The following is a 115343-nucleotide window of genomic DNA, read 5'->3' as shown; positions in this document are numbered from 1 at the left end:
CTGGACAACAACGTCGTCAACGTGGCGCTCCCGTCGATCCAGCGCGACCTGCACCTGAGCATCTCGGGGCTGGAGTGGATCGCGAGCGCGTACATCCTGGTCTTCGCCGGCCTGCTGCTGGTCGGCGGGCGCGTCGCCGACGTGTTCGGCATGCGCGGCATGTTCTTCATCGGCCTGGGCGTCTTCACGGCCGCCTCCGTCGCCGCGGGCCTGGCCGGCAGCCAGGAGGTCCTGATCGGGGCCCGGGCCCTGCAGGGCGTCGGCGCGGCCCTGCTGACCCCGACAGCCCTGGCCCTGCTCACCGAGCTGTTCCCGGACCCGAAGGAGCGTGGGGCGGCGGTCGGCATCTGGGGCGGCGTGGGCGCCCTGGCCCTCGCGATCGGGCCGATGACCGGCGGCTTCCTCAGCCAGCACGCCTCCTGGGGCTGGATCTTCCTCATCAACGCCCCGATCGGCGTGGCCACGGCCGTGCTCGGCGCGCTGACGCTGCCCGCGGGCCGGCGCAGCACCGACCGCAGCCTCGACCTGCCGGGCCTGGCCACGAGCGCCCTGGCGCTGTTCGCGCTGACCTACGCGCTCATCGAGGGCGAGTCGAAGGGCTGGGCCTCCGGCACCATCCTCGGCGCGTTCGCGCTGGCCGCGTTCGCCGCGATCGGGTTCGTCGTGATCGAGCTGCGCACCGAGCACCCGATGGTCGACCTCAAGTTCTTCCGGATGCGGGTCTTCAGCGGCGGCCTCGCCACCATGGGCCTCTGGGCGTTCGGCGTCTTCGGCATCTACTTCTTCACCGCGATCTTCCTGCAGAACGTGCTCGGGTTCTCCCCGACCGAGGCCGGCTCGGCGTTCGTCCCGATGGCGCTCGTCATGGCGGTCATGGCCACCGTCGCGCCCCGGCTCGAGGCGCGCTTCGGCGCCGGGCCCACGGTCGCGGCCGGCATGGCGCTGATGGCGGCCGGGGTCGGCGCGCTCGCGACCGTCGGCGAGGGCGCCGGGTACACCGACCTGCTCCCCTGGTTCCTGGTGTTCGGCCTCGGCGGCGGCCTGCTGGTCCCGCTCAACAACGTGATCCTGGGCGCGCTGCCCCAGGGCCGGGCCGGGATCGCCTCGGGCATGCTCAACGTGTCGCGCGAGGTCTTCGGCCTGCTCGGCATCACGATCCTCGGCGCGATCCTGTCCAACCGGCAGGGCGCGGCCAGCGGCGAGCCGCTGCACCGGTTCCTGGCCGGCTACCAGTTCTCGCTGGTCGTGGCCGCCGCGCTGGTCGCCGCCGGGGTGCCGATCGCGCTGGTGATGCTGCGGCGGATCACGACTCCGCGGACGCCGGCGGCCGTGGCCCCGGAGCCGGAGCTCCAGCCCGTCTGAGCGAGGCCGGAGGAGCATCCAGGGCGCAGTGCCGCCAGGGGTGCTCCTCCGGCGGCCGCGGCTCGGCCCGGGGGTTGCGGATGCTCACCGCGGCCAGGCCGCCGGCGAGCACGCACAGCGCCGCGCAGATCAGCACGGCCCGGTGGAAGCCCGCGGACAGCAGGTCGGGCGAGGCGTAGGCGGCCGCGGTGATGCCCGCGGCCGCCGGGAGCACCGCGACGGCGACGAGTCCGGCCGCCCGGGCGACGTCGTTGTTCACCGCCGAGGCCATCCCGGCGTGGGTGGCCGGCGCCGAGGACAGCGCCGTGGAGGTCAGCGGGGCGACGGTGATGGACAGACCCAGACCCAGCACCAGTACCGCCGGCAGCACCTCGGTCAGGTACGAGCCCCCGGCGTCGATGCGGGCGTACAGCGCCATCCCGGCCCCGGCGACGACCGGCCCGAGGCTCATCTGCAGCCGCGGCCCGATCCGCGCGGCGAGGGCGCCCGAGCGCGAGGACAGCAGCAGCATCACGACCGTCAGCGGCAGCAGGGAGACGCCGGCCTCCAGCGGGGAGTACCCGGCGACCTGCTGCAGCTGGATCGGCAGCAGGAACAGGGCGCCGCCGAGCGCGCCGTAGAGGATGAACGTGACCACGTTGGTCGCGGTGAACTGGGCGGAGCGGAACAGCCCGAGCGGCAGCATCGGGTGCTCGAGCCGGGCCTGGCGCCAGAGGAACCCGGCCACGAGCAGGGCCCCGGCGGCCAGGGCGGCGAGGACGGGCGCGCTGGTCCAGCCGAGGGCCTGGCCCTCGATGAGCCCGTAGGTGACGCCGATGAGCCCTGCGGTGATCAGCGCCCCGGAGACCAGGTCGACCCGGCCGCTCGCCTCCTCGTCGCGGGACTCGGGGACGTGGCGCCAGGTGAGGTACACCACCGCCGCCGCGATCGGCACGTTGATCGCGAAGATGAGCCGCCACGACGAGGAGCCGAGGCCGACGAGCCAGCCGCCGAGGAAGGGCCCGATCGCCGTGGCCACGCCGCCGAGCCCCGACCACGCGCCGATCGCCCGGCTGCGGTCCTCGGGCCGGAACGACGCCTGCAGGATCGCGAGGCTGCCCGGCGTGAGCAGGGCCGCGCCGACGCCCTGCAGCGCCCGGGCGGCGACGAGCGTCCACCCGTCCGGCGCGATCCCGCAGAGCACGGACGCGGCCGCGAACCACACCACGCCGAAGGTGAAGACCCGCCGCCGGCCGTACCGGTCGCCGAGCGCGCCCGCGAGCAGCAGCAGCCCGGCCAGGGTCAGCGTGTAGGCGGTGACGACCCACTGCAGCACCTGCAGGCCGGTGTCGAAGGAGCGTCCGATCGCGGGCAGGGCGATGCCGACGACGGTCGCGTCGATCGAGGCGATGCCGGAGCCGAGGATGGTGGCGGTGAGCACCCAGCGGCCGGTGGCACTGCCGAAGGAGAGGCGCTCGTCCGCGGTGGTGGTCATGCGCCCAACCTAGACCGTCCCGCCCGGTGCGGTCTTGCCACCGCGGAGGCCGGGATGTCTGGCGGGAGCAACGGTCCGCAGCTGACGCGGGCCCGAGCCATCTTCAATGCCTGAGGCCCTTGACCCTCACCTTGAACGACATGGCGGGGCCCGGCGTCGGGGCGGTCTTCGTCGCCAGGGTGTAGTCCGGCGACTCGAGCTCCAGGTCGAGGCGGTGGAACAGCCGGGCCATCGACAGGGCCATCTGGACGTCGGCGAAGCTCTTGCCGAGGCAGGTGTGGGGGCCGCGGCCGTACGGCGAGTACGCCCCCGGCCGCAGGTGCTCGGCCCGCGGCTTCTCGTAGCGGGTGATGTCGAACGTGTGCGGGTCCCGGAAGTACTCCTCCATGAAGTGCGGGACGGTGGTGCCGATGTACACCGTCTCGCCCTCCTTGACGGTGTGCCCGGCGAAGGAGAAGTCGCGGGTCGCGGTGCGGATCAGGGTGACCGCGACCGGATACATCCGCATGGTCTCCATCAGCGCGTACCGCGTCGCGGGCAGCCGCCGCACGTCCTCGTCGGCGATCGGGCCGCCGGCGAACAGGGCGTCGGCCTCGGCCTGGATGCACGCGAGGACGTCGGGGTGCTTGAGCACCGCGTAGACGAACGCCGCCGTCGTGTTGGCCACGGTGTCCAGGCCGGCCACGTAGGGCCCGGTGAGCGTGAGCACCAGGTCCTCGGCCGGCACCAGGTGGGGCCGGTTCAGGTGGGCGTCCATGAGGTCCTCGACGAGGTTGCGCTCGCCCTCGGGGGTCTGGCCGTGGCGCGCCTTGAGGTCGGCCGCCATCTGCTCGCCGAGCTCGAAGACCCGCGCCTTCGCCTTGCGGTACCTCGGGTTGCGCAGCAGGATGCGCGGGCGCTGGCGGGTGACGAGGACGTTGAGCACGTAGAGCGTCAGCAGCCGGATGTCGGGCACGTACTCGCGCGGCGCGGCCCCGGTGAGCAGCTCGCCGAGCTGCTCGGTGACGAGGTACTGCATGCCCTGCACGACGGGCACGGTCGTGCCCGGGCGCCAGTCGCGCTCGAGCACCCGGTCGGTGATGTCGAGCAGCTCGGGGCCGCGGCCCTTGATGGCGTCGCGGGAGTAGCCGCGGCGCATGAGCTCGCGCAGCTCCTTGTGGCTCTCCCCGTCCTCGCCGGTGATGGTCCGGGTGGCGCCGTACTCGTCGATCATCCCCTGCCAGAACTCCCGGGAGCGCAGGCACTCGCGGCCCTCGCGGGAGTTCATGAACTCGGCGGCCTCGGCGCCGGCGAGGACGGTGCAGGACTTGCCGAGCAGCTTCATCCGGAAGACCGGGCCGTGCTCGCGGTACGCCTTCACGAGGAAGGCCGCGGGGTCCTTGCCCATCTCGAGGGCGCTGCCGAGGATGGGCACGCCCTTCACCGTCGGCGTCGGCTTGACCGGCGCCTCCTCCGCGATCGTCATTTGATCGAGGGTATCGAATACGACTGCGTTTCGATGCCCTGGACGTTACTGATCCGTGACGAACGACTACCTGTTATGGTCGGCCTGCGGGCCGAGAGGCGCTGCGACGGGTGCCGTGCATCCGCCACGCTCGGACCGCCCCGCGGACACGAAGGGCGCCTCCGACGCGGAGGGCACATCCCCATGCGCGACCTCACCGAGTTCGTGGCCGGCCTGCCCAAGGTCGAGCTCCACGTGCACCACGTCGGCTCCGCCGCCCCGGCCACGGTGGCCCGCCTGGCCGAGCGCCACGCCGGCAGCACCCCCGTCCCCGCCGACGCGCAGCTGCTGGCCGAATACTTCACGTTCACCGACTTCGCCCACTTCATCGAGATCTACCTGTCGGTCGTCGATCTCATCCGCGACGCCGAGGACGTGGCGACGCTGACGTACGACATCGGCGTGAACCTGGCCGCGCAGAACGTCCGCTACGCCGAGCTGACCCTGACGCCGTACTCGTCGATCACCCGTGGCATCCCGGCCGAGGCGTTCTGCGAGGCGGTCGAGGACGCCCGCGCCCGCGTGGCCCGCGACCACGGCACGGAGCTGCGCTGGTGCTTCGACATCCCGGGCGAGGCCGGCATCCCCTCGGCCGACGTGACCCTGGAGACGGCGCTCAAGCACCGCCCGGACGGCCTGGTCAGCTTCGGCCTGGGCGGGCCCGAGCGCGGCGTGCCCCGCGAGTGGTTCGCGCCGCACTTCGCGCAGGCCCGCGCGGCCGGCCTGCGCAGCGTCCCGCACGCCGGCGAGTCGACGGGCCCCGAGACGATCTGGGACGCCCTGCGCCACCTCGACGCCGAGCGCATCGGCCACGGCATCGCCGCCGCGTCGGACCCCGCGCTCATGGCGCACCTGCGGGACAACGACATCCCGCTCGAGGTCTGCCCGACGTCGAACGCGTGCACCCGCTCGGTGCCGTCCCTCGCGGAGCACCCGCTGCCGGCCCTGGTGGCGGCGGGCGTGCCGGTGACCATCAACTCCGACGACCCGCCGATGTTCTCGACCACGCTCAACCAGGAGTACCTCGTCGCGGCGTCCCTGCTGGGGCTGGACGCCGGCGGTGTCGCGGACCTGGCGCGGCAGGGGGTTCGGTACTCGTTCCTCGACGACGCGCGCAAGGCCGCCCTGATCGCGGAGATCGACGCCTACACCGAGGCGTTCCAGGCGTAGGCGCGCACTCCCCCGGGCCGTCACCCGCGGCGGCGGCCCGGGCGGGTCAGTGCTTGCAGGCGGCGCAGGTGCCGAAGATCTCCAGCGTGTGGCTCACGTCGGTGAAGCCGTGCTCCTCGCCGACGCGGTCCGCCCAGCGCTCCACGGCCGGGCCCAGCACCTCCACCGTGCGGCCGCAGCCGCGGCAGACGAGGTGGTGGTGATGGCGATCACTGCAACGACGGTAACGCGTGTCACTGCCCGGGACCTGCATCACATCGATCTCGTTGGTCTCGGCGAGCAGCTGCAGGGTGCGGTAGACGGTCGTGAGGCCCACGTTCGCGCCGCGCTCGCGCAGCATCACGTGCAGCTCCTGGGCGCTGTAGAAGCCGTCGACGTCGCCGAGCAGCGTCATCACGGCGTCGCGCTGCTTCGTGTTGCGACGGACCGGGTGCGCGTCCAAGTCGTGGGCATGGTCGTTCACCCGTAGAGCTTAGCGTAGCCTTAGTGAGTTGAACCTCCCCCGGTTCGGGGGTCCGATCTGCGTTGCGCCAGCGGCGTAAGCAGGGGATCTCGATCGCGGCTCGCAACACGGGCCGCGTAGGCTGACGCCGAAACCAAACACTTGTACGTGTGATTCGCACACGGTGGGGGGAGCAAGGACGTGGCTCAACCGGAAGCAGCCGCAGCCTCGGGTGGAGGCGCGACGGCAGCGCCTGACAAACTCGACGCCGCCGTATTCAAGATCGCGGGCGTGGTCGTGCTCGGCGCGATCATGTCGATCCTCGACGTAACGGTCGTCAGCGTGGCGATCCCGACGTTCATGGACAAGTTCGACGCCACCTACGCGCGCGTCGCCTGGACGATGACCGGCTACACGCTGGCCCTCGCCACCGTGATCCCGCTGTCCGGCTGGGCCGCGGACCGGTTCGGCACCAAACGGCTCTACATGCTGGCGCTGTTCCTGTTCACGGTCGGCTCCGGGCTGTGCGCCACGGCCGGCTCGATCGACCAGCTGATCGGCTACCGCGTGGTGCAGGGCCTCGGCGGCGGCATGCTGATGCCGATCGGCATGACGATCATGACGCGGGCGGCCGGCCCGCAGCGCATCGGCCGGCTCATGGCCGTGCTCGGCATCCCGATGCTGCTCGGCCCGATCGGCGGCCCGATCCTCGGCGGCTGGCTCATCGACGTGGCGAGCTGGCACTGGATCTTCCTGATCAACCTGCCGATCGGTGTCATCGCGCTCATCTACGCGCAGTTCGCGCTGCCGAAGGACCACACCGAGCCGTCGGAGTCCTTCGACTTCCTCGGCATGCTGATGCTCTCCCCCGGCCTGGCGCTGTTCCTGTTCGGCGTGTCGTCGCTGCCCGAGACCGGGACGATGAGCGCGACCAAGGTCTGGCTGCCGATGCTCATCGGCGGCCTGCTGGTGATCGGGTTCGTCTTCTACTCGTTCAAGCCCAAGCACCCGCTGCTGGACCTGCGGCTCTTCCGCAACCGCAACCTGGCGTTCGCGTCGCTCTCGCTGTTCGTCTTCATCATCGCGTTCATGGGCGCCGGCCTGCTCTTCCCGAGCTACTGGCTGCAGGTGCGCGGCGAGTCGACGCTGGACGCGGGCCTGCTCATGGCCCCGCAGGGCATCGGCGCGATGCTGACCATGCCGATCGCCGGCATGCTCGCCGACCGGATTCCGGTCGGGCGGACGGTGCCGTTCGCGATGGCCCTCATCGCCATCGGGTTCTTCTCGTTCACGCAGGTCGGGCCGGACACGTCGTTCCTGCTGCTGGAGGGCTCGCTGTTCGTGATGGGCCTGGGCATGGGCGGCACGATGATGCCGATCATGACCTCCGCGCTCAAGACGCTGACCGGCCATGAGGTCGCCCGCGGCTCGACGCTGGTGAACATCCTGCAGCAGATCGGCGGCTCGGTCGGCGGCGCGATCATGTCGGTGATCCTGACCAGCAAGACCGGCGACGCCCCGGCGGTCCCCGGCGCGACCAACCCGCAGACCGGCGGGCCGCTGAAGATCACCGACCTGGCGGTCGCCTCGCACCACGACCCGACGCTCGCGGAGAAGCTCGGCCCGGGCGGCCCGGGCCTGATCGACCAGGGCCTGCACTACCTCGCGGACTCGTTCGCCTCGACGTACTGGGTGGGCTTCATCCTGGTGCTGTGCACGTTCATCCCGATCGCCTTCCTGCCGCGCAAGAAGGAGGTCTCGCACCTGCTGGACGACCAGCCCGCGGGTGCGCCGGCGGTGATGATCCACTAGGCGGCGACGCCACCGAAAGAGCTGTGAGGCCCGCGGGCCTCACAGCTCTTGTGTGTAGTACACCCGGTGAAAGCCGGCCTCGGTCGCGCGGCGGGTCTCGCGATAGCCGCGGCGGGGGTAGTAGGCGAGGTTCTCGTGCATCGCCGCGTTGGTGTAGAGCCGGACCTCGGGGAGGCCGAGCGCGCGGGCGCGCTCCTCGGCGAAGCGCAGCAGGGCGGCGCCGACCCCGCGGCCCCGCGCCGCCGGGTGCACGGCGACCGTGTCGAGCAGCAGGTGATCGGGCATCGGCACGAGCACCAGGACCCCGACGGGGTCCGGGGCGCCCCCGAGCCAGACGTGGCCGGCCGCGATCAGCGCCGGGTAGTCGGCCGTCATCGGCGCCGGCGGGCGGCCGATCCGCGGGACGTAGCCGGCGAACGCGGCCGCCACGACGGCCTCGGCGATCGCCGCGTCGGCCGCCGTGGCGCGGACGACCGCCGTCACGCCGCCGGGACCTCCGCGAGGGAGGCGAACACGGCCTTGCCCTCGGCCCGGGCCTGCGCGACCATCTCGTCCGCGCCCGCCGAGGGGCCGCCGATGCGCAGCACCGCGTCGCAGCGCGCCAGCAGCCGCGCCGAGATCGGGTGGAAGATCTCGTCGAACACCGCGTCGCCCACGGCCGCCGACCCGGCCCGCTCGATGAGCGGCAGCGCGAGGGCCTCGCCGGTGACCGGCAGGTGCCCGGCCCGGAAGAGCGTGACGGCGGCGTCGTGCATCGTGTCGACGTTGGCGCGCAGCTTGGCCGGGTCGTCGCCGGTGCCGGAGCGGTAGGGGCCGGCCACGAGAATCATCATGCGGGAACTCCTTCGATGAGCACGCCGGCGTCGCGCACGGCGGCGAGGGTTTCGTCGGACGGGTCGGCGTCGGTCACGAGCACGTCCGCCGCGTCGAGGGGGCCGACGCGCGCGAAGGCCTGGACGCCGAGCTTGGTCGCGTCGGCCACGACGATCGTGCGGCCCGCCCGGCGCAGGGCGGCCCGCTTCACCGCGGCGTCGTCGAGGTCGAACTCGGACCAGCCCAGGTCGCGGTGCACGGCCCCGATGGACATGACGAACGTGTCGAAGCGCAGCTGCTCCAGGGCGGCGAGCGCCAGCGGCCCGACGAGGCTGCGCTCCCCCGCCCGGGACTCGCCACCGATGACGAGCAGCCGGATCCCCGGCTGATCCGCCAGCCGTACCGCCGCCTGCAGGCTCAGCACCGCCACCGTCAGCGGCGCCCGGGCGGGCAGGTGCGCGGCCAGCTCGGCGGTGGTCGTGCCGGCGTCGAGCAGCACGGTGCCGCCCGGCTCGATCAGCGCGGCCGCGGCCCGCCCGAGCCGCGACTTGGCCGCGGCCGACCAGCGCTCGCGGACCTCGAACCCGGCCGACTCGGCCGGCACGTCGAGCGCGACGGCGCCGCCGCGGACCCGGCGGACGAGGCCCTGCTCCTGCAGCTGGTCGAGGTCGCGGCGCACGGTCATCTCGGAGACGCCCAGGCGCTCGGCCAGCTCGCCGAGGGTCAGGCGGCCGCTGCCGCGCACCAGGCGCAGGGTCAGGTCAAGGCGATCCGGCACAGGCACGCGCCGAATCTAACAGCGATCTCTCAAATCTCACAAGCGAGTGTCGGATGAACTCACAAAGCTAACGGCGGCTGGCGAGCGCGGGCGGCTGGACCGGCGGCGCGTCCGGGATCTTCGGCCCCCGGCGCAGGGTGGCGTACGCGAGCAGGCCGAGCGGGATGATGATCCAGCAGGAGAGCAGGCGGTACACGAGCATCGCGGCCGCCGCGGGCCCGTGCCCGGCGCCGGCGGAGACGAGCCCGGCCAGCAGCGCGACCTCGACCACGCCGATGCCGCCCGGGCTCAGCGGCACCTGGCGGACGAGCTGCACCGTGAGGTACACCGTCGCCAGCCGCACCAGGCTCACGTCGATGTCGAACGCGGCGGCGGTCGCGGCCAGGCAGGCGAAGTCGAGACCCCAGTTGACGGTCGCGTGGACCAGGGACAGCACCCAGGAGCGGCGCGGCAACCGGCGCAGGTCGTCCCAGGTGCGCCGCACCGAGGCCTTCGAGCGGGCCACCCAGCCGCCGGCGCGGGCGGGCTCCTCGTCGTCGGCGAGCACCGGCGGCGGCACCGGGCGGCGCGGCGAGATCAGGAAGTCGAGCCCGAACACCATGCCGGCGATGACCAGCATCGCGATGACCAGCACGAGCGTGTCGGTGTTGCCGGTGGCGCCGCCGCGCGGGATGAGCACGACCGCGCCGTACATGAGGATGAGCGCCACCCCGGACAGCACGCCGGAGAGCACCGCGACCGCGCCGGCCGTGCGCCGGGTGGCGCCCGCCGTGCGGAACTGACGGAACGCGAAGCCGGCCGACACCGCCGAGCCGGCGGGCAGGCTGAACGAGATCGCCGAGCGCGTGAAGGTGACGGCGATGGCCCGAGGTACCGACATCCGCACCCCGAACCCGGCGAGCAGCCGCCGCTGCTGCAGCGCGAAGTGCCGCAGCGAGGTCATCTCCGCGGCGGCGGCGAGCACCAGCCACCACGGGCCGGCGGAGCGCAGCACGTCGAGGGTCTGGCCGAAATCGGGCAGGTTCTTGCGCAGCGTGAACACCGCCACCGCGAGCACCAGCAGCAGGCCGGTGACACGCAGCGCGGTCCTGCGTCGCTTGCCCACGAGATCACGATCCCACCGGGAGGTAGCAAAACGGCGAAGATCCTCAGTTCCGTCACAGTTGCGCGCGTCACCTTCCGGGGCGTGGCCGCCGGCCATGCGACGGTGGTAGACGGCCGTGCCGATCGTGCCGAGGACGGCGAAGCCGAGGGCGCCGCCGAGTTCACTGCCGGTTTCCTCACACCGGATCGTCCGGCCCGCATCGGCCGGACCGGCGGGCTCTCACCGCCGCACCCTGGAATCGCACCAGGCCCGCACGGCAACACCGGCCGGCACCCGCGATCAAGGTGCGCGTGAACAGCCCGCCGGCCCGGCGCGGGGCCGGGCCGGCGGTGGGGTGGGTCAGGAGTCGTACGCCCGGAACTCCCACAGCGAGAAGCCGTACTGCGTGCCACGCTGCGTGCCGTGCATCCGGATGTAGCGGCCGGTGCCGGAGACGTTGAGCGTCTCCGTGCCGCCCTGTCCGACCGTCGTCGAGGAGATCGTCGTCCAGTGCTCGCCGTCCGGAGACATCTGGATCTCGTAGCCCTCGCCGTAGGCCGTCTCCCACTGCAGGACGATCCGCTTCACGGTCTTCGTTTCGCCCAGGTCGACCTGCAGCCACTCCTGGTCGGTGTACTGGCTCGACCAGCGGGTGGTGCTGTCGCCGTCGACCGCGTAGCGCGGCTCGAAGCCGCTGACCTCGACCGACGAGCTGGTGGCCGGGCGCCCCTGGGCCAGGGAGCCGACGCGGTGCAGGACCGTGTCGACCGCCTGCAACTCGGCGACGATCGCCTCCACCTCCGGCGAGCCCTCGACGTAGCGGCCCTCGGCCAGCTCCTTGGAGTGCCGGTCGTACTGCGCCTGCAGCAGGTCGGCCCGAGGCTTGAGGTAGCCGGCCACGCAGTTGGCGACGTGCTCGCCGACCTGGTCGGCCACCGGGCAGTCGACGTCGAACGGCGCGGACTGCCCGGCCTTGACGTTGGGCACGAAGCCCTCCGCGCACGGCCGCCCCGCCGAGGCGGGACTGCAGTTGCTGTAGGCGGACCCGGCGACGAGCAGCGCGTCCGTCAGCCCCGCGCGGCCCGGCATGTCGCCCAGGGTCACCTGGTCGCCGATCAGGCGCTGGTCGCCGTACAGCAGGCCGTTGAGGATCGCGTTGCCCTCCAGAGCCTTGGGGAAGGCCACCTCCGTGTACGCCTGGATGAGCGCGAGGGTCGTGGTGAGGTTCCGGTTCGCCGTGCCCAGCGCCGTCTCCTTCTGGATCTCGTCGAGCACGATCTGGTAGTACAACAGCTGCTTGCCGTACAGCGCGGACTGCGTGCGCCGGGTCGTGTCCTGCAGGACCGGCTGGTCGACGGCGACCGATCCGGACTGCTCGATCAGCGGCTTCCAGGTGCCGGCCCAGTTGTTCGCCACCTCGTCGCGGGCGGCCGTGCACTTCTGGGTCTCGGTCTTGCGGTTGAACGTGCAGATCTGGCCGACGTACTTCTTGACCGTCACCCGCCGGATGTCCTGGGCCGGCTGGTCCGGCCAGTTCATGCGGGTGACGAACGTGACCTGCGCGCTGCCCGACAGGTCCTCGAGCGGGTCGCCTTCGGTGTCGACCCACTCGGCGGTCCAGCACGTGGAGAACGCCGGCTTGACGTCGCCCGGCATGGCCAGCGCCGCGTTGTGGTAGACGTTGGGCAGCGACGCGCTGTTGGCGTTCGCGGGCGCGCTCAGCCTCGCCCCGGTGCCGCTGCAGACCGGCACCGGCGACGTCTCGGCGATCCGGATGCCCGGCGTCTGGTCCGCCGCGCCGAAGGGGCTGTAGCGCCCCTTGCCCTCGGCGGCCCGGTCACGGATGGCCAGCAGCGCCGCCGACACGTCGCCGGTGTAGCGCTTGTAGTCCGCGACCAGGGTGTTGAACACCGGGTTGGTGGCGCCGCCGGCGGCCGGGGCGCTGAGCCCCCGGGTGGCCGTCAGGTAGTCGTTCCCGGCATCGCGGATGGCTTTGGAGCGGCTGACGTCGTACTGCCGCGCGTACGCCTGGTTCTGCAGTTGCAGGGCCATGTACGCGCGGGCGCCGAGCTGGTACACGCCCGCACTCGGCGGCGCCTGGCCCAGTTGTGGCGTGCCGGCGTGGTACACGTCCCTGGCCCGCCAGTTCAGGTACCCCACCGACCCTTCCGGCCCGTAGGTCGTCAGGACGAACTTGATGTCGGCCTTCTCGCTGAAGTGGTCGGTCCATGCCGCGAACGTCGACGACCGGGCCTTCTGGGTCGCCAGCAGGTGGAAGCGGTCCTGGACGGTCTTGTAGACCTCGTACTCCGGGAACGGCGCGTGGGCAATCTGCTCGTAGTTGACGTACGTGTTGATGTTGTTGCGTTCGAGGTCCAACTGGCCGTCCTGCAGCGCGTGCGCGGTGAACAGGGCGAGCGTGTCGACCTTCGACTCGAGCCGCAGCAAGATCTGCTGGACGTCGCCGAGCTGGCCGCGGATCACGTCGATGTCGCCCTTCAGGCGATCCAACTGGGCGACGAGGTTCGTGTACACGACCGAGAGCGCCTCCTCGATCGCCTTGAAGCGCTGGTTCATCTCGTTGTGGAGGCTGGCGATGTCCGCCCGGATCACCTGCAGCTGGTCGAGGATGAGCTGGTTCGGGTTGGGGCCGGAGGCGAACAGCGGCAGCACGCTCATCACCGCGCCGATGATGTTGCCGGTGAGGGCCATCGTGGAAAGCGACGTCAGCGCCTCCCCCAAGCCCAGGCCGGCGATCGTCGGCAGGTAGTTGTTGATCGCCGTCGCGATCGCCAGCCCCGACTTGCCCAGGGTCGCGACCTGCGTGCCGAGGTTGCTGTCGGCGAAGCCGGCCAGGGTGGACAGCACCAGCACCCCGGAGCCCAGCCCGTCCAGCGTCCCCTGCCGCTGGTCGGCCGCGGCGCGCGCCCGGGTGTAGTCCTCGGACTTCGGCTGGTTGCCCGGGCCGACCGGATGCTGCGCCGACGCCTCCTTCATCTGGGCGACGACGGCGTCGTTCTTCTCGCTCAGCTTCTCCATGGCCACCTGGACCTGGCGGCGGACCTCCGCCAGGTAGGCGTCCCGGTTCTGCTGGCGCGTCCGCAGCGCGTTGACGTCGACGGCCGTGGCCAGCAGCGGGTCGGCGAGCAGCTGCTCCTGGCTCGCGTCGAGCCCCACGCCGGCCCGGCCGCCCATCATGGCGTTCCAGGCCGCGGTGAACGCCGCGTCCTGCTGGCCGAGGCGGGTCACCCGGCCCCAGGCGGCGCCCTGCACCCCGTACCACTGGGACAGGTACATGTTCGTCTGGTAGGTGCCGGTCACCTGGTTCATGGACTGCCCGATCTGCGCGAGGCTCTCGCCGACCGTGCTCTCGAGCAGCATCCTGAGCCCGGGGGTGACGATGTCGACCCCCGGGAGTGTGACCGCGGCGGCGACGAGCTTGCTCAGCGACTCGTACGTCCCGCCGCCGTAGGGGTCGGTGATCTGCTGCGCGTCGAGGGCGTCCTTGACGCGGGTCATGTGCCGGCTGATGTCCGCGGTGGTGGCGTTCGGGTTCGCCGCGCGCCAGTCCGCCGCCGCGACCGAGATCACCAGGTCCTTGAGGCCCTGCAGGCCGGTGTCATGGGTGCGCATGTGGGCGGCGAACAGCTCGTCGCGCAGCTGCTGCTCACTCCAGTTGACGGCGGCGCCGGCCCGGGCGGCCGGCGCCAGCGTGATACAGAGGGCGACCGCCAGCAGACCGGCGAACCGGTGCAGCCGCCGGAGGGTGATTCTCACGAGACCTCCTTCGCCGTCCGCGGGGGTGCGGAACGGGCCGGGACAGTCTGGGAACCGCCACTGCGAGATGACTGGAGGTGCCGGTCAGGCCATGGTCTGGTACGGCCGCAGGAGCGCGGTGACGTCCGAGCGGCCCATCAGCCGGCCCCGTCGCGCGGCGGCGTCGAGGCGCCCGGGCGCAAGTGCCGCCTCGACCGCGGCCCGGACCGCCGGGGCGTGCAGCGGGTCGGTCTGCTCGGCGGCGAAGCCGACCTCCGCGGACATGGCGTCGACCGCCGCGAGCAGCTCCGCGGCGTCCACGGCGGGCTCGCGGCCGGGCGGGGCGGCGTCCGGGGCGAGGCCGACCAGCGCGCCCGCGGTGGTGTGCGCGATCATCAGCCAGGACGTCCGGTCGCTGGAGTCCTCCAGGTGGGCCAGCACCGCCGCGCCGAGACCGGCCGCGACCCGGGGGCGTCCCCGCTGCTGCTCGATGCGGATCAGCGTCCACGCGGCGGACCAGGCGACCCACTCGTGACCGCAGCGCATTGCGGTGCGCCAGGCGGTGTCGAGGTGCGCGACCGCCGTGTCCGCCCCCGTCACCAGGCTGCGCACCACGCCGAGCGACGACGACGCCTCCGCCCGCACCCAGTCCAGGCCGGTCGTCTCGGCCAGCCGTGCGCCCCGCTCGGCATCGGCCAGGCCCTGGCGTGGGTCGGCGCCCGACAGCACTCCGAAGTGTGCCGCGTAGCCGAGGCAGCGGGCCTCGATGACCGGGTCGCCGGCGCGCGCCGCCGTGTCGCGGGCGGCGGCCGTCAGCGCGTGGGCCTGGTGGAGGTCACCGCCCAGATAACACAGGGCGCCGAGGGCGAAGCGGGCGTGGGCGACGACCGCGGGCGGGGCGCCGTCGCGGTCGGCGGCCGCCAGGAACTCCCGCAGCACCGCGGTGCCCTCGCCGATCGCTCCCCACCGGTACCAGAACCACATCAGCGCCGCCGCCAGGCGCAGCCCGGACTCGCCGTCGCCCGCGGCCCGCGCCGAGGCGACGGCGGCGCGGAGGTTGTCGCGCTCCTGCTCCAGCCGGGCACCCCAGTAGCCGGCGCCGCCCGCGACCATCGCGCGGTCGGCCTCCTGCGCCAGCCCCACCATCCACCCCAGGTGCGCCCGCCCGGCCGCGTCCCGCTCCGCGGGGCCCTGCTGCTCGCGGGCGAACTGCCGGACCGTCTCCAGCAGCCGGTACCGCTCGCCCGGTCCGCGCACCACGAACGAGCGCTCCACCAGGTCGGCGATCCGCTCGGCCGGGCCGCTCTCGCCGGCCGGGTCGAGCCGGGCGATCAGCTCGTCCGCCGCGTCCAGGGTGAACCCGCCGGCGAACACGCTGATCGCCCGCAGCAGCCGCTGCTCCGCCGGTTCCAGCAGCGAGTACCCCCACTGCAGGGCGGCCGAGAGCGAACGGTGCCGCGCCGGGCCGCCCCGCCGGCCGTCGGCCAGCAGGCTCAGCCAGCCGGCCGCTCCCCCGCCCGGCGGGGCGGTCAGGGCGTCGGCCAGGCGGTCCAGGGGCAACACGCGCGAGCGCGCCGCGGCGATCTCCACGGCCAGCGGAAGCCCGTCCACGGCCGCGCAGATCCGCCGGATCGCCCGCTCGTCGGCGGGGCCGGCCGACCAGCCGGGCCGGGCCGATCGCGCGCGCCGGACGAACAGCTCGGCGGCGTCGCCGGCGGGTAGCGGGGCGAGCTCCACGAGCGTCTCGCCGGGCGCCCGCAGCGGCTGGCGGGCCGTGGCGAGCACCCGCACGCCCGGGCAGAACTGCAGCAGGGTCGTCACCACCTCGGCGGCCTCGTCCGCCAGATGCTCGCAGTTGTCCACCACGAGCAGCGTCTCCCAGGCCCGCAGCACGTTCGTCAGCTGCCCGGCGTCCTCGACGCCGACGAGGCCGAGCGCCCGCGCGACCGTCGCGGCCACCAGGCTCGCGTCGCGCACGGGAGCGAGCTCGACCAGCCAGGCCCCGGCCGGCGGCCGGGGCGCCGAGCGGGCCACCTCCAGCGCCAGGCGGGTCTTGCCCACACCGCCCGGGCCGACCAGGGTGACCAGCCGGTGCCCGGCGAGCAGCGCTGCGACGGCGGCGACCTCCCGCCGCCGGCCGACCAGCCCGTCCAGCGCCGCCGGGAGCCGCCCGGGCGGCGACACCGCCGGCGGCTCGGCCGCGGCCGGCCCGGCGGCCTGCGGACCGCTCAGCGCCGGCGCCTGGACCAGGATCCGGGCCTCCAACCGGCGCAACCGGTCGCCGGGATCGACGCCGAGCTCCTCGGCGAGCCGACGGCGCGCCGCCCGGAGGGTGCCCAGCGCGTCACCCTGCCGCCCGGCCCGGTACTGGGCGAGCGCCAGCAGCTCCCACAGCCGCTCGTCCAGGGGCGACTCCTCGATGAGGGCCGCGAGCGGCGCGATCGCCCCGGCGTGCTCGCCCAGGCCGATCGCGGCGGCCTGCCGGTCCACGTTCATGGTGGCGCGGGTCCGCTCCAGCCGGGCGGCGTGCGTGACGAGGAGCGGGGCCTCGGGCACGTCCTCGTACGGCCGGCCGCGCCACAGCGGCAGCGCCGCGTCCAGCAGGGCCGCCGCCGCGGCCGGCCGGTGCGCCACCAGGGCCGAGTGGGCGGCGGAAGCCGCCCGTTCGAACCGGTCCGCGTCCACGCTCGCGTAGGGCAGCCGCAGCGCGTAGCCAGACCCGTCGAGCACCACGCGCCGGGCCGTCGCCCGGGCCGCCCGCCCGGGCTCGAGCATCCGTCGCAGCCCGGCGATGTAGCCCTGCAGGGTGTTGCCGGCGCGGCCCGGCGGCCCGTCCGGCCAGACCTGATCGATCAGCGTGTCGACCGGGACGGCCCGGCCACCGGCGCAGAGCAGCAGCGCCAGCACCGTGCGCGGCCGCGGCCCGCCCACCCGGACCTCACGGCCACCTATCCGCACCCGCACCGGCCCCAGCACCGAGACCGCCACCTCGTCGAATGCGTGCGTCACAACGACCTTCCGCTCTCAGGATCGCGCGTCGACCCGGCACTGTAGGCCCGGCGGCCCATGTCGTCGTCATCCTCGCGGCGGACCAGTGCTCAGCATCGATGGGGACACACGGACCGGGTGGTGCGGCTTGGCGTGCCCGAGGCTTGCGAATGTGACAGGCTCTGATCATGACCAGGCTTTCCAAGGTCGATCTGTCGGCCGATTTCCCGCGCAACGAGGCGGAGGATCGGCTCGTCGCGGCTCAGCAGCGCCTGCTGCGGCTGCGCCTGCTGCTCGGCGGCCAGCTCGGCGAGCACAAGATCGGGCCGCCGCTGTGCATCGTCTTCGAGGGCTGGGACGCCTCCGGCAAGGGCGGGACCATCAAACGGCTCGTCGCGCCGCTCGATCCCCGCCACGTGCGCGTCGCGCAGTTCGCCGCGCCGACCTACGACGAGAAGCGGCACCACTTCCTGCAGCGGTTCTGGGCCGTCCTGCCCGGCTGGGGCGGCATGGCCGTGCTCGACCGCTCCTGGTACGGCCGGGTCCTCGTCGAGCGCGTCGAGGGCTTCGCCACCCCGAAGCAGTGGAAGCGCGCCTACGACGAGATCGTCGAGTTCGAGCGCACGCTCACCGCCGAGGGCATGATCCTCATGAAGTTCTGGATGCACGTCTCGCCCGAGGAGCAGCTGCGGCGCTTCGAGGACCGCGCGAACGACCCGCTGCGGTCGTGGAAGCTCACCGACGAGGACTGGCGCAACCGCGAGCGCCGCGCGGACTACGAGGCCGCGGTGGAGGACATGCTCGACCGGACCGACCGGCCGCGCGCCCGCTGGACCGTCGTGCCCGGCGACAGCAAGCGGTACGCGCGCGTCGCCGTGCTCGAGGCGGTCTGTCACACGATCGAGACGAAGCTGGCCAAGCGCGGCTACGACCTGGACGCCGCCGGCTGAAGGCGGTTTGAAAACCCCCGGGCCAGGTGATGAAGTCGGGATGGACGACATCACCGCGCTCATCCTGGACGACCACGCCGCCTTCCGCCGCGCATTCGCGCGCCTCGACGACGCCGAGGGCGAGGAGCAGCTGGCCGCGGTCTGGGACGCGCTCGCGCTGCACCTGGAGATCCACGCCGAGGCCGAGGAGCGGATCCTCTACCCGCACCTGCTGCGCCAGCACACCGACGAGGCCGAGGAGGAGACCGACGACGCGATCCGCGACCACAACAAGATCCGCGACGCGATCGACGCGGCCAAGGAGCACAAGGTCGGCTCCGACGCCTGGTGGAAGGCGGTCTGGGACGCGCGCAAGGAGAACAGCGAGCACCTCACCGAGGAGGAGGACGAGGTGCTGCCCGACTTCCGCAAGCACGCGGGGATGCGGCTGCGCGTCGAGCTGGGTGAGCAGTGGCTGACCTTCTACGGCGAGCACCCGAGCGGCAAGGGTCTCACGTTCACCGACAAGGACCCGAAGCGGTACATCCAGGAACACAGTTGAGGCAACGGGGCATGATGACCCGGTGAAGCGAGAGCGTATTCCGGACTGGTTCGCGGCCGGCCTCATGGTCGTGGCGGTTCTGTGCATCGCCGCCGCGGTCAGTGTGGCGCTCGGCGCCCGGGTGCATCCGGTGCGCGCCAGCATCGACGCGCTGCTGCTGCCCGCCCCGGCCAACGTCGGCTACGCGGCATTCCTGATGACCCTCGCCGCGGGCGTGCACAACCGCAAGCGGATCGCGTTCTGGCTGCTCGTGATCATCCTGTCGGTGCAGGGGTTGTACGACCTGTTCGTGCTCTCCGACCTGGGCGAGCGCGGCGCCGAGGCCCGCGAGCTGCGGCTGCCGTTCCACGGGACGACGGCCGCGGCCGTGAACCTCGGGGTGACCGTTGTCCTGCTGGGGCTGCTGTGGCTCGGCCGGCCCCAGTTCGACGCCAAGGTCCAGCCGGCCAGCCTGCCCAAGGCCCTCGCCACGCTCGGCGTCCTGCTCGTCGCGTTCACCGCGGTCGGCTGGGGGCTGGTCGAGCTGTTCCCGGGCTCGCTCGGGCACGGGGTCCAGCGGCTGGAGTACAGCGGCCGCATCGTCCTCGGCGGCGCGTTCGGCTTCGATGTCGGGCGCCACGGCCGGGCCCCGGGCTGGGTCAACCTGGTGCTGGGCGCCTTCGGCGCGATCGCCATCTTCGCGGCCCTCTTCGCCCTGCTGCGCTCCCAGCGCATGATCGCCTCGCTGGACCCGGACGAGGAGCGCGCGGTCCGCCGGCTGCTGGCCGAGCACGGCGAGCGCGACTCGCTGGGATACTTCGCCACCCGCCGCGACAAGGAGGTCATCCTCTCGCCGTCGGGCCGCTCGGCGATCACCTACCGCGTGGTCTTCGGCGTGTCGCTGGCCAGCGGCGACCCGCTCGGCGACCCCGACTCCTGGGGGCCGGCGATCGAGGCGTGGCTGCAGGAGGCGCGCGAGTACGCCTGGACGCCCGCCGTGATGGGCGCGAGCGAGGAGGGCGCGACCGCCTACGCGCGGGGCGGCCTGCGCGTGATCGAGCTCGGCGACGAGGCCATCCTGCACGTGCGCGACTTCGACCTCGACTCCCCGCGGCTGCGCCAGGTGCGCCAGGCCGTGCACCGGGTCGAGCGGGCCGGCTACACGGTGCGCATCCGCCGGCACGCCGAGATCCCCGCCGACGAGATGGGGCGGATCATCGAGCTCGCCGCCCGCTGGCGCGACACCGAGACCGAGCGCGGCTTCTCGATGGCGCTGGGCCGCCTCGGCGACCCGAACGACGGGCGCTGCGTGCTCGTCGAGGCCCACGACGCGAGCGGGCGCGAGGTGGCGCTGCTGTCGTTCACCCCGTGGGGCGCCGGCGGGCTGTCGCTGGACCTCATGCGCCGCGACCGGCAGTCCGACAACGGGCTCATCGAGACCATGGTCGCCACGCTCATGCGGGAGGCGCCGCGCATCGGGGTGCACCGGGTGTCGCTGAACTTCGCGGTGTTCCGGGCGGTGTTCGAGGAGGGCGCCCGCATCGGGGCCGGGCCGGTGCTGCGGCTGTGGCGGGCGATGCTGCTCGTGGCGTCGCGCTGGTTCCAGCTCGAGTCGCTGTACCGCTCGAACGTGAAGTACAACCCGCAGTGGCTGCCCCGGTTCCTGTGCTTCGAGGACGTGCGCGACCTGCCGAAGGTCGGGCTCGCCTCCGGCGTCGCCGAGGGCTTCGTGGTCGTACCGTCGCTGCCGACCCTGCTGCGCCGGGGCAAGTCGTCGCCGTTCGCCGCCGACCGGCGCGATCTCGTCATCACCGACGAGGAGCTGGCCGCCGCGGCCGCCGCCGCCTCGGCCGAGCCGGACGTGCGCAAGCGGCCCGAGCAGGTGCGCATCCGCATCGCCAAGCTCGACACGCTGCGTGCGTCGGGGATCGAGCCGTACCCGCCCGGCTTCGCCCGCACCCACAGCGCGGTGCAGATCCGGGCCGCGCACCCGGACCTGGCCGCGGACACGCGCACCGGCGATCGGGTCGCGCTCGCGGGCCGGGTGATCCGCCTGCGCGACCACGGCGGGCTGTGCTTCGCGACCCTGCGGGACTGGACCGGCGACCTGCAGGTGGTGCTCACCGGCCGGCCCGAGTTCGCCGCGACCGTCGACCTCGGCGACCACGTGGGGGTCGCGGGCGAGGTCGGCACCACCAGGCGCGGCGAGCTGTCGGTCTTCGCCGACGCGTGGGAGCTGACCGCCAAGTGCCTGCAGCCGCTGCCGGACAAGCACAAGGGCATGGCCGACCCCGAGGCGATGGTCCGCCGCCGCCACGTCGACCTCATCGTGAACCCGCCCGCCCGCGACATGGTCCGCACCCGCTCCGCCGTCACGTTCGCGCTGCGCCGGGCGCTGCACGGGCACGCGTACGTCGAGGTCGAGACCCCGGTGCTGCAGCCGATCCACGGCGGGGCCAACGCCCGGCCCTTCGTCACCCACAGCAACGCCTACGACATGCGGCTCTACCTGCGCATCGCGCCGGAGCTGTACCTCAAGCGCCTCGCCGTCGGCGGCGTCGAGCGGGTCTTCGAGATCGGGCGCAACTTCCGCAACGAGGGTGTCGACGCGACCCACAACCCCGAGTTCACGATGCTGGAGGCCTACGAGGCGTACGGCGACTACACCACCATGCGCGGGCTGGTCCGCGAGCTGATCCTGGCCGCCGCGGGCGACGAGCCGGTGCTGCGGCGCGAGTTCGCGGGGCAGGAGCGGGTGGTCGACCTGCGCGACGAGTGGCCGGTGGTGCCCGTCTACACCGCGGTGTCGGAGGCGGCCGGGGCCGCGGTGACCCCGGACTCGACCGTGGCCGAGCTGCGGGAGCTGGCCGACAAGCTCTCGATCGCCTGGCTCGACGGGTGGACCCACGGGCAGCTGGTGCTGGAGCTGTACGAGCACCTGGTCGAGGGCGCGACGGTACGGCCGACGTTCTACACCGACTTCCCCGTCGACGTCTCCCCGCTGACCCGCCAGCACCGCGACGACCCGCGGCTGGCCGAGCGCTGGGACCTCGTGGCCTTCGGGATGGAGCTCGGCACGGCGTACACGGAGCTCGTCGACCCGGTCGAGCTGCGGGCCCGGCTGACCGCGCAGTCGCTGCGGGCGGCGGCCGGCGACCCGGAGGCGATGGAGCTCGACGAGGACTTCCTGGACGCGTTCGAGTTCGCGATGCCGCCCAGCGGCGGGCTGGGGCTGGGCGTGGACCGGCTCGTCATGTTGCTGACGGGGCGGACGATTCGCGAGACACTGCCGTTCCCTCTGGTAAAGCCGGGGCGCTAGAGTGGAATGAGTCCAAAGTCCTTGTTCGCGCCGGCGATGGGAACACACGCCGAATGGCCGATGAGAGCCCGACCCTGGATCTCCTCGAACGGCTGGCGGCGGCGTCCGATCGGATGACGATCGACGCCCTGTCCCGCCAGATCGGACTGCCCGAGCCGATCCTGCGCGGGCGCCTGGCGCTGCTCGTCGCGCGCGGCTGGGTCGAGGCCGACCCCGACGGCTCCTCCTACGCGATCGGCGTCGGGGCGCTGCGGCCGCTGGGGGCCTACCTCTCCGCCGACCGCACCGCCCGGCTGGCCGGGCCGATCCTGGGCCGGCTGCGCGACCAGCTCGGCGAGTCGATCCGGCTCGTGCGCCTCGACGGCGCCGCGATCGTGTGCCTGGCCGTGCGCGAGTCCGCCCACGACCTCGGCGGGCCGGTCGTCGGCCGGCGCTTCCCCGCCATCTCCGCGGCCAGCGGGCGGGCGATCCTGGCCCGGCGCGACGCCGTCGAGCTCGACGCGATCCTGGCCGCGGGCGTGCGGGCGCACACGGCGGACTCCGTGGTCGAGCGGGCCGAGCTCGACGCCGCGCTCGCCGAGTGCCGGGCGCGCGGGGTGGCGTACGAGCGCGGCGAGGTGCTCCCCGGCGTCGGGTGCATCGCCGCCGCGGTGCGCGTGGACGGGCTGCCGGTCACCGACGCGATCAGCTGCGGGGCGCCGCTGTCCCGGCTCACCCACGACCACGCCGAGGACATCGCCGCCGGGGTCCGGCGCGCGGCCGACGAGCTGGCGGCCGCCATTCTCGGGTAAAACCGGCATTTGCGGACCTTCTTCGCTTTTAGCATGGGTCCATGGACGTCGAGCGCATCGACCTGCCCGGGATCGGCACCAGCCACGTGGTCACCACGGCCCGCGGCCGGCGGATCGGCATCGTGTCGCACCGCAGCGGCCGGCGGGACCTCGTCGTCTACGACAAGGAGGACCCGGACACGAGCGTCGTCTCGGTGGCCCTGAACGCCGACGAGGCGAACGCCGTCGCGGAGTACCTCGGCACCGCCCGCATCGTCGAGCAGCTCGCCGAGATGCAGCGCCAGGTCGCGGGGCTGGTCACCGAGCAGCTCGTGATCGCGCCGGGCTCGCCCTACGCCGGGCGGACGCTGGGCGACACCAGGGCCCGCACGCGCACCGGCGCGTCGATCGTGGCGGTGGTGCGCGGCAACGACGTGGTCGCGAGCCCGCGGCCGGACTTCGGGCTGCGGGCTCGCGACCTGATCGTCGCGGTCGGCACCGCGGCCGGGGTCGAGGGCGTCGCGGCGCTGCTCAGCGACGGGTAGGGCCGCGTGCACCACGACACCATCCTGGTCGAGCTCGGCGCCGTGATCCTCGCCCTCGGGCTGCTCGGCGCCGTGTCGCTGCGGTTCTCGATCTCGCCGATCCCGCTGTACCTCGTCGCCGGCCTCGCCTTCGGGGCCGGCGGGGTGCTGCCGCTGAACACGAGCACGGAGTTCATCTCGGCGGGCGCGAAGATCGGCGTGATCCTGCTGCTGTTCACGCTCGGGCTGGAGTACACCGCGCCGGAGCTCGTCGGCACGCTGCGCACCTGCGCCCCGGCGGGCCTGGTGGACCTCGTGCTCAACGCCGCCCCGGGGGTGGCGGCCGCGCTGATCCTGGGCTGGGGCCCGGTCGCCGCCGTGGCCCTCGGCGGGGTCACGTACGTGACGTCGTCCGGGATCACCGCGAAGGTGCTCGGCGACCTCGGCTGGCTCGGCAACCGCGAGACGCCGGTGGTGCTGTCGCTACTGGTCTTCGAGGACCTCATGATGGCGCTGTACCTGCCGATCCTGACCGCGCTGCTGGCCGGCGTGGGTGTGCTCGGCGGCACCGCGACCCTGGCCCTGGCCGCCGCGACGATCAGTTTCGTGCTGCTGGTGGCGCTGCGCTTCGGCACCGTCGTGGAGCGCTTCGTGGCCAGCGAGAGCGAGGAGGTGCTGCTGCTCAAGGTGCTCGGGCTGACCGTGCTCGTGGCCGGGGCGGCCGAGCTGCTGCAGGTCTCGGCCGCGGTCGGGGCGTTCCTCGTCGGCATCGCGCTGTCCGGGCCGCTCGCGCACACCGCCCGGCAGCTGCTGACCCCGCTGCGGGACCTGTTCGCGGCGGTGTTCTTCGTCTTCTTCGGCCTGCAGACCGACCCGCGCGCGCTGCCGCCGGTGCTCGGCGTGGCCGCGCTGCTCGCGCTGTGCGGGATCGCCTCGAAGCTCGCCACCGGCTGGATCGCGGCCCGGCGGGCCGGGGTCGCGCTGACCGGGCGGGTGCGCGCCGGCGCCGCGCTGCTGCCCCGCGGCGAGTTCAACATCGTCATCGCCGGGCTCGCGGTCGCGGCCGGGAGCCATCCGAGGCTCGGCCCGCTCGCCGCCGCCTACGTGCTGATCCTCGCCGTCCTCGGCCCGATCGCGGCCCGCGCGGCCGAGCCCGTGGCCCGGCTCTTCGCCCGGCGAACCGCGCGCCGACGAACGGCCGCATAACTCTGCCCGAAATGCGGAATTTCCCTGATCCGACCGGCTTTGCCCGGATAAGCGTGTTTGGCTCACGTCGGAGGTGCCACGGCAGCGCAGCCGTGGCGGACGACGGGGGAACACCATGCTCAAGCACAGCCGGTTCAAGCACAACCGGATGCTGCCCGCCATCGGCGCGGCGACGCTCCTGACGACGCTCATCGGCGCGCCCGCCCACGCGGCCGGCACGGGGCACGGCCCGGGTGGCGGCGGCGCCACGTTCGGCCAGCCCAAGCACGCGCACACCAAGGCCGCCCCGATGGCGTGCCGGGAGATGACCGTGGACGGCGGCTTCGAGTCGCCGAAGCTCGGCGGCCGGGACTGGATGCAGTTCGACGAGGACGACGTGCCGGGCTGGCGCACCGACGACCCGGACGGCAAGATCGAGATCTGGGGCGGCAACATGGGCGTCGCGCCGCGCTTCGGCAAGCAGTTCGCCGAGCTCAACGCGACCGGCTCGGGCAACTCGATCTACCAGGACATCAAGACCAAGCCGAACACGAAGATCTACTGGTCGTTCTGGATCCGGGCGCGGGACACCTCCGGCGGCAAGGACGTGGACGCGACCTCGATCCACTTCGGCCGCACGCCGAAGAACGACACGAGCGTCATGGGCGTCGGCTCGGCCTTCGCCTACGCCAACTCCGCGGACGACGTGCGCTGGAAGCGGCTCTACGGCTGGTACAAGACCGGCCCGGGCCAGACCTCGACCCGGGTCACGCTGACCGCGGACTCGAGCGCGTCGACGGACGACGGCTTCGGCAACCTGGTCGACGGCCTCACCATCACCGAGAGCCCCGACTGTATGTAACCGATACACGACACGACGCCGGTCGACGCGCGCCCAGCGCATCGACCGGCGTCGTTCGCTGTCAAGAGCGGGTGAACTTGGCGACACTGCATAAGCAACTTCTATAAGTACGTGATACGAATTGAGGTATGCCCGCAGCTCGTACCGCCTTGGATCCCGCGCGCCTGACGGTCGCCGTCGAGCGCGTGTTCAGCCTCCTGCGGCAGGGCAACCCACCGAACGACATCAGTCTCACGGCCGCCTCGACGCTGCGGCGCCTGGAGCGCGAAGGACCGCGGCGGCTCACCGAGCTCGCCACCGCGGAGGGCGTCACCCAGCCCGCCATGACCCAGCTCGTCCAGCGCATGGAGCGGGAGGGGCTGGCCGAGCGGGCCGCCGACCCCGCCGACGGCCGGGTCGTGCTGGTCAGGATCACCCGGGCCGGGTCCGAGCTGCTCGAGCGCCGCCGTTCGGTGCGCGCCGCACATCTCGCCGCCCTGCTGGTCGACGTGTCCGACGACGATGAGGCGCTGATCGCGGCTGCGCTGCCGGCGCTGGAGAGGCTCGCCAAGTGACCGACACCCTTGAGGCGCACGGGGGCAGCAAGTCCGGCTTCCGGGGAGCGTTGTCGGGTGGCAAGGACCACCCGCACTACAAGTGGGTGGCGTTGTCCAACACCACCCTCGGCATGCTGATCGCGACGATCAACTCCTCGATCGTCCTGATCTCGCTGCCGGCCATCTTCAACGGCATCCACCTCAACCCGCTCGCCCCCGGCAACGTGTCCTATCTGCTGTGGATGCTGATGGGGTACATGCTCGTCAGCGCCGTGCTCGTGGTGACCCTGGGCCGGCTCGGCGACATGTACGGCCGGGTGCGCATCTACAACCTCGGCTTCGCGCTGTTCACGATCACCTCGATCGCCCTGTCGCTGGACCCGTTCGACGGGGGCGGCGGCGCGCTGTGGCTCATCGGCTGGCGCGTGCTGCAGGCCGTCGGCGGGGCGATGCTCATGGCCAACTCGGCCGCCATCCTCACCGACGCCTTCCCGGCCGCCCAGCGCGGCATGGCCCTCGGCGTGAACATCGTCGCCGGCATCGCGGGCTCGTTCATCGGCCTGGTGCTCGGCGGGCTGCTGGCCGAGTGGAACTGGCGGGCGATCTTCTGGGTCAACGTGCCCATCGGCGTCATCGGCACCATCTGGGCGTACCGCAGCCTGCACGACACCGGCCTGCGCCGGCCCGGGCGGATCGACTGGTGGGGCAACCTCACGTTCGCCGTCGGGCTGACCGCGGTCCTGGCGGGGATCACCTACGGCATCCAGCCGTACGGCGGCCACAGCCAGGGCTGGACGAACCCGTGGGTGCTGACCGGCCTGATCGGCGGCGCGGCGGTCCTGGGCCTCTTCGCCTGGATCGAGCGCCACGTGACCGAGCCGATGTTCCCGCTCGGCCTGTTCAAGATCCGCGCGTTCGCCTACGGCAACATCGCCGGCCTGCTCGCCGCGATCGCCCGCGGTGGCCTGCAGTTCATGCTCATCATCTGGCTGCAGGGCATCTGGCTGCCGCTGCACGGCTACACCTACGAGTCCACGCCGCTGTGGGCGGGCATCTACCTGCTGCCGCTCACCGTCGGCTTCCTCGCGGCCGGGCCGGTCGCGGGGCACCTGTCGGACAAGTACGGCCCCCGGCTCTTCGCCGCGGTCGGCCTGATCATCATGGCCCTGTCGTTCGGCGGCCTGCTCATCCTGCCGACGGACTTCAGCTACTGGGCGTTCGCGCTGCTGGTCTTCTGCAACGGTCTCGGCGGCGGCCTCTTCGCGGCCCCGAACACGTCGCTGATCATGAACAGCGTCCCGGCCCACCTGCGCGGCGCCGCGTCGGGCATGCGGGCCACGTTCCAGAACGCGGGCATGGTGCTGTCGATCGGCGTGTTCTTCTCGCTCATGATCGCGGGGCTGTCGACGTCGCTGCCGGACTCGCTCAGCACCGGCCTGACCGCCCAGGGCGTCCCGGCCCCGGCCGCGGAGCAGATCGCCGGCCTGCCGCCGGTGGGCACGCTGTTCGCGGCGTTCCTCGGCTTCAACCCGATCCAGTCGCTGCTCGGCCCGCAGCTGCTGGGCACTTTGCCGCCGGCGAACGCGGCGACCCTCACCGGCCGGGAGTTCTTCCCGCACCTGGTGTCCGGCCCCTTCCACGACGGGCTGGTCATCGTGTTCTGGCTGGCGATCGGCATGGCGCTGATCGGTGCCGTGGCCTCCCTCGTGAAGCCGGCCAAGCACCAGATCGAGCCGGTGTCGCAGTAACTCCCTCCTGTGGGATGGCGTCGTCCGGTTCTTGCCACGGGCCGGCGTGACGCCGCGGACGGGCCGATCACCCCGGGGTGTGGGGTGCTCGGCCCGTTCGTTGTCTGCGCTGCGACAGGAAGGCCCGCTCGACGGCGTTGCCGCAGTGCTCGAGGGCCTCGGTGTAGGCCGCGCGGGCGCCGTCGAGGTCGCCGGTGCGGACGAGCAGCTCGGCGCGGGCGGCCGGCAGGTAGTGGTAGCCCGCCAGGCGGGGGTCGGCCGCGAGCTCGTCCAGCAGGCGCAGGGCCGCGGCCGGGCCGTGCACCATGGCGACGACCACGGCGCGGTTGAGCGCCACGACCGGGGTCGGCCAGGCGGCCAGCAGCAGGTCGTAGACGGCCAGCAGCTGGCGCCAGTCGGTCTCGGCGTACGTCGGGGCCTCGGTGTAGAGGGCGGCGATCGTCGCCTGCAGCGCGAAGCGGCCCGGGCGGCCGCCGCGCAGCGCCGCGCGGACCAGGGCCAGGCCCTCCTCGATGCCGGCGCGGTCCCACGCGCCGCGGTCCTGCTCCTCGAGCGGCAGCAGGCGGCCGTCGGGGGCGGTGCGGGTCGCGCGGCGGGCGTCGTGCAGCAGCATCAGGGCGAGCATTGCCCTCGCCTCGCGCTCGTCGGGCATCAGGGCGCACAGGGTGCGGGCCAGGTCCAGGGCACGCTCGACCAGGTCGGGGCGCAGCAGGGTGTCGCCGGCCGGGGCCGTGTGGCCGGTGGTGAAGACCAGGTGGACGACCGTCAGCACGGCGTCGAGGCGCTCGGGCAGCTCGCCGGGCGACGGGACGCGGTACGGGATGCGGGCCGCGGCGATCTTCTTCTTGGCCCTCGTCACGCGGGCGGCCATCGTGGACTCGCTGACCAGGAAGGCGCGGGCGATCTCGGCGGTGGTCAGGCCGCACACCAGCCGGAGGGTGAGCGCGAGCTGGGCCTCCCGCGCGAGCGCGGGGTGGCAGCACGTGAAGACGAGCCGCAGGCGATCATCGGGAAAGTGCGAGACATCCGGGACATCCGTCGGCACCACGAGCAACGGCAACTTCGAGCGGAGCGTTGCCGCCCGGCGGTGGGCGTTCAGCGCCCGGCGCTGTGCGGCCGTGGTCAGCCAGGCGCCCGGGTTGGCCGGCACCCCCTGGCGTAGCCAGGCGTCCAGCGCCGAGACGTACGCGTCCTGGACGCACTCCTCGGCGAGGTCCAGGTCGCGGGCGACGCGCACCGTCGCGGCGAGCACGCGGGCCCACTCGCGGCGGTGCGCGTCGGCGATCGCCGACCGGACGTGCGACGGCTCCGGCAAGACTTACCCGAAGACCTGCACCGGGCGGACCTCGACGCCGCCGAAGCGGGCCGGGCACAGCTTGGCGATCTCCAGGGCGTGGTCGAGGTCCTTGGCGTCGATCAGGTAGTACCCGCCGAGCACCTCCTTGGTCTCCACGAACGGGCCGTCGGTGACGACGTCGCCGCGCACGGAGGTGGCCGTGTTCGTGGCCTGCAGCGCGTTGCCGCCGACCAGGGAGCCGCCGAGCTCGCCGACCTGCTCGGCGAAGCGGTTGTGGGCGTCCATGACCTCCTGGAACAGCCGCTGGTCGCCGGTGGCGTAGCCGGCCTCGTCCTCGTAGATCAGGATCAGGTACTGGCTCATCGAGGTCTCCTCGAGTGCGAAGGTGTGTGCTGACACTCCTACGTCAATCGGGCCGGCACCGAATCGACAACGCGGCCGCGCTTTCGTGTATACGCCAGCGCGCCCGCGGCGATGACGAGCACACCGGCGACGTACCAGCCGGTGACGAGCATCAGGCCGACGGACGAGACGAGCGCGATGACCGGCAGCGTCTTGTTCGGCAGCAGCTTGACGGCGGCGGCGGAGCCCACGAGGTACACCAGGACGAAACAGCCGCTCGTGAGCAGCACGAGCGCGCGGGTCCCGGTGCCGGTCGCGGCGGTCACCACGAGCGACACGGCGCCGAGGAGCGCGACGAACAGCAGGCTGCGGCGGGGCACCGCGCCCGGGGCGGCCCCGCGGGCGAACCAGGCGGGCAGCGCGCCGTCGCGGCCGAGCGCGGCGCCGAGCTTGGCCGCCCCGGCGTAGTAGGCGTTCATGGTGCCGAGCGTGAGCAGGACGGCCGCGCCGGCGGCGATCGTGCGCACCTGGCCGCCGACGCCGATGGCGAGCAGCTCGGCGAGGGGCGCGCCGCCGCTGCGGCCGTCCGCGGCGAGCCCGGGGCCGAGGACCAGGGTGCTGGCGGCGGCGATCCCGAGGTACAGCACCGCCACCACGACCAGCGCGATCCCGGTGGCGCGGGGCAGGTCGCGGCCCGGCCGGGCGAAGTCGGCGGCGAGCGACGTGACCGCCTCCCAGCCGGCGAAGCCCCAGACCAGCACGGCGGCGGCGGGCCCGATCGCCCACCAGCCGTGCGGCGCGAACGGGTGCAGGTTCGCCGCCCGGGCGTGCGGCAGGGCGGTGAGCGTGGCCGTGAGCAGCAGCGCGATGAGCAGGGCGGCGAGGCCGAGCTGGAGGCGGCCGGAGACGCGCACGCCGCCGAGGTTGCCGGCCGTCACCACGGCCATGAGGGCGGCGGCGGTCGCGAGGGTCGTGGTCGTACCGCCGCCGAGGGCCGCCGCGACGTACGCGCCGCCGAAGAGCGCCGCCGCGGGCGCGCCGAGCGGGATCGCGAAGTAGAACGACCAGCCGACGACGGCCGCGGCCCGGTGCCCGAAGGCGCGCCGCGCATACGTGGCGACCCCGCCGGCGTCGGGGTGGCGGGCCCCGAGCGCGGCGAAGGTGGCGGCCAGCGGCACGGAGAGCACCACCAGGGCCGCCCACGCGATGAGGGAGGCGGGTCCGGCGGTCTGCGCGGCGAGCGCGGGCAGCGCGATGACACCGGTGCCGAGCACGGCTCCGATGGACAGCGCGGCCCCTTGGGGGACGGTCATCACGAGAAGATCTTTTCCGCGGTACCGCCAATGCCTCCAGTGGCAGGAATGCCGTTCTGCGCTAGATTTCTGCCATGAGCCGACACGTCGTAGGGGTGGCCGTCACCGCCGACATGCCGGTGTTCGAGCTGGCCGTGCCGTGCGAGGTGTTCGGGATCGACCGCGCCGACCTCGCCGACCCGTGGTACGAGCTGCGCTTCGCCGCCTCGGCCCCCGGCCGCCACGCCGCGCGCTCGGGCCTGAGCGTCGAGGCGCCGTATCCCCTGTCGTCCCTGCCCGACGCCGACACCGTGATCCTCCCGGCGTTCTCGCGGGCGCGGCAGGTCGAGCCGCCGGACGACCTCGTCGCCGCGGTGCGCGCGGCCCACGAGCGCGGGAAGCGGATCGTGGCGATCTGCACCGGGGCGTACGTGCTGGCCGCGGCCGGGCTGCTCGACGGGCGCCGCGCGACCACGCACTGGATGAACGCGTTCGACTTCGCCCAGCGGTACCCGCGCGTCACCTTCGACCCCGACGTGCTCTACACCGAGGAGGACAACGTCTTCACCTCGGCCGGCACCGGGGCCGCGATCGACCTGTGCCTGCACCTGGTGCGGCTCGACCACGGCTCGGCCGTCGCCAACGAGGTGGCCCGGCGCATGGTCGTGCCCCCGCACCGCGACGGCGGGCAGTCCCAGTTCGCCACGCCGCCGCCGCGCCCCCGCGCCCACGACGGGCTCGGCTGCGCGCTGGACTGGGCCCGGCAGCGGCTCGACCAGCCGCTGACCGTCGCCGACCTGGCCCGGGAGGCGCGGCTGAGCCCGCGCACCTTCGCCCGCCGGTTCCGCGAGAGCGTGGGGACGAGCCCGCTGCGGTGGCTGGTGGGGCAGCGGGTGCGGCTGGCGCAGGAGCTGCTGGAGACCACCGACGACTCCATCGAGCGGATCGCGCACCGCACCGGCTTCGGCACCCCGGCGAACCTGCGCGTGCACTTCGCGCGGCAGACGAGCGTGACGCCGACGACCTACCGGCAGGTCTTCCACCGCTGAGCAGCCCTTTGGGCCGGTCAGCTCAGCAGGGGATCAGCTCCGTGCGGCGCACGCGGACGCGGGTGCCGTCGGTCAGGGTCACCTCCACCCGGCCCACCATGTCGGTGTCGCCGAAGGAGTAGATCTCCTTGCCGTCGTGCTCGGCGAGCTCCGCGTGGCTCGGCCGTAACACCCACTTCAACTCACGCGATTTGCCCGATTTGCCCATAAAGTACACAGTAAAGCAGGAGCCCGCCCGGCGCGCCGAAGCGCGCGGGGCGGGCACCCGTGGGAGTGGTCGGATCAGTCCTCGCGCGTGAGCTGGTCGCGCAGCGAGCGCAGCGCACCGGCGAGCAGGCGCGAGACGTGCATCTGGGAGATGCCCAGCTCGGCCGCGATCTGCGACTGGGTCAGGTTGCCGTGGAAGCGCATCGCGATGATCTTCTGCTCCCGCTCCGGCAGCTTGGCCAGCAGCGGCCGCAGCGCCTCGCGGTTCTCGACGTTGCGCATGTCGGGGTCGTCGCCGCCGAGCAGGTCACCGAGGCCGTTCGCGCCACCGTCGCCGCTGTCGCCGACGGGCGCGTCGAGGGAGAGCGCACGGTACGCCTGCCCGCAGTCGAGACCCTCGATGACCTCCTCCTCGCTGACCCCGAGGCGTCCGGCGAGGTCGGCGACGGTCGGCGAGCGGCCGAGGTCCTGAGCGAGGTCGCCGGAGACCTTGCTGATCTCCAGGCGCAGCTCCTGCAGCCGGCGCGGGACGCGCACGTCCCAGCCCTTGTCGCGGAAGTGCCGCTTGAGCTCGCCGACGATCATCGGGATCGCGTAGCTGGTGAACGCCGCCCCGCGGGTGGGGTCGAAACCGTCGACGGACTTGATCAGACCGAGGTTCGCGACCTGCACGAGGTCCTCGAGCTGCTCGCCGCGGTTGCGGAAGCGGCGCGCGAGGTACTCGGCGAGCGGGATGTAGAGCTCGATGAGCCGGGCCCGGACGCGCTCGCGGTCGGTGCCGGCGGGCAGGTCGCCCAGCAGCGACAGCAGCGCCTTGGCCTGGGCGTCGGTCTCCCGGTTGGCCCGGGTGCCGTGCGTCTGGGCAGGCGCCTGGGTCCGGGTCTGGACGGACTCGTGCTGTTCCACGGTGATGCTCATGGCTGGCGTGGCCTTTCATTCGGGTACCGCAACGACCGGCGCCACAACGCATGCGCGTTTCGGTGGCGTGCAGGCGGGAAACCCTGCTGCGAGGGCAGGGTGCAACGCCTGGGAGAAAACCCGGTCGCATTACGCATGCGGCGCCCATGTTTTGAGCGCCGGCGCAGACCTCCGGCGTCGCCACGCTCCGGGGAACCGCCCTTGTCTGGACGGGCCCGGCCGCACGGGGATACGTCACCCGGCGGGGTGGGACGCCTCCCACCTTACAAGAACTTGCCGCAGGACAAAAGACGAGTGACGCGTTCGCACCCCGGGTGGCCCTATTGTGGCGCCCATGACGATCGATGCCACGGTCCCGAACGTCGCCCGGATGTACGACTACTACCTCGGCGGATTCCACAACTTCGCCGCCGACCGGGAGGCCGCGGAGAAGATCCTGGCGATCTTCCCCGACACGCCGGCGGCCGCGCACGGCAACCGGCGGTTCATGCAGCGCGCGGTGCGGTACCTGTCCCGCGAGGCCGGCGTGCGGCAGTTCCTCGACATCGGCGCGGGGCTGCCGACCCAGGGCAACGTGCACGAGCACACGGACGGGCGGGTGGTGTACGTCGACAACGACCCCGTAGCCGTCGCGCAGGCCCGATCGCTGGTCGAGGGCGAGGAGCGGGTGTCGGTGGCCCTGGCCGACCTGCGCGACCCGGAGGCCCTGCTGGCCGACCCGCACGTCTGCGGCCACCTCGACCTCGGCGAGCCGGTAGCGCTCATGCTCGTGTCGATCCTGCACTTCATCCCCGACGAGGCCGACCCGTGGTCGATCATCGCCCGGCTGCGCGACGCGCTGGCGCCGGGCAGCCACCTGGTCGTGTCACATCTGACCCTGGACGGCGTCGACGCCTCCCCGGCCCGCCAAGGCACGCAGGTGTACCGCCGATCGAACGCCCCCATCATCCCGCGCACGCACGCGGCGATCGAGCGCTTCTTCGACGGCTTCGAGCTGGTCGACCCGGGGCTGGTGTGGATCGGGCAGTGGCGTCCGGCGGAGGGCGAGGATTCGACGTCGCACGGGTACGGGGGCGTCGGCCTCAAGCGTTCGTAGCCACGGCCGGGTTTTCCTGCGCTGTCGGCGTTACTGTGCTGCGGTCGTTCTGTGCTGCCGGGCGTTTGGTCGTTTGGTGCTGCCCGGCGTTCGGTCGTTCGTCAGCACGGACGGTAACCGCCGCGAGGCGGGGCAGGCGCGGGCCGGGGCCGGGCGGTATTCTGGGGCTGGGCAGTGCGCCTGCCCGAGCCTTCCCCGGCCGCCCACGCCGACCGGGACCGAGGCCAAGAGGCTCCGACTCAGCGCACCGGCCCGGGCAGCATCAAACCCTGCCCGGCGGGAGGCAGCAGCCGTCCGATCGGTGCGAGCGTGGGTCGACGCCGGAGGACTCGAGATGGCCGACCAGCCGCAGGACCAGACCCCACCACCCCCACCACCGCACTCGGACGTCCCCCCTCCATCGCCGGACGCCGCTCCAGACTCGGCATCCTCGCAGCCCTCCCCGGTCCCTGCGGACTCCCCTGCGACACCGCCCCCATCGACGGCCGAGCCCGGCACCGCCCCTTCCCCTTCGGCCGCCGAACCGGGCACCGCCCCGGCCGCTCCGGTCTCCACTCCCCCGGCGGCATCACGCACCCGCCCGAGGTCCCGCTCCGGCCGCGACCGGGCCCGCCGCCGAGCCGTCCGCGCCCACGCCGCCCAGACCGGCGTCGCCTACTCGATCGCCGCCCGCCAGCTCGCCGCCGCGGCCCTGGCCCCCGGCGAGAGCCTGGCCAACACCGGCCGCACCGTCTATCCGGCGGCCCTGTCCCGAGACCGCTGGACCATCCTCGCCCGCGAGGCCCGCTCACCCGGCGACAAGCTGGCCACCACGAGGATCGCCGCCCGCATCCCGACCGGCCGCGCCCGGCACCTGACCGACCGCTTCCCGCCCGGCGAGACGGCGGGCCTGCACTTCTACGCCGGCGACCTACGCCCGGAACTGCTCGCCATGGTGTATCTGGCGATCGCCCACGAATCCCCCGGCCTGATCCCGTCCCCGCTGGACCTGGCGTGGACCGCCGAGCTCGGCGAGGAGACGGCCGTAGACACCACCTGCGCCGACCTGGACCGCGCCGCCCGCGCGCTGCTGTCCGACCGCCCCGCCGCCCGCTGGCACCGCATCGACGCGGCCCTGTCCGCGGCCCAGCACCACGCCGAACCGTCCACCCGCTACGCCGCCGACCTGCTGACCCTCGCCCACCGCCGCCTGTGCACCCCGACGGAGAACCCCGCCGGCGACCCCCAGGTGCCCCCGGCCCCCTGGCAGGGCGCACGCCAGACCCTCGACGCCCTGCTCATCGTCACCGAGGACGGCCACGCACCGGGCACCCGAGTCCGCAGACCCGGCACAACCCCCCACTGCGAGGGCACCGTCCTCGGCGCCCACTGGTCGGCGACCGGCCCCCCGATCGCCTACGACATCACCTTCGACGACGACCCCGCGACGCGAACACTCCCGCCGGCCGACATCGTCGTACTCCCCAGCCAAGAGTCCGACGCCCCCGCCCTCACCCGCTGACCGCCCGCCCTCACCCACTGATCGACCACGCCGACACGCGGACCGACCCGCTCGACGTCCCGGAGCCCGGCCCGGCAGGCCGCCGAACGCCTCGACCAGGTGCATGATCTCGACCCGATCGACGCAAGCGAGGCTGATCGACGGCCCGGCGCAAGAACCACCACGGCCCGGCCGGCACCGCACCACGGCCGAACCGCCGTCACCGCGACCGACCGGCGGGTCGGCCTGGGTCGGCGGGTCGGCTCACCGGTGGTCGTGCCACATTCGGCCAATCGGCAGGCGGGCCGCCGGTGGCTGGCTGGTCGGCGCCCAGCTTCGGCGGCGGCGGCAACGAGTTCGTCCACGCTCGCGCTCTCCAGCAGACGCGGCACAAGCCGATCCAGCCGAACCCGGCATCGCCCGGTGCCGCGCCGGCGGGAGGTGGACCCACCGGCCCCTGGTCTTCGGCGACCGGCGCCCAGCCTCCGTGGCCACAGCAGCACGAACTCTTCGACACTCCCGCTCTCCGGCAGACGCGGCACAAGCCGATCCAGCCGATCCAGCCGATCCCGGCGTCGCCCGGTGCCGCGCCGACCGGCGGTAGACCCACCGGCCCCTGGTCTTCGGCGACCGGCGCCCAGCCTCCGTGGCCACAGCAGCACGAACTCTTCGACACTCCTGCTCTCCGGCAGACGCGGCACAAGCCGATCCAGCCGATCCAGCCGATCCCGGCGTCGCCCGGTGCCGCGCCGACCGGCGGTAGACCCACCGGCCCCTGGTCTTCGGCGACCGGCGCCCAGCCTCCGTGGCCACAGCAGCACGAACTCTTCGACACTCCCGCTCTCCGGCAGACGCGGCACAAGCCGATCCAGCCGATCCAGCCGATCCCGGCGTCGCCCGGTGCCGCGCCGACCGGCGGTAGACCCACCGGCCCCTGGTCTTCGGCGACCGGCGCCCAGCCTCGGTGGCCACAGCAGCACGAACTCTTCGACGCTCGCGCCCTCCGGCCGGCCGCTGGTCTTCGGCGGCCGGCCGGAGCCTCGGTGTCCTCGGCTCCGCGCGTCGGGCGAGGCGGGTCGAGCGAGGCGGATCGGGCTCGTATCCCGCGGTCGTCAGACCGGGAGGCGGGCGTCGGCGTCGGATGGGAGCGGGGGTGCGGGTGGGGGTGACGGTGAAGGTCAGGCCGGTCGCGTCCGCGGCGGTCGTGATGGTTTCGCCTGGGTTCAGGGTGCCCTGCAGGAGGCGGGTGGACAGTTCGTTCTCCAGTTCGCGGCGGATGGTTCGGCGCAAGGGGCGGGCGCCCAGGGCTGGGTCCGTGCCTGCCGTCGCCAGGTGGTGGCGGGCGTCGTCCGTCACCACCAGGGTGATGCCGCGGGAGTCGAGTTCGAGGAAGACGCGGGTCAGGTGCTGGTCGACGATCGTCAAGAGGTCGTCCGGCGTCAGGGGGTGGAAGACCAGGATGTCGTCGATGCGGTTCAGGAACTCCGGGCGGAAGTGGCGGCGCAAGTCGCGGATGAATGCCGATTGGGACGAGGACAGGTCGGTGGTGAACCGCGCGGGTGGGGCGGTCGGTGGCCGGGACGTGGTGGGCTGCTGAAGCGGTGCGACGGCGGGCGCTGCGGGCGGAGGCGACGGGGCGTCGTGGGAAGGAGCAACTGGGGCGGCCGGAGCAGGAGCCGATGGCGCGGAGGCAGGAGCGATGTGCGACGGAGGAACTGGAGCGTCCGAGGCAGGAGACGGTGGCGCGGAGGGAGGGGCGACGTGCGAGGGAGGAGCTGGAACGCCCGGGGCGGGAGACGGTGGCGCGAACACCGGGGCGAAGCCGGCCGGGGTTGTTGCCGTGCCCAGGTTGGTGGTCAGGATCAGGATCGTGTGGCGGAAGTCGGCGCGGCGGCCCTGGGCGTCGGTCAAGTGGCCGTCCTCCAGGATCTGCAGCAGGGCGTTGAACACGTCCGGGTGGGCCTTCTCGATCTCGTCGAAGAGGATGACCGAGAAGGGGCGGCGGCGGACTCGCTCCGTCAGCTGGCCGCCCTCGTCGTGGCCGATGTAGCCGGGTGGGGCGCCGACCAGGCGGGCGACCGTGTGGTGGTCGTGATACTCCGACATGTCCAGCTGGATCAGGGCGTCCTCGGTGCCGAAGAGGTGCTCGGCCAGGGCCTTCGCCAGCGAGGATTTTCCTACGCCGGACGGGCCCGCGAAGATGAAGGACGCCGTCGGGCGCTTCGGGTCGCTCAGGCCGGTGCGGGAGCCGCGCACGGCGTCGGCCACGGCTCGCACGGCGTGGGTCTGGCCCACGACCCGCGAGTGCAGAGACCGCTCCAGGCCCAGCAGGCGGGTCGCCTCGTCGGCGGACAGGGCGCCCACCGGGATGCCGGTCCAGGTGGACAGGACCTCCGCGATCCGGTCGCGGTCCACCACAATCGGGGAGCTGGAGCCCGAGCCGGGGGCGGAGCCGAGGCCGGAGCCGGGGGCGGGGGCGAAGCCGGAAGCGGCTGCGGCAGTGGAGGCGGAAGTGGGTGAGGCCAGAGCCGCCCGCGCGCCGGACTCGTCCAGCAGGTCGATGGCCTTGTCCGGCAGGCGGCGCTGCGGGACGTAGCGGTCGGAGAGCGTCACGGCCGCGCGCACGGCGTCGTCGGTGTAGGTCACGCCGTGGTGGGACTCGTAGCCCGCGCGCAGGCCCTGCAGGATCGCGATCGACTCGGGGACCGTCGGGGGTTCGATCGTCACCGGCTGGAAGCGGCGGTCGAGGGCGCCGTCCTTGGCGATGTACCGCCGGTATTCCTCCGTCGTCGTCGCCCCGATCGTCTGCAGCTCCCCGCGGGCCAGCAGCGGCTTGAGCAGCGACGCGGCGTCGATGGCGCCCTCGGCGGCACCGGCGCCGACCAGGGTGTGGATCTCGTCGATGAAGACGATGACGTCGCCTCGGGTGCGGATCTCCTTGATGACCTTGCGCAGGCGCTCCTCGAAGTCGCCGCGGTAGCGCGAGCCCGCCACCAGGCCGCCGAGGTCCAGCGAGTAGACGCTGCGGCCGGTCAGCGCGGGCGGCACCGAGCCGGCCACGATGCGCTGGGCCAGGCCCTCGACGACGGCGGTCTTGCCGACGCCGGGCTCGCCGGTGAGGATCGGGTTGTTCTTGCGCCGGCAGGTGAGGATCTGCACGACCCGCTCGATCTCGGCGTCGCGGCCGATCACCGGGTCGAGGGAGCCGTTGCGCGCGTCGGCGGTCAGGTCGTGGCCGAACTGGTCCAGCGTCGGGCTCGCCGGGCGCTGCGACGAGGCGGGGCCGGCCGGGCCCAGGGCCGACGGGTGGCCGGTCAGGCCGTCCATGATCTGGGCCCGCAGCGCGTTGGGCGCGGCGCCGAGGCGGATCAGGACCTGGGTGGCGGTGCCCTCGCCCTCCCGGATCAGGCCGAGCAGGACGTGCTCGGTGCAGACGCGGTCGTGGCCGAGCCGCAGGGACTCACGCAGGGCCAGCTCGAGGATCTTCCTGGCGCGGGGCGTGAACGGGATGTTGGCGACCGGGGCCTGCGCGCCGATGCCGACGAGCTCCTCGACCTCGTGACGGGCCTGCTCCAGGCTGACGCCGACGGCGCGCAGGGCCGCGCCGCCGATGCCGTCGTGCTCCATCAGCAGGCCCAGGAGCAGGTGCTCGGAGCCGAGGTAGTTGTGGTTGAGGGTGCGGGCCGACTCCTGGGCCAGCACGACGACGCGGCGGGCCGGATCGGTGAAACGCTCGAACATGGGGCATCGACGCCTTCCGGCGGGCAGCACCCGCCCTCGACACGAAGGTGGATGCGCTGAGTCGAAGCCTCTTGGCCGTCACGCGGGACAGCGCGGGTAGGCGCCCTACCCGAAGAACCTTGGGACCACGATAACGCCACAGGACGGCAAACCCGTTCCGCTGAGAGCGAAGCGAGGTGATACAAGGATTCGGTGACGGCAACGACGCTGTTCCAACGCACCGCGGGCCCGCTCGGCGCGCCCTTCCTGCTGCTCGGCGGGTCGCTGGGCAGCAACCTCGACATGTGGCGGCCGCAGCTGCCGCGCTTCGGCGACCGGCTGCGGGTGGTGCGCTTCGACCATCGCGGGCACGGCGGCTCGCCGGTCCCGCCGGGCCCGTACCGCATCGAGGACCTCGGCCGCGACGTCCTCGCCCTGCTCGACCGTCTCGGGATCGAGCGGGCGAGCTACTGCGGCCTGTCCCTGGGCGGCATGGTGGGCATGTGGCTGGCCGCCCACGCACCCGAGCGCATCGAGCGCCTGGTGCTCATCTGCACCTCGGCCCACCTGCCGCCCGCCGACAGCTGGCTGGACCGGGCCCGGCAGGTGCGGGCCGTCGGGATGCAGCCGGTCGCGGACGCGGTCCTCGGCCGGTGGTTCACGCCCCGCTACCGCGCCGCGCTGCCGGCCCGGGTCGCGCCCTACCGGGCGATGATCGCCGCCTGCCCGGCGGAGGGCTACGCGGGCGGCTGCGAGGCGATCGCCGCCATGGACCTGCGCGCCGACCTGGACCGCATCGCCGCCCCGACACTGGTGATCGCCGGGGCGGACGATCCGGCCACGCCGCCGGAGCACGGTGAGCTGATCGAGCGCCGGGTCCGCACCAGCCGTCTCGTGGTCGTACCGAACGCCGCCCATCTGGCGAACGTGGAGCAGCCGGAGGCGATCAGCCAGCTCATCGCCGATCACGTGATGGACTGATACACCGCCAGGGTCCGGTCGGCGATCGCCGCCCAGGAGAAGTGGTCCACGGCCCGCTGCCGACCGGCCCGGCCGAACGCGGCCGCCCGCGCCGGGTCCTCCAGCAGCGACGTCATCGCGTCGGCGAGCCCGGCCACGAACCGGTCGGGGTCCAGCGGCGTGCCGGAGCCGTCCGCGACCTGCTCGATCGGCACCAGCAGCCCGGTCTCGCGGTCGGCGACGACCTCGGGGATGCCGCCGGTCGCGGTCGCCACGACCGCCGTCTGGCAGGCCATCGCCTCGAGGTTCACGATGCCCATCGGCTCGTAGATCGACGGGCAGACGAACAGGGTGGCGTGCGTGAGGACCTGGATGACCTCGCGCTTGGGCAGCATCTCCTGCACCCAAACGACCCCGGAGCGGGTCGCCTTGAGCTCGTCGGCCAGGGCGGTGACCTCGGCCGCGATCTCCGGCGTGTCGGGCGCGCCGGCCAGCAGGACGATCTGCGTGTCCGGCGGCAGCGACCGGGCGGCCCGCAGCAGGTACGGCAACCCCTTCTGCCGCGTGATCCGCCCGACGTAGACGACGCTGGGCCGCGCCGGGTCGATCCCGAGGCGCTCCAGCACGTCGGTCGCCGGATCGGGCGCGTACTGCTCCGTGTCGATGCCGTTGTAGACGACGTGCACCTTGTCCGGGTCGACGCCGGGGTAGGCGCGCAGCACGTCGGCCTTCATCCCGGCCGACACGGCGATGACGGCGTCGGCGGCCTCGATCGCGGTCCGCTCGCACCACGACGACAGCGCATACCCGCCGCCGAGCTGCTCGGCCTTCCACGGGCGCAGCGGCTCGAGGCTGTGCGTGGTCACCACGTGCGGCACCCCGTGCAGCAGCTTGGCCACGTGCCCGGCCAGGTTCGCGTACCAGGTGTGGCTGTGCACGACGTCGGTGCCGGCGCACCCGGCGGCCATCTCCAGGTCGACGCCCATGGTGCGCAGGGCGGCGTTGGCCCCGGCCAGCCCCGCGGGGTCGGCGTACCCGGTCACCCCGGCCTCGGCGCGCGGCGCCCCGAAGCAGTGCACGCGCACGTCCAGCGGGGCCGAGCGCAGGTTGCGAAGCTCGCGGGCCAGATACTCCAGATGCACGCCCGCGCCGCCGTAGACGTCGGGCGGGTATTCTCGGGTGAGCAGGTCTACTCGCACGCACCAAACACTAATTGCTGTTCGTCTGGCGCAACACGCCGGACACGTTTAGCGTCTGGCCCATGGCTGCCAAGAACGTCCTCGCGATCGTCCTCGCCGGAGGCGAGGGCAAGCGGCTCATGCCCTTGACCACTGACCGGGCCAAGCCCGCGGTGCCGTTCGGCGGCATCTACCGCCTGATCGACTTCGTGCTGTCCAACCTGGCCAACGGCGGCTATCTCAAGATGGTCGTGCTGACCCAGTACAAGTCGCACTCGCTGGACCGGCACGTCACGAAGACCTGGCGGATGTCGACGCTGCTGGGCAACTACGTGACGCCGGTGCCCGCGCAGCAGCGCCTGGGCCCGCGCTGGTTCGCCGGCTCCGCCGACGCCATCTACCAGAGCCTGAACCTCATCAACGACGAGCGGCCCGACTACGTCATCGTCTTCGGCGCGGACCACATCTACCGGATGGACCCCGAGCAGATGGTGCGCCAGCACATCGAATCCGGGGCGGCCGCCACGGTGGCCGGCATCCGCCAGCCGCTGTCGACCGCCGACCAGTTCGGGGTCATCGAGGTCGGCGAGAGCGGGCGGCAGATCAGCGCCTTCCGGGAGAAGCCCAAGGACGCCCGGGGCCTGCCGGACAGCCCCGGCGAGATCTTCGCGTCGATGGGCAACTACGTGTTCACCACCGACGCGCTCATCGACGCGGTGACCCGGGACGCGCAGGACGCGTCCAGCAAGCACGACATGGGCGGCAACATCATTCCGTACTTCGTGGAGAAGAACGACGCCGCCGTCTACGACTTCAGCACGAACGTGGTCCCGGGCAGCTCCGAGCGCGACCGCGGCTACTGGCGCGACGTCGGGACGCTGGACTCGTACTACGAGGCCAACATGGACCTCATCTCGGTGCAGCCGGTCTTCAACCTGTACAACTTCGACTGGCCGATCTTCACCGGGAACAGCCCGTGGCCGCCGGCCAAGTTCGTGCACGGCTGGGGCGAGCGCGTCGGCCGCGCGATCGGCTCGATGATCTCCCCCGGCGCGGTCATCTCCGGCTCGCTGGTGGAGAACTCGGTGGTCTCTCCCAACGTGAAGGTGCACTCCTGGGCCCACGTCGAGGGCTCGGTGCTCATGGAGGGCGTCGACATCGGGCGGCACGCCGTGGTGCGCAACGCCATCCTGGACAAGAACGTCGTCGTGCCCGAGGGCGCCGAGATCGGCGTCGACCTCGAGCGTGACCGGGAGCGGTTCACCGTTTCCGAGGGCGGCATCGTCGTGGTGGGCAAAGGTCAGCGCGTCGAGCCGTAGCTTCCCCTGCAGGCACCGCGACAATTCGATACGGTGAGGATCATGGGCAATTCCCCTGAGGCGCTCAAGACGGAGATCGCGACCACAAAAGCGACCGAAACGGAGATCGCGCTGTCCGAGGAACCGGTCGAGCCCCAGGAGACAGCCGAGTCGCCGGCGGCGTCCTTCCACGCCCCGGCGGTCGGGGCCGGCCAGCGGTTCCCCATCGAACAGGTCACCCCGCAGATCGAGGGCGGTCGCTTCGCGGCCAAGGCCGTCGTCGGCGAGGCGGTGCCGGTCTCCGCGGTGTCGTACCGCGAGGGCCACGCCATGATGGGGTGCAACGTCGTGCTCATCGCGCCCGACGGCACGGAGCGGCCGTTCAACCGGCTGCGCCCCGGCCCGGCCGGCACCGACTCCTGGCTCGGCGAGATCCGGCCCGACGCGGTCGGCGCATGGCGCTTCGCCGTCGAGGCGTTCAGCGACCCGTACCTCACCTGGCACAGCGCCGTGTCCAAGAAGATCGCCGCCGGCCAGGGCCTCGAGGACCTCGCCAACGACCTGGCCGAGGGCGCGACCCTGCTGCGCGAGGCGGCCGGCGACATGCCGGGCGAGGAACGCGGGCGGGTCCTCGGCGCGGCCGGCGCCCTCGACGACACCGGCATCCCGCTGTTCGCGCGGGTGTCGCCGGCGCTGGGCCTCACCGACGTGCTGTGGCGGCACCCGCTGCGCCAGCAGGTGACCCGCGGCGACGCGCTGCCGCTGTGGTGCGACCGGGAGCGGGCGCTGTTCTCGGCCTGGTACGAGTTCTTCCCGCGCTCCGAGGGCGCCGTCGTGGACGAGCGCGGCAAGCCGGTCAGGCACGGCACGTTCGCATCCGCCACGCCGCGCCTGGCGCAGGTGGCGGACATGGGGTTCGACGTCGTGTACCTCCCCCCGATCCACCCGATCGGCCGCATCAACCGCAAGGGCCCGAACAACACCCTGGTCGCCGGGCCCGAGGACGTCGGCTCCCCGTGGGCCATCGGCGCGGCCGAGGGCGGGCACGACGCCCTCCACCCGGACCTCGGCACGCTGGCCGACTTCAAGGCGTTCATCGGCGCGGCGCACGGGGCCGGCGTGGAGATCGCCATGGACCTGGCGCTGCAGTGCGCGCCGGACCATCCGTGGGTCACCGAGCACCCGGAGTGGTTCACCACCCGCGCCGACGGCTCGATCGCCTACGCCGAGAACCCGCCGAAGAAGTACCAGGACATCTACCCGCTCAACTTCGACAACGACCCCGAGGGCATCCGCGCCGAGATCCTGCGCGTGGTCCTGCACTGGGTCGAGCAGGGCGTGAAGATCTTCCGGGTCGACAACCCGCACACGAAGCCGGTGGGCTTCTGGCACTGGATCATCGGCGAGGTCAAGGCGGTCGACCCGGACGTGCTGTTCCTCGCGGAGGCGTTCACCCGCCCGGCGATGATGCACGGGCTGGGCAAGATCGGCTTCACGCAGTCGTACACGTACTTCACCTGGCGCGTCGAGGGCTGGGAGATCCGCGAGTACGTCAACGAGCTCATCGCGGCCGCGGACTACATGCGCCCGAACTTCTGGCCGAACACCCCTGACATCCTGCCCATGCACCTGCAGCGGGGCGGGCCGCCGATGTTCAAGATCCGGGCCGTGCTCGCCGCGCTGCTGAGCCCGTCGTGGGGCATGTACGCGGGCTTCGAGCTCTTCGAGCACCTGCCGCGCCCAGGCGCCGAGGAGTACCTGGACAACGAGAAGTTCCAGCTGCGCCCGCGCGACTGGGAGGCCGCCGAACGCAACGGCGAGTCCCTCGCGCCGTACCTGCGCCGGCTCAACACCGTGCGCCGCGAGCACAAGGCGCTGCAGCGGCTGCGCAACACGGTGTTCCACGGCATCGACAACGAGCAGGTGCTGTGCTGGTCCAAGCGCGACCCCGAGACCGACGACACCGTCCTCGTCGTCGTGTCGCTGGATTCACACAACGTGCAGTGGGGTAACACGACACTGGACATGCCCGCGCTCGGTTTCGACTGGCACGAGCGGTTCACGGTCCGCGACGAGATCACCGGCGCGACCTTCGACTGGGGACAGCACAACGCCGTCCGGCTCGATCCCTACTACGAGCCGGCACACGTGTTCACGGTGCACCGGCACCGGTGAACGACCGGTGAGCGGGGCAGGCTAGACGGCTAGGCAAGGTGGGTACAGCATGAGCGACGCAGTCGAGCACCCGTCCTCCAGCGACTTCAGCCAGGCGCGGGTGCTGCCCGCCGAGGAGGGCTGGTTCCAGCGGGCGGTCTTCTACGAGGTGCTGGTGCGGGCGTTCGCGGACTCCAACGCGGACGGTGCCGGTGACCTCAAGGGACTCATCGGCCAGCTCGACTATCTGCAGTGGCTCGGCGTCGACTGCCTGTGGCTGCCACCGTTCTACGACTCGCCGCTGCGCGACGGCGGGTACGACATCCGGGACTTCTACAAGGTCCTGCCCGAGTTCGGCACCGTCGAGGACTTCGTCGCCCTGCTCGACGCGGCCCACAAGCGCGGCATCCGGGTCATCACCGACCTGGTCATGAACCACACCTCGGACTCCCACCAGTGGTTCCAGGAGTCCCGGCGCGACCCCGACGGCCCGTACGGCGACTACTACGTGTGGTCCGACACCGACAAGGCCTACTCCGACGCCCGGATCATCTTCGTCGACACCGAGGAGTCCAACTGGACCTTCGACCCGGTGCGGCGGCAGTTCTTCTGGCACCGGTTCTTCTCCCACCAGCCGGACCTCAACTACGCCAACCCCGAGGTCCAGCGCGAGATGATCGACGTGCTGCGGTTCTGGCTGGACCTGGGCATCGACGGCTTCCGGCTCGACGCGGTGCCGTACCTCTTCGAGTCCGAGGGCACCAACTGCGAGAACCTGCCCGAGACCCACGAGTTCCTGCGCCGCTGCCGCAAGGTCATCGACGACGAGTTCCCCGGCCGGGTCCTGCTCGCCGAGGCCAACCAGTGGCCGGCCGACGTCGTGGAGTACTTCGGCGACGGCGACGAGTGCCACATGGCGTTCCACTTCCCGCTCATGCCGCGCATCTTCATGGCCGTGCGCCGCGAGTCGCGCTTCCCGATCTCGGAGATCCTGGCCCACACCCCGCAGATCCCCGGCAACTGCCAGTGGGGCATCTTCCTGCGCAACCACGACGAGCTGACCCTCGAGATGGTCACCGACGAGGAGCGCGACTACATGTACGCGGAGTACGCCAAGGACCCGCGGATGCGCGCCAACGTGGGCATCCGGCGCCGGCTCGCCCCGCTGCTGGAGAACGACCGCAACCAGATCGAGCTGTTCACCGCCCTGCTGCTCTCCCTGCCCGGCTCCCCGGTGCTGTACTACGGCGACGAGATCGGCATGGGCGACAACATCTGGCTCGGCGACCGCGACGGCGTGCGCACCCCGATGCAGTGGACCCCGGACCGCAACGCCGGCTTCTCGCAGGCCAACCCGGGCCGGCTCTACCTGCCGGCGATCCAGGACCACGTGTACGGCTACCAGTCGGTCAACGTCGAGGCCCAGCGGGAGAGCTCTACCTCGGTGCTCAACTGGACCCGCACGATGCTGCAGGTCCGCCGCCGCCACGAGGCCTTCGCCGCCGGTGAGTTCCGCGAGCTGGGCGGCTCCAACCCCTCGATCCTCGCGTTCGTGCGGGTCCACGGCGACGACGTCGTGCTGTGCGTGAACAACCTGTCGCGTTTCCCGCAGCCGATCGAGCTGAACCTGCAGAATTGGGCCGGATACACGCCCATCGAGCTCACGGGGCACGTCCAGTTCCCGGCGATCGGCCAGCTGCCGTATCTGCTGACCCTGCCGGGACACGGTTTCTACTGGTTCCAGCTGACCGCGCCGGTAGAGCAGAGCTGACTGAGAAGGCGATGAGGATGGCCATGACGACTCTGCCGTACACCGACTGGCTGCCGCATCAGCGGTGGTACGCGGGCCGCGCCCGCACCCTCACGAAGGCCGAGCCCGCCGTCGTCACGCACCTGCCGGACGGGCTCGACCACGTGTTACTCGACGCGCACTACGAGGACGGCGGGTCGGAGCGGTACCAGATCTTCGTCGGCTGGAACCTCGACGTGGCCGCGGAGCTGTCGGCGGCGGCCCTCATCGGCGCCGACGGCGACCGCACCGCCTCCGACGCCCTCTACGACGAGCACTCGGCCCAGCGCATCCTCGCGCTCATCGACACCGGCGCGGTCGTCGACGGGGTGCGGTTCGTGCCCGAGCCCGGGGTCGCGCTGCCGGTCGACGCGCCCGCGCGGATCTCCGGCGCCGAGCAGAGCAACACGTCGGTGGTCTTCGACAGCGCCGCGATTCTCAAGGCGTTCCGGCGCGTGACCGCCGGCATCAACCCGGACCTCGAGCTCAACCGGGTGCTCGCGCGGGCCGGCTGCCCGAACGTGGCCCGGCTGCTGGGCGCCATCGAGAGCGACACCCCCGACGGCGAGCACCTGGCGCTGGCGATGGTGACGGAGTACGCCCAGAACTCGGCCGAGGGCTGGGCGATGGCGACCACGAGCGCCCGCGACCTCTACGCCGAGCACGACCTGAACCCCGAGGAAGTGGGCGGCGACTTCGCCGGCGAGTCCACCCGGCTGGGCGAGGCCGTCGCGCACGTGCACAGCACCCTCGCCGCCGAGCTGGGCACGCAGGCCGCTCCCCCGCCGGTCGAGGCGATGCTGGCCCGGCTCGACAACGCCGTGCGGGTCGTGCCCGACCTCGAGGCGCTGGCCGGTGACATCGCCGCCCTGTTCCGCTCGATCGGCGACGAGCCCGTGCGCACCCAGCGCATCCACGGCGACCTGCACCTCGGCCAGGTCCTGCGCACGCCCGAGTCCTGGCTGCTCATCGACTTCGAGGGCGAGCCCGGCGTGCCGGTGCGGGAGCGCCGCAGGCCCGACTCGGCGCTGCGGGACGTCGCCGGCATGCTGCGCTCCTACGAGTACGCCGCCTACCAGCTGCTGCTCGGCCAGGAGGACGACGAGGATCTGGTCCGCCGGGCCCGCCAGTGGGTCGACCGTAACCGTGACGCATTCTGCGACGGTTATGCTGCCGCGGCGGGGTACGACCCGCGGGAGGACCGGGCCCTGCTGCGCGCCTACGAGCTGGACAAAGCGGTTTACGAGAGCGCGTACGAGGCACGGTACCGGCCGGGCTGGCTGCGGATTCCCCTGCAGTCGATCGAGCGCATGGTGAACGGTTCCGACCTGACGACAAGGTGAGCACCCCTATGAATCTCGACGACCTCATCGCCGGCCGGTCCCACGACCCGCACGGCCTCCTCGGCGCGCACCCCGGCACCGACACGACGGTGATCCGGGCGCTGCGGCGGGGAGCCGCGGACGTGGCCGTGGTCGCCGGCGGCGAGCGATACCCGATGACGCAGGTGCACGGCGACGGCGTGTTCGAGGTCGAGATCCCCGGCGTCGTCGACGACTACCGCATCGACGCCGACGGCACGCTCGGCGACGACCCGTACCGCCACCTGCCGACCCTCGGCGAGCTCGACCTGCACCTCATCCAGGAGGGGCGGCACGAGCGGCTGTGGACCGTCCTCGGCGCGCAGGTGCGCCCCGATGGCGTCGCCTTCTCGGTGTGGGCCCCGAACGCGCGCGGCGTGCGCGTGGTCGGCGACTTCACCGGCTGGGGCGCGCACGACGGGCTGCCGATGCGCTCGCTCGGCGGCAGCGGCGTGTGGGAGCTCTTCGTCCCGGACGCGCGCGCCGGGCAGAAGTACAAGTTCCGGCTCCTGACCCCGGACAACGACTGGGTGGAGAAGGCCGACCCGCTCGCCCAGCACACCGAGGAGCCGCCGGCCACCGCGAGCGTCGTCTACAGCTCGCAGTACGACTGGAAGGACGCGGACTGGGTCGCCTCCCGCGCCGAGCGGCGCACCCATGAGGAGCCGGTGAGCATCTACGAGGTGCACCTGGGCTCGTGGCGGCCGGGCCTGTCGTACCTGGAGCTGGCCGACCAGCTCACCGAGTACGTCAAGGAGATGGGCTTCACGCACGTGGAGTTCCTGCCCGTGATGGAGCACCCGTTCGGCGGCTCGTGGGGCTACCAGGTCACCGGCTACTACGCCCCGACCGCGCGCTTCGGCTCGCCGGACGAGTTCCGCCACCTCGTCGACCGGCTCCACCAGGCCGACATCGGCGTGATCCTGGACTGGGTGCCGGCGCACTTCCCCAAGGACTCGTGGGCGCTCGCCCGGTTCGACGGGACGCCGCTGTACGAGCACGGCGACTGGCGCCGCGGCGAGCACCCGGACTGGGGCACCCTCATCTTCGACTTCGGCCGCAAGGAGGTGCGCAACTTCCTCGTCGCGAACGCCTTGTACTGGTGCGAGGAGTTCCACGCCGACGCGCTGCGGGTCGACGCGGTCGCCTCGATGCTCTACCTCGACTACTCCCGCGAGCACGGGCAGTGGGCGCCGAACCAGTACGGCGGCCGCGAGAATCTCGACGCGATCTCCTTCCTGCAGGAGGCCAACGCGACCGTCTACAAGCACCACCCCGGCATCATGATGATCGCCGAGGAGTCGACGGCCTGGCTCGGCGTCACGCGCCCCACCGACTCCGGCGGGCTCGGCTTCGGCTTCAAGTGGAACATGGGCTGGATGCACGACACGCTCACGTACGTCGGCAAGGACCCGATCTACCGGCAGTACCACCACAACCAGATGACGTTCGCGACCGTCTACGCCTGGAGCGAGAACTACGTCCTGCCGATCAGTCACGACGAGGTCGTGCACGGCAAGGGATCGCTCGTCGGCAAGATGCCGGGCGACCTGTGGAAGAAGGTCGCCAACGCGCGGGCGCTGCTGGCCTACATGTGGTCCTTCCCCGGCAAGCAGCTGCTGTTCATGGGCTGCGAGCTCGGCGACGAGCAGGAGTGGTCCGAGGAGCGCGGCCTGAACTGGGGCCTGGTCCAGGACCCGATGCGCGGCGGCCTGCAGAAGCTCGTGCGCGACCTGAACGACGTCTACAAGCGCACGCCGGCGCTGTGGACCCAGGACACCACGCCCGACGGCTTCCGCTGGATCAACAACGAGGACTCCGGCGGCAACGTCTTCTCCTACCTGCGCTGGGGCGGCGACGGCTCGGTCGTCGCGGTCGTCGTGAACTTCGCGGCGCACCCGCACGAGGGGTACCGCATCGGCCTGCCCTTCACCGGCCGCTGGCAGGAGATCCTCAACACCGACGCCGACGTGTACGGCGGATCGGGCGTCGGCAACATGGGCTCGGTCGAGGCCACGGGCCAGCCCGCGAACGGGTTGCCCGCCTCGGCCGAGATTCGCGTCCCACCGCTGGGTGCCCTCTGGCTGAAGCTGGGGTAGTAGCGTCTCTGGCATGAGCGTGGACTTCCGCGACACCATCACCATCGCGGCCCCGGCCACGGTGGCCGGCGACATCATGAAGGCGGTTCAGGAGTGGCCCTCCTGGACCGCCTCCGTGTCTCATGTGGACCGTGCCGCCACCGGGGACCTGACGGCCGGCGAGACCGTGGTCGTGACCCAGCCGAAGCTCCGCCCGTCGACGTGGACCGTCACGAAGGTCGACGCCCACGGCTTCGAGTGGTCCTCGGACTCGGCTCCGGGCGTGCGCAACGTCGGCGGGCACTGGGCCATCGACAACGGCGACGGGACGTGCACGGCCGAGCTGACCCTGTCCTTCGCCGGCCCCCTGGCCAGGATCGTGACCCTGTTCTACGGCGGCCTGATCCGCCGCTACATCCGCATGGAGGCGGAGGGCCTGCGCAAGGCCGCGGAGGCGGCCGCACACGGATCGTGACCGGATCTCCTTCTCCGTAACCGGAGCAAGATCCAATTTTTTCGGCCCGGGTAGGCTTGGATCATAGGAACGGCAGGCGAGCCCCAGTCACCGCTGTGCCCCCAGGTTTCGAGTTGCTCAGGGACGGAGGAACGGCAGGACGTTGTGGTCGTAGACGAGCACCGTCCACCGCGTGAACTCGACCACCCGCACCGGCGCCCCGAGCTGGAGCACGACCCCGCTGAGCGTCCCGTAGCGCTCGAGCTCCCGGTCCACGATGACGAACCGGGCGTCGTGGCGGCGCGGGTCGAACGCCTCGGCCTGGGACTCCCAGTGGAACGCGCGCGGCACCTCGTCGACGACGGGCGCGACGCGCACCCGGCCGTCGGTCGCCACGGTGACCGTGTGGGAGGCCCAGTAGGCGCCCAGGCCGTAGCGGAGGCCGTGGGCGTCGAGCCAGGCGGCCACCTCGGCCGCCTCGGGCGGGCGCGGCTTCGCCACGGCGGCCTGGGCCGCGAAGGCGGCGACGAGGACGGCGGCGAGGACCGCGGCGCCGCCCCGGACCGCCCTCGCCGGAAACGCCTTCGCCGGGACCGTCCGGACCCACGCCGGGACGACTCGGGCCAGGAGGACCGCGCCGAAGGGCAGGACCACGACCACCTGGCGGGCGCTGGCCATGTCGGCCGCCTGCGTCGAGGCCACGAACGCGGCCAGGTTGACGATGATCGCGGCGGCCAGCCACTGTGCGACGCGATCGTCCCGGTCCCGGCCGAGGCCCAGGAGACGCCCGGTCGTCACCACGGTCGCCGCCAGGGCCGCGAGCATCAGCAGGAGCTTGATCGCGCCCGCGGCGCCGTAGAGGGCGGTGAGCGCGGGGCCGGCGTCGTCGAGGTACGGGAAGTAGGCGCCGTAGTCGAGGGCCGTGGTGCGCGCCAGCATCGCGAGGTGTGACGGGACCGCGTCCCAGGTGGTGAACTCGGCGATCGGCTCGTGGACCTGGTAGCCGCCGGAGCGGCCGATCAGCTCGACCGCCGCGTGGGCGATGGCGGCCGAGGCCACCGCGGCGACCAGCAGATTCGCGTCCGGCGTCCGGTCGGCGCGGGAGCGTCGGGCGAAATATCCGAAAATAAGGCGATATGCGCTCACCGCGGCCAGGGGTAGCGCGCCGATGTACAAGGCCAGCGGGTCGGCCATCTGGGCCAGGGTCAGGACCAGCGTCACGGCCACGGGCCACCAGCGGCGCAGCCCGGCCCGACGGTCGATCAGCAGGGCCGCGACCAGCAGGGGCACGCCCGTGCCGGTGTGGTTCGGGTTGAACAGCACGATCGCCCAGCCCGCGCCCGGCTCCGGGACCAGCATCACCGCGACCACCAGGGCCACCCGCAGCCAGGCCGCCCGGCCCGTCGCCGAGCCGCGCGCGACCAGCGACGCGAAGACGATCAGCAGCACGTACGTCGACGCGGCCGCCACGTGCACCACGTCCGGGTTCAGGCCGTAGCAGAGCTCGATCAGCGCGTACTGCACCAGCTCCGTCGGGTAGAACGACACGTCGCTCAGCGTCCAGCCCGACAGGGCCACGTTGCCGTGCAGCAGGTCCCAGGCCTGCAGGGCGTTCGCGGCGCCGTCCGCGGTCACGCCGTTCGCCCGCGCCATCCGCAGGTAGCCCAGCAGCATCGCGGCGACCCCGGCCACCAGGAGGCCCGGCGTGACGAACCGGCCGCGGGGGCGCGGGGCGGCGACCGGCGCAAGGGTGCGCCGCCGGGGAATGGTCGCGGTGGGCGTCAGGCTCACCCGGGCCATTCTGGGGGATGCGTACTGTCATCCATCGGCCAGGTCCGATCACCGACAGTACGCGCCGGGGCGCAACCTTTCGGCGACGGCGACCGTCTTACCCGAAATGCGACTACAGTGCGTAGTGTTATGCGCACACGAACAGTAATCGCCGTGGTCGTGGGGGCGGCGCTCCTCGTCGGGCTCGCCGCGATGCGGTCCGCGGTCGGGCTGCCACCGCCGATCAACCCCTCGGCGTCGCCGTCGATGGCCCCGCCGTCGGCGTATCCGTCGCCGGTCGTCTCCGGGCCGGGGGCTCAGGCGGTCGACTGCTCGACGATTCCGCGGTACGGCACCGGCGTGCTCCCCGCCGACGCGGGCGGCGAGTTCATCCCGTACGGCGCGAACACCATCACGCGGTGCGACACCCCGATGACGACCCCCGCCCCGACCGTCGCCCCGACCGAGGTGCTCACCCAGGACGTCGAGAGCTTCGTGCGGCTGCTCAACAGCCTGCCCGCGCCGCAGCCGGACCAGGCGTGCCTGCGCGTCGCGTTCCCCACCCAGCTCAGCTTCGTCATCACCTTCGAGCCGGCCACGCGGAAGCGGCCGCTGGTGATGGTGGTGGACCGCAACTGCGCGGCCCTGGTGATCACGGACAACCTGTCGAGCCGGGTGCGGTCCTACGCGCAGCTGGACCCGATGCCGATCTTCGAGCAGCTGTTCGCGGCTCAGCGCTCGGGGTCCAGGGCCACGACGCGGTAGGAGCCCTCGGGGGCCGAGTGCTCGGGCGCGGGGCGGCTCGGCGTGTGCGAGTGCACCCGGCCGCCCGCCGGGCCCCGGCGCGAGATCACCGGGAACGCCACGAACCGGATCGGGTCCGGGGGCGGCGCGAGACGGCCCGAGCCCCAGCGCACCCACAGCGCCTCCCGCCCCGCGGCGGCCTCGGCGGCGAGCTTGTCCAGCGTGCGCCGGCGGTCGGCGTGGTCCACCTCGACCACCAGCGGCGGGCCGCCCGGGCGCGCGACGCCGACGTCGACGACCGAGAACTGCTGCTCGTAGGGCGGGGGCAGCGGCACGACGCTCGTCGCCCGCCGGTAGGCGCGCCAGCCCCGCCCCACGGCCCACGCGACGGTCGCGGCGATGAGCAGCTCGGTGACCTCGTCGGTGCCGCGGTCGGCGAACGTGAGCCCGTCCAGGTGCTCCTGCAACTCGGCGGCGGCGTCCATGGCAGGAACCCTAGACTGCGCGTGGTGGCACCCGAAAACATCCGCCGGGCCTACACGCGGCACAAGCACCGCGCGGGCGGGGCATGGCACGCCCGGGTCAGCGTCGGCGGGAGCGTCGTGGTCGAGGACGACGACGAGCGGCTGATCCGGGGGTACAGCGTGCAGAAGCTGGCCCTGGCGAGCGCCCTGCTGGCCAAGACCGACCGCGGCGAGCTGGACCTGGGCCGGCGCATCCGCCTCGGGCGCTCCGACGTCCTCGGCGGTTCCGGGGTGTACCACCTGCAGCCCGTCCACGGCGACGAGCTCACGGTCGCGGGCGTGCTCACCGCGCTGCTGCTCGTCTCCGACAACACCGCGGTGCGGCTGTGCGGGCGGCTCGTCCCCGGCCCCGAGGTCAACGAGATCCTGGCCTCGCTCGGCCTGGCCCGCACCCGCGTGGAGCCCACCGCCGCCGACCCGGCCCGCTTCCTCCTCGGCGCCACGACCGCCCGCGAGACCCACGACCTGCTCGCGCGCCTGGCCGCCGGGGCGCTCCTGAGCGCGGCGAGCACCGCGTTCATGCTCGGCGTCCTGCGCGCCCCGGCCGGCTACCACGACGGCGTACGGCGGGATCTGCGCGGCCCCGACCGCGCCCGCGTGGCCACGAAACACGGCGCCGACCGCGACGCGACGGGCGCCGCGCGGCACGAGGCGGGGATCGTCTTCACCCCGGCCGGCGCACCGGCGGCCGTCTACGCCCTGTTCGCGGACGCCCTGGGGGACGCCGCGGACTACGGCCCGACGCATCCGGCCGTCCGGGCCCACGCCGCGCTGGGGCGGATCCTGCTCGAAAGTTGCTAGGTTCGGTCTATGTTGCAGCGGTACCGCGAGCAGTCTCGCTTCAGCGACCCCGGCCGGTTCGGCGAGCTCCTCGACGAGCTGCCCGATGACGTGGCGGGGCTGATGGCGGTGGTGCGCAACGTGGTCGTGCACTACCGGGCGGCCGGGATCGCGTTCGACGGGGCCCGGCTCGCCGAGATCGACTCGCGCTGGGCCTCGCGGATGCTCGCGCTCGACCAGCAGCGCTTCCCCGGGCCGCTGGCCGAGCCGCGGCCGCAGGCGCAGCGGGTCGTCGGCTGCTGCCGCGACTTCACGCTGCTCACCATCGCGGCGCTGCGCCGGCGCGGGGTGCCCGCGCGCAGCCGGGTCGGGTTCTCGCCGTACTTCGCCGACGACTGGAACTACGACCACGTCGTCGCCGAGTTCTGGAACGGCACCCGGTGGGTGCTCGCCGACGCGCAGCTCGACCCGGCCGACCACCCGTTCAACACCGCCGATCTGCCGCAGTTCATCACCGCGGCGCAGGCGTGGACGGCGCACCGGCGGGGGCTGATCGACGCCGACCGGTACGGGGTGGATCCGGCGCTGCCGTTCCACGGCCACCAGTTCCTGCTCGACTCGGTGCTGCTCGAGGTCGCGCACCGCCACGGCGACGAGGCGCTGCTGTGGGACCAGTGGGGGGCGATCACCGACCGGACCGCGGACGAGCTGGCCGAGCTGCTGCTGGCCGCCGACCGCGGGGACGCGGACTCGGCGCGGACGCTGGCGAAGCGGTACGAGACCGACCCCTCGCTGCACCTGACCAACCGGGTGCACTGCATGAGCCCCAGCGGCTTCGACGGCTGGGTCTCGATCTAGGCCCTGCCCCGCCGGTCAGAGGGAGCGCACGACCCGGCCCTTGCCGCCCGTCTTCGCGGCGTACATCGCCTGGTCGGCGTCGTGCATGAGCGCGTCGATGGGGACCTCGCCGTCCCACAGGCTCACCCCGATGCTCGCGCGCGGGGTGATGACGCAGCCGGGGCGGTACGTCGCCGGCTCCTGCAGGTCGGTGCAGAGCCGGTCGGCGACGAGGTACACGTCCTCGGCCGACTCGACGCCGTCGAGCAGCACCGCGAACTCGTCGCCGCCGAGGCGGGCCACGGTGTCCTCGGCGCGCACGCCCGCGACCAGGCGCTCGGCGACGACGGTGAGCAGGAAGTCCCCGGCGTTGTGCCCGTAGGCGTCGTTGACCTGCTTGAAGCCGTCGAGGTCGATGAGCAGCATGGCGACCGGCAGGCCCCCGGTCGCGTTGGGGCGGGCGGCGGCGATGCGCTCGCGCAGCAGGGCGCGGTTGGCCAGGCCGGTGAGGCCGTCGTGGGAGGCGCGGTGGTGGACCTCCTCGAAGGCGGCCCGCAGCACGCCCAGCGTCTCGTTGAGGGAGCGGCCCATCTGCCCGACCTCGTCGCCCCGGTCGAGCTCGACACGGCGGCTCAGGTCGCCGCGGGCGACGCGGGCGAGGACGTCGACGACCTCGCGCAGCGGCCGGGAGATGGCGCGGGCGGTGAGCACGGCCAGCAGGATGGCGGTGAGCGCCCCGGCGGCGAGCAGGGCGGCGGTGAGCTGGGTGTTGCGGATGCCGTTGGCCTTGGCCCGGCGGGCGCCGTCGGCGACGGCCTCGACGAGCTGGTCGAGGAACGAGTTGGCGCGGTCCTTCACGGCGCGGGCGATGGCCTCGGAGCGCACGAGCACGACGGAGGCGGCCTTGCGCTGGTCGCCGGCGTCGGCGGCGTCGAGGGCGGCCTGGCGCGCGGTCCGCCACATGGTGACGGTGGCGGTGAACGCCTTGAGGCCCGACAGCTCGTTGCGCGGCAGGTCGAGGGCGCGCAGCTCGGCGATGCGGGCGTCGATCTCGCGGTCGGAGTCGACGATGACCTCGGCGTAGGTGTCGCGGTAGAAGCCGGGGTCGGACAGGATGTAGGCGAGGACGGCCTCGAGCTCGGCGCCGACGGCGGAGCGCACGTCGGTCATCTTGTCGACGGCGACGATGTTGACGCGGTAGTCGCGGTCCTGCTCGGCGACGAGCCGCTGGAGGTTGACCAGGCCGACGACGCCGGAGGCGGTGAAGATCGCCGTCACGACCAGGGACACGCTGACGATCTTGGTGGCGATCCGCAGATCCGCCAGCCGTCGCCGCACGCGTCCGAACACGGTCACCACATCGGCATCCGGGGCCACGGATCAAGCCGGCCAGCTGGTCTCGATGCGGTGCAGGACGGTAGCGGTGTCGGCGCCCTTGATCCAGTCGGTCATGCCGGCCCAGAAGGTGCCGGCGCCGACGGCGGCGGGCATCTGGTCGGAGCCGTCGAAGCGGAAGGTGACCCCGGGGTCGGTGAGCAGGCCGGCGGAAAGCTTCTCGATCGGGTTGGTGAGCACGTCCTTGTCCAGGCCGGTGTTGGGGCTCACGACGCCGCCGGTCCGGGCGCGGCTGTCGGCGAAGGCGGGGGTGGCGAGGTACGCGGCGACCGCCTGGACCTCGGCGCGGTCGGCGAACGCGGCGGTGAAGACGCCGGCGCCGAGCACGGGCCGGCCGGCGGCGGGGTCGACCGGCGGCAGGTAGAAGGCGTAGAGGTCGCCGTCCTCGGCGATGGTGGCGTTCGCCGGCCACCAGTTCATATAGAACGACGCCTGGCGGTGCAGGGCGCACTGGTGCTGCAGGATCGGCAGGCCGCCCTCCTGGAAGGCGGTGCCGGCGATGGACTCGACGCCGCCGTAGCCGCCGTTGACGTAGCGGGGGTTGCGCAGGATCGTCCCGACGCGCTCGAGCGCCTCGACGACCCGCGGGTCGTCGAACGGGATGCGGTGCTCGACCCACTGGTCGTAGACGGCGGGGCCGGCGGTGCGCAGGAGGGTGTCCTCGAGCCAGTCGGTGATGGGCCAGCCGGTCGCGCCGCCGGACTCGATACCCGCGCACCAGGGCTTGATGCCGGTTGCGGCGATGCGGTCGCTGAGGGCGATCAGGTCGGCCCAGGTTTGCGGGACGGTGTAGCCGTGCTCGGCGAAGTACTTCGGGGAGTACCACACGAACGACTTCACGTTGCCGTCGAGCGGGGCGCCGTAGAGGACCCCGTCGACGACGCCGTAGCGCTTCCAGTCGGCGGAGTAGTAGCGATCGACGTCGGCGGCGACGGCCTTGCCGGCGGGCTTGAGCCGGCCGGTGTGCGCCATGGCGGCCAGCAGGCCCGGCTGCGGGAAGAGGGCGAGGTCCGGGACGCGCCCGGCGGCGACCTCGACCGGCAGGGTGGCCTCGAAGTCGGCGCGGCCGGTGTAGTCGATGGTGATGCCGGTGCAGGACTGGAAGGTCTCCCAGGCGCGCACGAGCTTGTCGGCCTCGACGTCGCGGATCGAGGAGCTGATGGTGACGGTGGTGCCCTGGTGGCCCCGGTAGTCGGCGTAGGGCGCGCAGGCGGCTTCGGCGGACGGACTCCCGGCGTCGGTGCCGGCGCACGCGGCGAGCAGCGCGACGGTCGCGGTGATCGCGGTGGCGCGCAGTACCACGGCAGAACCCATGAATGCAGCATAAGCCTCGAAACGGTGCTAAACGGGCGGCCGGAGAAGGTGCAACCGAGACGCCCGAACAGCCGAAAAAGGTTGTCCGGTCGGTACGGACATATCGGCCGATACCCGCCCAACAGTGGGTGAGATAGGTGGTGAGGAATGTCACGAGCTGTCCACACCGTGTGGCATCCGGCCTAGCGTCGCCAACGGCCCCGCATGGGGCGGCATAACGAAATTGTCCGCTTTGCCCGGTACTTCGGGTCAGCGCCGCCCCCACGGGGCGCTCCCACCCGAGACACGCGAGAGTGCACCGGGCCGTTCCTGGAGCCGACCTGAACGCACATCAGCCGCTGCACCGCATCGCAGCGGGCACCGCAGCCCTTGCCCTTTCCGCCGTCTGGCTCGGCCCCTCCGCCCTGCCAATTCCTGCGGCGCTAGCCCAACCACCGAATCCGGCATCGACGCAGACGAAGGCGGCCGAGACGGTCCTGACCGGCTCCCCCGCCCCGACGCTCGCCGAGCAGGAGGCCCTGCTCGCCGCCTACGAGCGCGTCGACCGTGCCCACCGCGACCACTTCGTCACGCTCGCCGCCTCGGCGCGCGACGCGGCGGTCGCCCCGGCCCCGCCGCCCGCCCCGGCGCCGGCCAAGACGAAGACGGCGCAGAAGCAGCCGTCGAAGACGACCAAGTCCACGTCGAAGTCCACGGCGAAGTCCACGTCCAAGTCCACCTCGAAGTCGAACCAGACCACGACGTCGGTGGCGCCCCCATCGGGGGCCGCGGGCACCGTGGTGAACTTCGCGCTCGCCCAGGTGGGCAAGCCCTACGTGTACGCCAAGGCGGGCCCGGACGCCTACGACTGCAGCGGTCTCGTGATGGCCGCCTACGCCCGGGTCGGCATCAAGCTGCCGCACCAGAGCGAGCAGATCGCGGCCCGTGGCCGTCAGGTGCCGTCCGGCCAGTGGATGCCGGGCGACGTCATCCACACGTCCGGGCACGTCGCCATCTACATCGGCAACGGCAAGATGGTCGAGGCGGCCAACCCGTCGGCGGGCATCCGGGTCGCCCCGGTGCGCGGCGGCACGGCGTACCGCTTCCTGTAGAGCGTCGGCCCCGGTGGGCGTTTCCCCTCAGGAGGGCGCCCACCCGGGCCGATCGGCCGGTCGTGAGCTGAACCGCTTCCGCCGACCGGGGGTAGAACCAGACATGACCGTACATCGACGCGTGACAGTTGTGCTGACCCTGGCCGCCGCGATCACGGCCACACTGCTGGCCGGGCCGGCCGCGGCGAACCCGGCGGGCGCGGACCGCCCGCTGCCGACCACGATCGACCTGCCCGACGGTTTCCAGCCCGAGGGCATCGCGATCGGCCCGGGAGCCTTCGCCTACTTCGGCTCCCGCGCCGACGGGCGCATCTACCGCGTGAACCTCGTCAGCGGGGCCGGCACCCAGCTCAGCCCGGCGGTCGGCACCGCCTCGCTGGGGATGAAGACCGACAACCGGGGGCGGCTGTTCGTCGCCGGCGGGGGCGGCGGCAACGCCCGCGTCGTGGACACCCGCACCGGGGCGGTGCTCGCCTCCTACGCGTTCACGAGCGGCACCACGTTCGTCAACGACGTGATCCTGCTCGACGGCTCCGCGTACTTCACCGACTCGCGGCAGGCCGTGCTCTACAAGGTGACGACCGGCCGCCGCGGCGAGCTGCCGGCGTCGTTCACGACGCTCGCCCTGACCGGCGACTTCGTGCTCACGCCGGGCGTCAACAACCTCAACGGCATCGCCGCGACGCCCGACGGCCGGGCGCTGATCGCCGTGCAGTCCAACACCGGCTTGCTGTTCCGCATCGACCCGCGCACCGGCGCCACGAAGCGGATCGACACCGGCGAGCGCACCTTCGTCAACGGCGACGGGCTGTGGCTGGCCGGGCGCACGCTCTACGTGGTGCAGAACCGCGACAACAAGGTCGTCGCCGTCGACCTCGACCGCGCCGGGCGGACGGGCCGCGTCCGCGCCGAGCGGACCGACCCGCGCTTCGACGTGCCGACGACGATCGCGCAGTTCGGGCGCCGCCTGTACCTGCCCAACGCCCGCTTCACCACGACCCCGGCCCCGGACACGGCCTACACCGCCGTGTCCGTCGCCGCCTTCTGACCGACCGCCGTCTCGTCGCCGTCCGCGGGCCCGCTTTCGCCCGCGGACGGCGCGTGCGGAGCGGCCCGGTTCAGGCGCGGGGCAGCTGGGACAGGATCGACGGGTCGGTGATGTGCTCGTCCTCGGCCAGCAGCAGGACCTTGCTCAGGATGACGCTCGCCATCGGGTCGTCCTCGGCCGCGAAGGGGCGACGTCCGCAAGGGCGACCCGGGCGTAGAGGTGGTGCGGGTGGACCGCGGCCAGCGGGCCGTCCACATCGGACAGCACACGTTGCGCAGCAGCCCCGCCGCGTCCCGCCGGTCCCGCACGGGAAAGGCCGTCGTCGCCTCGACCGTCGCGACGGGCATCTCGTCCCGGTCCCGCCCCGGCACCCGGCTGCGCACCTCGACCAGCATCGGGCCATGATCTCACCGCGGTTGCGGGGCAGGTTCGCTACCGCAGCTGGGGGTACACCTGCCGCACGTCCGCGGCCAGGGCCGCCTTCGCCTGCACGGCCGCCTCGTCGACGAGGATCTCCAGGTCGCCGCGCTCGATGCCGTCGGCGACCGCGGCCGCGACGAACTCGGGCGCCAGCTTGGGCACGTCCCACTGGCGCATCATGTCCGTGTCGGCGGCGCCCAGGTGCACCCCGCTGACGACCGTCCCCTGCGCGGCGAGCTCGAGGCGGATGCCGTTGGTGAGGCTCCATTCGGCGGCCTTCGCGGCGCTGTACGAGGTCGCGTGCAGGTAGGTCACCCACGACAGGGCCGAGAGCACGTTGACCACGGCCCCGCCGCCGTTGGCCGCGAGCACCGGGGCGAACGCGCGCACCATGCGCAGCGTGCCGAAGTAGTGGGTCTCCATCTCCAGCCGCGCGTCGTCGAGCGAGCCGTCGACGAGACTCGTGAAGGTGGCCAGGCCGGCGTTGTTCACCAGCAGCGTCACGTCGGACGCGGCGGCGGCCACGGCGTCGACGGCCGCCTGGTCGGTCACGTCCAGCGGGAGCACGGTCGCCCCCGGGACGTCGACGGCGGCGGGGTTGCGGGCGGTGGCGTACACCTTGGCGCCCCGCGCGGCGAGCTCGCGCGCGATGTGCAGGCCGAGCCCGCGCCCGGCGCCGGTGACGAGGGCTACGGCGGCGTCCAGCTCCATGCGATTACCTCCCGAGACGATGCCGTGACGCTAAGACACCGCCGTCCGGACCGGCTCGCCCGTCCGGCCGGGAACCGCGCACCGTTCGGACCCGATCGGGGGTGATCGAACCCTGGCTCAGACCAAGCCGCAGGAGTTCGGGTCGGTCGCCGGGGTGGCCTCGATGTCGTAGTGGCCGGGCGTGAATTGGGCCGACATCGTGACGGACCCGCAGGTGAAGCGGGAGTCGGTCCTCGTCGTCAGCGCGCGGCTGATCCACGACAGGACGGGCTGGGTGTAGGAGGCGTCCGCCGGGATGGCCGATCCGGCGCAGTCGCGCAGCCGCTGCAGGGCGTCGCTGCCGACCTCGGCGCCCGGGTCCGCCGAGAGGTCGCAGCCGACCTCGTAGAGCGCGTTGCCATCGTGCGAGACGCGGGCGAGGAGCTTGCCGCCGGGGACCCCGACCGGCATGAACTCGGTCGCCGTGCGCTCGACCGCACCGTCGTCGAGCAGGCGGATGCCGCTGGCCTCGTGCCAGCGCTCCAGCGTGACCGGCAGCGTCCGGCCCGGCACGCAGGTGAACTTGACGCCGTTGGGGCACTCGGCGGCCGGGCTGGGGCGCGCCGGTGCGGCCTCGGCGGACTCGCGGGCCGGGCGCAGGTCCAGTCCGATGTAGACGGCGGCGCCGATGAGGATCAGCAGGCCGAAGGCGACGCAGACGATGAGGATCGTGCGGGACTGCTCCGGCGGGGCGGGCGGCTGCTCATCGGCGGTCACGCGGGTCTTGATACCACGCCGTGTGCGATCGTGGGGGGCATGCGGGACGGCACGCGGTTCGGTGAGGTGGCCGACGTCTACGACGATGCGCGGCCGGCGTACGCGCCCGGGCTGGCCGAGGCCGTCGCCGCCTACCACGGATCGACGCCGGGCGACGTGCTGGAGATCGGGGCCGGGACCGGCAAGGGCACCGCGGTGCTGCACGCGCTCGGCGGCCGGCTCACCTGCGTCGAGCCCGACCCGCGGATGGCCGCGCTGCTCGCGGCCCGCTTCCCCGCCGCCGCGGTGGTCGTCGCGCCGTTCGAGGAGGCCGGCGCCGGGCCCGCGGACGTCGTCGGGTGCGCGCTGGCCTGGCACTGGCTCGACCCGGAGCGCCGCAACCGGCTGGCGTTCGACGCGCTGCGCCCCGGCGGAACGCTCGCCGTGTTCGGGCACCGCTACGACTACGCCGACCCCGCCCACCGGCGCGCGTTCGACGAGGCCTTCGCGTCGGTGGATCAGACCCCGGCCGTCGTACGCGACGATGCCTGGGTCCACCGCGACGTCCTCGGGTCCGGGCTGTGGGCGGACGTGCGCGCGGACGCGACGAGCCGGACACTGCCGCTGGACGCCGCGGCGTACCTGCGGCTCGTGCGCACCTTCGGACCGTTCCGCACCAAGACCCCGCAGGCGCAGGAGCGCACCCTGGACGTGCTCGCCCGGACGCTGGACGCACTCGGCGGCGGCACGGTCCTCGACCTGCGCGGCTTCCTCGTGCTGGCGCGCAAGCCGGCGAACCGGGCGGGAGTGGCGCCGCGGGCCGACAATTGACGGCATGTATGTCATCAAGGAGCGCTTCTTCGACATCGGCGACGACTTCGACGTCACCGACGACCACGGGCGCAAGGTCCTGCACGTCGACGGCAAGGTGCTGAGCCTGCGCGACCGGCTCGTCGTCGAGGACCCCGCCGGCAACGAGGTCGCCTCCGTGCATCGCAAGCTCATCGCGCTGCGCCCGACGTACCAGATCGAGATCGGCGGCGAGGAGGCCGCCGAGGTGCGCAAGAAGCTCTTCACGCCGTTCCGCGAGAAGTTCACCATCGACGTGCCCGGGCCGGACGACCTGACCATGGCCGGGAACCTCTTCGACCACGAGTTCACGGTGGAGCGCGGCGGCCGCGAGGTGGCCCAGGTCTCCAAGCGCTGGCTGACGATCCGCGACAGCTACGCGGTGAACATCGCCGACGGCGAGAACCACCTGCTCATCCTGTGCGCCGTGCTCGCCCTGGAGCTGGCGATCCAGCGCGAGAAGGACGAGAACGGCTGATCGAGGCGCAGGGCACGCGGCCTATCCGGTGAACCGGAGGCCGTCCATCAGCAGGTCCAGGACCCGGCCGCCCTGGGCCCGGCGGTCCGGCTCCGACACCCACAGGGAAACGGAGCTGAGCGCCACCAGCACGTCGTAAGGGTCGACGTCCTGCCGCAGGCCCGAGCCGGCGCCTGCGGCCAGGAGTTCCGCCAGAGCCGCCTCCATGCGCGCCCGGCTCTGCGCGAAGGGCTGCCCGCCCGCGGCGATGACCGTCCGCAGGGCCTCCGCCAGGCCGCGCTTGGCCGCCGAGTAGTCGATGAAGGCGTCCATCCAGGCGCGCAGGGCGGCGTCGGGGGCCAGCTGCGCCAGCAGGCGCGGGGCGGACTCGCAGAGACGGGTGAGCTCCGCGCGGTACACCTCCTCGATCAGCGCCTCCCGGGTCGGGAAATGGCGGTAGAGGGTGCCGATGCCGACGCCGGCGTCGCGGGCCACGCGCTCCAGGGTCACCTCGTCGCTCGGCTCGTTCGCGAAGGCCCGCAGGGCGGCCTCGAGCAGGCGGTCGCGGTTGCGCTGGGCGTCGGCCCGCAGGGGACGGGCGGGGTGGGTCACGTCACACTCCAAGGGCGAGTCAAACGGAGGCTCCTCCGGTTACGGTTAGGACATCTGGAGGCTCCTCCGTTTGAGATGGTACCGACAGGAGAGGATCATGACCATCAGCACACCGTTCGCCTGGGACTCGACCGCGTCCCAGGTGCTCGCCGGGGTCGACCTGACCGGGCGCCGCGCGATCGTCACCGGCGGCGCGTCCGGGATCGGCGTCGAGACCGCCCGCGCCCTGGCCGCCGCCGGCGCCGAGGTCACCCTCGCGGTGCGCGACAGCGCCGCGGGCGAGCGCACCGCGGCCGACCTCATCGCGTCGACCGGCAACAAGGCGCTGCACGTGGCGCCGCTCGACCTGGCCGACCAGGCGTCGGTGCGGGCGTTCGCCGAGGCCTGGGACGGCCCCCTGCACATCCTCGTCAACAACGCGGGCGTCATGGCCCGGCCGCTGGGCCGCACCCCCGAGGGCTGGGAGCTGCAGTTCGCCACCAACCACCTCGGGCACTTCGCGCTCGCCACCGGGCTGCTGCCGGCGCTGCGGGCCGCGGGCGGGGCGCGGGTCGTGTCGGTCTCCTCCAGCGCGCACCTCTTCTCGGCGGTGGTGTTCGACGACATCCACTTCGAGCGCCGCGCGTACGAGCCGTGGCTCGCCTACGGGCAGTCGAAGACCGCGAACGTCCTCTTCGCCGTCGAGGCGACCCGGCGCTGGTCCGGCGACGGGATCCTCGTCAACGCGCTGCACCCCGGTTCCATCCGGACGAACCTGCAGCGGTACGTCGACCCGGCCGAGCTCCAGCGCATGCGCGAGCAGACCGGCGACGCCGCGCCGCGATTCAAGTCCGTGGAGCAGGGTGCCGCGACCTCGGTCCTGCTCGCCGCCTCGCCGCTGCTGGACGGAGCCGGCGGGAAATCTGGAGCCGGCGGGAAGTACTTCGAGGACTGCGCCGAGGCCGGTCCCCATCAGCCGGGCACGCGCACGGGTGTCGCGGCGCACGCGCTCGACCCGGAGGCCGCCGAGCGCCTCTGGGACATCAGCGTCAAGGAGGTCCAGCGATGAGCGGTCCGGAGCGGAGCGGAGGGGCCGCTCATCATGGAGACAGTTTCCTCATGTCGGCGCCGGAGCTTGCGGAGGTGTCGGCATGAGCGGCTTCGGATTCGAGTCCACGGCGGCCGAGGTCCTCGCGGGCGTCGACCTGGCCGGCCGGCGCGCGATCGTCACCGGCGGCGCGTCCGGGATCGGCGTCGAGACCGCCCGCGCCCTGGCCGCCGCCGGCGCCGAGGTCACCCTCGCGGTGCGCGACAGCGCCGCGGGCGAGCGCACCGCCGCCGACCTCATCGCGTCGACCGGCAACAAGGCGCTGCACGTGGCGCCGCTCGACCTGGCCGACCAGGCGTCGGTGCGGGCGTTCGCCGCGGCCTGGGACGGCCCCCTGCACATCCTCGTCAACAACGCGGGCGTGATGGCCTCGCCGCTGGGCCGCACCGCGGAGGGCTGGGAGCTGCAGTTCGCGACCAACCACCTCGGGCACTTCGCGCTCGCCGCCCGGCTGCTGCCGGCGCTGCGGGCCGCGGGCGGGGCGCGCGTGGTCGCGGTCAGCTCGGCCGCGCACCTGCGCTCCCCCGTGGTGTTCGACGACATCCACTTCGAGCGCCGCGAGTACGAGCCGTGGCTCGCCTACGGGCAGTCGAAGACGGCGAACGTGCTCTTCGCCGTCGAGGCCGACCGGCGCTGGGCCGGCGACGGGATCCGGGTCAACGCCCTGAGCCCCGGCGGCATCCGCACCAACCTCCAGCGCCACGTCGACGTGGACGAGCTAGTGCGGACCGCGACGGCGGCCAACGGCGGGGTACCGATCCGCTGGAAGACCCCGGAGCAGGGCGCGGCGACCTCGGCGCTGCTGGCGGCGTCCCCGGCCGCGGACGGCGTCGGCGGCCGGTACTACGAGGACTGCCGCGAGGCCGAGCCCAACCGGCCGGGCACGCGCACCGGGGTCGCCGCCTACGCGCTGGACCCCGAGGCCGCCGCCCGGCTCTGGGACACCTCGGCGGCCGCGACTCACATCACCTGGTAGCGGCTCAGGGGCTCGACCAGAGAGCGCTCCTCGTACGACAGGTGCGACAGGAGCGTGTCGGTGAGCAGGTCGACCGCGGCGCGGACCTCGGCGATGCCCTCCGGCCGCGCGACCATCGCCACCAGTGCCGCGTCGACCCGCTCGAGGACCTCGGCGATCACGTGGTGCTCCGCCTCGAGGCGGTCGACGACCGGCACGAGCCGGGGGTCGGCCGCCCGCAGGCGCGGGAACAGGCTCATGTCCTCGATCGTGTGGTGGGTGGTGACCACGCGGCAGTAGCTCTCGCAGTAGGTGCCGAGGGTCCAGTTGTTCTGCCGCATGGCCATCGTGTTGATCATCGAGCGGGCCCGGCCGAGGTCGAGGGCGCCCGCCGCGACCTGCTCCACGAGGTCGCGCACCTGGGCCAGCTCCTGCCGCAGGTGGTCGTGCACGTCGACGAGGTGCTGGCCCGACGCGCGCTGGCGCGCGCTGTAGCGGACGGTGAGGTCGCTCTCGGGGCCCTCCGGGCGCTCGGACTCGTCCCACAGCCGCTCGCTCGACAGCCGGGTGCCGTCGTCCGCCGTGGGGGTCGCAAGGGTCTCGTTGTGCGCGCGCACCGCCACGGCCCCGGGCCGCGCGACCTCGATGACCTCACCGGCCCCGGCCACTGCGGCACCCTCGGCCGCCTCGAAGCTCTCGGCCTTTTCCGGCGCGCGAGCCGCGCCCGGGCGGGTGCGCTCGGCGGTGACCAGCTCGCGGACCGCCGGCGCCACCTCCATGGCGAAGCGCTCCAGGTCCTCGTCGCCGCCGGCCTGCACCATGAGGATGAACGCGCTCATGCCCTCGGTGACCGCGAGCTCGGCGAGCTGCTCGACCCAGACCTTCGGCGGGCCCTGCAGGAACTCGCGGCCGTCGCCGCGGAAGGTGCCGGCGATGTTGTAGAGGCGGCGCACGTCCTGCGGCCGCCGGCCCGCGGCCTGCGCGGCCTCGTCGATGCGCCGGTTGGACTCGGCGAGCTGCTCCGGCGGCACGTACGGCGAGCTGGGCAGCCACCCGTCGGCGAGCCGGCCGGTGAGGGCGAGCGCGCGCGGCTTGATCGCGCCGACCCAGATGCCGATGTCGTGCGCCGCGCCGGGGCCGGGGTGCGCCCCTCGCAGCCGGTAGTACTCCCCGTCGACCCGGGCCGAGCGCTCCTCGCTCCACAGCGCCCGGATGACCGCGATGCCCTCCTCGAGCGCCTGCAGCGCCTGGCCGGGGGTGCGCCGCGCGACGCCCATCCCCTCGATCGCATCCCAGAACCCGCCCGCGCCGAGGCCGAGCTCGACCCGGCCGCCGGTGAGCAGGTCCAGGCTGGCCGCGGCCCGGGCGAGCACCGCGGGCGGGCGCAGCGGCAGGTTGGCGACGTTCGGGAACACCGTGATCCGCTCGGTGTGCGCGGCGATCACCGACAGCTGCGTCCAGGAGTCCAGGAAGCGGCCCTGGTACGGGTGGTCCTGCAGGCTCGTCAGGTCCAGCCCGAGCTCCTCGGTGCGCACCGCGAGCCGCAGCGCCTCGGCGGCGTTGGCGGCCTCGGCGGGCAGGAACGTCCCGAAGCGCAGATCGTGGCCATAGTCGGTCATGCAGATAATATGTCACACAGAAGGTTCACGGTCCAAGCGGTGTGGTGCAGAACTCCTCGATCGCGTCGAGGTGCGCCGGCTGCAGCCCGCGCCGCGGGTCCGGCCGGATGAGCAGGGCCCGGCCGTCGCGGACCAGCTCGTCGTGCAGCGGGCCGGGCTCGGGCACCTCGACGTCGTCGGTCCACACCAGCCGGCGCCCCTCGCGCAGCACCGTGCGGGCCGCGGCGAGCTTGGCCACCGAGAAGTCGGGCACCTCCCCGAACGCGCGGTCCAGGCCCGGCAGCTTGAAGAGGCGCTCGACCTCGCCCGGCCACGCGCACCACGTCGAGCACCAGCGCACCTCGGCCACCCCGTCGCGGTGCAGCCGGCGGATGCGCTGCACGAGCGCGGGCGCCCAGCGCAGCCGCCACTCGGCGCCGAGCGCGTGCGCGCGGCCCTGGAACGGCGCCGCGCCCCAGCCCGGGCGCTTCGCGTTGATGACGCCGTCGACGTCGAGCAGCCACACCGGCGGCGGCTCGCTCCACCGCTCGTCGCTCAGGTACGGCATGGGGGGAAGGTACCTCCTCCGCGCCCCGGCACCAATGGGCCGATGCGAACAACGGCGCGGTAAATGCATTGTGCGGGCGGCACGGAATGCGTACTGTATTCATCAGCACCGAGAAGACACGAACCGGGAAGAAGGAGGAAGCCATGCAGCGGCGCCGCGAGCTCGAAGCCAAGCGCGCCATGGGCGGCCTTGCCCTTCCGGTCGCCGGTTATGCCTGTCTGAACTGCGATAACGCCTCGGGCCGGTGGAGCGGCTAGCAGCCCGCTAGCGACGCCTCCGCCGCCCTCCCCACCGGGGACCGGGCGGCTTTTTCGTACCTCCGCTCCACCATTCACGACGATTCGTGAATGGGCGATCGAACGCGCCCCGGTGCATTCGTGCAATTGATAAGTACACAGTGGATGGCACACGCATGGTGGTTCTTTGTGTGCCGCACGGCGGGCTGTCCCGCCGGCGGCGCCATGGGCTTGTGGCGCAGCGGTAGCGCATCGGTCCGGCAGACCGAGGGTCAGCGGTTCGCGAATCCGCTCAGGTCCACTCACGCCGTCGTAGCTCAGTGGAAGAGCAAGGTCCTGTCGAGGCCGAGGTCGCCGGTTCGAACCCGGTCGACGGTGCGTGGTGCAGTTGCCCTCGTAGCCCAACGGCAGAGGCACGACGTTGAGGACGTCGACGGTGCGCGTTCGAATCGCGCCGGGGGCACTTCGTGTGTGACGTGCGTGTCTGACGTGCGTGTCCGACAAGGCGCGGTGGACGAATGGGGAGAGTCACCGGGTTTTCACCCCGGAACGTTGCGGGTTCGAGTCCCGTCCGCGCTTCGACGTGCCGCTGGCTCAACGGGTAGAGCAGCCGACTCTTCATCGGCGTGTTCGGGGTTCGAGTCCCCGGCGGCGCACTGGCAGGGTAGAGGAGCTCGGTCGTCCTCGCCGGTCTCATAAGCCGGAAATCGCGTGGTTCGAATCCCGCCCCTGCATCCACGTTCCGATGTCGCCCAACGGCAGGGCAGACGGCTGTTAACCGTCCAGGTCCCGGTTCGAATCCGGGCATCGGAGCCCGCACCACCGTTTCCGACGGGACCGGCCGCGTCAACGGGGGCCGGCCGGTCCCGTCCCTCGAGCGGGCGCGCCGACGCTGGAGAGTCGGGGCTGGCTGTAAACCAGCTGCTGTTGCTGAGGGGGTTCGAATCCCTTCGCCCGCACACATGCCTTCGTAGCTCAGCGGAGAGAGCATCAGGTTCCGAACCTGAGGGCCGCTGGTTCGAGTCCAGCCGGAGGCACGCACGGCCATATGCCCGAGTTGGTCCAAGGGGCTCGACTGCAAATCGAGACATGCCGGTTCGAATCCGGCTGTGGCCTCGTCACCACCCCGCGTGTCGCCATCCACTGTGGACTGCCCACCGCAGGCGGAGCGTCGGCTGCTCGGCCGCCCCTCATAAGGGCGGAGTGCCCGGATCGACACCGGGGCCTGCGACTCGTTCCGGGGAGCGGATATGTCCGATCGCTCCGCGTCCGGACATATCCGATTTATACCCCGACAGGCGACAAGTGGCTCGCAATCGCCCGGCGGCGGGGTCAGGCCGGCGGGGCGTTCCACAGGCGCAGGGACGGGGCGCCGTGCTCGTGGCCGAGCACCGAGACCGTCGCGGTGCCGAGGGTCAGGTGGGCGCCGAACGCCAGGGGCTGCTCCAGCCACCGCGCCGCCAGCGAGCGCGACGCGTGGCCGTGGCTCACCACCGCCACGTCGCCCAGGACCAGCATCGGGCGGAGCTTGCCGATGAAGCGGTCCATCCGGATCGTCACCTGCTCCGGGGACTCGCCGTCCGGGCAGCCGTCGCGCCACAGGTCCCAGTCCGGGGCCTCGGCGCGGATCTCGGCCGTCGTGCGCCCCTCGTAGGTGCCGTAGTCCCACTCCGCGATGTCGTTGTCGATCTCGGTGACGATCAGGCCGGCCAGCTCCGCGGTGCGGCGGGCCCGGTGGCGGGGGCTGCTGACGACGGCCACGAAGGCGCGGTTGGCCAGCGCTCGGGCCAAGGACCGGGCGCCGTCCTCGCCCACGGCCGTGAGGTCCAGGTCCGTCGTCGAGGTGTGCTTGCCGGCGGCGCTCCACTCGGTCTGCCCGTGCCGTACGACCACGATCTCACCCATCCGCACATTGTGCCGGTTGCGGCCGCGCCGTGCCCGCAAACGTGCACGACCGCGGCCCGCCTGGGCGATCGGCGGGCGGCGCACTACGCTGCACCGCGTGGACGGGGTTCTGGTGCTCTGGGATGTGGACCACACGCTGGTCAACGTGGACGGGCTGGGGCGGGAGGCCTACAACCTGGCCTTCAAGCGGCGCTTCGGGGTCGCGCCCGCGCATCAGCCGCCGATGGCCGGGCGGACCGACCTGGCGATCGCGAAGGACATGCTGCGCCTCAACGCGGTGCCGGTGACCGTGGGGAACCTCGAGGACCTGCGCGCGGGGGCCGAGACGGCGATGGACGAGCTCGCGCACCTGCTGCCGGAGCGGGCGCGGGCGCTGCCGGGGGCGGCCGAGGCCGTGGCCGAGGTCCGCACGCGCACGGTGCAGTCGCTGCTGACCGGCAACGTGCGGCACATCGCCGAGGTGAAGCTGACGCCGTTCGGGCTGGCCGAGCACCTGGACCTCGAGGCGGGGGCGTACGGGTGGAGCCACGAGGTGCGCGCGGAGCTGGTGGGGATCGCCCGGCACAACGCGCACAGCCGGCACGGGCGGCGCTTCGACCGGGTGGTGCTCGTCGGGGACACGCCCGAGGACGTGGTCGCCGCGCTGACCAGTGGCGTCGGGGTGGTGGCGGTGGCGACGGGGCGGTACACCCGCAGCGAGCTGGAGACCGCGGGAGCCCACGAGGCCCTGGACGACCTGGCCGACCTGGACCGGGTCCTCGACGCGATCAGACGGGCCGCGCGCTAGGGCGGTGCTCGTAGGGCGTCGACAGCACGACGGTCGTGCGGGTCGTGACGTTGGCCGCGGAGCGGATCTCCTGCAGCAGCCGCTCCAGGGCGAGCGGGTTCTCCACGCGCACGAGCAGCATGTAGAAGTCCTCGCCGGCCACGGAGTAGCAGCTCTCGATCTGCGGCAGCTTGGCCAGCCGGTCGGGGGCGTCGTCGGGCTGGGACGGGTCGAGCGGCCGGATCGCGACGAAGGCGGTCAGCGAGAGGCCGAGCGCGTCGTGGTCGACCTTCGCGGTGTACCCCTTGATGACGCCGCGCTGCTCCAGCCGCCGCACCCGCTGGTGCACGGCCGACACCGACAGCCCGACCCGCTCGGCCAGGTCGGTGTAGGACAGGCGGCCGTCGACGGCGAGGGCCGCGACGATCGCGCGATCGGTCTCTTCCACGAGCGAACCCTAACCTGCCGGGCAAGCGGTTACAGCGATCGGGAGATCACCACGCGCTGGATCTGGTTGGTGCCCTCGAAGATCTGCAGGACCTTGGCCTCGCGCATGTACCGCTCGACGGGGTGGTCCGACACGTATCCGGCGCCGCCGAGCACCTGGACCGCGTCGGTGGTGACCCGCATCGCGGTGTCGGTGCAGAACAGCTTGGCCTTGGCCGCCTCGGCGGTGTGCGGGAGCCCGGCGTCGCGCAGGCGGGCGGCGGCGAGGTACAGCGCCCGGGCGGCGGCGATCTGCGTCGCCATGTCGGCGAGCATGAACCCGACGCCCTGGAACTCGGCGACCGGCCGGCCGAACTGCTCGCGCTCGCGGGCGTAGGCGGCGGCGTAGTCCAGCGCCGCCTGGGCGAGCCCGACGGCGCAGGCGGCGATGCCGAGCCGGCCGCCGTCCAGCGCGCTTAGCGCGATCCGGAAGCCGCCGCCCTCCTCGCCGATGAGCCGGTCGGCGGGCACGACCGCGCCGTCGAAGACGAGCTGGGCGACGGTCGAGGAGCGCAGGCCCATGGTCTTCTCGGGCGCCTGGGCCTCGACGCCGGGGGGTGGCGCCGTCGACGAGCAGGCAGGAGATGCCGGCCGAGCGCCCCTCGGTCTCCGGGCCGCCGGTGCGCGCGAAGACGTTGTAGAAGTCGGCCTGGCCGGCGTGGGTGATCCAGGCCTTGGTGCCGCGCACGGTCCAGCCGTCCGGCCCGGCCGCGGCCCGGGTCTTGAGGGCGGCGGCGTCGGAGCCGCTGTGCGGCTCGGAGAGGCAGTAGGCGCCGAGCCGCTCGCCGCCGAGCATCTCGGGCAGCAGCTGCTTGCGCTGCTCGGCGGAGCCGAAGGCGGCGAGGGGGTAGCAGGCGAGGGTGTGCACGGAGACGCCCTCGGCCACGGCCAGCCAGCGGGCCGCGAGCTCCTCGAGGACCTGCAGGTAGAGCTCGTAGGGCACCCCGGCCCCGCCGACCTCCTCGGGGTAGGGCAGGCCGAGCAGCCCGGCCCGGCCGAGGACCTTGAACAGCTCGCGGGGGAAGCGGCGCTCCGCCTCGAACTCGTCGACGCGCGGCGCCAGCTCGCCGTCGGCGATCTCCCGGACGAGCCCGATGAGCGCCGCGCCCTCGTCCGTCAGGAACGGCCGGTCCACGGTCATGCCGGCACCTCCGCATCGCTGCGGCGCCGGCATGACGAAGCCCTGCGCCTCTGGTGAGCGGCCACTCCGCTTCGCTCCGTACCGCTCACAGGATCACCAGCTCCGTGCCGATGGTGTTGAGCCGCTCGACGCCGTCCTCGGTGCACACGACGATGTCCTCGATCCGCGCGCCGTGGCGGCCGGCGAGGTAGATGCCGGGCTCGATCGAGAACGCCATGCCGGGCTCGAGCGGGGTCTCGTTGCCGGCCACGATGTAGGGGTCCTCGTGCCCGTCGAGGCCGATGCCGTGGCCGGTGCGGTGCAGGAACGCGTCGCCGAAGCCGGCCGCGGCGATGTGCCGGCGGGCGGCGGCGTCCACGGACTCGGCGGTGACGCCGGGGCGCACGGCCGCGACCGCGGCGCGCTGGGCCTCGTGCAGCACGGCGTAGTAGGCGGCGAAGTCCGCGGGCGGCTCGCCGACGCAGTAGACACGGGTGGAGTCGGAGCAGTATCCGTCCGGCATCGCCCCGCCGATGTCCACGACGACCGGCTCGCCCGCGCGGATCACCCGGTCGGAGACGCCGTGGTGCGGGCTGGCCCCGTTGGGCCCGGCGGCGACGATGGTGAACTCGACCGTGGCGTGCCCGGCCTCGCGGATGCCGGCCGCGATGTCCGCGGCGACCTCGGCCTCGGTGCGCCCGGGCCGCAGCCACTCCCCCATCCGCCCGTGCACCGCGTCGATGGCCCGCCCGGCCCGGCGCAGCGCCTCGACCTCGGCCGGGGTCTTGCGCAGGCGCAGGCCGCGCAGGACGGCGCCGGCGAGGGCCTGGGTCGCGTCGGGCAGCGCGTCGCGCAGGGCGAGGACCTGCTCGGTCCACATGCGGTTGCCGAGCCCGACGGTCTTGGCGCGGTCACCGAGGAGATCGCGCACGATGTGGTACGGGTCGCTGCCGTCCTCGTGATCCACGAGCCGCACGCCGACGGACTCGGCCGGGGACGCCTCGGCCGCCGGGCGCTCGAGGCGCGGGACGATGAGCACCGCGTCGCCGTCGGCGGGCAGGACGAGGAGCGTGAGGCGCTCCAGGGCGTGCGCGTCGTAGCCGGTCAAATAGCGAAGGTCCGCGCTCGGGCCGATGAGCAGGGCGTCGAGCCCGGCCTCGGCCGTGGCGCGCTGGGCGGCGGCCAGCCGGTCGGGGGAATACAGCTCCACACGCACAGCTTAACGTTCGTTTGGTTTCTGTGTGACCCATGGGGCTCCGGGCCGCGGGGCGATCCAACGGATAGGGTGATTGATCTCGGAACGTGGCGTAGTCTGGGCGCGAAGTTTGAGTAAGGGCCCGACCTCCAGAGACGAGCCACCCATCTCCATGAGCCGCCCAAGCGCGCCGACGCCCACCGAACGGGTCGCCGACCCGTTCGTCCACGAGGCGTTGCTGTACGAGGGCGTCATGGGCTTCCTCGACGGCACCATGAAGGTCATCTACGAGGGGTTCTCCCTCGACGAGCCGACCATCGTCGCCGCCACACCCACCAACGTCAAGCTGCTGCGCGAGCGGCTGGGCGCATTCGCCGAGGGCGTCGAGTTCCTCGACATGACCGAGGCCGGGCGCAACCCGGGCCGGATCATCCCCTGGGTGCTGTGCCGGTTCATGGACCAGCACCCGGGCCGCCGGGTGCGCATCGTCGCGCAGACGGTGTGGCCCGAGCGCACCGCCGAGGAGTATCCCGGCTGCCTGCAGCACGAGGCGATGGTCAACGTGGCCCTGTCCGGCCGCGACGTGACGCTGCTGTGCCCGTACGATCTCGCCCGCCTCGACCAGAAGCGCATCGACGACGCCCAGCGCACGCACCCGGTCATGGTCGACGACAACGGCCGCTACCCGTCGGGCACCTACGACCCCTTCGGCGCCGCCGACGCCGGCAACGTGCCGCTCTCCGAGCCCCCGGCCGGCGCGACCACGCTGCGCTTCGAGCTCGAGAGCCTGGTCGAGGTGCGCCGCCAGGTGGCCGAGGTGGGGCTGGACGCCGAGCTGGTGCCGGATCGGATCGTGGACCTGCAGAGCGCCGTCAACGAGCTCGCCACCAACAGCATCCAGCACGGCGGCGGCTCCGGCACGCTGCGCACCTGGTACGACGACCGCCGCGTGGTCTGCGAGGTGCGCGACTTCGGCCACCTCACCAACCCGATGATCGGCCGCCTGCGCCCGCCGCACGGCCGCGGCCGCGGGCTGGTGATGGTGCACTACCTGGCCGATCTCGTGCAGCGACACACCAGCACGACCGGGACCACCACCCGCGTCCACGTTCTGCGCTAGCCTCCCCAGGGTGGACCGCCCTCTGCTGCTGATCGACTCGGCCAGTCTCTACTTCCGCGCGTTCTTCGGCGTGCCCGAGGCCGCCGCGAAGGCGCCGGACGGCACCCCGGTCAACGCCGTGCGCGGATTCCTCGACATGCTCTCCACGCTCATCAAGGGCCGCCGGCCCGACCGGATGGTGTGCTGCCTCGACGAGAGCTGGCGCCCGGCCTGGCGGGTCGCGCTGCTGCCCTCGTACAAGGCGCACCGGCTCACCCCGGCCGGCGGCGAGGAGGTGCCGGACGCGCTGTCGGCCCAGGTGCCGATCATCCTCGAGTTCCTGACCGCGCTCGGCATCACCGCCGTGGGCGCGCCGGACTTCGAGGCCGACGACGTCATCGGCACGCTCGCCTACCGCGAGCCCGGCCCGGTCGAGGTGGCCACCGGCGACCGGGACCTGTTCCAGATCATCGACGACGACAAGCCGGTGCGGGTGCTGTACTGCGGGCGCGGCGTCGCCAAGCTCGAGGTGCTCGACGACGCCGGGGTGCACGGCAAGTACGGGGTGCCGGCGGCCGGCTACGCGGACCTCGCGGCCCTGCGCGGCGATCCGAGCGACGGGCTGCCCGGGGTCACCGGCGTCGGCGAGAAGACCGCGGCCCGGCTCATCGACCGCTACGGCAGCCTCGACGGCATCCTCGCGGCGCTGGACGACCCGGGCTCGGGCTTCGCGCCGGGGCTGCGGGCGAAGATCGAGGCCGGGCGGGAGTACCTGGCGAGCGCGAAGGACGTCGTGGCGGTCTCGCGCGCGGTGCCGCTGCCCCCGCTGGAGACCAAGCTGCCCTCGGCGCCGGCCGACCCCGACGGGCTCATCGCCCTGGCCGAGCGGTGGGGCCTGGCCGGTGCCACCAAGCGGATCGTCGACGCCCTATCAGCCTGACCCGTCAGCCTGAGACGCGCACCGGCTCGACGCGCCAGATCCGGTCGCAGTAGTCGCGCACGGTCCGGTCGGAGGAGAAGAAGCCGCACCGGGCCGCGTTGAGCACCGACATGCGGGCCCAGCCGTCCTGGTCCCGCCACGCCCGCTCGACCTGCTCCTGGCAGTCGAGGTAGCCGCGGTAGTCGGCCAGGGCCAGGTACTCGTCGCGGCCGAGCATCGCGTCGACGACCGGCGCGAAGAGGGACCGGTCGCCCTTGGCGAAGGTGCCGCTCGCGATCAGGTCGATGGCCGCGCGCAGGTCCGGGTCGGTCTCGTAGTACGCCCGCGGGTTGTAGTCCCGGCGCAGCTCGGCCGCGTGGGCGGCGTCGAGGCCGAAGAGGAAGAAGTTCTCGGCCCCGACCCGGTCCCGGATCTCGATGTTCGCGCCGTCGAGGGTGCCGATGGTGACGGCACCGTTGAGCGCGAGCTTCATGTTGCCCGTGCCCGACGCCTCCTTGCCGGCCAGCGAGATCTGCTCGGACAGGTCGGCGGCCGGGATGATGACCTGCGCCTTGGTCACGTTGTAGTCCGGCTGGAGCACGACCTTGAGGTGGCGCGACACCACCGGGTCGGTGTTGACCGCCTCCGCGACCGCGTTGACGAGCCTGATCAGCAGCTTCATGGAGTGGTACCCCGGGGCGGCCTTCCCGCCGAAGAGCACGGTGCGCGGCACGACGTCCAGGCCCGGGTCGTCCCGCAGCCGGTTGAACAGCGTGATGACGTGCAGCAGCTTCAGATGCTGGCGTTTGTACTCGTGGAAGCGCTTGATCATCACATCGCACAGCGCGTCCGGGTCGAGGACCACCCCGGTCGACTTCTCCACCAGCGCCGCGAGGCCGGCCTTGTTCGCGCGCTTCACGGCCCGCCAGCGCTCGAGGAACGCCGGGTCGTCCGCGGCCGGCACCAGGCCCTCGAGCCGGTCGAGATCGGTGATCCAGCGATCGTCGCCGAGCCGCTCGGTCACCAGCTCCGACAGCCGCGGGTTGGCCAGGCGCACGAACCGGCGCGGGGTGACACCGTTGGTGACGTTGTGGAACTTCTGCGGCCACAGCTCGGCGAAGTCGCGCAGCGTCGTCTCGGCGAGCAGCTTCGTGTGCAGCTCGGCGACGCCGTTGACCGCGGTGGAGGCGACGACCGCCAGGTGCGCCATCCGCACCCGCTTCTCCGGCTCCTCCTGGATGATCGAGAGCCGGCGCATGCGGTCGCGGTCGCCCGGGTACGTCGCCTCGACCTCCTGCAGGAAGAAGTAGTTGATCGCGTAGATGATCTCCATGTGCCGGGGCAGCAGCCGCTCCAGCACGGCCACCGGCCAGGTCTCCAGGGCCTCGGGCAGCAGCGTGTGGCAGGTGTAGTTGAAGGTGCGCCGGGTGATGGACCACGCCAGGTCCCAGTCCAGCTTCTGCTCGTCGACGAGCAGGCGCATGAGCTCGGTGACGGCCATGACCGGGTGGGTGTCGTTGAGCTGGATGACGACCTTGGCCGGGAACGCGTCCCAGCCGGAGTTGCGCAGGCGGTACCGGCGGATGATGTCGCGCAGGGAGCACGCGACGAGGAAGTACTGCTGCTTCAGGCGCAGCTCGCGGCCCTGCTCCGTGCTGTCGTCGGGGTAGAGCACCTTGGAGATGTTCTCGGCGCGCGTGATGTCCTCGACGGCCTCCTTGTACTGCCCGGCGCCGAACCGCGACAGGTCGAAGGACTCGCGGCTGGCCCGCGCCTGCCACAGCCGCACGATGTTGACGGTCTGCGTGCCGAAGCCGGGCACCAGCATGTGGCTGGGCTCGCCGCGCACGGTCTCGCCGGGCGTCCACTGCCGGCGCAGCCCGCTCGGGTCGTCCAGCGCGGGCGCGGTGCTGCCGTAGAACCCGACCCGCTGCCGGTCGTCGGGCGCGGAGAACTCCCACGGGTTGCCGTAGAACGTCCAGTCGTCGGGCCGCTCGACCTGGGCACCGTCGCGGAAGGCCTGCTTGAAGATGCCGAACTCGTACCGGATGCCGTAGCCGACCGCCGGGATGTCCAGGGTCGCCATCGAGTCGAGCAGGCACGCGGCGAGCCGTCCCAGCCCGCCGTTGCCCAGCCCCGGCTCCACGTCGAAGCCCTCGAGATCCTCGAGGCTCGTGCCGAGCCTGCCCGCGATCTCGCGCGCGTACCGCTCGGTGTCGGTGTAGAGCAGGTTCTGCCGCAGCTGCCGGCCGAGCAGGTACTCGGCGGAGAGGTAGTACACGAACCGCGGGTTGGCCTCGTAGTGCGCGGCGGCGGTCTTCGCGTACCGCTCGATCAGCCGGTCCCGCACCGTGAGCGCGAGCGTGTGATACCCGTCGGAGCCACTGGCCGACTCGAGGGTGGTGCCGCGCCGGTAGTACAGGTTGCTGATGAGATCCCGCTCGAACTCATCGAGCGTGCTGCCGACGGAGCGCATTCTGGGGCGGGGCCGGGCATCGGTCACTGCCCTATTATCCGCTTTCGGCCGCGCGGCTCGCGGGAGTTCACGGTCCCGCCGACGAGCCGCCCCCGCACGTTCGCCATCGCGGGCCGATATGTCGGACGCTCCGCGATCCGACATATCGGACTTTTCGCCTGTCGGGCGACATGTCAGCATCCAACGCCCGGAGGTGGCCGTCGGCCTTCGACCACCCCGACGCGGCCCAGCCACCGGCGCGGTCGCACAACGCCGGGGCGAGAGCAGCCAGAACGGCACCGAGCCATCGCGCGGCGCAAGCCATCGCGCGGCGCAAGCCATCGCGCGGCGCAAGCCATCGCGCGGCGCAAGCCATCGCGCGGCGCAAGCCATCGCGCGGCGCAAGCCATCGCGCGGCGCAAGCCATCGCGCGGCGCAAGCCATCGCGCGGCGCAAGCCATCGCGCGGCGCAAGCCATCGCGCGGCGCAAGCCATCGCGCGGCGCAAGCCATCGCGCGGCGCAAGCCATCGCGCGGCGCAAGCCATCGCGCGGCGCAAGCCATCGCGCGGCGCAAGCCATCGCGCGGCGCAAGCCATCGCGCGGCGCAAGCCATCGCGCGGCGCAAGCCATCGCGCGGCGCAAGCCATCGCGCGGCGCAAGCCATCGCGCGTCCGGCGAACGGCCGTCGGCCACATCGCCGCCAACCACCCCGACGCGGCCCAGCCGCCGGCGCGGTCGCACAACGTCGGGGCGAGGGCAGCCGGAACGGCACCGGGCGCACGGGCGGCGCGGGCCGGTGCCGACGGTGCCGGCGTGGCTGACGCGAGCCGGCGCGTGTCGGGCGAGATGTCGGACACTCCGCGATCCGACATCTCGGACTTTTCGCCTGGCAGGCGATATGTCGTTATTCAGCGCCAGGAGGCGACCGTCGGCCGACGCGGGCCGAGCCGACGCCGCCACGAGGGCCGGGCTGGGCCGGTGCCGCCGACGCGTGACGGCCGGCCGGACCGGTGCCGCCGACGCGGGCGGGCGCCGCCGGTGCCAGTGCGGCCGGCGCGGGCCGGCGCCAGTGCGGCCGACACGGGCCGGCGCCGCCGGTGCCAGTGCGGCCGACGCGGGCCGGCGCCAATGCGGCCGACGCGGGCACGCGCTGGAATACAAGCCGGACGTCTGCTGACAGCCGTCGGCACGCCGCAACCAGGACTGGCGCAAGCGCCCCGGACGACACCAAGGTGCTCACCAGCGCCGCCGACACAGAGCCAGTACGCGGCGGGCCGATATCGCCCGGCCCCCGGCGACCAGGCCGCGGTGCGCGGGCAATAGAGCACACCGTCGGCCAACCGTCGCGCTGCGCACAAGTACGGCCGGGCCTCCGCGGAAATGGCACGAAGAACCGCGCCGCATCCATACCGCCGTGTCCGATAAATCGGACAGCCCCGGTTTATCCAGCGACGACGAGCGATGCGAAATGGACCATTCGGAAATGCGACGCTCAGCGGCCGCGCTGGCGACGGGCGTCCGCGATGCCATTGGCCGCCCGGGCCGCGAAGCCCTGCCCCGGAGCCTGGCCGTTCGCCGGGGCCGCGCTCGCGCCGCCGCCGATGGCGCCGCCGCCGATGGGGCCGCCGCCGAAGATCGGGCCGGCGTCCTCGCGCATCGCGCGGCCGGCGGCGATCTTGTCGCGCACCGCGGCCGCCTCGGCCTGCTCGCGCTCCGAGGGTACGGCCATCACGGCGCTGGCCAGCGCGATGACCACGACCAGGACGAAGAGGACGATCGGGGCCAGGAACCAGTTGACGTCCACGCCCGGCACGGTGTCGGTGGTGTGCGTGAGGTGGACCTGCATGGCGTACATGCCGGTGTAGTGCATGCTGCAGACCGCCACGCCCATCACGGCCGCCGCGGCGACGGTCGCGATCATGCCGCGCACGACGATCGTGAACCACAGGGCCACGGTCGCGGCGACGATCGCGATCGCGTAGGAGGCGACGAACAGGCTGGTCCTGTACTCGAAGCTGCCGTTGATGTTCATCGCCTTCATGCCCGTGTAGTGCATGAACGCGACCGAGACGCCGGTGATCGGGCCGCCGACGAGGACCTTCCACAGCTTCGGCTTGCCCAGCCCGACAATGAACAGGCCGACGCCGACGGTGATGACCGCGATGAAGAAGCTCGCGACCGTGATCGGCACGTCGAAGCGCAGCGGGCTGTCCTGCACGCTGAAGCCGACCATCGCCATGAAGTGCATGACCCAGATGCCGGTGCCGCCGATCGACCACGCGGCGAGCACCAGCAGCCACGCGCGGCGGCGGGTGTCGGTGGCGACGCGGGCCCGTGCGGTGCTCACCAGGCCCAGCAGGGAGCCCAGGAATGACATGGCGAAGGCGAAGATCGGCGTGATGGCGCCGTACGTGAAATGGTGCAATTGACCCACGATGTCCTCCGTCAAAGCACGCGCGCAGATATGCACCGCGAACCGGCGAGAGCATCATTGCGGATCCGAGCGATTTTTGCGAATCCACCTCACGTGCGAAAACGCAAAAACTATCCCATTACGCTATACGCGAGTACGCCACGAGTAACGGCCGTCATCGCCTGCCGGGCCGTACGCCGGACCGTCTCGGGCGCCCCGGAGGCGTCGGTGAGCTGCCCGAGCAGGTCCAGCACCTGCCGCGACCAGCGCACGAAGTCGCCAGCTGGCATATCGCCCTCCAGCCCGTGCACGCTGCCGAGCACCTTGGTGAGCGATTCGCCACGGGCCCAGCGGTACATCGGCCACGCGAACCCGAGATCCAGCTCACGGGTCAGCTGCAGGCCCCGCGAGTCCTCGTCGTCGCGCAGGTCGGCCCAGAGCTTCAGGGTCGCGTCGATGGCGTCGGTGACCTCGCCCCGCGGTACCGATGCCCGGTCTTCCGCTTCCCGGCGGGCCTCGTAGACGAGCACGCTGACCGCGGCGGCCAGCTCGGCCGGGCCGAGCTTGTCCCACACCCCGCGGCGCAGGCACTCGGCGACGAGCAGGTCGGTCTCCGACCAGATGCGGGCCAGCATGCGCCCGGCGTCGGTGACCACGCCGGCCTCGGAGAGGTAGCCGCGGTCGGTGAGCAGCCCGCAGACCCGGTCGAAGGTGCGCGCCAGCGAGCCGGTGCGGCTGGCGACCTTGCCGCGCAGGCCCTCGGTGTCGCGCTCGAGGCGGTGGCGGCGCTCGGCCCAGCGCGCGTGCTCCTCGCGGTCGGGGCAGCGGTGGCAGGGGTGGCGGCGCAGCGACGCGCGCAGCGACTCCAGCTCGTGGTCGTCGGCCGCGGCGGCGTTGCGGGACCGGGTCGGCCGGCCGCGCTCCGGCGGGGCGAACTCGACCCGGCGCAGCTGGGAGGCGAGGTCGCGGCGGTCCTGGGCGGAGCGGTAGTTGAACTGCCGCGGCACCCGCACCCGGCCGAGCGGCTCGACGGGCTGGGTGAAGTCGGCGCCGGAGATGCGCCCGGCCCAGCGGTCCTCGGTGAGCACGAGCGGGCGCGGCTCGCCGAAGCCGCCGGTGCCCGGGTCGATGACGATCGCCAGGCCCGAGCGGCGCCCGGCGGGCACCCGGATCACGTCGCCGGAGCGCAGCCGCTCCAGCGACTCCAGCGCGGCCGCCCGGCGCTGCTGCACGCCCTGGCGCGCGATCGTCTTCTCCCGGTCGGCGATGGCCACGCGGATCGAGAAGTACTGCTCGAAGTCCCCGAGGTGGCAGGCCATCTCCCCGGCGTAGGTCGCCATGGTCTCGGCGTTGCGCTGCACCTGGCGGGCCAGGCCGACGACCGAGCGGTCGGCCTGGAACTGCGCGAAGGAGCTCTCCAGCAGCTCGCGCGCCTCCGCGAAACCGACGCTGCCGACGAGGTTGACGGCCATGTTGTACGACGGGCGGAAGCTCGACTTCAGCGGGTACGTGCGCGTGGAGGCGAGCCCGGCCACGTGGCGGGGATCGATCTCCGGCGCCCACACCACGACGGCGTGGCCCTCCACGTCGATGCCCCGGCGCCCGGCCCGGCCGGTGAGCTGCGTGTACTCCCCCGGGGTCAGGTCGACGTGGGCCTCGCCGTTGAACTTGACCAGCCGCTCGAGCACCACGCACCGGGCCGGCATGTTGATGCCCAGCGCCAGGGTCTCGGTGGCGAAGACGGCCTTGACCAGCCCGCGGACGAACAGCTCCTCGACGACCTCCTTGAACGCCGGCAGCATCCCGGCGTGGTGGGCGGCGAGCCCGCGCTCGAGGCCGTCGAGCCAGTCCCAGTACCCCAGGACCTGCAGATCCTCGCTCGGGATGTGCTTGGTGCGCTCCTCGACGATGGTGCGGATCTCGACGCGCTCGTCCGGCCCGGTCAGGCGCAGCCCGGCGCCGAGGCACTGCTGCACGGCGGCGTCGCAGCCGGCCCGGCTGAAGATGAACAGGATCGCGGGCAGCAGACCCTCGCGGTCGAGCCGCTCGACGATCTCCTGGCGATAGGGGCCGGTCCAGCGGCCGCGCTTGCCGCGGCGCAGGTCGCCGCCGGCCAGTTCGACGCGGCGGAGCATTTCGCGGTGGTACCGCAGCAGCTCCGGATGCACGTCGTGCTTCTGCGCCGCCTCGGCGTCGTGGAACAGGTCGAACATCCGCTTGCCCACGAGCATGTGCTGCCAGAGCGGCACCGGCCGGTGCTCGCTGACGACCACGGTCGTCTCGCCGCGGACGGTCACGAGCCAGTCGGCGAACTCCTCGGCGTTGGAGACGGTCGCGGACAGCGAGACGAGCGTGACGGACTCGGGCAGGTGGATGATCACCTCCTCCCACACCGCGCCGCGGAACCGGTCGGCGAGGTAGTGCACCTCGTCCATGACCACGAAGGAGAGGCCCTGCAGGGTCGCGGAGCCGGCGTAGAGCATGTTGCGCAGCACCTCGGTGGTCATGACCACCACGGGCGCGTCGCCGTTGATCGCGTTGTCGCCGGTGAGCAGGCCCACCCGCTCGGCGCCGTAGCGCTCGACGAGGTCGTTGTACTTCTGGTTGGACAGCGCCTTGATGGGCGTCGTATAGAAGCACTTGCGCCCCTGCCGCAGGGCCAGGTGCACGGCGAACTCGCCGACGACCGTCTTGCCGGCGCCGGTGGGGGCGCACACCAGCACGCCCGTGCCGCGCTCCAGCGCCGCGCACGCCTCGGCCTGGAAGTGGTCGAGGGCGAACGCCAGCTCCTCGGCGAACTCGGTGAGCGCCGGCTGCCGCGAGGCGCTCGCGGCCCGCTGCCGCGCGGCCTCATAGCGGTCTGCGGGGCTCGTCCCAATGTCCTCAGTACCGCTCACGCTCCCAAGGCTAGGCGAAGCAAGCCCGGATCCGCTCCTAGGTATCGTGCTGGCGTGCCGGAAAGCGACGAGTCACTCCCTTCCCGACGGCCGATCGAGGCGGTGCTGCTGGACTTCCACGGGACACTTGCGCAGGTCGAGGACCCGGTGCGGTGGGTGACCCGGGCCGCCGAGAGCCTCGGCAACACCCTCGACCGCGGCAAGGCGACTGTTCTCGCCGACCGGCTCACCACCGCCGGGCGGGCCGGCGGCCCCAAGCCCCAGCGGGTGCCCGCGCACCTCGCCGAGGTGTGGGCGGATCGCGACCTCTCCACGCACGCGCACAGGGCCTGCTTCACGGGCCTGGCCGCGACCGTCGACGAGGAGCTGGCGACACCGTTGTACGACCGGCTGCTGCTCGCCGACGGCTGGGAGCTCTACGCCGACACCGTGCCGACGCTGCGGGCCCTGCGCGCGGCCGGGGTGCCCGTCGCGGTGGTCAGCAACATCGGCTTCGACCTGCGCGCGCTCGCCGCCGAGCTGGGCTTCGCCGACCTCGTGGACGCGTTCGTCCTCTCCTACGAGGTCGGGCGGGTCAAGCCGGACCCGGCCATCTTCTGGAACGCGTGCGCCACCCTGCGCGTCGACCCCGAGCGGGCGCTCATGGTCGGCGACACCCCGGCGGACGCGGGCGCCGCGGCGGCCGGCTGCTCCGTGCTCGTCCTCCCGGAGAGTGAACCGGGCAAGGTACACGGACTGGGAGGAATCCTGCGGCTGCTGTAGGGGCCGGTCCGGGGACGGGATTGAATTCCGGCCGCGCCGGGAAACAGTGTCGCAACACCGCCTCTGTGCTTGTCGCGATGGTGTTCGGCGACGACAGTGCAGACAACGACACGAATTTTTTCTGCGGAGGTACGTCATGCCGTTGAACCGCTGGGACCCCACGAGCGCCCTCGCCCGCCTCGAGCAGGACATGGGCAACGCCGCGCATCACGCCCACGCCGCGTCGGTGCGCACCGCGACCGACGGCGACGATCTCGTCATCACCGTCGAGGGCATCGACCCGTCCAACGTCGACGTCCAGGTCTCCGGCGGGCGCCTGACGATCAAGGGCGCGGGCGGCAGCAGTACCTCGGAGAGCCACGACGCCGGCGGCGCGCACTTCTCGTCGTCCTCGTCCAGCTCGTCCTCGTTCTCCCGGAGCTTCTCGGTGCCGGACGACGTCGAGCAGTCGGACGTGTCCACCGAGCCCTCGGGCAACGGCGTCAAGGTGCGCATCCGCAACGCCGCCTGAGCCCTCAGGCCAGGAGGGTGAGCGCTCCTGGTACACACGACATGGTCACGGGGAGTGGGCAGATCCGCTCCCCGTCGGCGTATGCGGTGATCCCCGCCCCGTCGATCCTGATCTCCTTGGCCCGGTGCGTGCTGACCCGGCGGTCGCGCACGTGCGTGCCCTTGAGCACCTTCGGCCGCAGCCGCATGAGCGTGAGCCGCCCGAGCGGCTCGGCGACGACGACGTCGAGCAGCCCGTCGGTGGGGTCGGCCCCGGGCGCGATGCGGAAGCCGCCGCCGTAACTCTCGGTGTTGCCGACCGCGACCAGCACGGAGTCGAAGACGGTTTCCGTGCCGTCGAGGCTCATCGTGTACCGCCTGGGCCGCAGCGCCAGCAGCTCCTCGACGATCGCCCGGTTGTACCGCTGCGGCCCCTTCGGCCACCGCATGCGATTGGCGCGCTCGTTGACGAACGCGTCGAACCCGGCCGCGAGCACCGCCCCGAACCAGGCCCGGGTCCCGTCGTCCCCCTCCAGCCGCACCAGGTCGATCGCGCGCGTCCGGCCGCTGCGCAGCGCGTCGGCGACGGTCGCGGCGGCCTCGAGGGGGTCGCCCGCCAGCCCCAGCCGCACCGCGAAGTCGTTGCCGGTGCCCGCCGGGACGATCCCGAACGGCGTACCGGTCCCGGCCACGGCCTGCAGCCCGAGGTGGACGGTCCCGTCACCACCCATGGCGACGAGCGCGTCACACCGCCCCTCGGCAACGGCCCGGCGAGCCCGCTCCTTCGCGTCGGCGGCCGAGCTCGCGCCGAAGACCTCGACACTCGCCCCGTACGCGCCCAGCCTCTCCCGCACCGCAGGCAGCAACGCGGCCCGGCGACCCTTGCCGGCGGTGGGGTTGGCGAGCAGCGCGATGTTCACGGGCGAGACTGTAAACGTTCAACGACTCGGCCGCGACCAACCGCCGCGCCGCTTCTTGCCGCTTCCGCCGCCTCGACCTCGCCGCGCCACCCGCGCTACCGTTCTGCCCGCCGCGTGCTGAGGGCCTCCGCACCGCTTCTCGATGCCCCTCGCACCGTATCGCCGCGCATTCGCCCGCTCGGCTGCACCGCGCCGCTTCCTGACCCGCGAGGTCACGCCCTGCCCCGCGCCCGGGCGCGCCGCCGGATTCGGATTTATCGCCCGTCGGGGGATAAACCTAAAAAGTCGCGGAGTGCCAGCGCTTGACTTTCGCGCAAAACGGCGCCCCGGTCTCGGAAGACCGGGGCGCCTTGAGCTGAGCTGGACGAGCGCTGTTTACGTGAAGTCGTCGTAGCGGCTGTCCAGCGGCTTGGGCTTGTCGACCGCCGTCGGGGCCGCGACCGGGGTCGGGGCGTCGATCTTGTCGTAGCCGTCGATCGGGCTGGCCGCCTCGACCGGTTCGACCTCGTAGTCATCCAGCGAGGAGACCTCGTCGTCGCCGATGCCCGCGTAGACCGGGCGGTTGCGGCCCCGGCGACGATCGTTGAGGATCGCGAAGCCCACGGACGCGAAGTACAGCGCCGACAGCGCCAGCGCGAGAGCCGACATGCCGAATGGGTCGGCGGTTGGCGTTGCGATCGCGGCGAAGATGAAGGTGATCATCACTGCGAAACGCCACCAGCCCAGCAGCCGACGGCCGGTGATGATGCCCGCGATGTTGGCCAGCATGACGCCGAGCGGGAACTCGAACGCCAGGCCGAACACCAGCATCATGCCGGTCACGAAGTCGACGTATCTCGTGATCTCCAGCGTGGTGGTGATGCTGTCGTCGGTGATGCTGAGCAGGAAGATCAGGCCCTCCGACACGACCAGGAACGACAGGTACGCGCCGGCCGCGAACAGCGGTCCCGCGAGCCCGCCGAACAGGTACGCCCACCGACGCTCGTTGCGGTGCAGACCCGGAGCGATGAACGCCCAGAGCTGGTAGAGCCAGACGGGCCCCGACAGAATCAGCCCGACCCAGAGCGAGATCTTGAGCTTGAGTACCAGAACGTCGGTGACGCCGAGCTGAACGAATGGGCACTTCCAACCGGCCGGAAGCGCCTTGTTCGCCGCCGCTTCGATCGCCTTGTGCTCCATCAGCTGGCAGTACGGATTCTGGATGAAGTGCAGCACCGGCTCCGCGAGCCACCAGGCGGCGATCGTGCCGATGAGGATCGCCAGGCAGGCACGGAAGAGCCGGGTCCGGAGCTCCCGCAGATGCTCCAACAAGGTCATGGAGCCATCTGCGGCGCGCTCGAAGTTCGACGGCGGCTTGCTACGCCGCCGGGCGAGGATGCTCACGACCGGAGCGCGCCTCAGCGCTCGCGAGCGTGGTCAACCGGGTCGACGCGCGGGCTCGGGGAGGCCTGGTTGTCGGCGATCTCACCCCGCAGCGGCTCACGACCCGACTGCGCCTCGGCCTTGGCGTCGACGTCGTCGTCCGCGAGGCCCTTGGTCTCCGCCTTGATGATCCGCATCGAGCGGCCGAGCGAACGCGCCGCGTCGGGCAGGCGCTTCGCGCCGAACAGCAGGATCAGCACCACCACCAGGACGATGATGTGCCACGGCCTAACTGCACCCATGTGAAGCCACCTCACTATGTTTGAGCTGCCGCACCCATCGTACTGACCACCGGAGGGTGAGGGCAGAGGCCGGGGTTTGCGGGATGGAGTCCGGCCGCTGAAGTCCTGACGAGTGTTGACGCCGGGCGGCCCGATCGTCAACCATCCGACCGGACAAAGGTGCGGTTTGCCCGGGTTTTACTGCCAGGATTGTTAACTGTTCTCAACCGCCCGCTGCTTGGCGGCCTGCTGAGCAGCCATCGCCTCCAGCTGCGGCAGCATCTGCTCGACGGTCTGCTGGAGCGTCGCGAGGCGCGGCTCGACCCGGCGCTGGCCGTCCTCCAGGCGCGCCTGCATCGCCCGGGCCGCGTTGTCGAACGCACGCAGCCGGCTCATGACGCTGAGCGCGACGACGATCAGGACGATCAGCGCGAGCAGGACGATGCCGCCCGAGATCCACCACAGCACGTGATCGACCTTAGTGCACGTAGGCCGCCAGCGCCGCGTTCGCCTCGGCGACGACCGCCTCGGCGAGCACGGCGGGGGCCACGACGGTCACCTCGGCGCCGAGGCGCAGCACGAGCCGCCGGGCCCAGTCGAGGTCGGAGGCGCGCAGCGAGACCGTCCAGTGCTCGCCGGGGCCGCGCTCGACCGTCTCGCACGGGTACTGCTCGGTGATCCACCGCGCCCCCCGCCCAACGCGCAGGGTCACCAGCGGCAGGTCCGGCGTCGGGGTGAACAGCGTGCCCGTGCGGGTGTCGGTCGGCCGGGCCCGCGGCGGCACCTGCGCGGCCTCGTCGAGCTCGGTGGAGGCGTCGATGCGGTCGACCCGGAAGAGCCGGACGGCCTCGGCCCGGCGGCACCACGCCTCCAGGTAGGCCCACCGCCCGACGACGAGCACGCGCATCGGGTCCACGACGCGCTCGGTGGTCGCGTCGCGGGTGGCCGTGTAGTACGTGATCCGCAGCGCGCGCCGCCGGTCGACGGCCCCGCGCAGCTCCTCGAGGCGGTCGGAGGCGCCGGGGAGCCGCACCGCGACGGGCGCGTCGGCGAGATCCCCGGCCGCGTGCTCGATCTTCGCGAGGGCCCGGTGCACGCCGTCCCCGGCGGTGACGCCCGGCGTCTCGGCGAGCATGCGCAGGGCCACGATGAGCGCGAGCGCCTCGTCGGGCGTGAGGCGCAGCGGGCGGCCGATGCCGGCGTCGTAGGTCAGGGTCACGCTGTCGCCGACGAACGCCATGTCGATGAGGTCGCCGGGGCCGTAGCCGGGCAGCCCGCACATCCACAGCAGCTCGAGGTCCTCGCGCAGCTGACGGTCGGTGATGCCCTGGTCGGCGGCGGCCTCGGCGATCGTGATGCCGGGGCGGGCCTGCAGGTAGGGCACCAGGTTGAGCATGCGTGCGAGGCGGTCCGCGGAGTTCGTCATGCCGGCACCCCGACCTGCGAGCCGGCGGGATCGTAGGCGGCGGCGATGGCCCGCAGCCGGCGCACGACACCGTCACGCAGCTCGGGCGGGTCGAGGACGACCAGATCCGCGCCGTACCCCACCAGCCAGTCGGCGAACAGATCGGCGTCGGAGTAGCTCAGGGTGAGCCGGTCGCCGTCGGGCCCCGGCACGCACTCCTCGGCCCAGCGCCTGACCCCCGCGGCCTTCTCCGGCCGCACGAGCACCGTGGCGCGGCCGACCCGCTCGACGGGCCCCGAGAAGCCCGCGACCTTGGCGATGAGGTCGGTCTTGGGCGGCTCGTAGGCGCCGCGCCGGCCGATCCGCCGCACCCCGCTGACGATCCGGGACAGGCGGAAGCAGCGCTCGGCGCCGCGGTCGAGGTCGTGGCCGACGACGTACCACCGGCCGCGCCAGCACACCACGCCCCACGGCTGCAGGCGGCGCACGCCGGCGGCGTCACGCTCGGGGACCTCGTAGGAGAAGGTGACCGCCTGCCGGTCACGTACCGCCGCCGTCAACGGCTCGAAGGCCGGATCGACGGTGACGACGGCCTCGACGCCGAGGGTGGCGTGCGGGTCCACGTCGATGCCGCCGGCCCGCAGCTTGGCCAGGCCCGAGGACGCCGCCGCGGCCAGGCCGGTCTGCTGCCACAGCCGCACCGCGATGCCGACCGCGGCCGCCTCGTCCGGGGCCAGCGGGATGTCGGGCAGCGCATACTCCCGCCGGGCGATGCGGTAGCCCTGCTCGTTGTCGAAGATGCTCGCCGTGCCCATCTCCAGCGGCACGCCCAGCTCGCGCAGCTCCGACTTGTCCCGCTCGAACTTGCGCTGGAACGCCTCGTGGTCGCGCTCGTCGTTGGGATCGTGCTCGTAGCCCGGCACGATCGCCGCGATCTGCTCGGCGGTCAGGAAACGGCGCGTAGCGAGCAGGCAGATCACCAAATTCACCAGGCGCTCGGTTCGAGTCCGCGACACGCAAGCGAACCTACCAGGCCGAACGCCTGTTCTGCGCCACCCACGCGGTGAGCGTTCACACCGTCACCACGGCAGCGCGCTGTGTCGCTGCGTTACTGTGTGCGCCGTGATTCGCTGGCGCTGGGGAACCGTTGTCGACACCCGCCGGGAGTGGCACGGGAGCCTCGAGCTCGACGTCACCGTGGAGGCTCGACGCCCCGAAGATCCGGCTTCGGTACGGGCTCTGGCCTACCCCGCCCTCGTCGGCGTCCCCCGCGCGGGTGACCGGGTGCTGCTCAACCTCAACGCGCTCGCCCTCGGCCTCGGCACCGGCGGCTACGCGCTCGTCGTGGCCGTGCCGGACCGGCTGCCCGACGACGTGGACGTTCCCGGGCACGTGGTCAAGGCGCGGTACACCCCGCTGCAGGCGATCGTCCTCGCGGCCGACGAGGAGGCCTCGCCCCTGCGCGGGGAGCTGGCCGGCGCCGTGGACCTCGGCGGCATGCCCGTGGTCGTGGCGGACCTGCACTCGGCCCTGCCCGCGGTGCTCGCCGGCGCGCTGGCCGAGCGGCCCGGGCTGCGCGTCGCGTACGTGATGACCGACGGCGGCGCCCTGCCCGCCTGGTTCTCGCGCACCCTCGACGGCCTGCGCCCCCTGCTCGCCGGCACGGTGACCACGGGCCAGTCCTTCGGCGGCGACCTCGAGTCGACGAACGTGCACAGCGGCCTGCTCGCCGCCCGGCACGGCCTGCACGCGGACCTCGCGATCGTCACCCAGGGCCCCGGCAACCTCGGTACCGGCACGAGCTGGGGCTTCTCGGGCGTCGCGGCCGGCGAGGCGGTCAACGCGGTGCACGCGCTCGGGGGGCGCCCGGTCGCGGCCCCGCGCATCTCGGACGCCGACCCGCGCCCGCGCCACAACGGCGTGTCCCACCACAGCCTGACCGCCTTCGGCCGCGTGGCCCTGGCCCCGGCCGATCTCGTGATGCCCTCGGACCTCTCCCCCGCGCTGGCCGGGCCGGTCCGCGCGGCGCTGTCCGCCCTGTGCCCGCCGCACGCGTTGGTGGAGGTCCCGTCGGCGGATCTGGCGGGGCCGCTGGGCGAGCTGCCGGTGAAGCTGTCGACGATGGGCCGCGACCTGACGCAGGACACGGCGTACTTCCTGTCAGCGGCGGCCGCGGGCCGTCATGCCGCGACACTCGCCGCTTGACGTGACCGGCCCCGACGACGGGCCGCGACCTGACCGAGGACACGCGCCCTCGCCGGCCGCTATGCGGCGACACTCGCCGCTTGACGCGACCGGCCCCGACGACGGGCCGCGACCTGACCGAGGACGCGACGCTTTTCGCCGGCCGCTATGCGGCGACTCTCGTTGTTTGACGCGATTCGTCCGCGCGTTGCCGCGAAATGTCGGGCGCTCCGCTAACCCGACATTTCGGATTTATCGTCCGGCGAGGTATAAGTCCGATATGTCGTGGCGCGGAGCGCCCGACATATCGGAGATCGCCAGCGAGTTTCGCGCGGACATGGGGCCGGTGGATCACATCGGCGTGACCCGCCGCGGGCCTGGCAGCGTCGGCGCGCCAGCGCCGAGCGGTGTCTGGCGGGAGCGACGGTTCGCACCCCCGCGGACCCGAGTCAGGCTTTGGCGAGCGCCGCGTTCGCGACCGACCGCAACTGCGGCAGGTGATCCGCCTCCGGGGCGGCCGCCACGACCATGTAGACCGCCACGATCGCCTTGCCCCGGCGGGCCAGCAGCGTCTTGGACTTGTCGCTCAGCGCCGCCTCCCCCACGCCGCCGACGGCCTCGAGGGACACGATCGTGGTCCAGAGCTTCTGGGCCTGGGCCGCGTCCGTGAACGTCAGGGCGACCACGGTCACCTGGTCGCCGGCCGGGTTGCCGAAGGGGCACATCCGGGCGCGGGCGTTGAGGCCGAGGGTCTGCACCGCCTGGCCGTACTGCGCCACGGCCGCGGCCCCGTCGCCCTGGCTCGGCTGGACCGGCAGGCCCGTGGACTGCTTCACCTGCTCGGCGCCGATGAGGCCCTGGCAGCCGTCGGAGTTGACGACGGGGGGCAGGGTCGGGGACGGCAAGGGCTGGTGGGACACGTCCGGGCCGGCGGTGGGGCCGGCCGGCAGCGGGGTGCGCTTGAGGCCGTCGTCGGTGCAGGCGGACAGCAGCGCCGCCAGCAGGGCCAGCGGGACCAGGCGACGGATCATGCGTAGATCACGATCAGGGTGAAGCCCACGATGATCACGATCAGGATGGTGGCGAGCAGCCAGGTCGGGTACTTCGGGCCGACCGTGCGGTTGCGCTCGACCTCCTCGCGGATGCGCTGAAGCCGCCGGCCGAACCGGTTGGTGGCCGGTCGGTCGGGGTTGAAGTCGGCCCCGAGCTTCTTGGGCCTCGGGGGCTGGTGGTCCGGCAACTCATCCATAGCGCGGGCCAGCCTAATCCCCCGAGGGCCGCAACGTCACATGCTCGCGATCAGCCGGTCCACGCGCTCGTCGTAGGCGCGGAACGGGTCCTTGCACAGCACGGTGCGCTGTGCCTGGTCGTTGAGCTTCAGATGCACCCAGTCGACGGTGAAGTCGCGGCGGCGCTCCTGGGCGTGGCGGATGAACTCGCCGCGCAGTCGGGCCCGGGTGGTCTGCGGCGGGGTCTCCTTGGCCTCGAAGATCTCGAGGTCGGTGGCGACCCGGTCGACCGATCCGCGCTTCTCCAGCAGCCCGTAGAGGCCGCGGCCGCGGCGCAGGTCGTGGTAGGCGAGGTCCATCTGCGCCACCCGCGGGTGGGACAGCGGCAGGTCGTGCTTGGCCTGGTACCGCTCGATGAGCCCGAGCTTGGTCACCCAGTCGACCTCGCGCTCGACCTCCTTGTGGTTGCCGGTCTCCACGGCGTTGAGCACGCGGCCCCACAGGTCCATGACCCGCTTGGTGGCCGCGTCGGCGCCGCGGCGGTCCAGGAACTCGGTCGCCTTGTCGAAGTACTCCTGCTGGATCTCCAGCGCCGAGATCTCCTTGCCGCTGGCCAGGCGCACCCGGCGGCGGCCGGTGATGTCGTGCGACACCTCGCGGATGGCCCGGATGGGGTTCTCCAGCGACAGGTCCCGCATCGCCACGCCGGCCTCGATCATCCGCAGCACGATGTCCGCGGTGCCGACCTTCAGCAGCGTGGTGACCTCGTTCATGTTCGAGTCGCCGACGATGACGTGCAGGCGGCGGTACCGCTCCGCGTCCGCGTGCGGCTCGTCGCGCGTGTTGATGATGGGGCGGGACCGGGTGGTCGCCGACGAGACGCCCTCCCAGATGTGCTCGGCGCGCTGGGACAGGCAGTACACGGCGCCGCGCGGGGTCTGCAGCACCTTGCCGGCGCCGCAGATGAGCTGGCGGGTGACCAGGAACGGGATCAGGATGTCGGCGAGGCGGCCGAACTCGCCGTGCCGGCTGACCAGGTAGTTCTCGTGGCAGCCGTACGAGTTGCCGGCGGAGTCCGTGTTGTTCTTGAACAGGTAGATCTCGCCGGCGATGCCCTCGTCGTGCAGCCGGCGCTCGGCGTCGACCAGCAGGCCCTCGAGAATGCGCTCACCGGCCCGGTCGTGGACCACCAGGTCGGGCACGGAGTCGCACTCGGGCGTGGCGTATTCCGGGTGCGAGCCCACATCGAGATAAAGGCGCGCGCCGTTGCGCAGGAAGACGTTGCTGGAACGGCCCCACGAAACGACGCGCCGGAACAGATAGCGGGCGACCTCGTCCGGCGACAGGCGGCGCTGTCCCCGGTAGGTGCACGTGACCCCGTATTCGGTCTCAAGGCCGAAAATTCGCCGGTCCATGTACAGACATTAGCCGCCTGAACGCCGATTCGAACCTATTGGGAGCGGAGACTTTCCGTATACCTCTGGCAGGTGGCGTAGTCGGGCAGTGAGCCCTCCTCGATCCGCTGCTTGAGCGTCGGCGCCTTGGCGTCCTTGGCCGACAGCTGCGGCTCCTCGACGGGCCACGCGATGGCCAGGTCGGGGTCGAGCGGGTGCAGGTCGTGCTCGCCCGTCGGGTTGTACGTCTCCGACACCAGGTAGGTGAGCGTGGCGTCGTCGGTCAGCGCGCAGAACGCGTGGCCGAGGCCCTCGGAGAGGTACACGGCCCGGCGGTCCACGTCGTCGAGCTGCACGCCCTCCCAGCGGCCGAATGTCGCAGATCCGACCCGGATGTCCACGACCACGTCGAGCACGGCGCCGCGGATGCAGGTGACGTACTTGGCCTGGCCCGGCGGCACGTCGGCGTAGTGCACGCCGCGCACCACGCCGCGGGCCGAGACCGAGAGGTTGCCCTGGGCCAGGCGCAGCGGGTGGCCGATCTCGGCGGCCAGGTGGTCGAAGCGGTAGAACTCGGTGAACAGGCCCCGAGGGTCCCCGTGCAGAACAGGGGTGATCTCCCAGGCGCCGCCGATCGAGAGCTGTCGGATCTTCACGTGCTCACTCCAGCGTGTCGGTCGTCGTGGCGGTGCGGTTCGTACGGTGTGTCAATGCTGCCAATCGAGCAGGTTGAGCAGATACTCGCCGTACCCGCTCTTGCGCAGCGGCTCGGCGAGCTCGCGCAGGCGGTCGTCGTCGATCAGCCCCGCGCGCCAGCAGACCTCCTCGACGCAGCCGACCTTGAAGCCCTGCCGTTCCTCGATCACGCGCACGAACTCGGCCGCCTGGACCATGGTGTTGAAGGTGCCCGTGTCCAGCCAGGCCGTACCCCGGTCGAGCACGCCGACGTGCAGTTCACCCCGCTCGAGGTAGGCCGCGTTCACGGCGGTGATCTCGAGCTCGCCGCGGTCGCTGGGCTTGAGGTCGCGCGCGATCTGCACGACGCGGTTGTCGTAGAAGTACAGGCCGGGCACCGCGTAGCGGGACTTGGGCCGGATCGGCTTCTCCTCGATCGAGAGCACCCGCCCGTCGGCGGCGAACTCGACCACGCCGTAGTCCTCCGGGTTGGACACCGGGTAGGCGAAGACCCGCCCGCCGGTGATCTCGGCGTTGTCGGCGAGCCGCTGGCCGAGCGCGCCGCCGTGGAAGATGTTGTCGCCCAGCACCAGCGCCACGCTGTCGTCGCCGATGAAGTCCGCGCCGATGATGAACGCCTGGGCGAGGCCCTCGGGCCGGGGCTGGGCCGCGTACTGCAGGCTGAGCCCCCACTGCGACCCGTCGCCGAGCAGCCGGACGAACTGGTCCTGGTCCTCGGGCGTGGTGATGACGAGGATCTCCCGGATGCCCGCCATCACCAGCGTGGTGAGCGGGTAGTAGATCATCGGCTTGTCGAAGACGGGCATCAGCTGCTTCGACACGGCCTTGGTCAAGGGCCACAGACGTGAGCCGGTCCCACCGGCGAGGATGATGCCGCGCACTCGGCCACCGTACGGGAAGCATCCGGCCGGGGTCGACCCGGACGCGCCCAGGGTCGACCGGCGCACCAGCGGCGTTCCACTAGACTCTCGAACCCGTGAGAATCCTCGTCACCGGCGGTGCCGGTTTCATCGGCTCGCATTACGTGCGCACGCTGCTCAGCGGCGGGTACCCCGCGTACGCGGGCGCGGCCGTGACCGTCCTCGACAAGCTCACCTATTCGGGTAACCGGGCGAACCTCGCCCCGGTCGAAGGCGACGCCGCGCTCACGTTCGTGGAGGGCGACATCTGCGACTCGGCGCTCGTCGGCGAGCTCATGCCCGGCCACGACGCGGTCGTGCACTTCGCGGCGGAGTCGCACGTCGACCGCTCCATCCTCGGCGCCGGCCCGTTCGTGACCACGAACGTGCTGGGCACCCAGGTGCTGCTCGACGCGGCCCGCGCGGCCGGGGTCGGGCGGTTCCTGCACGTGTCGACCGACGAGGTGTACGGCTCCATCCAGGAGGGCTCCTGGACCGAGGAGTGGCCGCTCGCGCCGAACTCGCCGTACTCCGCCTCGAAGGCCGGCTCGGACCTGCTGGCGCTGGCCTACCACCGCACCCACGGGATGGAGGTGGTCGTCACCCGGTGCTCGAACAACTACGGCCACTACCAGTTCCCCGAAAAGGTGATTCCGCTCTTCGTCACCAATCTCATCGACGGCGGGACCGTCCCGCTCTACGGCGACGGCGGCAACATCCGTGACTGGCTGCACGTGTCCGACCACTGCGCGGGCATCCAGCTCGCGCTCGAGAAGGGCCGGGCCGGCGAGGTCTACAACATCGGCGGCGGCCGCGAGCTGACCAACCGCGAGCTGACCGAGGTCCTGCTGGCCTCGACCGGACGGGACTGGGACTCCGCCGTGCGCTACGTCGAGGATCGCAAGGGCCACGACCGGCGGTACTCGCTGAGCCACGACAAGATCAGCAACGAGCTCGGCTACACCCCGGCCGTCACGTTCGAGCAGGGCATCGCCGAGACGGTGGCCTGGTACCAGGACAACCGCGCCTGGTGGGAGCCGCTCAAGGCCCGGGCGGCGCTGGCCTCATGACCGGTCCGGAGCGAAGCGGAGGCCGCGCGACCCGTTTTCTCGTCACGGGCGCCGGGGGCATGCTCGGCCGCGACCTGCTGGCCGTGCTCGACGGCCGGGACGTGACCGCCGCGACCCGGGCGGAACTGGACATCACGGACGCCGCGAAGGTGCGCTCGCTCGTCGAGGGCCACGACGTGGTCATCAACGCCGCGGCCTGGACGGACGTCGACGGCGCCGAGGCCGACGAGGCCGCCGCGACCGCGGTCAACGGCACCGGCGTGGCCGCCCTGGCCGCCGCGTGCGCCGCGACCGGGGCGAAGCTGGTGCACGTCTCCACCGACTACGTGTTCCCGGGCGATGCCACCGAGCCCTACGCCGAGGACGCCGCGACCGGGCCGATCAACGCGTACGGCCGCGGCAAGCTCGTGGGCGAGCGGGCCGTGCTCGACACGCTGCCCGAGTCCGGGTACGTCGTGCGCACCGCCTGGCTCTACGGCACGACCGGCCGCAACTTCGTGCTGACGATGCTGCGCCTGGCCGCCGAGCGCGAGTTCGTCGACGTCATCGACGACCAGGTCGGGCAGCCGACGTGGGCGCGTGACCTGGCCGAGCGCCTGGTGGCGCTGGCGGACTCGGACGCGCCCGCCGGCATCTACCACGGCACCGCGAGCGGCCGGACGTCCTGGCACGGGCTGGCGGCGGCCGCGTTCGAGCTGGCCGGGCACGATCCGGCCCGGGTGCGCCACACCACCAGCGAGGCGTTCGTGCGCCCGGCGAAGCGGCCCGCGTTCAGCGTGCTCGGGCACGAACGCTGGGCGGCGGCCGGGATGCCGCCGATGCGGGACTGGCGTGCAATGCTGCAGGACATGATGCCCGGAGTTGCCCGGTGAAGCTCACGATCGTCACCGGCCTGACCGCGCTCGCGGTGCTCGCCTTCATGGTGGAGCTGCTGCGGCGGCGGCAGCTGCAGGAGAAGTACGCGATCCTCTGGCTGGTCGTCAGCGTCGTGATGCTGCCGCTGGCGTTCTTCCCGTTCATCACCGACCGCACGGCGAAGCTGCTGGGCATCGCGTCCGGCGTCAGCCTGGTGCTGTTCCTCGGCATCGTGTTCCTGCTGCTGGTGACGGTGCACCTGAGCTGGGAGGTCAGCCGGCTGGAGGAGGAGACACGCACGCTGGCCGAGGACCTGGCCCTGCTGCGCAGCGAGCTGGGCCGGCCCCGCCCCCAGGACGAGATCCCCCACGAAGCGGTCAGCGCTCAGGAAACGGCTTTCGATGATCAACGGTAAGAAGGTCCTGATCATCATCCCCGCGTGGAACGAGTCGGAGTCGATCGCCGACGTCGTGCGGGAGGTGCACGGCGAGCTGCCGTCGGTCGACATCATCGTGGTCGACGACGGCTCCGGCGACGACACCGCGATCAAGGCCGCCGAGGCCGGGGCGATCGTCGCGAAGCTGCCGTTCAACCTGGGCGTCGGCGGGGCGATGCGCACCGGGTACCGCTACGCCCGCGACCACGGCTACGACGTGGCGATCCAGGTGGACGCGGACGGGCAGCACGATCCGCGGTACATCCCGAAGCTCGTCGACGCGCTGGACGAGCACGATCTGGTGATCGGCGCCCGGTTCGCGGGCGAGGGCGGCTACAGCGTCAAGGGCCCTCGCAAGTGGGCGATGAAAATGCTGTCGGCGGTACTGTCGAAGCTCTCCCGCACGCGCCTGACCGACACGACGTCCGGGCACCGCGCGTGCAACCGGCGCACGATCGAGTTCTTCGCGCACTGGTACCCGGCGGAGTACCTCGGCGACACGATCGAGGTCCTGGTGCGGCTGGCGCGCAACGGCTACAAGATCACGCAGATCCCGGTCGCGATGCGGCCGCGGATGGCGGGCACGCCGAGCAATTCACCCGTGAAGGCCACGATCTACTTGGGACGCGCGTTTGTCGTACTGCTCCTCGCGATGATCCGCGCCTGACCCCCGCGTGATGTGCAGGGCCGGTCTCCCGCCTCGGGCGACCGGCCGTTGCACGTTTCGGGGTGGAGCCGCCGCCCGTTTCACGCTTTAGGCGGAGCTGCTGCGGTTTGCCTCCGTGTGCCTTCACCGCCGATTGCGTGCAGCGTCCGGCCCGTTCGCTTTTGTTCGGAATCCGGCCGGTTTGCGCGCGTCAGACCCGCCTCCGGGCCGCTCTTCCGCGATGACCCGCGCGCCGAGGCACACTCGCGCTGCCGAGCTGTGCGACGGGCTCCTCGCCGGGAGCGGGCCGCTGCGTGCTCCCAGGTCCGACCGTCGCTGCCTACCCCCATGCGCGCTCTGCCGGGGCCGAGATGGCCCCGGAGCGCGTCGGGTCGGGCTATTCGGCGTCGGGCTTGTTCTTGTCCTCGTCGGCCGTGTCGTCGGGGGTCGCGAGCTCGCCGGGCTCGTCGGGGCTCGGGGCCGGGCCGCCCGACGCGTTGTCCGCGGGCGTGCTCGGGGACGCCGGCGGCTGCGGCTTGTCCTCCAGGCCCTCCTCGACGTCCTGGCTGCCGGCCGAGGTGTCCTCGAGGATGGCGGTCAGGGCCAGGCCGGTGAGCCGGCGGAAGGTGCGGCCGGGGCGGTTGCGGTCCAGCACCGCGACCTCGAGCTGGTGGGCCGCCAGCTTGCGCGGCTGACCGCCCTCGCCGCCGACACTCCCCAGACCCTCGACCGCCAGCCGCAGGGCCTCAGCGAGCGTCTGGTCGGGCCGCAGACGGCTTTTCACCGCGGTGGCGATGGCGTCCGACTGGCCACCCATGGTCACCATGCCCTGCTCGTCCTGGACGGAGCCGTCGTAGGTGATCCGGTAGAGCTCGTCGTCCTCGGCGGTGGCGCCCGCCTCGGCGACGCAGATCTCGACCTCGTAGGGCTTCTGTTCCTGGGTGAAGATCGCGCCGAGGTTGCGGGCGTAGAAGTTGGCGATCTGCCGGCCGGTCACGTCGCCGCGGGCGTAGGAGTAGCCGTGCAGGTCGGCCAGGCGCACCCCGGCGGAGCGCAGGGCCTCGAACTCCGGGTAGCGGCCGACGGCGGCGAACCCGATGCGGTCGTAGATCTCGCTGACCTTGTGCAGCGCGGTCGAGAGGTTCTCGGCCACGAACAGCACGCCGCCCTCGTAGCTGAGCACCATGACGCTGCGGCCACGAGCGATGCCCTTGCGCGCGTACTCCGAGCGGTCCCGCATGATCTGCTCGGGCGAGGCGTAGAACTGCATGGCCACGGTGGCGGGTTCTCCTTCGGCTGGTTGGTGGGCGTTCGGGCTGGTGAGGTCGAGGCGTCGGGTTCGTCCGGGCCGGTCAGGGCGTCTGCTTAGACCCCGGGGTTCTCGGAGCGCTCGGCGATGATCTGCTCGGCGGCGGCGCGGGTCTCGTCGTCGCCGAGGCGGCGGGTGCCCTCGACCGTCGCGGTCATGATCACCGGGAAGATGTTGCGCAGGAGGTCGGGGCCGCCGGTCGCGGTGTCGTCGTCCGCGGCGTCGTAGAGCGCCTCGATGGCGAGCTTCACGGCCTCGTCGGTCGTCACGCCGGGCCGGTAGCGCTTCTTGAGCGACGACTTGGCGAACAGCGAGCCGGAGCCGATCGAGTCGTAGCCGCGCTCCTCGTAGACGCCGCCGGCGACGTCGAAGCTGAAGATGCGCCCGGCCTTGTCGACGCTCTTGGCGTCCACGTCGAAGCCGGCGAAGAGCGGCACGACGGCCAGGCCCTGCATCGCGGCGCCGAGGTTGTTGCGCACCATGCTGGCCAGGCGGTTGGCCTTGCCCTCGAGGGAGAGCATGCTGCTCTCGATCTTCTCGTAGTGCTCCAGCTCGACCTGGAACAGCCGGATCATCTCGAGGCCGAAGCCCGCCGTGCCGGCCATGCCGACCAGCGAGTAGGCGTCGGCGGCGAAGACCTTCTCGATGTCGCGCTGGGCGATGAGGTTGCCCATCGTCGCGCGCCGGTCGCCGCCCATGAGCACGCCGTCGGAGCACGCGATCGCGACGATCGTGGTCGCGTGGGCGCTCACGTCGGCCGCCATGCCCGGCGGCAACGGGCGCCGGCCGGGGAGCATCTCGGGCGCCACGTGCGACAGGAACTCGGTGAAGGACGAGGTCCCGGCGGCGTGGAACGCCGCGGGCGGGCGCCCTGAGTGGTCAAGACCCGACGGCAACGGAGCCCCTCCTTGGTTGCGTGGTGATCGACTGTGGTGGGCCAACAATACGCCGCGACACGGCCGGATTGCGCCGCGCCACAACGCTGTGGGCGAACAGGCGGTGCGTCGTGCGGGCCGCTGCCGAGCCCGGGCAGGTCAGGGCGCCTCATGCGAGCCGCCGCCTCCTTCCGGACGTCCGGGCGAGCCGCCGGGCCGGCCCGAGACTTCGAGAGTCGCCTCCGAACCGTCCCGCTGTCTGAGCGAGGAGTCCGACCCGTCCGAGCCGTCGCCGTCCGAACGAGCCACCCGTCCGAGCCGTCCGAGCGAGCGAGCCGCCCCGTCCGAGCCGTCCGAGCGGAACCGGCCGAACGAGGCGTCCGGGCGAGCCGTCCGACGCGTCCGGGCGAGCTGACGGGCTGTCCGTGGGCCGGATGAGAGCCCCCGCAACGTGCGCCGCCCGCCCGGGGTTCCGGGCGGGCGGGCTCGTGTGCGGCTACTCGCCGCCCTTTTGCACGTATCCGCGGACGAACTCTTCGGCGTTCTCCTCGAGCACGGAGTCGATCTCGTCGAGGAGGTCGTCGACGTCCTCGCCGAGCTGCTCGACCCGTTCGGCTGTCTCCGGGTTCACCTCAGGCGCGGCGACGTCCTCTTCCTCGTCGCGGCGCGACTTGCCGGACTGAGACTGCCCGCCCGTATCCCTCGTAGCCATGACTCATCCTCCTCGGGGGGACCACCAAACGAACCGCTGCATCGAACTTACCCGGAAGTGATCGCTTCGAGCAGATCCTTGGCGCTCGGGCATTTGTCGAACAGCGCGCCGACGTGTTTCTTCGTCCCCCGCTCGGGCTCCATCATCGGCACCCGCACGAGCGACTCGCGGCCCACGTCGAAGATGACGGAGTCCCAGCTGGCCGCCACCACCTCGGCGGGGTATTTGGCGAGACAGCGGCCGCGGAAGTAGGCCCGGGTGTCGTCCGGCGGCTCGACGATCGCGCGCTGGACCTCTTCCTCGGTGAACAGCGTCGCCATCGAGCCGCGGGCGACCAGGCGCTGGTAGAGGCCCTTCTCCGGGCGGACGTCGGAATACTGCAGGTCGACGAGCTGCAGCTTGTGCGAGCTCCAGCCGAGCGACTCGCGCTCGCGGTAGCCCTCCAGCAGCCGCAGCTTGGCCACCCAGTCGAGCTCGCCGGCGCACAGCATCGGGTCGCGCCCGAGCTTGTCCAGCGCGTCCTCCCAGCGGTCGAGCACGTCGAGGGTGATCTCGTCGGCGTCGTCGCCCTCGCGGCCCTCGACGAACGCGCGGGCCCGCTCGTAGAAGGCCCACTGGATGTCCAGGGCGGTGAGCCGGCGGCCGTCGCGCATGCGGATGAGGTGCTTGAGCGACGGGTCGTGGCTGACCGACTTGAGCTCGGTGACAGGGTCGGCGATGCCCAGGTCGGCCGAGAGCGCCTTCTCCTCGATCATGGCGAGGATCAGCGACGTGGTGCCGACCTTCAGGTACGTCGAGATCTCCGACAGGTTCGCGTCACCGATGATCACGTGCAGCCGGCGGTACTTGTCCGCGTCGGCGTGCGGCTCGTCGCGCGTGTTGATGATGGGCCGCTTCAGCGTGGTCTCCAGCCCGACCTCGACCTCGAAGAAGTCGGCGCGCTGGGAGATCTGGAAGCCGGGGCCGGTGCCGTCCTGCCCGATGCCGACCCGCCCGGCGCCGCACACGATCTGCCGCGTGACGAAGAACGGCGTGAGGTGCATGACGATGTCGGCGAAGGGCGTCTGGCGGCGCATGAGGTAGTTCTCGTGCGCGCCGTAGCTGGCGCCCTTGTTGTCGGTGTTGTTCTTGTACAGGTGGATCGGCAGCGTGCCCGGGATGGTGGCGGCCCGCCGGGAGGCCTCGGCCATCACCCGTTCGCCGGCCTTGTCCCACAGCACGATGTCGCGGGGGTTGGTCACCTCGGGCGTGGAGTACTCCGGGTGGGCGTGGTCCACGTAGAGCCGCGCGCCGTTGGTCAGTATCACGTTCGCGAGGCCGAGGTCCTCGTCCGCGAGCGCCTCCGCGGGATCGTAAAGAGCACCCGAATAGGTGAACCCGCGGGCGTCGCGCAGCGGCGACTCCTCCTCGTAGTCCCACCGGGCCCGGCCGTTCTTGGAGAGCTCGGGCCGCGCCCCGTAGGCGTTGACCACCTGGGAGGACGTGACCATCGGGTTCGCACCCGGCTGGCCGGGCACGGACACGCCGTACTCGACCTCGGTGCCCATCACGCGCCGCACACTCATGAGACAACCCTAGTCGTATCGTCGGCGACCCGGCCCACTCGGACGGGCCAGCTTGCCTGCAAGCTTAAGCGGGCGGTGACCGAAAGGTCACCGCCCGCTCATAGATGGATCACCGTTTACAGGTATTGGCCGGTGTTGGTGGCCGTCTCGATGGAGCGGCCGGCCTCGGCGCCCTTGCCACCGGAGACGAGCGTGCGGATGTAGACGATCCGCTCACCCTTCTTGCCGGAGATGCGGGCCCAGTCGTCGGGGTTGGTGGTGTTGGGCAGGTCCTCGTTCTCCCGGAACTCGTCGACACACGAGTCGAGCAGGTGCTGCAGGCGTACGCCCTTCTGCCCGTTGGAGAGGAAGTCCTTGATCGCCATCTTCTTGGCCCGGTCGACGATGTTCTGGATCATCGCGCCGGAGTTGAAGTCCTTGAAGTACAGGACCTCCTTGTCGCCGTTGGCGTAGGTCACCTCGAGGAAGCGGTTCTCCTCGGTCTCGGAGTACATCCGCAGCACGACCGCGTCGATCATGGCCGCGACCGTCGCGTCGGGCGAGCCACCGTGCTCGCTGACGTCGTCGCTGTGCAGCGGCACGTCGGTCAGGATGTACTTCGAGAAGATGTCCTTCGCCGCCTCGGCGTCCGGCCGCTCGATCTTGATCTTCACGTCGAGCCGGCCGGGGCGCAGGATGGCCGGGTCGATCATGTCTTCCCGGTTGGACGCGCCGATGACGATGACGTTCTCCAGGCCCTCCACGCCGTCGATCTCGCTGAGCAGCTGGGGGACGATCGTGTTCTCCACGTCGGAGGAGACGCCGGAGCCGCGGGTGCGGAACACCGAGTCCATCTCGTCGAAGAACACGATGACGGGCGTGCCCTCGCCGGCCTTCTCCCGAGCGCGCTGGAAGATGAGCCGGATGTGCCGCTCGGTCTCGCCGACATACTTGTTGAGCAGCTCGGGACCCTTGATGTTGAGGAAGTAGCTGGTCTGCCGCTCCTCGCCGCGCCGCTCGGCGATCTTCTTCGCCAGCGAGTTGGCCACCGCCTTGGCGATGAGGGTCTTGCCGCAGCCGGGCGGGCCGTAGAGCAGCACGCCCTTCGGCGGGCGCAGCTTGTGCTCCCGGAACAGCTCGGCGTGCAGGAAGGGCAGCTCCACCGCGTCGCGGATCATCTCGATCTGCGAGGAGAGTCCGCCGATGTCGTGGTAGTCGACGTCGGGCACCTCCTCCAGAACGAGCTCCTCGACCTCACTCTTCGGAATCCGCTCGTAGGCGTAGGCCGACCGCGGCTCGATCATGAGCGAGTCACCGGCGCGCAGCGGCGCGTCGGCGATGGTGTGCGCCAGGTGGACGATCCGTTCCTCGTCGGCGTGCGAGACGACGAGTGCCCGGTCACCACCCTCGAGGACCTCCTTCAACATGACGACCTCGCCGGCCCGCTCGAACCCGAGCGCGTCGACGATGTTCAGGGCGTCGTTGAGCAGGACCTCCTGGCCTCGGCGCAGCTCCTCGACCTCGATGGCCGGAGAGACTGCCACGCGCAGCTTGCGCCCGCCTGTGAACACGTCGACGGTGCCGTCGTCGTGGCGGGCGAGGAAGACGCCGTAGCCGCTCGGCGGCTGCGCCAGGCGGTCAACCTCCTCCTTCAGCGTCACGATCTGGGCTCGGGCCTCCTTGAGGGTGGCCACGAGCCGCTCGTTGTTTTCGGTCAGCCGGGCAATCTGCGCCTGCGCTGCGGCGAGCCGCTCCTCGAGCTGTCGCACGTGTCGCGGAGTCTCCGTCAGCTTGCGCCGCACCAGGGCGAGTTCCTCCTGAAGAAACGCGACCTGCGTGGAGAGATCGTGGGCGTCCTTCTCCCATCGTGCGGCGCGCGTCTCCGCGTCGTCGCTGCGTGCCACGTCCCACCTCCCCGGGGGCTTTGAACGTTGTGCTCTAACACTAACTGCTGATCGGCGGTTCAGGCCCCCTCGAACACGTGCGCCACAGGGTGTTTACAAATCCGGGATGCGCGAAGGGCCCTATCCGGTACCCTTTCCGGCCCTCTGCGGCGTGTGTCACGGCCCCCTGCACGGTTCCGCCGGGGTCGGGTAGCGTCAGGCCGGTGAGCGTGGAGACCACCCAGGACGAGCTGCAGGTTTGGGTCGACCAGGACCTGTGCACCGGCGACGGGCTGTGCGTGCAGTATGCCCCGGAGGTCTTCGAGTTCGACGTCGACGGCCTGGCCTACGTCAAGGGCGCCGACGGCGAGCTGTTGCTGGCACCGGGCAGCCGGGTCGGCGTGCCCGCCCATCTGCGGCTCGAGGTGATCGACGCGGCCAAGGAGTGCCCGGGCGAGTGCATCTACGTGCGGCGCGCGGCCGACGACGCTCCCGTCGCGGGTCCCGAATCCGAGGGCTGACCTGCGGTTTTGCCCTTGGCACCGCGGAGTCGCAGGGGCCGGGCCAGCGGAGCTGGGCCCCGCCCCGAGTCGCGCGGGAGCAACGGTCCGCAGGTGACGCGGTCCGGGCCATGAATGAACGTGAATGAATGCGCTACAGCATCGGCTTGCCGACCAGCGAGCTGACCAGGCGGGCGAACTCCTCCAGGCGGGCGATCTGGCCCGCGCCGCCGTCGTCGAGGGTCTTGCCGAAGCGCAGCGCGTCGTGCCGGATGACCGAGCCGGCCTCCTCGGCCGCCACGTTGGCCTCGTCCAGCGACGTGAGCAGCAGATACACGTCCACGCTGTCGACCCGGTGGGTGCCGTTGGGGTTGCGGCTGATGCGCCGCCGACAGCCGACCTCGGTCACCGCGGACAGGGCCACCACCCGCAGGGACGACGTCATCGAGCCCGGCGGCGCCTCCTCCGGCGGGATGTCCTCGCCGTGCCAGAGGATCAGCCGGTTGCCGTCGCAGACGACGACCTCCTGCCAGACCCCGTTCACGTCGTTGACGAAGCGCTCCAGGGTGAATCCGAGCACGCTCTGGCCGCGCAGGACGCCGGCCATGGCGTCGAGCGCGATGTCCGGGTCGCGCAGGTATGCCCGGGCCGCCGACTCGAGGTCCGGATACGGCGACCAGTCGGGAAAGACTGCGGGTAGGTCACTGAAGCTCGGTCGGCTCATGCCCTTCGGCCTCCTCGTCTGCCCGTGCGGCCGCGGCGGCCGCCAACCGCCGTGCCGCGTACGCCTCGGCCCCCTTGCTCGGTTTGCGCCGGCGCGGCGGCGCGGTGACGCCCGGCGCGAGCTTGCGGGCGCTGACCAGGAACGCCGTGTGCGCGATCATGCGGTGGTCCGGCCGCACGGCCAGCCCCTCCACGTGCCAGTCCCGCACCAGACTCTCCCATGCACGAGGTTCGGTGTACCCACCATCCTCGCGCAAGGCCTCCACCAACTCCGACAATTGGGGTGTGGTCGCCACATAGCCGATGAACACCCCGCCGGGGATCAGCGCCCGCGACACGAGCGGCAGGATCTCCCACGGAGTGAGCATGTCCAGGATTATCCGATCAAACCCGGCATCTTCGCAGCCGGCCACGTCACCGACCCGCAGGGTCCACCCGGGCTGCGGTCCGAGGAAGGCCTCGACGTTGCGCCGGGCGATCGCCGCGAAGTCCTCGCGCATCTCGTAGGACGTCACGCTGCCCTGCGGCCCCACGGCGCGCAGGAGTGAGCAGGTCAGCGCGCCGGATCCGGCCCCGGCCTCGAGCACGCGGGCGCCCGGGAAGATGTCGCCCATGGCCACGATCTGGGCGGCGTCCTTCGGGTAGATCACCTGAGCGCCACGGGGCATCGACAGCACGTAGTCGCTCAGCAGCGGGCGAATGGCCAGGTAGAGGGTGCCGCCGATGCTCGCCACGCTGCCGTCGGGCGCGCCGATGAGCTCGTCGTGGGCGAGCCGCCCGCGATGGGTGTGGAACTCCTTGCCCGGCTCCAGCACGATGGTGTGCATCCGGCCCTTGGGGTCGGTGAGCTGCACCCGGTCGCCGGGGACGAAGGGGCCCCTCCGGACGGCGGACGGGGTCTGGGCGGGGCTTTCCACGGTCACGTGCTGTTCCTCCGGACGGTCGGCCTGCGCGGCCTCCGGGTGGGGGCCACGAGGGAGACGAGCTCGGCGCCGCGCAGGACGCCGTGCACATCCTCCCCGGTGACCACCAGGTAGTCGCCGCCCGGGTCGTCCCTGATCGCCGTGAGCAGGTCGGCGCCCCGCAGATCGCCCGGGAGCACGTGCGCGCGGTCGATGCGCCGGGTCACGTCGCCGAGCGGCACCCAGGGCCGCCGCTCGGCCGGCACGGCCCGGGCCGAGGCGCCGTGGACGAAGCCGATCAGGCTGCCGGCCGAGTCGACGACGGCGACGACCGGCTGGCGCTCCTGGTCCTCGCCGAGGGCGGCGATCCGGTCCGCCTCCGACAGCGGGGTCGTGGCGGTGAGGGCCACCACCGGCCGGGCCAGCTCGCGGGCGCTGAACGGGGGCAGGTTGCCGACCGCCTTCGCGTGCCGGATCGCCTGGCCGGCGCCGACCCACATGGTGAGCGCGACGAGGAGGGTGAACAGGACGCCGAAGTACCCCTTGACCAGGGGCGAGTAGTACAGGAGCAGGGCCACGGCGGCGGTCGCGAGGGCCAGCAGCCGGCCGACCCAGCCGGCCACGATCCGGCCGGTGTTGGGGTCGCCGGTGAGCTTCCACACGAGCGCCTGCAGAGCCCGGCCGCCGTCCAGGGGCAACCCGGGCAGGGCGTTGAACAGGGCGACGACGATGTTGGACAGGGCCAGCTGGAACGCGAAGGTCTCGGGGATGCCGCCGCGCGGCAGGATGGCGGCGGCGCCGGCCGCGAGCAGGCCGAGCACGAGGGAGACGGCGGGGCCGGAGAGGGAGACGTACAGCTCCACGCCCGGCCGGGGCGCCTCGCGCTCCATCTCGGTGTAGCCGCCGAGCATCTCCAGCGTGATCCCCCGCACACCGATGCCGCTGTGCCGGCTGGTGACCGCGTGGCCGAGCTCGTGCAGCAGTACCGAGACCAGCAGGCAGACGACGAAGCCGAAGCCGATCGCGAGGCCGGTGGTGAGGGTGAGGCGCTCGGAGCGGGCCGAGAGGTACTGGCCATAGGTGATCGTGATCAGGGCCGCGAGCAAGAGCCAGGACGGCGCGAGGGAGATCGGCACGCCGGCGATCCGGCCCAGCGGGATTCCCGATCCGCGCTCCCGGGGCTGCGGGCGGGCAGCCGGCGACGCCGGCGCGGATGCCGTGCGGTGTTCGTCCATTGCCCCCGATGCTACGGGTTCGGCGGTTCGCGACACGTTTTCTGTCGTACCCCCCGTTTAACCTCTTGGACATGACGGTGCCCGTTACCTCCGCCCTGCCAACCCTGTCGCCGTCGCGCGCCGCGGACTTCAAGACGTGCCCCCTGCTGTACCGCTTCCGCAGCATCGACAGGCTGCCCGAGCGCCCGACCGCCGACCAGGCCCGCGGCACGCTCGTGCACGCGGTGCTGGAGGTGCTCTTCGACAGCCCGGCCGGGGACCGCACGCCCGAGCGCGCGGCCGAGCTCGCGGCGCCGCAGTGGGCCCGGCTCGTCGAGGAGGAGCCGGAGCTGGCGTCGATCTTCGCCGGCTCGCCGCTGACGCTGGACGAGTTCCTCGCCGAGGCCCGGGAGCTGCTCGGCGGGTATTTCGCGCTCGAGGACCCGAATCGGCTGGAGCCGGCCGACCGGGAGGCCTACGTCGAGGCCCAGGTGGACGACCGGCTCGTCATCCGCGGCATCATCGACCGGCTCGACGTATCGCCGGCCGGGGACGTCCGCGTCGTCGACTACAAGACCGGCGGGGCGCCGCGGGAGGCGTTCGAGGCCCGGGCGATGTTCCAGCTCAAGTTCTATGCCCTCGTCCTGTGGCGGACCCGGGGCGTCGTGCCTCGGGTCCTGCGGCTGATGTATCTGCGGGACCGGGAGGTGTGCGACTTCGCCCCGGACTCGGACGATCTCGAGAGGTTCGAGCGGACGCTCCTGGCGCTGTGGGAGGCGATCGCGGCGGCGACCGCTGCGAAGGACTTCCGGGCCAAGCCGTCGCGGCTGTGCGGGTGGTGTGCGCATCAGGCGCTGTGCCCGGCGTACGGCGGGACTCCCCCGGCGTTTCCGACCGGGGCTTCGGATTCGGGGTCCGTGGTGGTCGAACGGGACTGATTGCGCCGCACGCGCCTGGGCGCGGGGCCGGTTTGGGGGCGGGCGGCGGCTACTGCGCGCCGGCGTCGGAGCGGTCCGCGGCCGTCGGAGGCCGCGGAACGTTTCCGGCTGCGGTCGGACGCGGGGATCGACCGGCATGCTCGCCGCCCGCGACGGACCCGGCAACGCGGCCGCCGAGCGACGCCGGGCGGCGGCGACTGCACCGGTGTCGGAGCGGGTCCGCGACCGTCGGAGGCCGATCCCCGTTTCCGGCTGCGGTCGGACGCGGGGATCGACCGGCATGCTCGCCGCCCGCGACGGACCCGGCAACGCGGCCGCCGAGCGACGCCGGGCGGCGGCCCGGCCATCTGGAACGCCGCCGAACCAGAGGCTGGCAGGCGTCTTGACCGCTCATAGCCGACGTCGGCGACAGCCCAGCAGCGAGCCGGGCCGAACTGGCCGGCATGCTCGCCGCCGGCGACCGCCTCGCCAACGCGGCCGCCGAGCGACGCCGGGCGGCGGCCCGGCCATCTGGAGGACGCCGTCGACCAACAACCTGCGGGCGTCGTGACCCCGCCCATGGCCGACGGCCCGGCGAATCGGCCGACGTGCTCGCCGTCGGCGACGGACTCAGCAACGCACCGCCGGGCGGCGGCCCGGCCATCCGGACGGACGCCGTCGACCAACAGCCTGCGGATGTCGTGACCCGCCCATGGCCGACGGCCGGGCGAATCGGCCGACGTGCTCGCCGTCGGCGACGGACTCAGCAACGCACCGCCGGGCGGCGGCCCGGCCATCCGGACGGACGCCGTCGGCCAACAGCCTGCGGGCGTCGTGATCCGCTCATAGCCGGCGGCCGGGCGAATCGGCCGACGTGCTCGCCGCCGGCGATGCGACGCCGGGCTGCGTGAGATTTGTCGGGGACGCGTAGTACTGCCTTCTTTGTGCCGTTTTCCACATCCATGGCGTACATGAGCGGAATCAGCGCAATTGGCGGTTGCGGGCCGGGTCCGACTTGCGGTGCTGGCGTCGGGGCGTTGCGGATGAGGGCGTCTCATCCCTGAGGAGGAGCCCCCGCCAGCTGCGGCGTCTACCGTCGATTGCGTGGGACGGGTCAGGGAGTTTCTGTGGCGTCGTGGGGATCCGTTCGCCCAGGACATCGTGCTTGCCCTCGTGCTCCTGGGGATCAGCACGCTGCTCGAATCGCTCGCGCAGCGGGCGGTCGGGGTCGTCGACCTCCCGGCGCAGCTGGTGTACGACGGCATCGGGATGGTCGCCGTCGCGCTTCGGCGGCGGGCGCTCTGGGTGGCCGTCGGCTGGATCTCGCTGCACATCCTGGTGCCGTTCGCCGGGCAGATGGAGCTGGTCGACGGCGGGCTGGCGGTCATCGTCGTCACCTACACCGCCGCGGCGTATCTTCCCGTCCGCCCGGCCATGCTCGCCACCGTTGCCATGTGGGCGCCCGGGATGACGCTGGCCCTGGTGGTCGGGCGGACCGGGGCCAGCTCCTTCTATCCGGACGCCAAGATCTTCCTGATCTTCAACGCGATGAGCGCGCTCGTCTGCTTCACCGTCGGGCGGACCGTCGCCACGCGGCGGGCCTACATCGCCGCGCTCGAGGACCGGGCCCGGACCGCCGAGAACACCCAGCGGGCGCTGACCGAGAAGGCCGTCGCCGAGGAGCGGCGGCGGATCGCCCGGGAGCTGCATGACGTCGTCGCGCACCACGTCAGCGTCATGGGGGTGCTCGCCACCGGGTCGCGGCGGATGCTCTCCCGGGATCCCGGCGCCGCCGACGAGGCCCTGGCCACCATCGAGGAGACCGGGCGGACCGCGTTGCGGGAGATGCGGCGGCTGCTCAGCGTGCTGCGCACCGAGACCGAGCCCGCCGGGGAGCTGGCGCCGCAGCCGGGGCTGGCCGGCATCGAGGGGCTGGTCGAGCAGATCCGGGAGGCCGGGCTTCCGGCCGTCCTGCGCGTCGACGGGGAGCCGGGCATGCTCGATCCCGGGGTTTCGCTCACGCTGTACCGCATCGTCCAGGAAGCGCTCACCAATGCGCTCAAGCACGCCGGCGCCGCCACGGTCGAGGTTCGGCTCACGTTCACGCCCACCGAGTCCACGGTGGAGATCTGCGACACCGGGCGCGGGCCGCAGCTCGGCTCCGCCGCCGTCGGGCACGGGCTGCTCGGGATGCGGGAGCGGGTCATGTTGTACGGCGGAACGCTGCGCACCGGGCCCCGGCCCGGGGGCGGTTATCGTGTGCACGCACGGATTCCGATCGAGGTTCCCGCAGAGAGGCAGTTGGCGAGTTGACTCAGGCGCGACCGATTCGGCTGTTGCTGGCCGATGATCAGCCGCTGCTGCGGACCGGGTTCCGGATGGTGCTGGGCGGGGAGGCCGACCTCGACATCGTGGCCGAGGCCGGGGACGGGGTCGAGGCCGTCGAGCTGGCCCGGCGGCTGCTGCCCGACGTGGTGCTCATGGACATCCGGATGCCCCGCATGGACGGGGTCGCGGCCACCCGGGCCATCGTGGACGCCAAGCTGCCGGTCCGGGTGCTGATCCTCACGACCTTCGACCTCGACGAGTACGTCGTCGGGGCGCTGCGGGCCGGTGCCAGCGGGTTCCTGGCCAAGGACGTTCCCGCCGACGACCTGGTCATCGCCATCCGTACCGTGGCCGCCGGCGAGGCCGTCGTCGCGCCGCGAATCCTGAAGCGGCTGCTCGACAAGTTCGCCGACGCGCTGCCCGATCCGTCCGCCGAGCCGCCGCACGACCTGCGGGTGCTCACCGACCGGGAGCGCGAGGTGCTCATCCAGCTGGCCAGGGGACTGTCCAACGCGGAGATCGCGCGGGCACTGTCCGTGAGCGAGACGACCGTCAAGACGCACGTCGGGCACGTGCTCACGAAGCTCGGTCTCCGCGATCGGGTGCAGGCCGTCGTCCTCGCGTACGAGACGGGACTGGTCCGGCCCGGGTCCTGAGGTCGTTCTCGGGGACGAGGGAAGCGGGTCGGCGCGGCCCTAGCGTGAGGTGGTCAGGACAGGGGCACCACCTCACTAGGGGGACTGAGCGTGACCACGAACGTCACGACCGGCAACGGCATCGCCGCTCGCGCGGTCGACGTGTGGAAGGTGTACGGCAGCGGCGAGGCTCAGGTCATCGCGCTGCACGGGGTGAGCGTCGAGCTCGAACGCGGGCACTTCACCGCGATCATGGGGCCGTCGGGCTCGGGCAAGTCGACGCTGATGCACACGCTCGCGGGGCTGGACTCCGTCACGCGCGGGGACATCCTCATCGGCGACACCCGGCTCACCGGGATGTCGGACAAGGCGCTCACCGACCTGCGCCGGACCAAGGTCGGGTTCATCTTCCAGCAGTTCAACCTGCTGCCGACGCTGACCGCCGAGGAGAACATCCTCCTGCCCCTGTCGATCGCGGGGCGCAAGCCCGACAGCGCGTGGTACGACACCGTCATCAAGACGGTCGGGCTCTCCGACCGCCTCGGGCACCGGCCCAGCCAGCTCTCCGGCGGCCAGCAGCAGCGCGTCGCCTGCGCCCGGGCCCTGGTGTCGCGGCCCGAGGTCATCTTCGCCGACGAGCCCACCGGCAACCTCGACTCGCGCTCGGGCGCCGAGGTGCTGGCGTTCCTGCGCAACTCCGTGCGCGAGTACGGCCAGACGATCGTCATGGTGACCCACGACCCGAACGCGGCCTCCTACGCCGACCGGGTCATCTTCCTCGCCGACGGCCGGATCGTCGACGAGCTGCGGGAACCCACCGCCGAGGCGGTCCTCGACAAGCTCAAGGGCCTCGACATCGCGCCGGGCCGCCTGGCCGACGAGGTGGCCTGACGCCATGCTGAAGGCGACCCTCAAGAGCCTGCTGGCGCGCAAGCTGCGGCTGACGCTGTCGACCCTCGCGGTCGTGCTGTCGGTCATGTTCGTGTCCGGCTCGCTCGTGCTCACCGACACGCTCGGGCGCACCTTCGACAACCTCTTCGCCAACATCTACACGTACACCGACGTGCAGGTCTCGGCGAAGGCCGCGGTCCAGCAGCAGGGCGGCGGCGGCAGCGACCCGAGCACCCCGTTCCCGGCCTCGACCGTCGACAAGGTCGCGGCCTTGCCCGGCGTGGCCAAGGCGACCGGCGGGGTGTTCCTCAACGGCGCGACCCCGATCGGCAAGAACGGCAAGGTCGTGGTCAACCAGACCGGCCAGCAGTTCGGCGGGAACTGGAGCGGCGAGGACGACCTGGTGCACCTCTACCAGGGCCGGGCCCCGTCGGCCGACAACGAGATCGTCGTCAACAACGGGCTGGCCGTGACGGCGAAGATCAAGCTCGGCGACTCGATGGACGTCATCACCCGCGACCAGAAGCGGGCCACCTACACCGTCGTGGGGCTGATGCAGTACGCCGGCGGGCGGGACTCGATGGCCGGCGAGAGCGCGGTCTTCTTCACCACCGCGAAGGCCCAGGAGTCGATGCTCGGCGCGCCCGGGCAGTTCAACGCCATCGACGTCAGGGCCGCGGCCGGGGTCAGCGACGAGCAGCTGCGCGACACCGTCAAGGCCGGCCTCGGCGACCAGTTCGTGGTGCAGACCGGCAAGGAGCTCTCCGAGCAGAGCAGCAAGGGCATCAAGGACATCCTGAAGTACTTCAACTACGTCCTGCTCGGCTTCGGCGCCGTGGCGCTGCTCGTGGGCGTGTTCCTGATCCTCAACACGTTCTCGATCATCGTCGCCCAGCGCACCCAGGAGCTCGCGCTGCTGCGGGCGATGGGCGCGGCCCGGGGCCAGATCCTGCGCTCGGTGCTGCTCGAGGCCGTCATCATCGGCGTGGTCGGCTCGCTCTTCGGCTTCCTGGTCGGCCTCGGCCTCGGGGCCGGCGGCGCCCAGCTGTTCGTCGGGCTCGCCGACGGCGCCCAGGTCGCCAGCCTCGGCTTCCCGATCTCGGCGATCGTCGCCTCGTTCGTGATCGGCATCGGCGTGACCATCGTCGCGGCCCTGATGCCGGCGCTGAAGGCGGCCCGCATCGCCCCGATCGCGGCGATGCGCGAGTCGGCCACCCCCGACCGCCCGCTGACCAGGCTCACCGTCTCCGGCGCGATCGTCACCGCGCTGTCGGCCGGGGCGATGGTCTGGGGCCTGGCCGGGGCCGGCGGGGCCACCCTGGCGCTGGTCTTCGGCGGGGTGCTCGGCGTGCTCATCGGCGTGGCGCTGCTGACCCCGATCATCTCCAAGCCGCTCGTCGCCGCGCTCGGCGCGGCCGTGTCCTGGTCGGTGCCGGGCAAGCTCGGGCGGCGCAACTCCTCGCGCAACCCGCGCCGCACCGCGATCACGGCCGGCGCGGTGATGATCGGCATCGCGATCGTGACGGCGATCAGCACCATCTTCACCTCGCTGTCCACGGCGCTCGGCGACACCCTCGACAAGGACCTCGCCGCCGACGTCGTCGTGCTCGGCATGCAGACCAACGAGATCCCGCCGGTCCTCACCGACGAGCAGTACCAGGGGATCCAGCGGCTGCCGGACGTGCGGACCGTCGCCGGGTTCACCGTCGACGCCGTCGACGTCGACGGCGAGCAGCAGTACGTGGCCTCCTACCTCGACCCGGCCGCGGCCGGCACCGTGCTCAAGATCAAGGCGGAGGAGGGGCGCATCGACCGCCTCGGCCCCGGCGAGTTCGTGGTGGACCGCAAGACGGCGGACGCGCGCAAGCTCAAGCTCGGCTCGACGGTCGAGATGACGTTCGCGAAGGGCCAGCACAAGACGATGACGCTCGTCGGCATCACCGCGCCGTCGAACGTGGCCGGCGGCATCGTGGTCGACTACGCCGACGCGAAGGCGGGCTTCGCCTTCCCGCAGGCGTGGCGGGCGTTCATCTCGATCAAGGACGGCGCGTCCGTCGCCGCGGTCAAGGACGCCGTCGACACCGTGGTCAAGGACAACCCGCAGGTGCAGGCGTACACCAAGGACGAGTACATCAGCACCAACCAGCAGGGCTTCACCTTCGCCCTGGTCATCGTCCAGGTGCTGCTGTTCATCGCCCTGGCCATCTCGGTGCTCGGCGTCATCAACACGCTGTTGCTCTCCGTGATCGAGCGCACCCGGGAGCTGGGCCTGCTGCGGGCCGTCGGGCTGCGGCGCGGGCAGACCTGGCAGATGGTGACGACCGAGTCGATCGTCATCACCGTCTTCGGCACGGTGCTGGGCCTGGCCGTCGGGGCGGCCCTGGGGGCGGCGATCGTGACGGCCCTCAAGGACGTGCTCGGGTTCGGAGCGGTGACCCTGCCGTGGGGGCTCATGGTGGTGTACTGCATCGCCTCCATCGTCGTCGGCGGCATCGCCGGTCTCATCCCGTCGATCCGGGCCGTGCGCCTGAACGTCCTGGGTGCGATCGCGTACGAGTAGCTCCTGCTCCTGGCGCGTGTCTGAGAAAGCTGTGCGGTCCCGGGTCAGGGTCAACCCCGACCCGGGATCCGGGCTGCTCCCCCACTCGAATATCCGTGGCGGCGTCTACCCGCAGGCGGACGTTTTCCCCTCCGGCCGCCGAGACGATATGGGCACACCATTCACCAGGGGGAATCATGACTGCATCGGTTGCGACGCGCACCGAGGTGGCCGCGCGGGCGGTCGACGTCTGGAAGGTCTACGGCTCCGGCGAGGCTCAGGTCAACGCCCTCGCCGGCGTGTCGGTGGAGCTGGAGAAGGGCCGCTTCACCGCCATCATGGGCCCGTCGGGCTCGGGCAAGTCGACGCTCATGCACTGCCTCGCCGGCCTCGACGCCGTGACGCGGGGGCAGGTGTACGTCGGCGACACGAAGATCACCGACCTGTCGGACCGCGGGCTCACGAACCTGCGCCGCAACAAGGTCG

The 115343-nt window shown here is 72.3% G+C and carries 100 protein-coding genes, 10 tRNA genes and 1 pseudogene (2 of these 111 cut by a window edge); 59 read left to right on the top strand and 52 right to left on the bottom strand.

The features are described 5' to 3' along the window. On the top strand, window positions 1–1362 hold the 3' portion of the coding sequence (locus tag AC6JBM_RS06100; RefSeq protein ID WP_497982626.1) for a DHA2 family efflux MFS transporter permease subunit. The gene continues 57 nt to the left of window position 1, outside the view; the window shows 1362 of its 1419 coding nt (coding positions 58–1419); the start codon falls outside the window, past its left edge; it ends in the stop codon at window positions 1360–1362. Here the strand turns inward: AC6JBM_RS06100 and AC6JBM_RS06095 are convergent. Together AC6JBM_RS06095 and AC6JBM_RS06090 are read right to left on the bottom strand one after the other, a co-directional pair. Beyond that, window positions 1304–2836, bottom strand: coding sequence for an MFS transporter (locus tag AC6JBM_RS06095; RefSeq protein WP_497982625.1), 1533 nt, complete (start codon window positions 2834–2836; stop codon window positions 1304–1306). The genes AC6JBM_RS06100 and AC6JBM_RS06095 overlap by 59 nt on opposite strands. Window positions 2837–2939: 103 nt before the next feature. Further along, window positions 2940–4301, bottom strand: coding sequence for a cytochrome P450 (locus AC6JBM_RS06090; RefSeq protein ID WP_497982624.1), 1362 nt, complete (start codon window positions 4299–4301; stop codon window positions 2940–2942). Between the two features lie 183 nt (window positions 4302–4484). Here AC6JBM_RS06090 and AC6JBM_RS06085 point away from each other — a divergent pair, with 183 nt between their 5' ends. Beyond that, window positions 4485–5510 (top strand): adenosine deaminase, encoded by a 1026-nt coding sequence (locus AC6JBM_RS06085; RefSeq protein WP_497982623.1) that lies wholly within the window; start codon window positions 4485–4487, stop codon window positions 5508–5510. 46 nt (window positions 5511–5556) lie between these two features. Here the strand turns inward: AC6JBM_RS06085 and AC6JBM_RS06080 are convergent, their stop codons facing one another. Then, entirely contained in the window at window positions 5557–5973 is a 417-nt protein-coding gene (locus AC6JBM_RS06080) for a Fur family transcriptional regulator (RefSeq protein ID WP_497982622.1), read from the bottom strand. A 180-nt stretch (window positions 5974–6153) separates the two neighbouring features. On the opposite strand from AC6JBM_RS06080, the gene AC6JBM_RS06075 reads away from it, so the two are divergent. Beyond that, window positions 6154–7764, top strand: coding sequence for a DHA2 family efflux MFS transporter permease subunit (locus AC6JBM_RS06075; RefSeq protein WP_497982621.1), 1611 nt, complete (start codon window positions 6154–6156; stop codon window positions 7762–7764). A gap of 39 nt (window positions 7765–7803) precedes the next feature. Here the strand turns inward: AC6JBM_RS06075 and AC6JBM_RS06070 are convergent, their stop codons facing one another. From AC6JBM_RS06070 to AC6JBM_RS06045, 6 genes are all read right to left on the bottom strand, one after another. After that, window positions 7804–8247, bottom strand: a complete 444-nt coding sequence (locus tag AC6JBM_RS06070) for a GNAT family N-acetyltransferase (RefSeq protein WP_497982620.1) — start codon at window positions 8245–8247, stop codon at window positions 7804–7806. Next, complete coding sequence (locus AC6JBM_RS06065; RefSeq protein WP_497982619.1) at window positions 8244–8597, bottom strand: DUF4406 domain-containing protein; 354 nt, start codon at window positions 8595–8597, stop codon at window positions 8244–8246. Before AC6JBM_RS06065 ends, AC6JBM_RS06070 begins: the two co-directional genes overlap by 4 nt. Beyond that, a complete protein-coding gene (locus AC6JBM_RS06060) occupies window positions 8594–9361 on the bottom strand; it encodes a DeoR/GlpR family DNA-binding transcription regulator (RefSeq protein ID WP_497982618.1) in 768 nt (255 codons plus the stop codon). The genes AC6JBM_RS06065 and AC6JBM_RS06060 overlap by 4 nt, the downstream gene beginning before the upstream one ends. Window positions 9362–9422: 61 nt before the next feature. Further along, window positions 9423–10460, bottom strand: a complete 1038-nt coding sequence (locus AC6JBM_RS06055) for a lysylphosphatidylglycerol synthase transmembrane domain-containing protein (protein ID WP_497982617.1) — start codon at window positions 10458–10460, stop codon at window positions 9423–9425. 339 nt (window positions 10461–10799) lie between these two features. Continuing rightward, window positions 10800–14216, bottom strand: coding sequence for a discoidin domain-containing protein (locus AC6JBM_RS06050; protein WP_497982616.1), 3417 nt, complete (start codon window positions 14214–14216; stop codon window positions 10800–10802). Window positions 14217–14300: 84 nt separating this feature from the next. Beyond that, window positions 14301–17204 (bottom strand): AfsR/SARP family transcriptional regulator, encoded by a 2904-nt coding sequence (locus AC6JBM_RS06045; RefSeq protein ID WP_497982615.1) that lies wholly within the window; start codon window positions 17202–17204, stop codon window positions 14301–14303. 167 nt (window positions 17205–17371) lie between these two features. On the opposite strand from AC6JBM_RS06045, the gene AC6JBM_RS06040 reads away from it, so the two are divergent. The 9 genes from AC6JBM_RS06040 (at window position 17372) to AC6JBM_RS06000 (ending at window position 27597) form a co-directional block, all read left to right on the top strand. Then, the gene (locus AC6JBM_RS06040) at window positions 17372–18133 is read left to right on the top strand and encodes a polyphosphate kinase 2 family protein (RefSeq protein ID WP_497982614.1); all 762 of its coding nucleotides are present in this window, start codon (window positions 17372–17374) and stop codon (window positions 18131–18133) included. A 40-nt stretch (window positions 18134–18173) separates the two neighbouring features. Beyond that, window positions 18174–18674, top strand: coding sequence for a hemerythrin domain-containing protein (locus tag AC6JBM_RS06035; RefSeq protein ID WP_497982613.1), 501 nt, complete (start codon window positions 18174–18176; stop codon window positions 18672–18674). Between the two features lie 22 nt (window positions 18675–18696). Next, entirely contained in the window at window positions 18697–21972 is a 3276-nt protein-coding gene (gene lysX / locus AC6JBM_RS06030; RefSeq protein ID WP_497982612.1) for a bifunctional lysylphosphatidylglycerol synthetase/lysine--tRNA ligase LysX, read from the top strand. A 53-nt stretch (window positions 21973–22025) separates the two neighbouring features. Then, entirely contained in the window at window positions 22026–22763 is a 738-nt protein-coding gene (locus tag AC6JBM_RS06025; RefSeq protein ID WP_497982611.1) for an IclR family transcriptional regulator, read from the top strand. A 41-nt stretch (window positions 22764–22804) separates the two neighbouring features. Further along, a complete protein-coding gene (locus AC6JBM_RS06020) occupies window positions 22805–23287 on the top strand; it encodes a cation:proton antiporter regulatory subunit (RefSeq protein ID WP_497982610.1) in 483 nt (160 codons plus the stop codon). A gap of 6 nt (window positions 23288–23293) precedes the next feature. Further along, on the top strand, window positions 23294–24472 hold the full coding sequence (locus AC6JBM_RS06015; protein WP_497982609.1) for a cation:proton antiporter: 1179 nt from the start codon (window positions 23294–23296) through the stop codon (window positions 24470–24472). Between the two features lie 115 nt (window positions 24473–24587). Further along, window positions 24588–25313: a hypothetical protein gene (locus AC6JBM_RS06010; protein ID WP_497982608.1), complete on the top strand. Its 726-nt coding sequence runs from the start codon at window positions 24588–24590 to the stop codon at window positions 25311–25313. 128 nt (window positions 25314–25441) lie between these two features. After that, window positions 25442–25867: a MarR family winged helix-turn-helix transcriptional regulator gene (locus AC6JBM_RS06005; RefSeq protein WP_497982607.1), complete on the top strand. Its 426-nt coding sequence runs from the start codon at window positions 25442–25444 to the stop codon at window positions 25865–25867. Then, window positions 25864–27597, top strand: a complete 1734-nt coding sequence (locus AC6JBM_RS06000; protein ID WP_497982606.1) for an MFS transporter — start codon at window positions 25864–25866, stop codon at window positions 27595–27597. Before AC6JBM_RS06005 ends, AC6JBM_RS06000 begins: the two co-directional genes overlap by 4 nt. Window positions 27598–27664: 67 nt before the next feature. On the opposite strand, the gene AC6JBM_RS05995 is transcribed toward AC6JBM_RS06000, so the two are convergent. The 3 genes from AC6JBM_RS05995 to AC6JBM_RS05985 all read right to left on the bottom strand — a co-directional run bounded on the left by AC6JBM_RS05995 (window position 27665) and on the right by AC6JBM_RS05985 (window position 30549). Next, a complete protein-coding gene (locus AC6JBM_RS05995) occupies window positions 27665–28849 on the bottom strand; it encodes an RNA polymerase sigma factor (RefSeq protein WP_497986421.1) in 1185 nt (394 codons plus the stop codon). Between the two features lie 66 nt (window positions 28850–28915). Then, complete coding sequence (locus AC6JBM_RS05990) at window positions 28916–29257, bottom strand: YciI family protein (RefSeq protein WP_497982605.1); 342 nt, start codon at window positions 29255–29257, stop codon at window positions 28916–28918. Between the two features lie 38 nt (window positions 29258–29295). Further along, on the bottom strand, window positions 29296–30549 hold the full coding sequence (locus AC6JBM_RS05985; RefSeq protein ID WP_497982604.1) for an amino acid permease: 1254 nt from the start codon (window positions 30547–30549) through the stop codon (window positions 29296–29298). A gap of 74 nt (window positions 30550–30623) precedes the next feature. Here AC6JBM_RS05985 and AC6JBM_RS05980 point away from each other — a divergent pair, with 74 nt between their 5' ends. After that, the gene (locus AC6JBM_RS05980) at window positions 30624–31577 is read left to right on the top strand and encodes a GlxA family transcriptional regulator (protein WP_497982603.1); all 954 of its coding nucleotides are present in this window, start codon (window positions 30624–30626) and stop codon (window positions 31575–31577) included. A 22-nt stretch (window positions 31578–31599) separates the two neighbouring features. On the opposite strand, the gene AC6JBM_RS05975 is transcribed toward AC6JBM_RS05980, so the two are convergent. Together AC6JBM_RS05975 and AC6JBM_RS05970 are read right to left on the bottom strand one after the other, a co-directional pair. After that, a complete protein-coding gene (locus AC6JBM_RS05975; RefSeq protein WP_350613430.1) occupies window positions 31600–31749 on the bottom strand; it encodes a hypothetical protein in 150 nt (49 codons plus the stop codon). A gap of 110 nt (window positions 31750–31859) precedes the next feature. Next, a complete protein-coding gene (locus tag AC6JBM_RS05970; protein WP_497982602.1) occupies window positions 31860–32702 on the bottom strand; it encodes an RNA polymerase sigma factor SigF in 843 nt (280 codons plus the stop codon). A 334-nt stretch (window positions 32703–33036) separates the two neighbouring features. Between AC6JBM_RS05970 and AC6JBM_RS05965 the strand changes: the two genes are divergently transcribed. Together AC6JBM_RS05965 and AC6JBM_RS05960 are read left to right on the top strand one after the other, a co-directional pair. Further along, on the top strand, window positions 33037–33798 hold the full coding sequence (locus AC6JBM_RS05965; protein ID WP_497982601.1) for an SAM-dependent methyltransferase: 762 nt from the start codon (window positions 33037–33039) through the stop codon (window positions 33796–33798). Between the two features lie 334 nt (window positions 33799–34132). Continuing rightward, entirely contained in the window at window positions 34133–35299 is a 1167-nt protein-coding gene (locus AC6JBM_RS05960; protein ID WP_497982600.1) for a hypothetical protein, read from the top strand. Window positions 35300–35542: 243 nt separating this feature from the next. On the opposite strand, the gene AC6JBM_RS05955 is transcribed toward AC6JBM_RS05960, so the two are convergent. Continuing rightward, window positions 35543–39019 carry an ATP-dependent Clp protease ATP-binding subunit gene (locus AC6JBM_RS05955; protein ID WP_497982599.1) on the bottom strand — a complete coding sequence of 1159 codons (3477 nt, stop codon included), beginning with the start codon at window positions 39017–39019 and terminating at the stop codon, window positions 35543–35545. Window positions 39020–39211: 192 nt separating this feature from the next. On the opposite strand from AC6JBM_RS05955, the gene pcaD reads away from it, so the two are divergent. Beyond that, the gene (pcaD, locus tag AC6JBM_RS05950; protein ID WP_497982598.1) at window positions 39212–39979 is read left to right on the top strand and encodes a 3-oxoadipate enol-lactonase; all 768 of its coding nucleotides are present in this window, start codon (window positions 39212–39214) and stop codon (window positions 39977–39979) included. On the opposite strand, the gene glgA is transcribed toward pcaD, so the two are convergent. Further along, on the bottom strand, window positions 39964–41157 hold the full coding sequence (gene glgA, locus AC6JBM_RS05945) for a glycogen synthase (protein ID WP_497982597.1): 1194 nt from the start codon (window positions 41155–41157) through the stop codon (window positions 39964–39966). The two genes, pcaD and glgA, sit on opposite strands and share 16 nt — an antisense overlap. A gap of 62 nt (window positions 41158–41219) precedes the next feature. Here glgA and glgC point away from each other — a divergent pair, with 62 nt between their 5' ends. Genes glgC through AC6JBM_RS05915 form a run of 6 tightly spaced genes read left to right on the top strand, consistent with a single transcriptional unit; the run spans window position 41220 to window position 50291 of the window. After that, window positions 41220–42455, top strand: coding sequence for a glucose-1-phosphate adenylyltransferase (gene glgC, locus AC6JBM_RS05940; protein ID WP_497982596.1), 1236 nt, complete (start codon window positions 41220–41222; stop codon window positions 42453–42455). Between the two features lie 42 nt (window positions 42456–42497). Beyond that, window positions 42498–44609, top strand: a complete 2112-nt coding sequence (locus AC6JBM_RS05935; protein ID WP_497982595.1) for an alpha-1,4-glucan--maltose-1-phosphate maltosyltransferase — start codon at window positions 42498–42500, stop codon at window positions 44607–44609. A gap of 49 nt (window positions 44610–44658) precedes the next feature. Further along, a complete protein-coding gene (gene treS, locus AC6JBM_RS05930; RefSeq protein WP_497982594.1) occupies window positions 44659–46359 on the top strand; it encodes a maltose alpha-D-glucosyltransferase in 1701 nt (566 codons plus the stop codon). Between the two features lie 23 nt (window positions 46360–46382). Then, on the top strand, window positions 46383–47720 hold the full coding sequence (locus AC6JBM_RS05925) for a maltokinase N-terminal cap-like domain-containing protein (RefSeq protein ID WP_497982593.1): 1338 nt from the start codon (window positions 46383–46385) through the stop codon (window positions 47718–47720). A gap of 8 nt (window positions 47721–47728) precedes the next feature. Continuing rightward, the gene (gene glgB, locus AC6JBM_RS05920) at window positions 47729–49837 is read left to right on the top strand and encodes a 1,4-alpha-glucan branching protein GlgB (RefSeq protein WP_497982592.1); all 2109 of its coding nucleotides are present in this window, start codon (window positions 47729–47731) and stop codon (window positions 49835–49837) included. 13 nt (window positions 49838–49850) lie between these two features. After that, window positions 49851–50291 carry an SRPBCC family protein gene (locus tag AC6JBM_RS05915; protein ID WP_497982591.1) on the top strand — a complete coding sequence of 147 codons (441 nt, stop codon included), beginning with the start codon at window positions 49851–49853 and terminating at the stop codon, window positions 50289–50291. A 117-nt stretch (window positions 50292–50408) separates the two neighbouring features. On the opposite strand, the gene AC6JBM_RS05910 is transcribed toward AC6JBM_RS05915, so the two are convergent. Continuing rightward, window positions 50409–52061 carry a hypothetical protein gene (locus AC6JBM_RS05910; protein ID WP_497982590.1) on the bottom strand — a complete coding sequence of 551 codons (1653 nt, stop codon included), beginning with the start codon at window positions 52059–52061 and terminating at the stop codon, window positions 50409–50411. 129 nt (window positions 52062–52190) lie between these two features. On the opposite strand from AC6JBM_RS05910, the gene AC6JBM_RS05905 reads away from it, so the two are divergent. Then, window positions 52191–52805 carry a hypothetical protein gene (locus tag AC6JBM_RS05905; RefSeq protein ID WP_497982589.1) on the top strand — a complete coding sequence of 205 codons (615 nt, stop codon included), beginning with the start codon at window positions 52191–52193 and terminating at the stop codon, window positions 52803–52805. On the opposite strand, the gene AC6JBM_RS05900 is transcribed toward AC6JBM_RS05905, so the two are convergent. Continuing rightward, window positions 52772–53269 carry a hypothetical protein gene (locus AC6JBM_RS05900; protein WP_497982588.1) on the bottom strand — a complete coding sequence of 166 codons (498 nt, stop codon included), beginning with the start codon at window positions 53267–53269 and terminating at the stop codon, window positions 52772–52774. The genes AC6JBM_RS05905 and AC6JBM_RS05900 overlap by 34 nt on opposite strands. A 24-nt stretch (window positions 53270–53293) precedes the next feature. Between AC6JBM_RS05900 and AC6JBM_RS05895 the strand changes: the two genes are divergently transcribed. Further along, window positions 53294–54109, top strand: a complete 816-nt coding sequence (locus tag AC6JBM_RS05895; protein ID WP_497982587.1) for a serine hydrolase — start codon at window positions 53294–53296, stop codon at window positions 54107–54109. 9 nt (window positions 54110–54118) lie between these two features. Next, complete coding sequence (locus AC6JBM_RS05890) at window positions 54119–54946, top strand: transglutaminase-like domain-containing protein (protein WP_497982586.1); 828 nt, start codon at window positions 54119–54121, stop codon at window positions 54944–54946. Between the two features lie 15 nt (window positions 54947–54961). On the opposite strand, the gene AC6JBM_RS05885 is transcribed toward AC6JBM_RS05890, so the two are convergent. Then, window positions 54962–56263 (bottom strand): diguanylate cyclase domain-containing protein, encoded by a 1302-nt coding sequence (locus AC6JBM_RS05885; RefSeq protein WP_497982585.1) that lies wholly within the window; start codon window positions 56261–56263, stop codon window positions 54962–54964. 42 nt (window positions 56264–56305) lie between these two features. Beyond that, complete coding sequence (locus AC6JBM_RS05880) at window positions 56306–57634, bottom strand: ABC transporter substrate-binding protein (RefSeq protein ID WP_497982584.1); 1329 nt, start codon at window positions 57632–57634, stop codon at window positions 56306–56308. A 293-nt stretch (window positions 57635–57927) separates the two neighbouring features. Here AC6JBM_RS05880 and AC6JBM_RS05875 point away from each other — a divergent pair, with 293 nt between their 5' ends. Together AC6JBM_RS05875 and AC6JBM_RS05870 are read left to right on the top strand one after the other, a co-directional pair. Next, a complete protein-coding gene (locus AC6JBM_RS05875) occupies window positions 57928–58725 on the top strand; it encodes a C40 family peptidase (protein WP_497982583.1) in 798 nt (265 codons plus the stop codon). A 121-nt stretch (window positions 58726–58846) separates the two neighbouring features. Further along, window positions 58847–59773: an NHL repeat-containing protein gene (locus AC6JBM_RS05870; RefSeq protein ID WP_497982582.1), complete on the top strand. Its 927-nt coding sequence runs from the start codon at window positions 58847–58849 to the stop codon at window positions 59771–59773. A 70-nt stretch (window positions 59774–59843) separates the two neighbouring features. Here the strand turns inward: AC6JBM_RS05870 and AC6JBM_RS05865 are convergent, their stop codons facing one another. After that, entirely contained in the window at window positions 59844–59936 is a 93-nt protein-coding gene (locus AC6JBM_RS05865) for a DUF7737 domain-containing protein (RefSeq protein ID WP_497982581.1), read from the bottom strand. Window positions 59937–60001: 65 nt separating this feature from the next. On the opposite strand from AC6JBM_RS05865, the gene AC6JBM_RS05860 reads away from it, so the two are divergent. Further along, entirely contained in the window at window positions 60002–60178 is a 177-nt protein-coding gene (locus AC6JBM_RS05860) for a hypothetical protein (protein ID WP_497982580.1), read from the top strand. A 27-nt stretch (window positions 60179–60205) separates the two neighbouring features. Here the strand turns inward: AC6JBM_RS05860 and AC6JBM_RS05855 are convergent, their stop codons facing one another. Both AC6JBM_RS05855 and AC6JBM_RS05850 read right to left on the bottom strand, forming a co-directional pair. Then, window positions 60206–60904, bottom strand: coding sequence for an SDR family oxidoreductase (locus tag AC6JBM_RS05855; RefSeq protein ID WP_497982579.1), 699 nt, complete (start codon window positions 60902–60904; stop codon window positions 60206–60208). Between the two features lie 117 nt (window positions 60905–61021). Further along, window positions 61022–61660 carry a hypothetical protein gene (locus AC6JBM_RS05850; RefSeq protein WP_497982578.1) on the bottom strand — a complete coding sequence of 213 codons (639 nt, stop codon included), beginning with the start codon at window positions 61658–61660 and terminating at the stop codon, window positions 61022–61024. A gap of 39 nt (window positions 61661–61699) precedes the next feature. On the opposite strand from AC6JBM_RS05850, the gene AC6JBM_RS05845 reads away from it, so the two are divergent. Next, entirely contained in the window at window positions 61700–62470 is a 771-nt protein-coding gene (locus AC6JBM_RS05845; RefSeq protein WP_497982577.1) for a class I SAM-dependent methyltransferase, read from the top strand. Window positions 62471–62474: 4 nt separating this feature from the next. Beyond that, entirely contained in the window at window positions 62475–62966 is a 492-nt protein-coding gene (locus tag AC6JBM_RS05840; RefSeq protein WP_350613391.1) for an LURP-one-related/scramblase family protein, read from the top strand. Window positions 62967–62987: 21 nt separating this feature from the next. On the opposite strand, the gene AC6JBM_RS05835 is transcribed toward AC6JBM_RS05840, so the two are convergent. Continuing rightward, window positions 62988–63557, bottom strand: a complete 570-nt coding sequence (locus AC6JBM_RS05835; RefSeq protein ID WP_497982576.1) for a TetR/AcrR family transcriptional regulator — start codon at window positions 63555–63557, stop codon at window positions 62988–62990. A gap of 97 nt (window positions 63558–63654) precedes the next feature. Between AC6JBM_RS05835 and AC6JBM_RS05830 the strand changes: the two genes are divergently transcribed. Together AC6JBM_RS05830 and AC6JBM_RS05825 are read left to right on the top strand one after the other, a co-directional pair. Beyond that, entirely contained in the window at window positions 63655–64605 is a 951-nt protein-coding gene (locus tag AC6JBM_RS05830) for an SDR family NAD(P)-dependent oxidoreductase (protein ID WP_497982575.1), read from the top strand. Between the two features lie 82 nt (window positions 64606–64687). Beyond that, window positions 64688–65620 carry an SDR family NAD(P)-dependent oxidoreductase gene (locus AC6JBM_RS05825; protein WP_497982574.1) on the top strand — a complete coding sequence of 311 codons (933 nt, stop codon included), beginning with the start codon at window positions 64688–64690 and terminating at the stop codon, window positions 65618–65620. Here AC6JBM_RS05825 and AC6JBM_RS05820 read toward each other — a convergent pair. Together AC6JBM_RS05820 and AC6JBM_RS05815 are read right to left on the bottom strand one after the other, a co-directional pair. After that, entirely contained in the window at window positions 65605–67218 is a 1614-nt protein-coding gene (locus AC6JBM_RS05820; RefSeq protein WP_497982573.1) for an LLM class flavin-dependent oxidoreductase, read from the bottom strand. The genes AC6JBM_RS05825 and AC6JBM_RS05820 overlap by 16 nt on opposite strands. 25 nt (window positions 67219–67243) lie before the next feature. Next, entirely contained in the window at window positions 67244–67765 is a 522-nt protein-coding gene (locus AC6JBM_RS05815; protein WP_497982572.1) for an HAD domain-containing protein, read from the bottom strand. Window positions 67766–68228: 463 nt separating this feature from the next. On the opposite strand from AC6JBM_RS05815, the gene AC6JBM_RS05810 reads away from it, so the two are divergent. From AC6JBM_RS05810 to AC6JBM_RS05765, 10 genes are all read left to right on the top strand, one after another. Then, window positions 68229–68302 (top strand) — tRNA-Ala (locus AC6JBM_RS05810). Between the two features lie 5 nt (window positions 68303–68307). Next, a tRNA-Asp gene (locus tag AC6JBM_RS05805) sits at window positions 68308–68379 on the top strand. 12 nt (window positions 68380–68391) lie between these two features. Beyond that, window positions 68392–68464, top strand: a tRNA-Leu gene (locus AC6JBM_RS05800). A gap of 41 nt (window positions 68465–68505) precedes the next feature. Next, window positions 68506–68580 (top strand) — tRNA-Glu (locus AC6JBM_RS05795). A 4-nt stretch (window positions 68581–68584) separates the two neighbouring features. Further along, window positions 68585–68657, top strand: a tRNA-Lys gene (locus tag AC6JBM_RS05790). Between the two features lies 1 nt (window position 68658). Next, a tRNA-Met gene (locus tag AC6JBM_RS05785) sits at window positions 68659–68739 on the top strand. Window positions 68740–68742: 3 nt separating this feature from the next. After that, a tRNA-Asn gene (locus AC6JBM_RS05780) sits at window positions 68743–68814 on the top strand. Between the two features lie 64 nt (window positions 68815–68878). Next, a tRNA-Tyr gene (locus AC6JBM_RS05775) sits at window positions 68879–68960 on the top strand. Window positions 68961–68965: 5 nt separating this feature from the next. Continuing rightward, window positions 68966–69038: transfer RNA gene (locus AC6JBM_RS05770), tRNA-Arg, on the top strand. 5 nt (window positions 69039–69043) lie between these two features. Continuing rightward, window positions 69044–69117, top strand: a tRNA-Cys gene (locus AC6JBM_RS05765). Window positions 69118–69333: 216 nt separating this feature from the next. On the opposite strand, the gene AC6JBM_RS05760 is transcribed toward AC6JBM_RS05765, so the two are convergent. Further along, complete coding sequence (locus AC6JBM_RS05760) at window positions 69334–69906, bottom strand: histidine phosphatase family protein (protein ID WP_497982571.1); 573 nt, start codon at window positions 69904–69906, stop codon at window positions 69334–69336. A 97-nt stretch (window positions 69907–70003) separates the two neighbouring features. Between AC6JBM_RS05760 and AC6JBM_RS05755 the strand changes: the two genes are divergently transcribed. Then, window positions 70004–70693, top strand: coding sequence for an HAD family hydrolase (locus AC6JBM_RS05755; RefSeq protein ID WP_497982570.1), 690 nt, complete (start codon window positions 70004–70006; stop codon window positions 70691–70693). On the opposite strand, the gene AC6JBM_RS05750 is transcribed toward AC6JBM_RS05755, so the two are convergent. From AC6JBM_RS05750 to AC6JBM_RS05740, 3 genes and pseudogenes are all read right to left on the bottom strand, one after another. Further along, complete coding sequence (locus AC6JBM_RS05750; RefSeq protein ID WP_497982569.1) at window positions 70674–71120, bottom strand: Lrp/AsnC family transcriptional regulator; 447 nt, start codon at window positions 71118–71120, stop codon at window positions 70674–70676. The two genes, AC6JBM_RS05755 and AC6JBM_RS05750, sit on opposite strands and share 20 nt — an antisense overlap. 29 nt (window positions 71121–71149) lie before the next feature. After that, window positions 71150–72299, bottom strand: a pseudogene (locus AC6JBM_RS05745) (acyl-CoA dehydrogenase family protein). Between the two features lie 85 nt (window positions 72300–72384). Beyond that, entirely contained in the window at window positions 72385–73488 is a 1104-nt protein-coding gene (locus AC6JBM_RS05740) for a M24 family metallopeptidase (protein WP_497982568.1), read from the bottom strand. Between the two features lie 157 nt (window positions 73489–73645). On the opposite strand from AC6JBM_RS05740, the gene AC6JBM_RS05735 reads away from it, so the two are divergent. After that, window positions 73646–74593 (top strand): anti-sigma factor RsbA family regulatory protein, encoded by a 948-nt coding sequence (locus tag AC6JBM_RS05735; protein WP_497982567.1) that lies wholly within the window; start codon window positions 73646–73648, stop codon window positions 74591–74593. A 10-nt stretch (window positions 74594–74603) separates the two neighbouring features. Further along, window positions 74604–75512: a 5'-3' exonuclease gene (locus AC6JBM_RS05730; protein ID WP_497982566.1), complete on the top strand. Its 909-nt coding sequence runs from the start codon at window positions 74604–74606 to the stop codon at window positions 75510–75512. 4 nt (window positions 75513–75516) lie between these two features. Here AC6JBM_RS05730 and AC6JBM_RS05725 read toward each other — a convergent pair whose 3' ends face one another. From AC6JBM_RS05725 to AC6JBM_RS05715, 3 genes are all read right to left on the bottom strand, one after another. Beyond that, entirely contained in the window at window positions 75517–77994 is a 2478-nt protein-coding gene (locus tag AC6JBM_RS05725) for a glycogen/starch/alpha-glucan phosphorylase (protein WP_497982565.1), read from the bottom strand. Between the two features lie 1445 nt (window positions 77995–79439). After that, window positions 79440–80381 carry an MHYT domain-containing protein gene (locus AC6JBM_RS05720; RefSeq protein ID WP_497982564.1) on the bottom strand — a complete coding sequence of 314 codons (942 nt, stop codon included), beginning with the start codon at window positions 80379–80381 and terminating at the stop codon, window positions 79440–79442. A 110-nt stretch (window positions 80382–80491) separates the two neighbouring features. Continuing rightward, window positions 80492–83257 (bottom strand): DEAD/DEAH box helicase, encoded by a 2766-nt coding sequence (locus AC6JBM_RS05715; RefSeq protein WP_497982563.1) that lies wholly within the window; start codon window positions 83255–83257, stop codon window positions 80492–80494. A gap of 54 nt (window positions 83258–83311) precedes the next feature. Here AC6JBM_RS05715 and AC6JBM_RS05710 point away from each other — a divergent pair, with 54 nt between their 5' ends. Beyond that, complete coding sequence (locus tag AC6JBM_RS05710) at window positions 83312–84019, top strand: HAD family hydrolase (RefSeq protein ID WP_497982562.1); 708 nt, start codon at window positions 83312–83314, stop codon at window positions 84017–84019. A gap of 136 nt (window positions 84020–84155) precedes the next feature. Then, the gene (locus tag AC6JBM_RS05705) at window positions 84156–84530 is read left to right on the top strand and encodes an Hsp20 family protein (RefSeq protein ID WP_497982561.1); all 375 of its coding nucleotides are present in this window, start codon (window positions 84156–84158) and stop codon (window positions 84528–84530) included. A 4-nt stretch (window positions 84531–84534) separates the two neighbouring features. On the opposite strand, the gene AC6JBM_RS05700 is transcribed toward AC6JBM_RS05705, so the two are convergent. The 6 genes from AC6JBM_RS05700 to AC6JBM_RS05675 all read right to left on the bottom strand — a co-directional run bounded on the left by AC6JBM_RS05700 (window position 84535) and on the right by AC6JBM_RS05675 (window position 89492). Next, window positions 84535–85428, bottom strand: coding sequence for a diacylglycerol kinase (locus tag AC6JBM_RS05700; RefSeq protein ID WP_497982560.1), 894 nt, complete (start codon window positions 85426–85428; stop codon window positions 84535–84537). A gap of 375 nt (window positions 85429–85803) precedes the next feature. Continuing rightward, window positions 85804–86745 carry a twin-arginine translocase subunit TatC gene (tatC, locus tag AC6JBM_RS05695; protein ID WP_497982559.1) on the bottom strand — a complete coding sequence of 314 codons (942 nt, stop codon included), beginning with the start codon at window positions 86743–86745 and terminating at the stop codon, window positions 85804–85806. A gap of 80 nt (window positions 86746–86825) precedes the next feature. Next, window positions 86826–87092: a Sec-independent protein translocase subunit TatA gene (tatA, locus tag AC6JBM_RS05690; protein WP_350613357.1), complete on the bottom strand. Its 267-nt coding sequence runs from the start codon at window positions 87090–87092 to the stop codon at window positions 86826–86828. Between the two features lie 192 nt (window positions 87093–87284). Further along, window positions 87285–87539: a hypothetical protein gene (locus tag AC6JBM_RS05685; protein WP_350613355.1), complete on the bottom strand. Its 255-nt coding sequence runs from the start codon at window positions 87537–87539 to the stop codon at window positions 87285–87287. Window positions 87540–87549: 10 nt separating this feature from the next. Continuing rightward, entirely contained in the window at window positions 87550–88497 is a 948-nt protein-coding gene (locus AC6JBM_RS05680) for a helix-turn-helix transcriptional regulator (RefSeq protein WP_497982558.1), read from the bottom strand. Beyond that, window positions 88494–89492 carry a helix-turn-helix transcriptional regulator gene (locus tag AC6JBM_RS05675; RefSeq protein ID WP_350613351.1) on the bottom strand — a complete coding sequence of 333 codons (999 nt, stop codon included), beginning with the start codon at window positions 89490–89492 and terminating at the stop codon, window positions 88494–88496. The genes AC6JBM_RS05680 and AC6JBM_RS05675 overlap by 4 nt, the downstream gene beginning before the upstream one ends. 106 nt (window positions 89493–89598) lie before the next feature. Here AC6JBM_RS05675 and AC6JBM_RS05670 point away from each other — a divergent pair, with 106 nt between their 5' ends. Next, entirely contained in the window at window positions 89599–90681 is a 1083-nt protein-coding gene (locus tag AC6JBM_RS05670; protein WP_497982557.1) for a DUF3866 family protein, read from the top strand. Between the two features lie 428 nt (window positions 90682–91109). On the opposite strand, the gene AC6JBM_RS05665 is transcribed toward AC6JBM_RS05670, so the two are convergent. Genes AC6JBM_RS05665 through rfbA form a run of 5 tightly spaced genes read right to left on the bottom strand, consistent with a single transcriptional unit; the run spans window position 91110 to window position 94860 of the window. Continuing rightward, window positions 91110–91691: a hypothetical protein gene (locus AC6JBM_RS05665; protein WP_497982556.1), complete on the bottom strand. Its 582-nt coding sequence runs from the start codon at window positions 91689–91691 to the stop codon at window positions 91110–91112. After that, the gene (locus AC6JBM_RS05660; RefSeq protein ID WP_433076461.1) at window positions 91688–91909 is read right to left on the bottom strand and encodes a hypothetical protein; all 222 of its coding nucleotides are present in this window, start codon (window positions 91907–91909) and stop codon (window positions 91688–91690) included. Before AC6JBM_RS05660 ends, AC6JBM_RS05665 begins: the two co-directional genes overlap by 4 nt. A 36-nt stretch (window positions 91910–91945) precedes the next feature. After that, window positions 91946–93304: a Pup--protein ligase gene (gene pafA / locus AC6JBM_RS05655; RefSeq protein ID WP_497982555.1), complete on the bottom strand. Its 1359-nt coding sequence runs from the start codon at window positions 93302–93304 to the stop codon at window positions 91946–91948. A gap of 35 nt (window positions 93305–93339) precedes the next feature. Beyond that, the gene (locus AC6JBM_RS05650; protein WP_497982554.1) at window positions 93340–93939 is read right to left on the bottom strand and encodes a dTDP-4-dehydrorhamnose 3,5-epimerase family protein; all 600 of its coding nucleotides are present in this window, start codon (window positions 93937–93939) and stop codon (window positions 93340–93342) included. Between the two features lie 51 nt (window positions 93940–93990). Continuing rightward, window positions 93991–94860, bottom strand: a complete 870-nt coding sequence (gene rfbA / locus AC6JBM_RS05645; protein ID WP_497982553.1) for a glucose-1-phosphate thymidylyltransferase RfbA — start codon at window positions 94858–94860, stop codon at window positions 93991–93993. A 95-nt stretch (window positions 94861–94955) separates the two neighbouring features. On the opposite strand from rfbA, the gene rfbB reads away from it, so the two are divergent. The 4 genes from rfbB to AC6JBM_RS05625 are packed head-to-tail and all read left to right on the top strand — an operon-like array spanning window position 94956 to window position 97906. Further along, window positions 94956–95948 (top strand): dTDP-glucose 4,6-dehydratase, encoded by a 993-nt coding sequence (rfbB, locus tag AC6JBM_RS05640; RefSeq protein ID WP_497982552.1) that lies wholly within the window; start codon window positions 94956–94958, stop codon window positions 95946–95948. Then, on the top strand, window positions 95945–96820 hold the full coding sequence (rfbD, locus tag AC6JBM_RS05635) for a dTDP-4-dehydrorhamnose reductase (protein WP_497982551.1): 876 nt from the start codon (window positions 95945–95947) through the stop codon (window positions 96818–96820). The genes rfbB and rfbD overlap by 4 nt, the downstream gene beginning before the upstream one ends. Next, complete coding sequence (locus AC6JBM_RS05630; RefSeq protein ID WP_350613331.1) at window positions 96817–97218, top strand: DUF2304 domain-containing protein; 402 nt, start codon at window positions 96817–96819, stop codon at window positions 97216–97218. Before rfbD ends, AC6JBM_RS05630 begins: the two co-directional genes overlap by 4 nt. Continuing rightward, window positions 97205–97906 carry a glycosyltransferase family 2 protein gene (locus AC6JBM_RS05625; RefSeq protein ID WP_497982550.1) on the top strand — a complete coding sequence of 234 codons (702 nt, stop codon included), beginning with the start codon at window positions 97205–97207 and terminating at the stop codon, window positions 97904–97906. The genes AC6JBM_RS05630 and AC6JBM_RS05625 overlap by 14 nt, the downstream gene beginning before the upstream one ends. Before the next feature lie 376 nt (window positions 97907–98282). On the opposite strand, the gene prcA is transcribed toward AC6JBM_RS05625, so the two are convergent. The 5 genes from prcA to arc form a co-directional block, all read right to left on the bottom strand. Next, a complete protein-coding gene (gene prcA, locus AC6JBM_RS05620; RefSeq protein WP_497982549.1) occupies window positions 98283–99161 on the bottom strand; it encodes a proteasome subunit alpha in 879 nt (292 codons plus the stop codon). 89 nt (window positions 99162–99250) lie between these two features. Then, window positions 99251–100090: a proteasome subunit beta gene (prcB, locus tag AC6JBM_RS05615; protein ID WP_350613325.1), complete on the bottom strand. Its 840-nt coding sequence runs from the start codon at window positions 100088–100090 to the stop codon at window positions 99251–99253. A gap of 475 nt (window positions 100091–100565) precedes the next feature. Next, window positions 100566–100781, bottom strand: a complete 216-nt coding sequence (locus AC6JBM_RS05610; protein ID WP_345129507.1) for a ubiquitin-like protein Pup — start codon at window positions 100779–100781, stop codon at window positions 100566–100568. 47 nt (window positions 100782–100828) lie between these two features. Beyond that, on the bottom strand, window positions 100829–102346 hold the full coding sequence (dop, locus tag AC6JBM_RS05605) for a depupylase/deamidase Dop (protein ID WP_497982548.1): 1518 nt from the start codon (window positions 102344–102346) through the stop codon (window positions 100829–100831). A 116-nt stretch (window positions 102347–102462) separates the two neighbouring features. Beyond that, the gene (gene arc, locus AC6JBM_RS05600; protein WP_350613321.1) at window positions 102463–104229 is read right to left on the bottom strand and encodes a proteasome ATPase; all 1767 of its coding nucleotides are present in this window, start codon (window positions 104227–104229) and stop codon (window positions 102463–102465) included. A gap of 209 nt (window positions 104230–104438) precedes the next feature. On the opposite strand from arc, the gene AC6JBM_RS05595 reads away from it, so the two are divergent. Beyond that, the gene (locus AC6JBM_RS05595; RefSeq protein WP_497986420.1) at window positions 104439–104729 is read left to right on the top strand and encodes a ferredoxin; all 291 of its coding nucleotides are present in this window, start codon (window positions 104439–104441) and stop codon (window positions 104727–104729) included. Between the two features lie 133 nt (window positions 104730–104862). Here the strand turns inward: AC6JBM_RS05595 and AC6JBM_RS05590 are convergent, their stop codons facing one another. From AC6JBM_RS05590 to AC6JBM_RS05580, 3 genes are read right to left on the bottom strand one after another with little or no spacing between them, the layout of a single operon-like run. Next, window positions 104863–105432 carry a hypothetical protein gene (locus AC6JBM_RS05590; protein WP_223094089.1) on the bottom strand — a complete coding sequence of 190 codons (570 nt, stop codon included), beginning with the start codon at window positions 105430–105432 and terminating at the stop codon, window positions 104863–104865. Next, complete coding sequence (locus tag AC6JBM_RS05585) at window positions 105410–106354, bottom strand: tRNA (adenine-N1)-methyltransferase (RefSeq protein ID WP_350613318.1); 945 nt, start codon at window positions 106352–106354, stop codon at window positions 105410–105412. Before AC6JBM_RS05585 ends, AC6JBM_RS05590 begins: the two co-directional genes overlap by 23 nt. After that, a complete protein-coding gene (locus AC6JBM_RS05580; RefSeq protein WP_497982547.1) occupies window positions 106351–107568 on the bottom strand; it encodes a site-2 protease family protein in 1218 nt (405 codons plus the stop codon). The genes AC6JBM_RS05585 and AC6JBM_RS05580 overlap by 4 nt, the downstream gene beginning before the upstream one ends. Before the next feature lie 71 nt (window positions 107569–107639). Here AC6JBM_RS05580 and AC6JBM_RS05575 point away from each other — a divergent pair, with 71 nt between their 5' ends. From AC6JBM_RS05575 to AC6JBM_RS05550, 6 genes are all read left to right on the top strand, one after another. Further along, on the top strand, window positions 107640–108485 hold the full coding sequence (locus tag AC6JBM_RS05575) for a RecB family exonuclease (protein ID WP_497982546.1): 846 nt from the start codon (window positions 107640–107642) through the stop codon (window positions 108483–108485). A 1083-nt stretch (window positions 108486–109568) separates the two neighbouring features. Continuing rightward, window positions 109569–110777 carry a sensor histidine kinase gene (locus AC6JBM_RS05570; protein WP_497982545.1) on the top strand — a complete coding sequence of 403 codons (1209 nt, stop codon included), beginning with the start codon at window positions 109569–109571 and terminating at the stop codon, window positions 110775–110777. Then, the gene (locus AC6JBM_RS05565) at window positions 110774–111448 is read left to right on the top strand and encodes a response regulator (RefSeq protein ID WP_497982544.1); all 675 of its coding nucleotides are present in this window, start codon (window positions 110774–110776) and stop codon (window positions 111446–111448) included. The genes AC6JBM_RS05570 and AC6JBM_RS05565 overlap by 4 nt, the downstream gene beginning before the upstream one ends. A 90-nt stretch (window positions 111449–111538) precedes the next feature. Beyond that, entirely contained in the window at window positions 111539–112318 is a 780-nt protein-coding gene (locus AC6JBM_RS05560; protein ID WP_497982543.1) for an ABC transporter ATP-binding protein, read from the top strand. A 4-nt stretch (window positions 112319–112322) separates the two neighbouring features. After that, entirely contained in the window at window positions 112323–114878 is a 2556-nt protein-coding gene (locus AC6JBM_RS05555; RefSeq protein WP_497982542.1) for an ABC transporter permease, read from the top strand. 176 nt (window positions 114879–115054) lie between these two features. Continuing rightward, window positions 115055–115343: the beginning of an ABC transporter ATP-binding protein gene (locus AC6JBM_RS05550; RefSeq protein ID WP_433076499.1), read on the top strand. Its footprint extends 467 nt past the window's final position; 289 of the gene's 756 nt are visible here — the first part of the coding sequence; it begins with the start codon at window positions 115055–115057; the stop codon falls past the right edge of the window.

It is taken from the genome of Dactylosporangium thailandense, from assembly GCF_059739745.1.
The sequence above is the reverse complement of the archived record's forward strand: the minus strand, read 5'-3'. Positions and strand labels throughout refer to the sequence as shown.

Coding starts and splice junctions, on each gene's coding strand:
- AC6JBM_RS06095 (WP_497982625.1), bottom strand. CDS start 2,836: ATGACCACCACCGCGGACGAGCGCCTCTCCTTCGGCAGTGCCACCGGC.
- AC6JBM_RS06090 (WP_497982624.1), bottom strand. CDS start 4,301: ATGACGATCGCGGAGGAGGCGCCGGTCAAGCCGACGCCGACGGTGAAG.
- AC6JBM_RS06085 (WP_497982623.1), top strand. CDS start 4,485: ATGCGCGACCTCACCGAGTTCGTGGCCGGCCTGCCCAAGGTCGAGCTC.
- AC6JBM_RS06065 (WP_497982619.1), bottom strand. CDS start 8,597: ATGATGATTCTCGTGGCCGGCCCCTACCGCTCCGGCACCGGCGACGAC.
- AC6JBM_RS06040 (WP_497982614.1), top strand. CDS start 17,372: ATGACCAGGCTTTCCAAGGTCGATCTGTCGGCCGATTTCCCGCGCAAC.
- AC6JBM_RS06035 (WP_497982613.1), top strand. CDS start 18,174: ATGGACGACATCACCGCGCTCATCCTGGACGACCACGCCGCCTTCCGC.
- AC6JBM_RS06025 (WP_497982611.1), top strand. CDS start 22,026: ATGGCCGATGAGAGCCCGACCCTGGATCTCCTCGAACGGCTGGCGGCG.
- AC6JBM_RS06020 (WP_497982610.1), top strand. CDS start 22,805: ATGGACGTCGAGCGCATCGACCTGCCCGGGATCGGCACCAGCCACGTG.
- AC6JBM_RS06010 (WP_497982608.1), top strand. CDS start 24,588: ATGCTCAAGCACAGCCGGTTCAAGCACAACCGGATGCTGCCCGCCATC.
- AC6JBM_RS06005 (WP_497982607.1), top strand. CDS start 25,442: ATGCCCGCAGCTCGTACCGCCTTGGATCCCGCGCGCCTGACGGTCGCC.
- AC6JBM_RS05990 (WP_497982605.1), bottom strand. CDS start 29,257: ATGAGCCAGTACCTGATCCTGATCTACGAGGACGAGGCCGGCTACGCC.
- AC6JBM_RS05985 (WP_497982604.1), bottom strand. CDS start 30,549: ATGACCGTCCCCCAAGGGGCCGCGCTGTCCATCGGAGCCGTGCTCGGC.
- AC6JBM_RS05980 (WP_497982603.1), top strand. CDS start 30,624: ATGAGCCGACACGTCGTAGGGGTGGCCGTCACCGCCGACATGCCGGTG.
- AC6JBM_RS05970 (WP_497982602.1), bottom strand. CDS start 32,702: ATGAGCATCACCGTGGAACAGCACGAGTCCGTCCAGACCCGGACCCAG.
- AC6JBM_RS05965 (WP_497982601.1), top strand. CDS start 33,037: ATGACGATCGATGCCACGGTCCCGAACGTCGCCCGGATGTACGACTAC.
- AC6JBM_RS05960 (WP_497982600.1), top strand. CDS start 34,133: ATGGCCGACCAGCCGCAGGACCAGACCCCACCACCCCCACCACCGCAC.
- AC6JBM_RS05955 (WP_497982599.1), bottom strand. CDS start 39,019: ATGTTCGAGCGTTTCACCGATCCGGCCCGCCGCGTCGTCGTGCTGGCC.
- glgC (WP_497982596.1), top strand. CDS start 41,220: ATGGCTGCCAAGAACGTCCTCGCGATCGTCCTCGCCGGAGGCGAGGGC.
- AC6JBM_RS05935 (WP_497982595.1), top strand. CDS start 42,498: ATGGGCAATTCCCCTGAGGCGCTCAAGACGGAGATCGCGACCACAAAA.
- treS (WP_497982594.1), top strand. CDS start 44,659: ATGAGCGACGCAGTCGAGCACCCGTCCTCCAGCGACTTCAGCCAGGCG.
- AC6JBM_RS05925 (WP_497982593.1), top strand. CDS start 46,383: ATGACGACTCTGCCGTACACCGACTGGCTGCCGCATCAGCGGTGGTAC.
- glgB (WP_497982592.1), top strand. CDS start 47,729: ATGAATCTCGACGACCTCATCGCCGGCCGGTCCCACGACCCGCACGGC.
- AC6JBM_RS05915 (WP_497982591.1), top strand. CDS start 49,851: ATGAGCGTGGACTTCCGCGACACCATCACCATCGCGGCCCCGGCCACG.
- AC6JBM_RS05905 (WP_497982589.1), top strand. CDS start 52,191: ATGCGCACACGAACAGTAATCGCCGTGGTCGTGGGGGCGGCGCTCCTC.
- AC6JBM_RS05900 (WP_497982588.1), bottom strand. CDS start 53,269: ATGGACGCCGCCGCCGAGTTGCAGGAGCACCTGGACGGGCTCACGTTC.
- AC6JBM_RS05890 (WP_497982586.1), top strand. CDS start 54,119: ATGTTGCAGCGGTACCGCGAGCAGTCTCGCTTCAGCGACCCCGGCCGG.
- AC6JBM_RS05880 (WP_497982584.1), bottom strand. CDS start 57,634: ATGGGTTCTGCCGTGGTACTGCGCGCCACCGCGATCACCGCGACCGTC.
- AC6JBM_RS05865 (WP_497982581.1), bottom strand. CDS start 59,936: ATGGCGAGCGTCATCCTGAGCAAGGTCCTGCTGCTGGCCGAGGACGAG.
- AC6JBM_RS05855 (WP_497982579.1), bottom strand. CDS start 60,904: ATGGAGCTGGACGCCGCCGTAGCCCTCGTCACCGGCGCCGGGCGCGGG.
- AC6JBM_RS05845 (WP_497982577.1), top strand. CDS start 61,700: ATGCGGGACGGCACGCGGTTCGGTGAGGTGGCCGACGTCTACGACGAT.
- AC6JBM_RS05840 (WP_350613391.1), top strand. CDS start 62,475: ATGTATGTCATCAAGGAGCGCTTCTTCGACATCGGCGACGACTTCGAC.
- AC6JBM_RS05830 (WP_497982575.1), top strand. CDS start 63,655: ATGACCATCAGCACACCGTTCGCCTGGGACTCGACCGCGTCCCAGGTG.
- AC6JBM_RS05825 (WP_497982574.1), top strand. CDS start 64,688: ATGAGCGGCTTCGGATTCGAGTCCACGGCGGCCGAGGTCCTCGCGGGC.
- AC6JBM_RS05820 (WP_497982573.1), bottom strand. CDS start 67,218: ATGACCGACTATGGCCACGATCTGCGCTTCGGGACGTTCCTGCCCGCC.
- AC6JBM_RS05815 (WP_497982572.1), bottom strand. CDS start 67,765: ATGCCGTACCTGAGCGACGAGCGGTGGAGCGAGCCGCCGCCGGTGTGG.
- AC6JBM_RS05760 (WP_497982571.1), bottom strand. CDS start 69,906: ATGGGTGAGATCGTGGTCGTACGGCACGGGCAGACCGAGTGGAGCGCC.
- AC6JBM_RS05735 (WP_497982567.1), top strand. CDS start 73,646: ATGAGCCGCCCAAGCGCGCCGACGCCCACCGAACGGGTCGCCGACCCG.
- AC6JBM_RS05705 (WP_497982561.1), top strand. CDS start 84,156: ATGCCGTTGAACCGCTGGGACCCCACGAGCGCCCTCGCCCGCCTCGAG.
- tatC (WP_497982559.1), bottom strand. CDS start 86,745: ATGACCTTGTTGGAGCATCTGCGGGAGCTCCGGACCCGGCTCTTCCGT.
- tatA (WP_350613357.1), bottom strand. CDS start 87,092: ATGGGTGCAGTTAGGCCGTGGCACATCATCGTCCTGGTGGTGGTGCTG.
- AC6JBM_RS05680 (WP_497982558.1), bottom strand. CDS start 88,497: ATGACGAACTCCGCGGACCGCCTCGCACGCATGCTCAACCTGGTGCCC.
- AC6JBM_RS05665 (WP_497982556.1), bottom strand. CDS start 91,691: ATGATCCGTCGCCTGGTCCCGCTGGCCCTGCTGGCGGCGCTGCTGTCC.
- AC6JBM_RS05660 (WP_433076461.1), bottom strand. CDS start 91,909: ATGGATGAGTTGCCGGACCACCAGCCCCCGAGGCCCAAGAAGCTCGGG.
- pafA (WP_497982555.1), bottom strand. CDS start 93,304: ATGGACCGGCGAATTTTCGGCCTTGAGACCGAATACGGGGTCACGTGC.
- rfbD (WP_497982551.1), top strand. CDS start 95,945: ATGACCGGTCCGGAGCGAAGCGGAGGCCGCGCGACCCGTTTTCTCGTC.
- AC6JBM_RS05625 (WP_497982550.1), top strand. CDS start 97,205: ATGATCAACGGTAAGAAGGTCCTGATCATCATCCCCGCGTGGAACGAG.
- AC6JBM_RS05610 (WP_345129507.1), bottom strand. CDS start 100,781: ATGGCTACGAGGGATACGGGCGGGCAGTCTCAGTCCGGCAAGTCGCGC.
- dop (WP_497982548.1), bottom strand. CDS start 102,346: ATGAGTGTGCGGCGCGTGATGGGCACCGAGGTCGAGTACGGCGTGTCC.
- AC6JBM_RS05590 (WP_223094089.1), bottom strand. CDS start 105,432: ATGAGCCGACCGAGCTTCAGTGACCTACCCGCAGTCTTTCCCGACTGG.
- AC6JBM_RS05580 (WP_497982547.1), bottom strand. CDS start 107,568: ATGGACGAACACCGCACGGCATCCGCGCCGGCGTCGCCGGCTGCCCGC.
- AC6JBM_RS05575 (WP_497982546.1), top strand. CDS start 107,640: ATGACGGTGCCCGTTACCTCCGCCCTGCCAACCCTGTCGCCGTCGCGC.
- AC6JBM_RS05555 (WP_497982542.1), top strand. CDS start 112,323: ATGCTGAAGGCGACCCTCAAGAGCCTGCTGGCGCGCAAGCTGCGGCTG.